We start from the raw sequence: 82,321 nt of genomic DNA, 5'->3' as shown, positions 1-82,321 counted from the left end.
ACACACTCGTTGCCTCCTCATTCCTTCCGAAAAGTAACACCGATAAGCCGCCGCAGTCATGCGGTTCTTCGCTTAGCTAAAGACGGATGGCCGCCGCGCAGTACCTGTACCTGCTCCCCCTCGTTCTCGCCGTCCTCCTCGTCCTCCCCGTCGTCCTGTCGCCAGTGAGCCGCGCGGCCGACCTCCTCGTCTCGCGGGTCTCGCTCTCCGTCTTCGGCTTCTACGTCGCCAACGAGAACCCCCGTCGAAGGGAACAGCGCAACCAACTGCGGGCGGCACACGTGAGCGTCACCCACCGGGTGTACGCCTCGCGGACGCTCCTCATGGCGTCCGTCTTCGGCGTCGCGGGGAGCGTCTTCGGCGTCTACCTCGCCGCCGTGACGCTCGAAACGCTCGCCGTTCAGTCCGTGACGATTCGGGAGGTCCTCCCGTCCGCCCTCGGCTTCCTCGGCGGCCTCACGAGCATTCAGGCGCTCCCGCTCCGCGACCTGTTCCTCGCGCTGTTGCTTTCGAGCGCGACCCTCGGGGCGCTCCTCGCGCTCGGCGTCTACTGGGGTCGGTGGTACGTCCTCACCGAGCGCGCCCGCACCCGCTCGTCGGAAATCGAGGCGACGCTCCCGCGGACGGTCGCGTTCGTCTTCGCGCTGTCGCGGTCGGGGATGCCGTTCCCGCAGGTGCTGGAGACGCTGGCCCGAAACGAGGCCATCTACGGCGAGGCGGCGCGCGAGGTCAGTATCGTCGTCCGCGACATGGACGCCTTCGGCACCGACGTACTCTCCGCCCTCCAGACGATGGCCACGCGGACGCCGAGCCCGAGCCTCGAAGAGTTCGCCGAGAACCTCGCAAGCGTCCTCGGGAGCGGCCGCAACCTCTCGTCGTTCCTCCAAGAGCAGTACGAGCGGTTTCAGGCGGAGGCGGAGGCCCAACAACAACAGTATCTCGACCTGCTTTCGACGTTCGCCGAGGTGTACGTCACCGTCCTCGTCGCTGGGCCGCTGTTTTTCATCACCGTCCTCGTCGTCATCGGCCTCGTCCTCGCGGACACGCTGACGCTCATCAGAATCGTCGGCTACGTCGGCATCCCGCTGGCGAGTTTCGGCTTCGTCGTCTACATCGACAGCATCACCGAGTCGCTCCGGGGCGCGGCGGTCGCCGACGACGACGCGGAGGCCGTGGGCGCGTCGTTCCGACACCTCGACGCGAACGGCGGCGTCGGTTCGGCTCCGGCGACCGACGGCGGCGAGACCGATACCCGAGGCGACCCGTGGCACGCGAACCGAGAGCGACTCGCCGCCTACGACCGATTCCGCGCGATTCGCGGCTGGTTCGACCGCCCACTCGAAACCCTCGGCCGCCACCCGCTCGCCACGCTCGCGCTCACCGTCCCCTTGGGGCTCGTCTGGGTCGCCCTGCGGACTACGTTCCCCGCCGACCCGACGCTCCTCGGCGTCGCCGACGCGGTTGACCAACACGTCGTAGAGGCCACGATCGGCGCGCTCGTCGTCGTCTCGGCGTTCCACGAGCTTCGGAAGCGGCGGATTCGTGCCATCGAGCGGAGCATGCCCGACTTCCTCGACCGCCTCGCGAGCGTCAACGAGGCCGGACTGACGGTCGTCCAGAGCCTTCGCCGGGTGTCGGCGTCCGACCTCGGCCCGCTCGGCGACGAGGTCGAACGCGCCGTCCGCGACATCGACTGGGGGGCCGACGCCCAGACCGCGCTCCGGCGGATGGACCGCCGGACGACGAGTCCGATGGTGTCGCGGTCGGTGACGCTCATCACCAACGCGATGAGCGCGAGCGGCGACCTCGCGCCCGTCCTCCGCATCGCGGCCAACGAGGCCCAAGACAGCCGCCGCCTCGCCCGCGAGCGGAACCAGGAGATGGTCACCTACCTCCTCGTCATCTACATCTCGTTTCTCGTCTTCCTCGGCATCGTCGCCGCGCTGACGGTGTCGTTCATCCCGGCGGTCGAGCAGGCCAGCACCGGTGCCATCGGCTCCGGCGAGGTCGCGGGCGTCACCTCCGGCGCGTTCTCCGGCCTGCGCAACGTGGACACGGGCTCCTACAAGCTGTTGTTCTTCCACGTCACGGCGATTCAGGGGCTCTGCTCGGGACTCATCGCCGGACAGCTCGGGGAGGGGCAGGTCGCCGACGGCGTCAAACACGCCGCCGTCCTGCTCGTCATCACCTACGTGACGTTCATGTTCATCTGAGTGCCGCGCCCGTCCGGCGACCCGTGACTCCCGACCGCCGCCCGCGACCCGTGCGGTCTTTGTCTCACCGCCTCGACCGACCCGCATGGACGGAGACGAACCCCGAGACGGGGTCCGCGAGACGTACGACCGCATCGCGTCGCACTTCGCGTCGACCCGCGAGTACCCGTGGCCCGAAGTCGAGTCGTTCGTCGCCGACGCGACCGAGTCCGGGCCGGCGGCCCGCGCGCTCGACCTCGGCTGCGGCAACGGCCGGCACGTGGAACTCCTCTCCTCGCACGCCGACGAGGTGGTCGGTCTCGACGTGAGCCGCGGCCTGCTCGACGAGGCGGTCGCGCGGGCGGCGGAACGCGGCTTCGACGCCGGACTCGTGCAGGGCGACGCCTCGCGGCTCCCCTTCGTCGACGACGCCTTCGACCTCGCGGTGTACGTGGCGACGATTCACCACCTCGCGCCGCGTGCGGCCCGCGTGGCGAGCCTGAACGAACTCGCGCGCGTGCTCGACGCCGACGGCCGCGCGGTCGTCAGCGCGTGGAGCACCGCCCACGACACGTTCGACCGCGAGGACGGGTTCGACACGACGGTCGATTGGACGCTCCCCGGCGGCGAGACTGTCCCCCGATTTTACCACATCTACGCGCCCGACGAGTTCGACGCCGACCTCGACGCGAGCGACCTCGCGGTCGTCGAATCGACGGTGTCCAGCGGGAACTGCTACGCCGTCGTCGCCGGGCGCTGAGAGTCGCGGACGGTTTCGGGCGTCACGGGGGATTCGGGCGCCGGGAGTAATCGTGTTGTTTGCTAACTCGTTTCGGGTGGATGCTGGCCGCGCACAGGTGATGTGGGCTTAAGAGCGCCGCGACGAATTGCCGTGTATGACTGAACCCGACGAACCACGGGAGTACGAGGTTGTCGTCGTGGGCGGCGGCCCCGCGGGCCTCCAGACCGCGCTCTACACGACGCGACTGGGACACGACACCGCGCTCGTGGACCGCGGCGGCGGCCGCGCGGCCATGATGCTCGACACGCACAACGTCATCGGTGTCACCGAGGACGTCTCCGGCAACGAGTTCCTCGAAACCGCGCGCGGGCAACTCGAAGACTACGGGACCGACATCCATCGCGACTTCGTGACCGACGCAGAGCAGTTGGGCGACGGCCGGTTCCGCCTCGTCGGCAACGAGGGCGAGTTCGTCGCCGACCGCGTCGTCCTCAGCGTCGGCTTCAACGACGAGCGCCCCGACCCGCCGCTTCCCCGCACCGGGAAGGGCCTGCACTACTGCCTGCACTGCGACGCCTACATGTTCGTCGACGAGTCGGTGTACGTGATGGGCCACTCCGACTCGGCCGCCTACGTCGCCATGATCATGCTCAACTTCACCGACGAGGTTGATCTGCTGCTCCGCGGCGACGAGCCGACGTGGTCCGACGAGACGGACGAACTCGTCCGCGCGCATCCCGTCGACATCGTCGAGGAGGAGATTTCGGGCATGACGAAGCGCGACGACGGCTGGCTGGAGAGCTTCGAGTTCGAAGACGGGTCCGTCCGCGAGTACAAAGGCGGCTTCGCGATGTACGGCTCGAACTACAACACGACGCTGTTCGAGGCGCTCGACGTGGAGCTCAACGACGACGGAACGGTTCCGGTGGACGACCACGGCCGGACCAGCGTCGACGGCGTGTTCGCGGTCGGCGACATCACCCCCGGTCACAACCAGATTCCGGTGGCGATGGGCAAGGGCGCGAAGGCCGGCATCGCCATCCACATGGAACTCCGCGAGTTCCCCAAGAGCCTCGACGAGATTCGCGCCGAGGGCGCGGTGAGCGTCGACGACGTTCCCGGCATCTCGCCCGGCCTGCTCGACAAGGCGAAACAGTTTAACGAGTCACACGCGGACGACTGAGGCCGTAATTCGGCGAAATTCGGTGAAAACCGAGGCGTACGAACACCCTTCTAAAGTTCTCTCGGCCAGTACGGTCTGCCACGATGAAACGTACTGGACTTGCGACTGTCCTGCTTGCACTCATGGTCGTACTGGCCGGGTGTGCGGGTGGGGCCGGCACGCTGACCGATTCCCAGACCGACGGGTCCGCCGACGCGACGACGACCGCGTCGTCCGGCGGCGACGACGCGGCCCGGACGGGCACCGTGAACTTCTACGTGAGCGACGAGCAGAACGCCATCGCGGACTTCGAACACCTCAACGTCACCATCGAGCGCGTGACGCTCGTCCGCGCGGACGGCGACACGGAGACCGAGGTCGAAGCTGAAGCCGAGGACGTGGAAAACGAGTCCGAGACCGACGCCGACGCGGAGGCGAACGCGAGCGTCGAGGTCGAACTCGAAGCCAACGCGACGGCGAACGCGACGAACACGTCCGTGTCGACCAACGGGTCGGTCGACGCTGACGCCGACGCCGATGCCGACGCGGACATCGAAGAATCGGCCGACACAAACGACACCGTCGAGGCCGAAGGCGAGTCGAGCGTCACCTACGAGGTCGAGAACGTGACCGTCGACCTGACCGAACTGCAGGGCGAAAACGCGAGCCTCGTCGGCGAGTACGACGTGCCGGAGGGCAACTACACGAAGGTCTTCGTGCACGTGAGCGACGTGAACGGGACGCTGAAGACCGGCGAACAGGTCAACATGAAGCTCCCGAGCAACAAGCTCCAGCTCAACACGGACTTCGAAGTCGGCAACGGCGAGTCCGTGGACTTCGTCTTCGACATCACGGCGTTCGAGGCGGGCAACAGCGGGAAGTACATCCTCAAACCCGTCGTGAGCGAGTCGGGAACGGACGTGCCGATTACGAAGGTCGGCGCGGAGAAGAAGGCCGAAGCAGAGGCCGAGGCTGAGACGGAAGCCGAGGTCGAAGCGGGCGAAAACGAGACCGACGACGGCGAGCGCGCCGAAACCGACGCCGAGAGCGACCTCACCGTGAGCTTCGACGGGAACGTCTCCGCCGGCGAGAACGTGACGGTCGTCGTCACGCGGAACGGGACGCCCGTGGAGAACGCGACGGTGACGATAAACGGCGAGACCGCCGGTACGACCGACGCTGACGGCGAGTTAGGCGTCGCCATCCCCGACGAGCGGGACGTGACGGTGGTCGTCGTCGACGGAGAGACCGAGTCCGAGACGGAGTTCGAGTTCGAGTTCCTCGGGAGCGCCCCCGACAACCCCGCCGAGGGCGGCGAATCGACCTCCCTCGTCGCCTGACCGAAAAGGTAACATCCTTATTGGGGCGTCGAGAATGAAGGGATAGACGCGACGTTCGCGCGCATCGGTGTCTCGGCCGAGCGAAGCGAGGCCGAGGCTCGATGCGAGCGAGTGAAGCGAGCGAGCACTGGTGTTGAGACGGACGGGGTCCGTCGATGCACGGTGCGAATGAAATGAGCACCGGTGGTCTAATGGTAAGACATTGGCCTTCCAAGCCAATTATCTGGGTTCGATTCCCAGCCGGTGCATCTTCTCCGAATCGCCGCCCGTCGAGCCTCGGCTCCGGTAGCTCTCACCCCGTCGGAATCGGCGGCTATCCTTAACTATCGTTCCACCCATATTCGTGTGTGGTGTTTTACACATGAGTCTACTCGACGGCCGCGTCGCGGTCGTTACCGGCGGTAGCTCGGGAATCGCGCTGGCCTACGCCGAGGCGGGCGCTGACGTGGTGGTCTGCGACATCCGCGAAGAGCCGAAGGAGGGCGGCGCGCCCACCCACGAGAAAATCGAGTCCGACGCGGGCTCGTCGGCGACGTACGTCGAACTCGACGTGACCGACCCGGCCGCGTTCGAGGCGGCGATGGACGCCGCTGAGGCGTTCGGCGGCGTGGACGTGATGGTGAACAACGCCGGCATCTGGCGGCCCGAGGACTTCCTCGAAGTCACGGAAGACGAGTTCCAACAGATGATGGACATCAACCTGAAGGGCGTGTACTTCGGGGCGCAGGCGGCCGCAGCGCGGATGGTCGAATCCGGCGGCGGGAGCATCATCAACGTCTCCAGCGTCAACGGCATCTTCGGCAACGGCAACTACCCGTCGTACAGCGCGTCGAAGGGGGCCGTCCGGACGCTCTCGTACTCGCTCGCCCACGGGCTCGGCGGAGACAACGTCCGGGTGAACGCGATTCACCCCGGCGCTATCAAGACGGAAATCGGCCCGGAAGGGGCTGAGGAGACGAGCGAGGAACAGATGGCGCAGTTGAACGCGATGATTCCGCTCGGGCGACAGGGCGAACCGGACGACGTGGCCGGCGTGGCGGTCTTCCTCGCCAGCGACCTCTCGAAGTACGTCACCGGTGAATCCATCGTCGTCGACGGCGGCTGGACCAGTTGGCGGTGACCCGGGGCTGACGCGAGACTGGCGTGGAACTGATGTCGGCCTGCTTCGGGAGGACGGGTCGGTTCCCACGCCGGCCCGCGTTGTGTCGGGTGAACGGCCACGAGTCCCGAAACACACGGACTGCGGCGACTTCGGGTCGCAATCCCGGACCGTCTCTCTTATCTTCCCCCCGAACGTAACCGAACGTAATGCTGGATTCCATTCCGCTGTTCCCCGGACTCCCGGGCGGCCCAGAACTGCTCATCGTCCTGCTCATCATCGTCCTCCTGTTCGGCGCGAACAAACTCCCCCAACTGGCCCGGTCGTCGGGCCAGGCCATGGGTGAGTTCCGCCGCGGCCGCGAGGAAATCGAAGACGAACTGAAGAAGGGCGCAGAAGAGGGCGAGGGCGACGACGAGGAAGAAGACGAGGCCGAGGCTGAGGCTGAAGCGACCGAGACGGAAGCCGAGAACAAGCAGTAAGCGCCTCTCCGGGGAAACAGACCCCTTGTGCGGTATTTCACCTTCGGTGAGTGCCGACAGTCGGCAGGCGCTTGCACGGCGGATGACGACGAGAACACGACCTCGGTGGCTCGGAGCGTCGAGTCCGCGACCGAGAGACCGGTCGGTCGGGGAGTAACTTCGATGAGGTATGAATGGGTGGACAGCGAGGTTGCCCGGCGTTCCGACGTGGGGAATCCCGGTTGCCTCCTCCACCCCGCGATCCCTCGAGCGACGCACGTCCGATGGTCCGCTGCTCGCTTCCGCGCCTGGCGGGGTACCACCGATGAACCGCGCGAACCCTTCCCTGCGGAAGGGGTACGCGGAGCCGCTGTCCCCGAAGGACGAGGTTTCTACGTTGGCTTCCGGGGCCCGCGCCGGTCTGACCGGACGCGCCCGTGTTCGGTCCCCGCTGAAGACCTATTTCGCGGGTAGAGAGCAGGGCCTAACTGCCCGACCTAGTCCACTCCCTCATTGTCCACCGACTGTTAAGGGCCTTTCGACTCGGATGCGGAAAAATCGGGGGACACCGTCGGGGTGGTTCGGCGTGGCGCGCCGAGAGCGGAGCGCGAGAAAACGAGTCAGCACGGGCATCGATACCGGCACCGCCGACGCCGGCTTACAACACGCCGCGGGCGTACCACGCGCCGCCGACGAAGGTGACGAACGCGGCGGCCACGACCGACCAGCGGTGGTACGTGAGCCACGAGTACTGCTGGTCGAAGCTGAACAGGAGCGTCGGGTCGATGGAGAACGACCACAGCGCGGCGATGCCGAGCATCGAAAGCGAGAGGACGAAGGCGAGCCCGGCGGCCGTCGCCGGGTCGGTCCGCTCCTGTCTGCCGGAGAGGAAGACGACCGTTTCGAGGAGCGCGAGCATCCCGACAAAGGAGATGCCGACCGGACCCGCGGCGTAGTAGGCGGCCACCTGTCCGTCCCCACCCTCGATGGCGACGGCGGGGATCGCGACGGCGATTGCGAGGAGCAGCGCGCCGACGATTCCGACGGTCGGCGCGAGGCGTTCGGCGTCCATGGCCGGTCGTTCGGGCGACCGACTGATAAACGGTTTGAGACGTGCCGGCGAGGGATTGCCCGGTTTTAAATCGCGCTGCGACGACGTGCGCGTATGGACCGCGTAGCGATTATCGGTGCATCGATGACCCAGTTCGGGCAGCGAGACGCGTGGATTCGCGAACTGCTCGCGGAGGCGGGGCAGGCCGCGCTCGCGGACGCCGACGTCTCGCCCGACGAAATCGAGCACCTCTACGTCTCGAACATGGCGAGCGGCGAGTTCGAGGGCCAGACGGGCGTGCCGAACGCCCTCGCCCACGACCTCGCGGCGATGCCCGCCTACACCGCCCGAATCGACCAGACCTCCTCATCCGGCGGCGCTGGCGTCTACGCCGCGTGGCAGTCGGTCGCCTCCGGCGCGTCCGACATGACGATGCTCGTCGGCGGCGAGAAGATGACCCACCGCTCGACCGCCGAGTCGACGGACGTCATCGCCTCGCTAACGCACCCGGTGGAGTACAAACACGGCGTGACGCTCCCCTCCTTCGCGGGGCTGACCGCACGGCTCTACCTCGACACCTACGACGCCCCGCGGGAGTCTCTCGGAAAGGTCGCCGTCAAGAACCACAAAAACGGCGTCGACAACCCCCACGCCCAGTTCCGGAAGGAAGTGGACCTCGACACCGTTCTCGACTCGCCGGTCGTCGCCGACCCGCTTCGCCTCTACGACTTCTGTCCCATCACCGACGGCTCGGCGGCGCTCGTCTTCTGCCCCGAGTCGGTCGCCCGCGAGTACACCGACGACTACGCCGTCATCTCCGGCATCGGCGGCGCGACCGACACCCACGTCGTCCACGAGCGCGCCGACCCGACCACGATGGGCGGCGTCGTCAACTCCTCCGAAATCGCCTACGAGATGGCCGACCTCGAACCCGACGACATCGAGGTGGCCGAGCTCCACGACATGTTCACCATCCTCGAGTTCCTCCAGTCGGAGGACCTCGGCTTCTTCGAGAAGGGCGAGGGCTGGAAGGCGGTCGACGAGGGCGTCACCGACCGCGACGGCGACCTCCCCATCAACACGTCCGGCGGCCTGAAGTCGAAGGGCCACCCCCTCGGGGCCTCGGGCGTCGCGCAGGTGTACGAGATTTACAAACAGCTCATCGGTGACGCAGGCAAGCGGCAGGTCGACGCCGACGTGGGCCTCGCGTGCAACGTCGGCGGCTTCGGCAACTGCGTGACCACGACCATCATGGAGTCCCGATAATGTCCGACAATCCCCCAATGGAGGCGTACCGCTACCCCGACGGGAGCATCACCTACCCCGGCCACCCGGTCGGCCCCGGTGGCGAGGAACCGGTCGGCACGGTCGACCTGAGCGACTACACGGCGACGGTGCTGACGTGGACCACCTCCACGGCGACGCCGCCGGGCGTCCGCCAGCCCAACACGCTCGCTATCGTCGAGTTCGACGTGGACGGCGAGCCCGTCCGCGCCATCGGACAGGTCACCGGCGAGGACGAGGTCGACATCGGCGACGAAGTCGAACCGGTCTACTGCGAGGAGCTTCGGGAACCCGGCGCAGGCATCCGCGAACCCGCGAGTCAGGAGTGGGACGGCTACCGCTTCGAACCGCTCTGAGCGGGCGAGTGTTGATATAACTACACCTTCTATCTCGCGTATGAACCGCACCAGCGGCGTCTCCGTCGCACGCGACGTGGCGGTCGCCACGGCGGTACTGGCCGGGCTGTACGGTCTCGGCTCCGGCGTCCAGTTCCAACCGTTCCAACTACCGACGTACCTGCTTATCGTCGGTTTCGACGCCATCGAAGCCGCAGTCGGCTCCGCGGGCGCGTGGTACGACCTGCTTTTCGCCGCCTATCTCGTCGGTCTCGGCGTCGTCGCCGCGGGCGTGGCCCGAGTCGTCCGCGGGAAGTCGAAGACGGACGGGCTCGCGTGGTGGCGCGTCGGCGCGGCGTCGGCGCTGGCGCTCGTGGGCGTTATATCGCTACTGTTCGCGCTGTTGGTCCTCGCCACCGGCGTGCAGTTCACGCCCGTCCTCGTGGCCGGCGGCGCGGGGGTCGCGCTCCTCGCGCTTTCGGCGTGGGTCGGCGACGTGGTCCGCGTGGACGTTCGATCGACGCGCTAACGCAGAATCAGTCGGCTCGGGGGGCGCACCGACCGCCGCTCAGCGGTCGCTCGGTTCGTCGCCCGCGTCGGCGTCATCGCCGGGGTCGTCGCCGTCGTCGCCGCCTTTCACTTCGCGCTTAATCGACTCCAGTTCGGCGTCGACGTCGACCTTCGGTCCGTCGCGCTCGTCGTCCCCGCCGTCCGGGTCAGCCTCCTCAGTTACGTCGATTCGAACCGGTCCCGTGCCGACCGGCTCGGCGTCGCTGGAACCCCGGTTCTCGCCGCGGGAGCGCCGGCTCTCGTCGCGCCGTTGCCACTCGGATTCGAACGTGCGCTCGTCCTCGCGCCAGCGACGCTCTCGGGTCGTTCGCTCGCGCTCGGCCTCGGTGATTCGCTCGTCGAGTTCGTCGGCGAGTGAGCGGGCGCGGTCCATCACGTCGCGCGCCTCGGGGTTCGTCGGCAGGTCGGCCTCCGACAGCGCGTTTCGCAGTTCGTCGAGGGCGCGGTCGACGCCGGAGACGGCGCTCTTCGGGACGTTCCGCATCCGTGACTCCGTCTCGCTTCTGGCGTCTTCCATCGCGCGGCCGGGGTCGGACAGCCGCATGAGACGGCGGAGGAGTTCGAGGGAGGCGATGGTCGCTTCGAGGACGGCGATGACCGTCGGGATGGTGTACGATTCGGTGAACCGGAGTACCTCGCCGAACGTCGGCGGACGCGGGGGGCGAAAGCGGTCGTCGCCGGAGACGCGTCGGTCGCGGCCGCGACCGCGGTCGCGCTCCTCGCGGAGTTCTGCGCCGAGTTCGTCGAGCGTGTCCCCGAGTTCGTCGAGTAGATCGAGGATGTCGTCGTCGCGTCGTCGGTCGCTCATGGCCCACGGTTGGACCGCCGCGGGGATAAGCGTTCGAGGGGTGGCGAACCCGCGCGGGTCGAGGTAGGTCGGCCCCTACCGGCGCGGGACGGCGCGCTGGTACTGTGGCGGCCACGTCGCGTCGGCGTCGAGTTCCTCGGCGGCGTGGAGCGCGAAGTACGGGTCGCGGAGGTGCTCGCGTCCGACGATGGCGAGGTCGGCCCGGCCGTTGCTGACGACCTCGTCGGCGTGGCGCGCGGTTCGGATACCGCCGACCGCGCCGACCATCGCGTCGGTCTCCTCGCGGATGACTTCCGCGAAGGGGACCTGATAGCCGGGGCCGGTGTTCGGAATCCGCTGGTCGGGGTGGATGCCGCCGGCGCTCACGTCGATGAGGTCGACGCCGAGGTCGTCGAGGTCGGCCGCGAGGCGGACCGACTGCTCGATGTCCCACGACTCGCGGTCGTTCAGCCAGTCGGTCGCCGAGATGCGGACGAAGACGGGCTTGTCGTCGGGCCAGACCTCGCGGACCACTTCCGTGACCTCGCGGAGGAGCCGCGTCCGGTTCTCGAAGGAGCCACCGTACTCGTCGTCGCGGTGGTTCGTGACCGGCGAGAGGAACTCGTGGAGGAGGTAGCCGTGGGCCGCGTGGACCTCGGCGATTTCGAAGCCGGCGTCGAGGGCGCGCTCGGCCGCCGCGCGGAAGTCGTCAACGACGCCTTCGATTCCGTCGGCCGAGAGCTTCCGGAGCGGCGGGGCCTCGCCCTCGTAGGGCCACGGCACGTCGCTCGGGGCGACGGTGGTCCACCCGCCGTCTTCGGGCGCGACCGGCTCGCTCCCCTCCCACGGCCGGGACTTGCTTGCCTTCCGACCCGCGTGAGCGAGTTGGATTGCCGGTACGCTCCCCATCGACGAGACGAACGAGGTAATCTGTCGGAGCTTCTCGACGTGGTCGTCCGACCAGATGCCGAGGTCGTTCGGCGAGATGCGTCCCTCGGGGGAGACGGCCGTTGCCTCGGACATCACGATGCCCGCGCCGCCGACGGCGCGGCTCCCGAGGTGGACGAGATGCCAGTCCTCGGCGAACCCGTCGGTCGAGGAGTACTGGCACATCGGCGAGACCATGATTCGGTTCCGAACCTCGGTGTCGCGGAGCGAGAGCGGCGTAAAGAGCGAGTCCGTCATCGGCCTCGATTGGGCGGGGTCGGAAAAACCCCCCTCGGTTCCGGTGATGCAGTCCGGTTTCGGCTACTCGACCGAGCCGACGAACGCGCGCTGTTCGGCGAGCAGGTCGCGGTCGAGCGTCCAGACGAGGTCGCGGTCGCCGCGGTTCAGCGCCGCCGCGACGACGCCATCGGGCCTGACGACGAGCGAGCGACCCGCGTACTCCGAGCCCGCGGAACCGGAGACCGTTCCGCTTCCCGTCCGATTCGCGCCGACGAGCCACCGAACCCCGTCGAGGGCGCGGGCGCGACAGAGCAGTCGCCAGTTCGTCGAGTGGGCGGCGGGCCACGCGCCGACGACGAACAGGGCGTCGATTCGCTCGTCGGTCAGCGCGGCGCTGTCGCCGACGAAGTTCAGGTCGTAGCAGGTGAGAAGGCCCGTCCGTCCGGCTGGCGTGTCCGCGACGACGAGTTCGTCGCCCGGCGTGACGACCTCGGACTCGCCGCCCCAGAGGTGTCGCTTGCGGTAGACGGTCGCCGAACCGTCGGGTCGGACGTAGGCGGCCGCGTTGTAGAGCGTCTCGCCGTCGCGTTCGAGGTAGCCCGCGAGCACGTCGAGTTCGTTTTCCGCGGCGACCGAGGCGAGGAAGTCGGTCGCGCGTTCCCGCGAGATTGCACCGCTGAAGGCGCGGTTGTCGGCGACGAAGCCCGTGAGCGCGTACTCGGAGAACAGCGCGATATCGACCGACTCGGGGAGGTCGGCGGCGCGGGCGCGCACGTCGTCCTCGTTTCGCGCCGGGTCGAGGTCGAACGCCGCACGCTGTGGCACGGCGATGGTTGGACCGGTCACGCTCGGAGGAACGGATGGGCCGGGAAAAAGTGGCCCGATGGAATCGGCGGTCGGTCCCCGGAGACGCGAAGCGAAGGGAAACGCTCTTTTTACAGTCGAACGGACTTCCGGCATATGAGTGACGGGGACGACGATACGACAGAACTCTCGCCCGAGAGCTTCGACGAGCGCCTGACCGAGGCCGAGGAGGCTCTCGAGGCGGCCGAGACCGAAGCCGACCTCGACGAGGTCGAGGCCACGCTCGACGACATCGAGGCCGACGTGGAGGCCGCGGACCTGCCCGAACCGGACGACGAAGACGAAGAGGACCCCGCCGAGGAGCTCGAATCGCGCCTGTCCGACCTGCGCGACGACCTCGAATCCCAGCGCGGTCCCTACGCCGAAGACGCCGTCGAGACGCTCGAAGAAGCCAAATCCACGATTACGGACACCCGGTGGACCGAGCAGGGCGAAGGCGAAATCGTCGCCGCGGTCGAGACGTTCGCCGACGAGTTCAACGGCGTGCTCGACGCGAGCGTCTCGGTCGATGGCGACGACGAAGACGCGCTCACCGCCGCCGTCGACGACGCCATCGCGGCCGTCGAAGCGGCTGACCTCGACGCCGACGAGGACGCGGAAACCATCGCAGACCTCATCGAGGTCGCCGACGGCCTCGCGAACGGCCTCGACGACGCCCAGGAGTGGGACGACCTCGAAACCCGCGAAAAGCTCCAAGTGCAGGGCTTCTACGACGTGCTCGGCCACTACAAGGACTACCCGCCGGAGCTGTCGGCGCTGAAGGAACACGAGAAGCGCGGCAACGTCGAGATGATCGCGCTCGCGTTCGAGAGCTTCCAGTCCGACTTCATGCAGGAGTACTGCATCGAGGCGTTCACGCGGATGAACGACGACAGCGCCTACGAGACCATCGAGGGGCAGGCCAAGCGCCGCGACAAGGGCGTCATCAAGGCCATCGGCAAGATGGCCGCCGAGGAGGGCGTCGAGATGCTCGTCGACTACGTCGACACCGACAGCGACCCCGCGCTCCAGAAGGTCGTGTTCAAGGCGCTCGGCGAAATCGGCTCCGAGGAGGCGACCCAGCCCATCGCGAACAAACTCGTCACCGAGAACGACAACGTCCGTTCGGCCGCCGCGCGCGCGCTCGGCCTCATTGGCGACACCCGCGCCGTCGATCCGCTCTCGGACGCCGTCGCCGACGACGACGTGAACTCCGTCCGCGCCAGCGCCGCGTGGGCGCTCCGACAGATCGGCACGGAGGACGCGCTCGAAGCGGCCGCCGGCTACGTCGACGACCGCTCGTTCCTCGTCCAGCGCGAGGCCGAACTCGCCGCCGAGTTCCTCGGCGACGACGTCGAAGCCGAAGCGACTGTCTGAGACAGCACGACGACGCGACACCCTCGCAGTTCCGCGGTTCTCCCCTCGTTTTCTTTCTCTCGCAACCGCTCGCGCTGAGTGACCGGTCGCGAACGTTTTTGTAGGGAAACGCGACCACCGCGGGGTGTGTCCCGTCGCGCCCTCGTCGCCGCACTCACCGCTTCGCTCGTGGTCCTCATCGCGGCCGCGGCCGTCGTTCCCGCGCCGATAGCGGCCGTGCCGGGGTCGGAGCACGCGGCGAACGCGACGAATGCGACGAACAAAACCGAATCAGCCACCACCACCGCCGCCACCGCTGGTCCGCCGGAATCGGGCGCCCCTCGCATCGTCTCTGCGCTGCCCGACCCGGCGACGCCCGACGACCGCGGCGAGTTCGTCGCCGTCGCCGCGCCCGCGGGAACCGAACTCTCGCTGTCCGACGGCGAAGACATCGTCTCGTTCGCTGCACCCGGCGGGACGGTCGCCGTCGCCGCCGACCCGGACGCGGCGGCGAACCTGACCGACCACCCAGTCGTCGGGTCCGGCCTCGACCTCGCGAACGGCGGCGAGACGGTCACGCTCCACGTCGTCGGTGATGACGGCCACGCGGCCGGAAACGACGCCGTCGCGGACCGGCTCAGCTACGACCGGAGCCGCGAGGACGCGCTCTTCGAACGGCGAGACGGCGTGTGGTCGTGGTGGCCGCGGGCGCTTCCTCGACGGAACGTCACGACCCACGGCCCCGCGAACGCGACACTGTTCGTCCTCCCCGACTCGCCGGGCCGCCCGATTTCGACGCTCCGGTCGGCTGACGAGCGAATTCTGCTTGCCGGCTATGTCGTCTCCTCCGCGCGCGTCGCCGACGAACTCGTCGCCGCCCGCGAGCGAGGCGTCGCCGTGTCCGTGCTGGTCGAAGACAGCCCAGTCGGCGGCTTCCCGCGGCGGTCGGCGCGGGTCCTCGACCGCCTCGTCGCCGCCGGCGTCTCGGTCCGCGTCGTCGGCGACCCGCACTCGTTTCACCACCCGAAGTACGCCGTCGTCGACGACAGCGCGCTCGTGATGACGGAAAACTGGAAGCCGGCCGGGACCGGCGGGCGAAAGAGCCGCGGCTGGGGCGTCGTCGCGCGCTCACCGAGCGTCGCGGCCGACCTCGCGGCCACGTTCGAAGCCGACGCGACGCTCCCGGAGGCCGCCCCGTGGGAGACGTACCGAGTCGGCCGGTCGTTCGTCCGCACCGAGTCGGCGAACGGTTCGTTTCCCCCGCGCATCGCCCCCGAGTCGGTTCGTGTCGACCGCATCGCCGTCATCCGCGCGCCCGACAACGCCGAGTCGGCGGTCGTCTCCCGACTCGACGCCGCCGACAGCCGAATCGACGTGTTACAGCCGACCGTGGAGGCCGACGGCCCGTTCGTCCGCGCGCTCAAGCGCGCCGCCGGCCGCGGCGTCCGCGTTCGGCTCCTCCTCGGGAGCGCGTGGTACGTCGAAGAGGAAAACCGCGCGCTCGCAGAGCGGTTGAACGAGTGGGCCGACAGAACCGGGCGGCCGCTTTCGGTCCGCCTCGCGCGCCCCGGCGGCCGGTACGGCGCGATTCACGCGAAGGGCGTCGTCGCCGACGACACCGCGCTCGTCGGCAGTCTCAACTGGAACCAGCACTCGGCCCGCGAGAACCGCGAAGTCGTCCTCGCGCTGTCGGACCCGGCCGCCGCGGCGTACTTCCGTGAGGCGTTCGCGGCGGACTGGCGGGCGAGCGGGCGCGGGGCGGAGTCGAAGCCGGGACTCGTCGCCGCGGCCGCTCTCGCGGTCGTCGTCGGAGTCGCGGCGCTCAGGCGACTGGAGTTCGAAGAATGAAGTTCAGTGGAAGCCGCGACTGCGACCTTACGCCGTCGTCGACAGCTCTTCGTCGATGTCGGCTTCGGCCATCTTCTCGACGAGGCTGTCGATGACCTCCGCGCGCATGCCGCTGACGAACTTGATGGAGCCGACGACGAGGTGGCCGCCACCGGAGACGCCGCCGCCGACGACTTCCTCGTTCAGTTCGGCGACCATCCGCGGGATGTCGAGGCGGACGCCGTCGGATCGGAGGACGGCGAAGTCGGGACCGTAGCCGATGGTGATGACCGGCTCGCCCGTCTCCTGGACCTTACGGTCGTGGAGCTTGCCCGTGGTCTTGCCCGGCGCGGGGTAGGTAAAGCGGTGGGCCCACTTGTCGAGGTCGATGCGGTAGAGGTTGGCCCCGCTGTCGAGGCGCTCGTGTTCGAGGTGCGGCTCGGCCGCTTCGAGCTGGCGGTCCACGTCGCGCTCGGCGCGCGTCGAGAGGAACTCGACCAGTTCGCGGTGTCGCGTCTCGTCGTCACAGCCCACGTTGAGCACGTCGTTGACGATGGACGCGCCGTCGTTGTAGCGCAGCCAGTGGGCGGCGTAGTCGAGCGCCTCGCCCACGTCGAGGAGCTGTTCGCGGTCGTAGCCCTCGTCCTCGGCGAGCGCGATGTAGTTGTCCATGACCTCCGCCTTCGAGCGGTCCGACAGCCCGGCGACGGCGGGGACGTGACGGAGTTCGTCGGTCACGTCGGGGTGAATCATCCGCGCGAGTTCGACGCACATCATGCCGGTCGTGATGCGGTAGTCCTCGTCGTGGAGGTACGGGTTGACGTGCGCGTCGAGGAGGTGGTTAACCGCCTCGGGGTCGGGGTGGTGGTGGTCGACGACCGCAATGGGCACGTCGTAGTGCGCGAGGTTCTCGTAGGCGGGCACGTCCTCCTCGGTCGACCCGTTGTCGAGCATGAGCAGGAAGGGGAGCCGCTGGCCGTGGCGGGCGCGACCTTCGAGCGCGAAATTCAGGTCGCGGGTCACGTCTTCCATCTCGTAGAACGGGGCCTTGCTCGGCAGGCGCTTGAACAGGTGTCGCGGCGCGTCGGGGTCGTCGTGGACCTCCGTGATGAGCCGTTCGAGGGCCAGCTGGACCGGAACGGACGCGCACATGCCGTCGCCGTCGGCGTGGTGGCGGACGCGAATCGGGCGGCCTTCGAGGACCGTCCGGCGGAGCAGGCGCGCCACGTCTTCGAGGTCGCCGCGGAGCTTCTCGAACGCCGCCCACTCCACGAGCGGTTCGACCGGTTCGGGCTCGGCGCGCTCGTCGAGCGCGGCGTCGATGCGCTGGCGGGCGTCGGCCGCGGTCTCGTCGTCGAGGACGGTGAGGCCGTCGACTTCGAGCTGACGGGTCCCCTCGTGGTCTTCGACGGTGCCGGCCATGCGGACCACGTCGTCGAGGTCGACTTCGGGGAACGCGCGGACGCCGGCCTCTTCGAAGGCGGCGGCGGCGACGATGCCGGAGTCGTCGGCGATGCGGAAGACGGTCGGGCCGCCGGTCTGCTTAATCTGCGTGACGACGCCCTCGACCGTGACCGACTCACCGACCGAGAGACTGGAGATAGGCGTGATGGTCGGCTCGTGGTCGACGGTCAGGGTGCGGTAGTCGTCGGGCGTGTCCTCGGCGAACGCGATGTCGCCGTTCTCTCGGACGGATTCGAGACGGACGACCAGTCGGTCGCCGACCTCGTAGTCGGCCGAGAGATTGGACTCGTGGATGAGGCCGGAGACGGAGTCGGAGACGTCGACGAAGATGCCGTACTCCACGACGCCGTTGACGACGGCGTGGTAGTACGCGCCGGTCTCCACGTCGTCGGCGGTACAGTTCGGTGCGAGATCGTAGACGATAGGTCGTGCGTCCGAATTCGGACCCGAGTCGTCGCCGGAATCCCCGGCGTGCTCGTCGCTCATAGTCCCGCTAGGTCAGGGGGTAGTGTTAAGCTTTACAAAAGCATCTCGCGTGCGCGACCGGTTCTCACGACTCGATTCGGCCCGCAATTCGCGTTTTCGGGGCGTCAGTAGCCGAGTTCGTCCAGCGCGTCTTCGACCGACGGGACGTAGTTGCCCCCGAAGACGCGGACGTGTTCGAGGAGCGGAAACAGCGCGTAGACGGGCGACCGCGCCTCGAAGAAGCCGTCGGCAATCGGTCGGCGCTCGTCGTAGGCGTCGAAGAAATCGTCGCCCGCGGCGTCGAACCAGTCGATGTAGGCGAGTTCGACCTCGGGATGGCCGTAGTAACACGCCGGGTCGAGGAAGGCGACCACGCGGTCGTCGCGGACGCGAAGGTTCGCACCCCACACGTCGCCGTGGACGAGCCGCGGGGCCGCGGGTTCGACGAGGAGGGCGTCGAGGTCGGCCGCGACCGACTTGATTCGCTCGGCGGTCGCGTCCGGGAGTCCCGAACCGAGCGCCGCCTCGGTCCACGGCAGGAGGCGCTGGTCGCGGAAGAACTCGACCCACGAGTCGGTCCACGGGTTCGGCTGTCGGTACGGCCCGGAGAGGGTGTCGTAGGGGAAGCCGAACGCCGGCGCGGTCGTCTCGTGGAGCGCGGCGAGGTGGGCGGCGAGGTCGCGCTCGGCGTCGGGGGTCAACTCAGACGTGCCCTCGACGTAGTCGAGGACGAGTAGGTCGGCGTCGGCGTGGTGGACCGCGGGAACCGGAAGCCCGGCCGCGCCGAGCGAGTCGAGCATCGCGGCCTCCACGTCGAGCGGCGTGTCACCCACCTTGGCGACGACCGGGTCGCGCCCGTCGAAGTCGAGACGGTAGACGCGCCCGACGTGTCCGCCGTCGAGTTCGGTCGTCGCGGTCGGCGGCGCGTCCGCGGAGAGCGCGTTCGTCGCGCGGGCGACGAGTTCGGAATCGAGCGTCACACCCGTGTTCGGACGAGCGCCGACCTCAGTATGGCGGTTCCGTTCCGGCGACCAACTCGGCGTTCCGGAACCCTTAGATGGAGCGCCCGCGGACGGTTCGGTATGCGACTCTTCCGGTCGCGGGAGGTCGTCGGCATCGCCGCCGACGCCCTCGACTTCGCGCTCGAAGCCTCTGCGGAGACGCATCCGAACGAGTACATGGGACTCCTCCGCGGCGAGGAGGCCCGCCGGGTCGGCGTCGACCGCGACGGCTACGTCGTGACGGACGTGCTCATCATCCCGGGGACCGTCTCGGACCCTTACAGCGCGACCGTCAGAAACGACCTCGTCCCGAACGACTTCCGCGCCGTCGGGTCGATTCACTCCCACCCGAACGGCGTCCTCCGCCCGAGCGACGCCGACCTCGACACGTTCGGGAGCGGCCGGGTCCACATCATCATCGGCTCGCCCTACGGCCCCGACGACTGGGAGGCGTTCGACCAGTCCGGCGAGGTCCGCGACCTCGACGTGCTCGACGTCGACCTCCCCGACCCCGAATCGTTCTTCGACTTCACGCAGGACGACATCGACGCGGAGTTGGACCGATGAGACGGGTCATCGCGCAGGGCACTTTCGACATCCTCCACCCCGGCCACGTCCACTACCTCTCGGACGCCGCGTCGCTCGGCGACGAACTCCACGTCATCATCGCTCGCGGCGAGAACGTGACGCACAAGCCGAAGCCGATACTCGACGACCGACAGCGCCGCGACATGGTCGCCGCGCTCGACGTGGTCGACGAGGCGCACCTCGGCCACGCCGAGGACATCTTCGTCCCTATCGAGAAAATCGACCCCGACGTCATCGTCCTCGGCTACGACCAGCACCACGACGAGGACGGAATCAAAGCCGCCCTCGACGCCCGCGGCATCGACTGCGAGGTCACGCGCGCGACGCCGCGCGAACTCCGCCACGACGACGAACTGCTCTCGACGGGTCGCATCATCGACCGCATCGTCGAGCGGCGCTGTTGAGGTTCTGCCCGCGTCCGGAGAACAACTGACTGCGACCGCGACGACTTTTCCGCCGACCGACCGCGACGAGCGCGAGCGTCGTCACTCGGCGGGGAGCGTCGAAAGAGAAGGGAGGATGCGTTACTGCGTGGAGTTCGTCGCGGTGGCGTTCGAGGACGAAGACGACGACTCGCTGTTTGCCGACTGCTGCTCGTCGAGCCAGTTCTGGTACTCTTCCTGCGAGACGACTTCGACGGTGAAGTACATCTGAGAGTGGGCGACGCCGCAGTACTCAGTACAGTAGCCCTGGTAGGTGCCTTCCTCGTAGGCGACGGTCTTGATGGTGTTCGTCGAACCCGGCATCGCGTCCTGCTTGAGGCCGAGTTCGGGGACGTGGAATCCATGTATCACGTCCGTTGCGGTGACCTGGAAGTAGACGGGGCGGTCGGCGGGGATGACGATCTCGTTACCCGACGAGAAGTTGCCCTCTTCCGGGTAGTACATGTTCCAGCCCCACTGGTAGGCCTCGGCCGTGACGACGACCGGGTCGTCGTCCATGGCGATGTCGTTGCCCTGGTGCGTGACGTTCTCGTTGGCCAGCACGCCGTAGGAGGCGACGCCGACGAAAAGCAGGATAATCGCTGTCGCGATGGTCCACGTGATTTCGAGCCGGCGGTTCTCCTTGGTCGGCAGTGCGCGCTCGCTGTTGCGGAACTTGATGACCGTATAGAGGAGGATGACCTCCACCAGCACGGTAATCGGGATAGCGACGTACAGCAGCTTCCCGTTGAGCTGATTGATAAGTTCCGACGTGGCGGACGCCTGCGCGGCGGCGGGGGTGGCAACGAGCGCCATCACGACCGTCGCGAGCAGGGACGCGAGCGCGAAACGCGTCTTTCTCATGCTGAGCGAGACTTAGGAACAACCGCATAAATGCGTACCGACTCTCGGCCCGCCGTTTATGAACCCGCCCCCGCCATATCGCGGGGAGCGGCACCCGAACGCGAGGCGGAAAAGCGCGGGTCCTAAATACGGGACGACCCAACAGGTCCATAGGTGAATTTCGTGGCCACGAATCGCGATTCGAACACGTTCCACGGCCTGCTCGCCGCGACCGCGATGGGCGTCTATCTCCTGCTCGTCGTCGGCGCGACGACCGCGCTCACGGACGCGACTGCCGCGTGTAGCGCCTGGCCCGCGTGCGGAGACGGCTTTTCGCTCCCCGCGACGCTCGACGGCTGGGTCGCTCTCGGCCACCGCGTCGCGGCCGTCATCGTCGGCCTCCTCACGCTCGCCACGCTCGTCTCGGCGTGGCGAACCGACACGTCCCGCCGCGTGAGAGCGACCGTCACCGCGTCGGCGGTGCTCTACCCCGCACAGGCCGGACTCGGCGCGGTCGTCGCCACCGTCGGCGTCGGCCCCGCATTCTCGACGCTCCACTTGGTCCTCGGGATGGTCATCTTCGGCGGTCTCGTCGCCGCGCTCGCGTGGACCCTCGAAGCGGACACCGGCGACCCCGACGACGCGCCGGTCGGAACGCCGTCGATGAGTCCCCCGACTGACAACGGCGAGCGACCGCCCGTCCCGACCGAGCCTGTCGCCCGCGCGAAGGCGACGGTCAACGCGTACTTCCGGCTGATGAAGCCGCGGCTGATGTGGCTCCTCTGTCTCGTCGCGTCGGCGGCGATGGCGCTCGCCGGCACCGTCTCGCCCGGCCTCACGCCCGAGGTCATCGCGGCGACTCTCGGCGGCGGCGTCCTCTCTATCGGCGCGTCCGGCACGTTCAACCACGTCCTCGAACGCGACGTGGACCGCCGGATGCAGCGGACCAGCGACCGACCGCTCGCGGTCGACCTCGTCCCCGTCCGCAACGCCGTCGCGTTCGGCCTGCTCCTGACGGTCGCGTCGGTTGCGCTGTTCGCGTCCGTCAACTGGCTCGCGGCCGTCCTCGGCCTCGTCGCCATCGCCTTCTACAGCGTCGTCTACACGCTCATCCTGAAGCCCAACACGGTCCAGAACACCGTCATCGGCGGCGCGGCCGGCGCGCTCCCGGCGCTCATCGGCTGGGTCGCCGTCACCGGCGACGTCGGCCTCGGCGGTATCGTCCTCGCCGTGGTCATCTTCATGTGGACGCCCGCGCACTTCTACAACCTCGCGTTGGCCTACAAGGACGACTACGCCCGCGGCGGCTTCCCAATGATGCCTGTCGTCCGCGGCGAGACCGAGACTCGAAAGCATATCCTCTGGTGGCTCGGCGCGACGCTCGTCGCCGCGGCCGGCCTCGCGGTCATGGACGCGCTCGGTGTTGTCTACCTCGTAACGAGCATCCTCTTCGGCGGTGCGTTCCTCTACTTCGTCGTGCGCCTGCACTACGAGCGCGACGACACCGCCGCCTTCCGGGCGTTCCACGCCTCGAACGCCTACCTCGGGATGTTGCTCCTCGCCATCGTCGTCGACACCCTCGCGCTCTGAGCCCCGACCGCTACTCCCCACACATGGCAACCGCATCCGAACTCCCTCGCCCCTCGCGGGCCAGTCTGCTCCGCGCCGCCTTCGCCGTGAACACGACGCTGATTCTGGCGTTCGTCTACCTGCTTTTCACCGAGGCGAGCGTCGGTGCGCCGCGCTACGCGCTGTACGGCGTCGCGTGGGTCATCGTCGGCCTCTGGGTCATGTTCGACACTGACGTTGCGGCCGCCTCGCCCGCGACGAAGCGCAAGGCGGCCGCCGTCGCGGTCGGCTACTTCGCGCTCTTAGCGGTCGCCGGGGGCCTCGTCACCACGCCCGTGCCCGGCGGCGCGAGCGGCGTCCGCGTCGCCTTCCTCCCGCCGGGGTGGGGACCGGCGCTCATCTACGGCGGCGACCTGTTCAATCTCATCCTCATGCCGGCGCGCGTGGTCGGCTACGCGGCGCTCGCGTTCCTCGTCTACGACACGGTCGTCGAGGCGGCGGGCGCGGCCGTCTCCGGCGTCGTCGGTCTGTTCTCTTGTGTCTCGTGTTCGTGGCCCATCCTCGCGTCGGTCGCCACGAGCGTCTTCGGCGGCGGGACGGCCATCGCGGCGACCGTGACGACGCTCTCGTACGACCTCTCGACGCTGGTCTTCCTCGTCACCGTGGTCCTGCTCCGGTGGCGGCCCGGCTTCGGGAAGTAGTCGCGTCGCCTCGGCACGCTCGCGGTCCGCCCCCTCGCTTTTACCCGCGCGCCGTGAACGTCCGGACATGACCGAGGTCGAAATCGAATACTGCGTCCCCTGTGGGTTCCTCGACCGCGCCGAGGAGCTACAGCACGCGCTGCTCGAACAGTTCGGCGACCGCCTCGACCGCGTGGCGCTCGTCACGGGCGACCACGGCGTCCTCACCGTCACCGTCGACGGCGAGCGCGTCTGGGACAAGTCGGAAGACGCGTTCGACCCGGACCTCGTGCTCCGGCGGGTCCGCCCGCACGTCGGCTGATCGGGAGACCCGTGAAATCACTCGAACACGCCGTCGTCGGCGCGGTTGCCGGCACGGCCGCCGCGCTCGCCGTGGACCCGCCGGGGAGCCTGCCGCTTCTCGTCGCTGGCGCGGTCCTCGTGAGCGTCTTCATCGACCTCGACCACTTCGTCATCGCCCGCGTCCAGCGCGGTGACTGGGCGAACCTGCGGCTCGCGGTGACGAATCCGCGGGTCGGCCTGCTCGACCAAGAGCAAGTGTTCGAGGAGTTCGACACCGAGTTCGACCGGAAGCGCCTCCTGAGCCACCACCTCGTCGGCGGCGTCGCGGTCGGCGCGCTCGCGCTCTCGGGAGTCGGGTCGCTCGCGGCGTTCCTCGCGGTCGTGCTCTACGTCCACGTCGTCTGCGACTTCCTGCGGGACCTCGGCATCGCGTGAAAAGAGTCGAAAGCCACGGAAGCCGCGGTCGGTGTCCGGTCGCCGGTCGCCCGCGGTCGCTTAGTGGCCCCAGCGCCGACCGTCTTCGTCGTAGCGGGCGTTCATGATGCGCTCCCACTGGTCGGACGAGATGTCCACGTCGGCCGCGCCGACGTTCTCGTCGAGTTGCTCGGTCGTCCGCGCGCCGACGATGGGAACGACGGTCGCCTCGGGGTAGTCCATCAGCCAGCGGAGCGCGACCTGCGCGGGGCTGGCGTCGACCTCGTCGGCGACGGCGCGAATCTCGTCGAGCACCTTCCAGCCGCGCTCGGAGACGTAGAACCGGTCGAACCGCTCGTCGAACGACCCGCGCGCGCCGTCGGGCGCGACGTACTCAGTCGGGTCGTCGGAGTCGGCGCGCTCGTACTTGCCCGTGAGGAAGCCGCCCGCGAGCGGCGAGTACGGACAGACCGCGATGTCCTGGTCGCCGCACACGTCGAGGTAGTCTTTCACGTCCTCGTAGTAGCCGGCGTGGAACAGCGGCTGAGTCACGTCGAATCGGGCGTAGTCGTTGACGTCGGACTTCCACAGCGCCTTCGTGAGCTGCCAGGAGGCCATCGTGGACGCGCCGAGGTAGTTGACTTTCCCCTCCTCGACGAGGCCGTTGAGCGCCCGGAGCGTCTCCTCGATGGGCGTCTCCTCGTCCCAGCGGTGGATGTAGTAGAGGTCGAGGTAGTCGGTGTCGAGGCGGTCGAGCGTCCCCTCGATTTGGTTGCGGATGTGCGTCCGCGAGAGGCCGCGCCCGTTAGGGTTGTCCTCGTCGAACGGGAAGTACACCTTCGAGGCGAGCACGTAGTCCTCGCGGTCGCGCTCGGCCAGCCAGTTACCGATGTACTCCTCGGACGTGCCGTTCGGGTTGCCGTAGACGTTGGCGGTGTCGATGAAGTTCCCACCGCGCTCCTCGAACGCGTCGAGGAGTTCGTGGGCCTCCTCCTCGTCGGTCTCCAGGACGCCGCTGCTCTTTCGACCGAATCGCCACGTGCCGAAGCACAGTTCCGAGACGCGGGTGCCGGTCGACCCGAGTCGTCGATAGTCGAGGCTCATGGTCGATGTCACGACGGCCGGCGACTAAAGGGTGCGAGTAGCGGCGAGAGGTTCAGCTTTGTCCGTCGGCGTCGGGCGATTCGGCGCGGGTCGTATCCTGCTCGGCTTCGGCACGGTTCGCGTCTGCCTCGAACAGTTCGCGCGTGACCGGCGCGCCGCCGAGCGCGAGCGCGAGGAGGAGAACCCCGAACCCGATGGTGAGGAACCCCTGCGACGGGTTCTCGGCGAGGGCCGCGAGGTGAAGGGCCACACCGACCAACGCGAGCACGACGGCGAACCGCTGGAGGACTGCGTCGTCCATGCCCGACACACACGAGCCACCCGGGAATCCCTTGCGACTCGCCCGCACGCTTTTGCGGCTTCCGCGCGACTGGTACGGCATGTTCAGAGTCGCAGGTATCGGACTCGGAAGCCTCGGCGTGCTGGAGTGCCGCCTCCTCAACGAACTGGAGGGCGTGCGCGTCGTCGCCGGCGTCGACCCCGCAGACGAGGTTCGCGAGAAGTTCGGCGACGAGTTCGACGTGCCGACCTACGAGACGACCGAGGAACTGCTGGACGCCGAGTTCCTCGACGCGGTGACCATCGCCTCGCCGCACACGAAGCACTTCGACCAGGCGCTCGCGGCGCTCGATGCCGACCTCCACGTCCACCTCGAAAAGCCGATGGTGACCGACCTCGGCGGCGCGCGGGCGCTCATCGACCGCGCCGAGGAGCGCGGCCTCACCCTCGCGGTCGGCTACCAGCGCCACTTCGACCCCCGGTTCCACGAACTACGGCGCGTCATCGACAGCGGTCGCATCGGCGACCCGCACATGGTGGTCTGCCACCTCGAACAGGAGTGGATTCGCTGGACGAAAGACGAGTGGCGCGGCGACCCGTCGCTTTCGGGCGGCGGCCAACTGTACGACTCGGGGTCGCACCTCCTCGACGCGATGCTCTGGGTGACGCGCTCGACGCCGGTGACCGTCGCCGCGGCAGTCGACCACCGCGGCCACGACGTGGACGTGAACTCGGCGCTCGCGGTCGTCCTCGACCGCGACGGCGACCACCTCACCGCGAGCGTCGGCGTCTCCGGCGACGGACAGAGCGTCCCGGAACCCGGCGAGTCGCTCCGCGTCATCGGCACCGAGGGCATGGTCGCCTTCGACGGCGAGACCATCGAGGTGACGGAGGGCGGAACGACCTACACCGCCACGCCGCCGACGCCCGACTTCGAGGAGTTGACCCGGAAGAAGCTCCGGAACTTCGTGGACGCCGCGCGCGACGAGGCCGACCTCGCCATTCCGGCCGAGGACGCCCTCCACGTAACCGCCCTGACCGAGGCGGCCTACGAGTCGTCGACGACGGGCAGACGGGTCAACGTCGACGGCGACGCCTGACGCCCCCGCTCCGGCTTCGAGTGTGGCCCGGGGCGACCCTCAAACGCCGGTCAGCCGGTTCAGCGCGCCCGACGACCCGGTCACGAGCTGTCGGCCGCTCGTACAGACGTAGAGTTCGCCGTCGGGGGCGCGGCCGAACGCGAGGACGTTCGCCCCGCCGTCGTCGCGGTCCGCCACGGGAATCTCAGCGATGTCCCACGGGCGCGACTCGCTCGGGCGGGCGGCGAACAGTCTCCCCTCGGACTGCCAGTCGGCGAAGACGTACGCGCCCGAGAGCGCCGGAATCGACTCGCCGCGGTAGACGTGCCCGCCGATGACGGCCACGCCAGACGGACCGTCCCCGCTGTGGGGGTACTCCAGTACCGGGTCGATGAGCGGCGCGCCGTCGGGCGTCTCGGTCGGGCAGTCGTCGGCGCGGAAGCAGTGTGCGCCCTCGCGGACGTTCCAGCCGTAGTTGCCGCCGCGCTCCAAGAGATTCACCTCCTCCCACGCTCCCTGTCCCACGTCGGCGACGTAGCAGTCTTCGCCGTCGAACGAGAGCCGCCACGGGTTTCTGAGCCCCCACGCGTACTGCTCGTCGCGGCCGTCGGAGCCGACGAGCGGGTTGTCCTCGGGAACCCCGTAAGGTCGGTCGTCGTCGCCGGAGACGCCGCCGGTCGAGTCCACGTCGATGCGGAGGACGCTCCCGAGGAGGTTCTCGGTCACGTCCTGCCCGTTGCCGCCCGGGACCGCGTCGTACCAGTCGTCGACGTGGCCGCGACCCTCGTCGTTCGCGCCGCCGCCGTCGCCCGTGGCGACGTAGAGGTAGCCGTCCGGGCCGAACGCGACGGCTCCGGCGTTGTGGTTCGACTGGGGTTCGGGGAGTTCGAGCAGCGTCCGCTCGGAGTCGGCCGAGACGGTCGTCGCCTCGGGGTCGACCGTCAGTTCACTCAGGACGAACGTGTGGCTGTAGTTGGAGGGAGTCCCGGAGCGTCGCGGGGCGCTGTACCGGAGGTAGAGCCGCCCGTCGTCGGCGAACTCGGGGTGGAAGGCGACGCCGAGGAAGCCGCGTTCGTCGTAGCCGCTGAGGTCGACGACGCGGTCGGTGATGTCGAGATAGGGCTCGCTCTGTAGTCCCGAGTCGTCGTGGAGCCAGATTCGACCGGGCTGGTCCACGACGAACCGTCGGCTCCCGCCGAACGCCTCGGGAATGGCCACGTCGACCGGCGAGGCAAACCCGGTCGCTAGCGTCTCGTAGGCGACTTCGAGGCCCGAGAGGGAGCCGCCACCCCCGGCATCCGTGGTCGCGGTCGAGCTATCGGTGTCGTCGGATGTCGCGTCGCTGTCAGTCGTTCCGCCAGCGCCGTCGTCGGTCGGCGCGCTCGCACAGCCCGCGAGACCGCCGAGGAGGGTCGCGCCGGTCGCGGCGAGGAAGTGGCGTCGGGAACCGTTCATGTCAACGTAGAACGGCGCGACCGGAGTAAGGCTTGCTACGGTCGGGCCGGAGAGGACTCCTCGTTCGCCCCGCCCCGCGACTCGAATCGAGCGGCGATTCCGAATCCCTTACCACCCGATAGTGACGACGGATACGACATGGACGAGGTACTCGCCGCCGACGGCCTCAGGAAGTCCTACGGCGACGTGGAGGCGCTTTCGGGCGTCTCCCTGTCGGTCGCCGAGGGGGAGGTCTTCGGCCTCATCGGTCCGAACGGCGCGGGGAAGACGACGCTGGTTCGCGCCCTCACGGGCACGACCGCAGTGGACTCGGGGTCGGCGGCCATCCTCGGGCGCGACCCGACCGAGGTGGACCGCCAGCGTCTCGGCGTCCTCCCGCAGGAGTTCCGGCCCGCGGGTCGGCTCTCCGCCCGCGAACTCGTGGCCTACTACGCGGGGCTCTACGACGACGCCCGCAACCCCGACGCGGTGCTCGACGAGGTCGGCCTCGCCGACGCCGCCGACACGTGGTACGAGAACCTCTCGGGCGGCCAACAGCGCCGCACCTGCATCGCGCTGACGCTCGTCAACGACCCCGACGTGCTGTTCTTGGACGAACCAACCACCGGCATCGACCCGGCGGGCCGCCGGTCGCTGTGGGGACTCGTCGAAGACCTCGCCGCCGGTGGGACGACGGTGTTTCTCACCAGCCACTCGATGGAGGAGATAGAGCGCCTCGCCGACCGCGTGGGCCTGCTCAACGCGGGCGAACTCGTCACGGTCGGCCGGCCGGACGACCTCGTCGCCGAGTACGGCGGCGAGAGCCGACTCGTCGTCCGAACCGACGATGACGCCGACGCGGCCCTCGAATCGGTGTCGCTCCCGGCCGCGCTCGACGCGACGGTGTCGGGAGACGGCATCACCGTCCACGGCGTCGGCCCGCGCGACATCGGCGACGTGGTCGCCGCCTTCGACGACGCGGGCGTCGTCTACGAGTCACTCGTCTGGAAGCAGCCCGGTCTCGAAGAGGTCTACCTCTCTCTGACCGGTGAGCAGTTCGAGGCGGCCCGGCCAGCCGCGGCCGCCGCGGTCGGAGGTGACAGATGAGCCTCGCCGCCCGCGTCCGCTCGGAGTTCGTCGCCTCGTGGCACGCGTTCCTCCGGCGGCGGACGGCGGTCTTCTTCACGTTCTTCTTCCCCGCCATCATCGTCGTTATCTTCGGGGCGCTCGTGCAGACCCAGCCGACCGGCGGCGGCCTGTTCGCCGAGCCGAAGGAGTACTACATCGCCGGCTACCTCGCGGTCGTCGTGCTGTTCACCCCGCTGTCGCGGGTCGGCAGCACCATCGCCCGCCACCGCGAGGGAAGTCGCTTCGAGAAGCTGGCGACGACGCCGCTGTCCCGCGCCGAGTGGCTTCTCGCGCACTCGCTCGTCAACGTCGTCGTCATCGGTCTCGCGGCGCTGTTGCTCCTCGCGCTGTCGGCGCTCGTGACTGGGGCGTCGATTCCGCTGCGGCCCGCGACGCTCGCCATCGTCCCCTTCGTCGCGCTCGGCGTGACGCTCTTTTGCGGCCTCGGGGCCGTCATCGGGAGCGTCGCCGACTCGCAAGACGGCGTCATCGCCGCGAGCAACGCCATCGCGCTTCCCCTGTTGTTCCTCTCGGAGACGTTCGTGACGCCCGACCTGCTGCCGGCGTGGTTCGTCCCGGCGCTGAACCTCTCGCCGCTCACGTACTTCGCCCGCGGCGTCCGGGCGCTCACCTACGGCGGCGGCGACTGGCTCACGAACCTCGCGGTGCTCGCGGCGCTCGCAGTCGCCTTTTTCGCGGCGGGAACGGTGGCGATTCCGCGGACCGACTGAGGGGACGCGGACGCCGCTCGGCCGCCACTCGTGAGTCGGCGCACTCGGGGCGTCCGGGTCGCTCGCGCGGGACCCGACGCGCCCGCAAACTCAAGCCTTAACCCGCGGCCGACCCCACGTGGTGGCATGGTCGAAACTGAGACGTACACCATCGAGGGACCGGACGGAGACACCGAAGCGCTGGAACTCCCCGCGGGCCTCGTCGACATCTTCTCGGAGCAGGGCGAAGACCCGACCGACGTCGTCGCCGACGTCGTCGTGCAGGCGTTCGCACAGCAGGCACACGTCGTCGCTCACCACAGCGAAGGCGGCGCGCCGGCCGACATCGCCGAAATCAACGAGAAGATGGAAGAGCTGTTCGAGGACCGCTTCGGCGTCCCGCTCTCGGACGCGCTCGGCCACTCGCACTAAGCCGCATTCGCGGCTCGCAGTTCGCTGTTTTCTCTGCCGTTCCGAGTCGAAGGCGAGAGCCGGGCGTCTGAGCCGTCGTGACGGGTCCGCCACGCTCAGATGAACGCCAGCGGGACCATGATGACGAAGCCGGCGACGAGCCCCGCGAGCAGTTCGGCCCGACCGCCGCGCGGGAGGCGCTCGCCGAGTTCGAGCGCCTCGGGGATGAACTCCGTGAGGACGAGAAAGACCATCGCGCCCGCGGCGAAGCCGAAGCCGAACGGGAGGAACTCCCGGGCGATGCGGACGAAGTAGAAGGCGATGACCGCGCCGATGGGCTGAGGCAGACTGGAGAAGATAGCCCACCAGACGAGCTTCCAGTTCGAGACGTTCATCGATCGCAGCGGGATGGAGATGGCGAGCCCCTCGGGGACGTTGTGAATCGAGATGGCGATAGTCATGAACACCGCGAGCAGCGGGACGACGAAGCCGAACAGCTGGAAACCGCCGTCGAGGCCGAGGTCGGCGAAGGAGACGCCGACGGCGACGCCCTCGGGGAAACTGTGGACGGTGAGGATGCCGAGAATCAACAGCAGTTTACGGAAGTCGGCCTCCTCGTACTGCTTCGGGTTGACCTCCGCACCCTCGATGACGTGGTGGGCGACGAGGACGAGCGCGACGCCCGCGAGCATCCCGATACCGAGTTGGAGCGGCGTCCCGTTAGCGAGCCCCTCGAAGACGAGCCCGAACAGCGACGCCGACACCATGATGCCCGAGGCGATGCCCCACAGCGCCACGTTCCAGCGGTCGCTCACGTCCGAGACGAAGAAGAACGGAATCGCGCCGAGACCGGTGGCGATGGCCGTGACGAGCCCGGCGAGAAAGACGAACGCGAGAGCGGCAAACTGGTCCATACCGAACGTAGCCACTCGGTGCCGATAAGTATTATCATATCACAGATATTTTTGGCTTACCTAAACAATTGAATGTCCCGTAGAAGGCCCCATATGGTTTAGACGGGCCAAAAAGCCCGGGCAGCGTTAAAATAGATATTCTGATACATCTGTGCGAGCGTCGGTTCGAGGGCAGTAGTCAGCGAAGAAAGGTGTCGGTTCCGCGGTGCGCTCGTACCGGGCGCACCGGGCGGAGCGTGTTCAGTCGTCTGCCGGCGACGCGCCCTCGGGCGAGTCGCTGTCGCCGCCCATCGGGGAGACGGGGGTGGCCGCGACGGAGCGGGCCGACCCCATCCAGCGCTCGACGTTGGCCGAGACGTAGTCGCGCGCGCCGAAGGCGACCGCGCCGCCGACGCCGATGGCGAGGGCCGCGGCGATGCCCCACGCGAACGCCTGCGCGATGGTGAACAGGATGGCCACGTCGATGCCCATCGTGCTCAGGCCGATGACGACGGCGGTGAAGTAGAGGAACATCCGGGTGCCGACCGCGAAGACGCTCGTGTACGGCGTCTCGGTCGCCGCGCGGGTTCGCGTGATGGCGTCACCGATGAAGTCGGCGACGACGAACCCGAGGACGATGACGAGCAGGCCGGCCACGAACGACGGCGCGTACGACGCCGCGGTCGAGACCCATTCGGAGAACAGGTCGACCGCGAGCACGTCGGCGGCCGCGAGGACCGCGATGGCGTAGACGAACCACTTACCGAGCGTCCCGAACGCGCTCGATACCGCCTTTTCTGTTCCGCCGAGAATCTTCCCGACGGGCGTCGCCAACACGGCCTTATCCACCTCGACGCGGTCGGCGATTCGCGTGATGAGTCGGGCCGCGATGCTGCCGATGAACCAGCCGACGATGAGGATTAAGAGCGCGCCCACGAGCCGCGGGACGAACGCGAGCACGGCGTTGGTCAACTCTGCGATGGACTCGGTCAACGTGACTTGTAACGGGTACATTGTTCCGGGTGGAACATCGCGCGCTCAGAGGTTAGTTAAGAATAGTAGAACCATGAATAAAATTATCTCGTAATCGGTACCCTCCGGATTCATCGATATTCGGTGGAAACGGACGATGTGGAGGGTTTCGGGCCGAAGCGCCCGTCACTTGGTTGACCCGCTCGCCGGTGAGACGGTCTTGGGTTCGGTCGCGTCGGCCGCGGTTTAATCCCAGCTTGATTCGTCGCCGCGGTCGGTGGAACCGGCGCGCTCGTCGGCGAGGCGACCGAGCTGTGTCGCGATTTCCTCCATGGCGACGACGAGTCGGGCGGCGTACCAGAGGACGACAATGGTGACGAGGAGGAACACCCACGCGAGAATCTGCTGGGCGATGAGGAGCGCGTAGGCGAGCGTCACCACGAGGAAGACCACGACGGCGACTTTCGCGCCGGTGGTCCGGTGGAGCGGCGTGTCGTCGGTGGGTGTCGACATAACCCGTCGTTTTCGGGGGATGACATTATGTGTTTGGCCGCCACAGGCCGGCGGTGACTACCCCCACTTGACGAGCGTAACCGGCCCAATTCTGTGGTATAAATCACGAATTATCCCGATTAATTGCGCTACTGTATCGTGCCACCAAAGGCCGTGAGAGCGCCCACACCACCGAGTTTATCAGTCAATGACGGGAAGAAACAGGTAATGGGAGAGCTATCCGAATTGTTCGCGCCGAACCGAATCGCGGTGGTCGGTGCGACCGAGCGCGAAGGAGCAATCGGGCGGGCAATCATGGACAACCTCATCGACGAGTTCGACGGTGAGGTCGTTCCGGTCAACCCCAAGTACGACGAACTGTTCGGCCTGCAGTGCTACGGTGATGTCGGCGAGACGGACGCCGACCTCGCGGTCATCGTCGTTCCTCCGAAGGTCGTCCTGCCGGCCATGAAATCCGCCGGGGAAGCGGGTATCCAGAACGTGGTCGTCATCACCGCCGGCTTCGGCGAGACGGGCAGCGAAGGTGCCGCCCGCGAGCAGGAACTCCGCGACATCGCCGAGGAGTACGACCTCAACGTCGTCGGCCCGAACAGTCTGGGCATCATGAACACGGACGTCGGCATGAACGCGACGTTCGGCCCCGACATGGCCCTCGACGGCAACATGTCCTTCATGAGCCAGTCGGGCGCGTTCATCACGGCCGTCATCGACTGGGCAAACGACGAGGACATCGGCTTCAAGGACATCGTCTCTTTGGGTAACAAGGCCGTCCTCGACGAGGCCGACTTCATCGAGGCGTGGAACGACGACCCCGACACCGAGGTCATCATCGGCTACCTCGAAGGCATCTCGGCGGGCCGCGAGTTCATCGACTCCGCCCGCGACGTGACGAAGGACACGCCCATCGTCCTCGTCAAGTCGGGCAAGACCGACGCCGGCGCGCAGGCCGCCTCCTCGCACACCGGCACCATCGCCGGCTCCGACGCCGCCTACGAGGCCGGCCTCGAACAGGCGGGCGTCATCCGCGCGGACTCCGTCCAGCACCTGTTCGACACCGCCCGCGTGCTGGGCGACCAGCCGCTCCCCGAGAACAAGGACGTGGCCGTCATCACGAACGCCGGCGGCCCCGGCGTCATGACGACCGACGCCATCGGCGAGTCGGAACTGCAGATGGCCGACTTCACCGACGAGACGCTCGAAGCCTTCTCCGAGTCGCTCCCCGCCGAGGGGAACATCTACAACCCGGTCGACATCGTCGGCGACGCCGACAACGACCGGTTCAAGGAGGCCCTCGACGTGGCGCTCGCCGACGACAACGTCGGCATGGCGCTCGTCCTGACCTGCCCGACGGCCGTCCTCGACTACAACCAACTCGCCGCCGACACCGTCGAACTCCAACAGAAGTACGACAAGCCCGTCGCCGCCTGTTTCATGGGCGGCGAGCGCGTTGACGCCGCCTCCGACGTGATGAAGGACGCCGGCATCCCGAATTACTTCGACCCCTCGCGCGCCGTCGACGGCCTCGAAGCCCTCTCGAAGTACGCCGACATCCGCCAGCGCGAGTACGACGCGCCCACCGAGTTCGACGTGGACCGCGAGCGCGCCCGCGAAATCCTCGAAACCGTCAAGGAGCGCGACGAGACCCGCCTCGGCGTCGAGGCGATGGAACTGCTCGACGCCTACGGCATCGAGACGCCGACCGGCGACATCGTCGACGACCCCGCGGACGCCCTCGAAGTCGCGGAGCGCATCGACGGCGACGTCGTGATGAAAATCGTCAGCCCGGACATCCTCCACAAGTCCGACATCGGCGGCGTCAAGGTCGGCGTCGAAAACGAGGACGTCTACGACGCCTACGAGGACCTCATCACCCGCGCGAAGAACTACCAGCCCGACGCCAACATCCTCGGCGTGCAGGTCCAAGAGATGGTGAACCTCGACGACGGCGTCGAGACCATCGTCGGCATGAACCGTGACCCGCAGTTCGGCCCGCTCATGATGTTCGGTCTCGGCGGCATCTTCGTGGAAATCCTCGAGGACACGACGTTCCGCGTCGCGCCCGTCTCCGAGGTAGAAGCCGAAGACATGACGAAGGAAATCGACGCCGCGCCGATGCTCCGCGGTGCCCGCGGTAACGACCCGGTGGACATCGGCGGCATCACGGAGACCATCCAGCGGCTCTCCCAACTGGTCACTGACTTCCCCGCAATCCTCGAACTCGACATCAACCCGCTCGTCGCGCTGCCCGACGGCGTGAAGGCCGTCGACGTTCGACTCACCGTCGACCCGGACGAACTTTAAACACTTCACCACCCTACCATTCAACAATGAACACGGTACTCGTCACCTCGACCGGAGAAAGCACCGGGAAGACCGCAATCACGCTCGCACTCGGCGTCCTCGCCAAGGAGCGCGGACTGGACGTGGGCTACATGAAGCCCAAGGGCACCCGCCTGCAGTCCAGCACCGGCAAGACCCTCGACGAGGACCCGATGCTCGCCCGCGAACTGCTCGACATCGACGCCGAGATGCACCAGCTCGAACCCGTCGTCTACTCCCCGACGTTCATCCAGGGCGCGGTCCGCGGCAAGGAGAACGCCGAGGAGCTTTCGGAGGTCATCTCCCACCACTTCGAGGACATCTCGGCCGGCAAGGACCTGATGCTCATCGAGGGCGGCGGCTCCTACCGCACCGGCGGCATCGTGGACCTCACCGACGGCGACGTGGCGAACCTCCTCGACGCCGAGGTCATCCTCGTCGCCGACTACCAGCACCCGAGCGACCTCGACGACGTGGTCGCGGCGGTCGAAGACATCGGCCCCGACCGCCTCGCGGGCGTCGTGTTCAACCGCGTGAGCGACGCCTCCTACGACGAACTCGAAACCGAGGTCGCGCCGTTCCTCGAAGCCCGCGGCGTCCCCGTCCTCGGCGTCGTCCCGACCGAAAAGGACCTCGCGGGCGTCACCGTCGAGGAACTCGCGAACGAACTCGGCGCCGACTTCGCCACCGACGCGCCGACCGACGCCTTCGTCGAGCGCTTCCTCGTCGGCGCGATGGGCGGCGACGCGGCGCTCCGCTACTTCCGCCGCACGAAGAACGCCGCAGTCATTACCGGCGGCGACCGCGCGAACATCCAGCGCGCCGCGCTCGAAGCCCCCGGCGTCAAATGTATCATCCTCACCGGCGGCCACCGACCCGTCGGGGCCGTCATCGGCAAGGCCGAAGAGAAGGGCGTCCCGGTGCTCCTCGTCAACGGCGACACCCTCTCTGTGACCGACCGCGCCGAGGACATCGTCAGCACGGGCCGCACCCGCGACGAGCGCACGGTCAACCGGATGCGCGACCTACTGTACGAACACGCCGACATCGACGCCATCATCGGAAACATCGAACCCTCCGGTGACGGCGCGGCCGACGGCGACGACGACGACGACGAGTAACGACCGACGCGACGGCACCACCGACTGCGTTGCTTTTTTCAGACTTCTGACTCAGACCCCGCTCTCGCCGCCTTCGACCCCGTCGAGGTAGTCGTTGACGAGCGACGGCGCGACGACGCCGACGGCGAGCAGCGCGAGAAACGAGAGGGCGAACTGGTCGGTGGCCGATTCCACGAGATACGCGACGGGGAGGGCGGCGAGAACGAACACGGTGACAACGAGCGTCTGTCGGGAGACCATACGCCCGCTACGGTAGTCAGCGAGTTAACAGCTTTGCGCCTAACAGCGCCAGCCGCGGTCGGTGTCGTTCAGGAGTTCCGCGCCGTCATCGGTGACGACGACGAGGTCCTCGATTCGGACGCCGAACTCGTCGGGGAGGTAGATTCCCGGCTCGACGCTGAAGACGTTCCCGACCTCGAGTTCGCGGTCGCTCCCGGCGACGATGTAGGGTTCCTCGTGCACGTCGAGGCCGACGCCGTGGCCGGTCCGATGGATGAAGCGGTCGCCGTAGCCCGCCTCCTCGATGACCTCGCGGGCCGCGCGGTCGACGTCGCCGGCAGTGACGCCCGGTTCGACGGTCTCGACGGCGGCGGTCCGGGCGGCCTGCACGACGCCGTGGACCTCGGCGAACGCCGCGGGCGGCTCGCCGGCGAAGACGACGGTCCGCGTCTGGTCGCTCGGGTAGTGGTCGACGACGGTGCCGAAGTCGAGGACGACCGGGTCGCCCGACTCGATGACGCGGTCGCCGTGGCTGTGGTGTGGCATCGCCCCGTTCGGGCCGGAGCCGACGAGCGGCCCGAAGGGAATCCCCTCGCCACCCTCGTCAGAGAGGAGTCGCTCGATTTCCGCGGCGAGTTCGTTCTCGGTCATGCCGACAGCGTCCTCTCCCATGTCGCGGACGCGCTCGACCGCGCGGTCGACGGCCGCACCAGCGCGGCGGAGCGCGTCGAGTTCGGCGTCGTCCTTCCGCGCGCGGAGCGGAGCGACGACCTCGCTCGCGAGACCGAAGTCGGCGTCGGGGAGCGTCACCCGGAGGTCCTGCGAGAAACGGGCCCACATCGTGTCGTCGACGAGGACGCGCCCGCCGGCGAGGCCGAGGTCCGAGACCACGTCGGCGAGGGCGTCACGCGGGTCGTCGTCGTCGCTCCACGTGCGCACGTCCGCGACCCACGACTCGGCGCGGACCTGCGTCTCGTAGAGGTCGGGGACGAGAAACACCGGTTCGCCCTCGCGGGAGACGAAAAGCAGTAGGTGGCGCTCCGCGGGTTCCTCGTCGAAGCCCGAGAGGTACAGCAGGTTTCGGCTGGGGAACAGTACAGCGGCGTCGGCGTCCGCGTCGGCCAGTCGCTCCTGACAGGCGCGGGTCCGTCGTTCGAAGGGCGTCATGCGAGTGGGTACGGGCGGCGGATGAAAAGCGTGGGCGGTCCTACGCCCCGAGGTCGAGCGGGTCGTAAAGCTGGCCGGTGATGGACTCGAAGGCGTCGGAGGCGGTCACGAGACCGACTACGGAGCCGCCTTCGGGGTCGCGGACCATGGCGAGTTCCTGATTCTCCGCCTGGAAGCGGTCGATGAGGTCGCTGACCGAGAGGTCCGAGGGGACCGAAAGCGGGGGCGCGGCGATATCTTCGAGCCGGCGGTCGCCCGACTGGAGGCGGTCGATGTTCGAGAGGACCGTCGGCGCGTAGACGACGCCCCGAACGTCGTCCAGCGAGTCGCTGACGAGCGGGAACCGCGAGTGCTGGGGGTTCGCCCGGATTCGTTCGAGGCTCTCGTCGGTGCTCGCGTCGACCGAGAGCGCGACGACGCGGTCCGCGGGGACCATCACGTCGCGGACGGGTAACTCGCCGATTCGAAGCGCGTTCAGGACCTCCTCGCGGCGGTCCTCGGGAAGCGAACCCTGCGCGAGGATGTCGCCCATCTGGCTACGAACCTCCCCCCGGGTGAGCCGAGCGCCTTCGCCCGTGGAGCCGTCGCCACCCTCCTCCTCGTCGATTTCGGCTTCCTGCCACGACCGGGTTATCTCGACGCCGACGAGCGACAGCAGGCGCTTTGCCAGCCAGTCGGCGACGACGATGACCGGGTACATCAGCTTCGTCCAGCCGTACAGCACGGGCGCGGTGTACTTCGCCACCGTGCGAGAGCGCTCGACGCCGAGGTACGTCGGCACCTGCTCGCCGAGGACGACGTGCGAGAGGTTGATGACGACGAGCGCCAGACCCACCGATAGCGACGTGTGGGAACCCGCCGCCCCGCCACCGCCGAGGACCGCGTTGAAGGTGGCCGCGACGGCCGGTTCGGCGACGACGCCGAGGCCGACGCTGGCGATGGTAATCCCAACCTGACAGCCCGAGAGGTACACCTCCAGCCGCTCCGTCATCTCCCACGCCAGTTCGAGACCGCGAGAGCCCTCGAAGGCGGACTCGTCGAACTGCGGGACGCGCGTCATCGCGAACTCCGAGACGACGAAGAAAGCGTTCGCGAGCAACAACACGAGGCCACCGCCGAGCCGAAGCGCGGTTTCGACACCTACCATGTGAGCCGAGCGTTCGAACCCGACTCCCCTGAGCGTGTCGGCTCCAGTACGACGTTGTGGTTTTTCGAGGAATTATTTTAAACTCAAAAATGTGCCGTAACAACTATGTTTTTGACGGCCGCGGTGTCTGGTATGCGTCAGCAACACAGGCGAACGTTCCTGAAGCTAAGTGGTTCCCTCCTCGGTGGGGTCGCCGCCGGGTCGACCGTCGTCGCGGCCGAGCGGACCGACCGGTTCATCGTCGACCTCGGGAGCGGCAACGTGTCGGCGGCGACGAGCGCCGACCTAGAGGTCGTCTACGACCTCTCGCCGGCCGGCGTGGTGGTCGTCGAGGGAAGCGAGTCAGCCGTCTCCGCACTGAACGCGGCCTACGCGCCCGACGTGGAGATCGCACTCGACGCGCCGGCGGTCGGCGACGTGGCCCCGGCGGACGCGGTCGACGAACCCGGCTACGACGCGCAGTGGGACAAACAGAGCCAGCGGATTCCCGCGGTCCACGACGTGACCCGGGGCGAGGGCGCGCGCGTCGCCGTCATCGACACCGGCGTCGCCGCCGACCACCCGGACCTCGAACACGCGGTCAACACGTCGCTGTCGCGGAACTTCACCGGCGACGAGTTCGGAGCGGGCGTCCCCGCGGGCGGCGACCACGGCACCCACGTCGCGGGCATCGTCGCCGCGAACGACGAAAACGAGACGGGCGTCGTCGGCTCCGCGCCGGGGGCCGAAATCGTGGACTGCCGCGTGTTCTCGCCGAACTCGCTCGCCTCGTTCGCCGACATCCTCGCGGCCGTCGTCTACAGCGCCGAAATCGGCTGCGACGCCGCGAACCTCAGCCTCGGTGCCTACCCGGTCCCGCGACAGGGCGAAGGGAAGTTCTACGGCAAGGTGTTGAACAAGACGATGACCTACGCCAACCGCTCGGGGACCGTCCTCGCTATCGCCGCCGGCAACGACAGCGCGGACCTCCAGCACGACGGCGGCCTCATCAGCCTCCCCAACGAGGGGGCACAGGCGCTCAGCGTCAGCGCGACCGGGCCGAAAGGCACCGCCTTCGACGCGGGCAACGAGGAAGAGGGACCGGAGACACCGGCGTTCTACACGAACTACGGGACCAACGCAGTCGGCGTGGCCGCACCGGGCGGCGACGCCCTCCTGTCCGCACAGGAGACGCATCCCGACGCGTGGTTCTACGACCTCGTCTACAACACGGTGTCGACGCCCTCGTACGACGACGACGGGAACTACGTCGGCTCGGCGAACGGCTACGGCTGGAAGGCCGGCACCTCGATGGCCGCGCCGCAGGTCGCCGCCGCCGTCGCGCTCGTCCGATCGGTCGATCCGGGCCTGAACGCGAATCAGGTCGCGTCGAAACTCGGCCGAACCGCGACCGTCCCCGAGGGGTCCGACAAGGAGTACTACGGAGCCGGCTACCTCGACCCGCTGGCCGCCGTCACCGAGTAACGACCCCATCGAGACACCTCTCAGGCCCCCGAGAGAGTCACCGAGCGACGTGATACCTTAGCTCTCGAACACCTTTATCTCGCGAGGCGTCGCATTGTCACTCATGAGTTGGAAAGCAATCGACGCCCTCGACGACGCCCGTGACGCCACGGCGTCGCTCCTCCTCCCGTTCGATGCGGGTCGATGGGCGCGCCTCGCACTCATCGCCCTCTTCGTCGGCGGCCTCGGCGGGAGCGGCGGTGCCGGAAGCAACACCGGAACGACCACTTCCACCGGAGGCGGGTCGACCGACATCCCAATCGACTCGCTGCCCGGCTTCGTGACGCCCGAAAACGTCATCGCCGCGGTCATCGCGCTCTTAGCGGTCGGAATCGTCCTCTGGATTCTCTGGTCGTTCGTCGGCTCCGTGATGCAGTTCGTCCTCGTTGACGCCGTCGTCACGAAAGACGTTCGCATCCACAAACCGTTCCGCGAGCGCTTCTGGCTCGGCGTCAGATTGTTCGCGTTCCAAATTGGCCTGCTCATCGCCATCATCACGGTCATCGGACTCCCGGTCGCGGCCGTATACTTCGGTTCCGTCGCGGTCACGCCCGCGATTATCCCGCTCGTCCTGCTCGGGCTCCTGTTGGTGTTCGTGGTCGCGGTCGTCATGCAGTTGACGACCGACTTCGTCGTCCCGACGATGATAGCCGAAGACCGCGCCCTCCTCTCGTCGTGGGGCCGGGTCGTGCCGGTGTTCCGCGCCGAATTCTCCGAGTTCGGGCTGTACGTCATCGTCCGGTTCATCCTCGGTATCCTCGCGAGCATCGGTATCGGTATCGCGGCCCTGCTCGCCCTGCTCGTCGTCGCCATCCCCTTCGCCATCGTCGGCGGCGCGGCGTTCCTCGCGCTCAACGCCGCCAACATCGCGTTAACCTCGACGGTCGGGCTGGTCGTCTTCGGCGCGCTCGGACTCCTGTTCGTCCTCGCGGCCATCGCGGTCGGCGCGGTCGTCCAGATGCCCGTCGTGACGTACTTCCGGTACTACTCGCTGTTCTTACTCGGAAGCACCGACGACTCGCTCGATCTCGTCTCGCAGTTCCGGTCCGACGACGACTCGTCGGCCCCGGAAGGCCCGACCCCCGCGTAAGGTTCACCGACTCGTTTTCGCCGCCCTGCGTCCTTTTTTCACGCCGTCGCCGACGTAACCGCCTCGCGGTCCAGTCGCCCGAGGAGCACGAGAATCGGAATCATCAGTACGCCGCCGACGACGAAAGGGGCCCAGAACGCGATGCCGGTGTAGAGCCCACCGGCCAGCGCCGGTCCGAACGTCCGGGCGAGGCTCCCGGCGCTCTGAGTGAGGCCGAACGCGCCGCCCTGCTCGTCGTCCGTTGCCGAGCGAGAGACGAGCGTGTTCAAGGAGACGTTCGTGAGAGCGTTGCCGAACGACAGCGGTGTCATCACGGCGAGGAGCGCGAGCACGCCCGCCGGGAGGACGGGACCGAACGGGAGGACCGCTCCGAGGTCGGGGACGAACGCGCCCAGTTGGGGGGAGAAGGGGACTGCCGCGAGCGTGAGCACCTGAATCGCCGCGCCCCCCACCGCGAGTCGGTACTCGCCGAAGCGGTCGGTGAGCGGGCCGACGAGGCCGCCCTGCACGACCGCGAGGACGACGCCGACGTAGGTGAGGATGATCGCGTTCTCGGTCGCGCCGTAGCCGTACTGGTCGTTGGTGAGGAAGATGAACTGGCTTTCGAGCGCCGAGAAGGCGAAGGAGACGAGGAAAAAGGAGGCGACGAGCGTGCCCAGCCCGGGCGACCGGAGTGCCGAAAGGAGCTGTTGGACGCGGGACTCGCGGTCCTCGGCTGGCGCCCCACGCGCTTCGGGCGGCCGCGACTCGGGCAGGACGAAGAACGCGACGACGAGGTTCGTCCCGGTGATGGCCGCGGCGGCGAAGCTCGGAAGCGAGAACTCGGAGACGGGGACGACCGCGGGCAGGAGGTCCCGGGCGGCCGCGACGACCGGTTCGCTGGCGAAGAAGCCACCGAGCGCCGGGCCGAACACGAAGCCGAGGCCGAACGCGGCCCCGAGGAGACCGAGCCCCTTCGCCCGGTCGTCCGCCGCGGTGATGTCGGCGATGTACGCCTGTGCGGTGGCGATGTTGCCGCCCATCGCGCCCGCGAGCATCCGCGCGGCGAACAACACCGCAAGCGACCCCGCGACGCCGAACAGGAGCCACGCGATGACGCTCCCCGTGAGCGACAGGAGAAGCACGGGTCGCCGACCGCGGGAGTCCGACAGGCGGCCTAAAAACGGTGCGGCGAGGAACTGCATCGCAGAGTAGGAGGCGATGAGGAGGCTCCCGACGAACTCCGTCGCACCGAACGAGAGCGCGTACAGGGGAATCACCGGGATGAGGATACCGAAGCCGAGGAGGTCGACGAAGACGATGAAAAAGACCACCCCGAGCGCCCGACGCGGGTTCTCGACTGTCATCGTCTCCCCGTTGGCGGGGAGTCGAATAACCGCACCGATACCCTCCGCCTCGGGGGGTAAGCGGTGATTAATTAATACGTTGACAATCCTGAGTGTCAGTATGTCCTTCGAATGGGTCTCGTACTTCACGTGCGAGGAGTGTGGGTTGGAACGCCCATCCCCGGAGGTTCCCTACGACCGCCTCGGGTACGCCGTCTGTCCGAGTTGCGGCGCTGAGACGCGCCCGGCCGTCTCGGCGACGGCAGACGCCTCGACGCTGGCGGATGGGTAGACACTTCGGGCTTGACGGTCACCTCCGGGTATGAGCTGGACGGAGGTCCGCCGAGACGACCGTATCGTAGAGTGGGAGCGAAGCGACGGCCACGCGACCATTCGGCTCCGTCACGGGCCGAACGCGTGGCACGTCAGGGTGGACCGACTCTATCAGTCCGCCGAGGGGCGCGGCTACGAGGGCGAGCGGTTCGAGTCGGAATCCGAGGCCCGCGAGACCGTCGAGGCGTGGAAAGACGAGTACGACGTGGAGAGCTGAGCTACTGGAGTCGGCGCGTCGTCTCGACCAGCGGGTGTCGCGCGTAGTCGACGATGTCGATGTCCGAGATAGATTTGAGGCCCTCTTTTTCGGCGGTCCGCTGCATTCCGAGTTCGACGGGGTCGTCGATGACGATGATGTAGGCGTCCATCTCCTCGATGCCGATTCGGTCGGCCGCGAGGACGCGGTGGTGGCCGTCGGCGAGGAGCAGCGTCCCGTTGTTGTCGATGACGACGAGCGGCTCCGCGAGGCCGCGTTCGAGTTCGTAGCGGCGACCGTCGAGTTCGTCGGCGTAGACGCGGGCCTGCGTGGGAATGAGGTTCGAAAGCGAGACCGTGCGGCGCTCCTGGTGGACCGTGATGCCGTGAATCTGCTCGAGTGTCCGCATGAGTTTGCCCACTTTCTCCGGCGTCGCGCGCTCGATTTGGCTCCGGATGACGTCGGTGTTCGAGATGATGCCGACGAGGTTGCCCGCGTCGTCGACGACCGGGAGCTTCTGGATACCCGACCGGAGGATGACGCGGGCGGCGTCGTTCACGTCCATCTCGGGGTGAGCGACGACGAGGTCCGTCGCCATCACCGTCTCGATGGGGGCCTCGTCGTCGGCGAGGAGGATATCCCGCGCCGTGACGAATCCCTCGGCCTTGCGACCGTCACAGACGGGAAACCCGTTGTGCCCGTCGCTCTCCGCGATGCGTTGGGCGACGTCCGCGACCGTGTCGGTCGGAGAGACGGTCTGGACCTCGCGCGTCATGTACTCCTTGACGGTCGCTTTGGTACTCATCTCCCACCCCATAGGGCCACCGTCGGCAAAAACGTGTGGGCGTTCACTCATCGAGCGGGTACTCGAAGGCCACATCGGTGTCCAGACTCGGCGTCGGCGTCGCGTGCTCCAGCGTCTCGAACATCCGCCCGGCGACGATGTCCGTGACGATGGTCGCGAGCGACTCCCGGGAGTCGTCGCCCACGTCGTCGAGGATGCCCAGTGGAATCTGTGCGCCCGCCATGTCCGCGTGGCCGCCGGCGCTCCCGATAGAGCCGAGGGCGTCGCGGAACGTCTCTCCGAGGTCGACTTTCGCCCCGCGGGCGCGACCGGAGACGTAGACGGTGCCGTCCATCAGTCCGTAGACGACCGTCACCTCGACGCCCTCCATCCCGAGGAGGTGGTCGGCGGCCTGCGCGAGCGCGTCCCGCTCGCGGATATCGCCGACGTTCGTCGTGAGGACGTTCCCCCGAACGTCGCGGTTCGAGATGGCGCGGGCGAGCGTCTCCATCGTCTCGGAGGTCAGACTCGGTGTCTCGACCCGTTCGAGCAGGTCCATGTCGACGTGGGGGATGAGGAAGGCGGCGGCCTCGAAGTCGGCGGTCGAGACCTCCCGCGTGAAGTCGTTAGTGTCGACCTGAATCCCGAACAGGAGGGCCGTCGCCACCGTCGTGTTGGGGACGATGCCGAGCCGTTCGAGGTACTCCGCGAGCAGTGTGCTCGTCGCGCCGACGCCGCGTCTGAGGTCAACGTACGCCGCTTCGACCGGCGCGCGCGGCGGGTGGTGGTCGATGACGATGTCGATGGTCGTCTCCGGTGGCAGGCGGTCGTTGACGCCCGGTCGGGAGTGGTCGACGAGCGCGAAGCCGGCGTACTCGTCGTCCGCCGGAACCTCGTCGAGAACCCGAAGGTCCAAATCGAGGAGGTTCACGAGCGCGCGGTTCTCCTGATGAGAGATGTCGCCGAAGTAACACACGTCTGCGTCGACGCTCGCCCGCTCGGCGATGGCTTGCAGCGCCAGCGCCGCGGCGATGGCGTCGGGGTCCGGGTTGTCGTGCATCACGACCGCGAGCCTACCGTCGAGGTTTCGGAGGACGCGCATCAGGCGGTTCAACCGCTCCGTGTGCGACGTGCCGACGGCGTCGAGGATTCGCCCGGAGACGATTCGACGCGGATCGATGACCTCGTCGGCCAGTGCGTCGATGTCGGCGCGGACCGACGGGTCGGCGTCGTCGCCGAGGTAGACGACGAGCGGTGCGTCGGGGAATCGGTCGCGGGCCGCGCGCGCCGCGTCGAGATTCGACGCCGAGGACTGCCCCCCGACGACGATGAGGTCGGCCGCGTCGGGGTAGTTCGACGGGTCGGCGGGGTCGCCCTCCCTCGCGGCGATGCCGTCCGAACGGAGGTCATCGGCGTGGCCTTTCCGGTCCGTGACGACCGTTACCGTCCCCCCGCGGTCGGCGAGTTGCTCGACGAGGTTCCCGCCGAGCGACCCGCAGCCGAGAACCAGGCGACGTACCATACACGGAGGGTCGGACTCCGGCCGCAAAACCCTACCGTCCTCCCATCCGGCGATGATATTATGTCATGCCAACGCATGACACATATACGATGGAACTCGAGACGCAACTCCTCCCCGAGTCGCGCGCCGAGTCGTTCGTCCGAACCTGTCGAACCGTCGTCGGCGACGACCTCAGGAGCGTGACGTACTTCACGCACGACCGGTGCGACCAGATATACCTTCGAAGCGACCTCGAAGCCGACGCCGACCTCACCGGGTTCGTCGAACACGAGACCGACGGGTTTCAGGCGCGGACCGCCTACCGTGGCTCCGAACTCGGGAACTACCGGTACACTGTCCGCGCGTTCGACCACGGCTACCTGACGCGGGTGACCGACGACGACAAGGGCGTGTTCGTCACGACCGACGGCCTGACGCTCAGACGGTCCGAGGAGTTGGCGTCGGCGCTCGGCGAGTTACTGCGGGAATAAAAGGAATCGAATCGAACCGAATCGCCGAGACGCTCAGAAGAGCGCCGCGGCGACGGTCTGGGCCGTCTCGATGACGGGCTGGAAGCCGGGCAGGAGCAGGACCGTCCCGACCGCGGCGAAGATAATCGCCACGTAGAGACCGACCGGCTGGCTGCCGATTTCGAGGGGCTTCGACGGCTCCTCGATCCACATCGCCTTCACGACACGGCTGTAGTAGAACAGCGACAGCGCGCTGTTGACCGCACCGAAGGCGGCGAGCCACCAGAAGCCGGACTCGATGGCCGAGTAGAACAGCGCGTACTTCGAGACGAAGCCGCCGAACGGTGGCAGGCCGGCGAGCGAGAACATGAAGACGGTCATCGCCGTCGCGGCGATGGGCGCCTTCGACGCGATGCCGTTGTAGTCCTCGAACGTGCGGCCGAGGCCCCACTTTTCGACCATGGCGATGAACAGGAACGCGCCCGTGTTCATGAAGCCGTAGACGAGCAGGTGGGCCATGCTCGCGCCGAGCACGTCACCGTTCGCGGCACCGCCGTCGACGGTGATGGCCGCGAGCCCGATGAGCGCGTAGCCGGCGTGCCCGATAGAGGAGTACGCCAGCATGCGCTTGACGTTCTCTTGGGTCGCCGCCGCGAAGTTACCGAGCGTCATCGTGACGACGGCGAGCAGCGCGAACAGAAGCGACCAGTCGACGCTCCCGCCGCCGACCGCGGTGACGGTCTCGAGGGGGAACGCGACGGTGAAGACGCGGAAGGCGACGGCGAAGCCGGCCGCCTTCGACGCCGACGAGAGGAACGCGCTCACGGGAGCGGGCGCGCCCTCGTAGGCCTCCGGCGCCCAGAAGTGGAACGGAACGGAGGCGGTCTTGAACGCGAAGCCGCCGGCGATCATCAGCACGCCGAGGCCGAGGACGCCGACGAGTTCGGTGCCCTCAGCAAGCGTCGCGGCGACTTCCGGGAGCACCAGCGAGCCGGTGACGGCGAACACGAGGCTGATACCGAACGCGAACACCGCCGACGACAGCGCGCCGATGAGGAAGTACTTGAGGCCCGCCTCGATGCTGCCGCGGTCCTTCTTGAGGAACGCGACGAGCGCGTACGAGGGGAGGGACGCGAGTTCGAGACTGACGAAGACGGTCGCCAGCGAGTTCGCCATCCCCATGAGCGTCATACCGGTCGCGGCGAATATGACGAGCGAGTAGAACTCACCCTGGTACTCCTCGTCCGCGAGATAGTCGTAGGAGGCGACGGTCACCATCGCGGTGACGCTGGTGAAGATGAGCGTGAAGAACAGGCTCATCCCGTCGACGACGAGCGCGTCGCCGTACAGCGAAATCGCGCCGCCGGTAGACTCCATACCGGTTCCACCGATGAGGAACCAGGCGGCGATGCCGCCGGCGGCGAGCGCGCCGAGCGTCGCCGTGCCGGCCAGCAGGCCGTTGTTCGTGGAGTCCGGGTCGATGGTGTCGATGAGCAGCAGCGCGAGTCCCGTCAGCGCGAGCACGATGGCGGGAGCCGTCGCCGCCCACTCGGGGAGCGTCTGGAGGGGCGTCATCTAGAACGCACCTCCCAGTTCGAGAATCGGATTAACCGCGTCCTGAATCATCGTGAAGAAGATGTCCGGAGAGACACCGAGCACGATGGTGAGAAGCAGCAGCACCGCGAGGGGTGCGACGTCGTGGAACGGCGCCTCCGTGACGTCGTAGTCGCCGTCGAACCGGAAGGGTCCGAACAGCGTCCGCTGCATCGCGAACAGCAGGTAGCCGGCGACGATGACGATACCGAACATCGCGGCGCCGGTAAACAGCGGCATCGCCTCCATCACCGTGGACTCGAACGCGCCCTTGAAGATGAAGAACTCCGCGGCGAAGCCGGCCATGAGCGGCAGGCCCATGTAGCCGAACGCACCGGCGACGAAGATGCCCGCCGTGACGGGCATCCGGTCGGCGATACCGGACATGTCTGACACCATGCGCGTGTGGGTCGTGTTGTAGATGACGCCGACGGCCATGAACATCAGACCGGAGATGAGGCCGTGGGCGACCATCTGGAAGGTCGCACCGCCGACGCCGTAGGTGGTGTAGGCGATGAGACCGAGGATGACGTACCCCATCGACGAGACAGAGGAGTACGCGACGATACGCTTGAGGTCCTGCTGTGCCAGCGCGAGAAGCGCGCCGTAGATGACGCTCGCGACGGCGAGCAGGGCGATGGGCAGCGCGAAGGCGCGCGCCGTCTCCGGCAGCATCGTGAAGTTGAACCGGAGCAGGGCGTACGTACCCATCTTCAGGAGGACCCCCGCCAGCATGACCGACACCGGCGTGGGGGCCTCAACGTGTGCGTCCGGCAGCCACGTGTGAAGCGGGGCGACCGGGACCTTGACCGCGAACCCGAAGAACATCGCGATGAACGCGACCGACGCGAGCGCGCCGGCCGACAGTCCCGCGAAGCTTCCGAGCTGCCCGGCCTGCAACGCTTGGGCAATCTCGGGCAACCGCAGCGACGTAATCGAGTCGCCGAGGCCGAACACCAGCGAGATGAACCCGATGAACATCACGAGCGACGCGATGTTCGTGTAGACGAAGAACTTAATCGCCGCGTACTTGCGGCGGGGACCGCCCCAGACGCCGATGAGGAAGTACATCGGGACGAGGACGGCCTCCCAGAAGACGAACCAGACGAAGAAGTCGAGCGCCGTGAAGACGCCGAGCAGGTTCGCCTCCATCAGGAGCATCAGCCCGAAGAACTGGGACTGACGCTCCGCGATCGGCGTCCAGGCGCTGACGATAGCGAGCGTGGTGAGGATGGTCGTGAGGACGACGAGCGGCATACTGATGCCGTCGACGCCGACCATCCAGTGGAGGTCGTACTGGCCGAGTTGCAGCCAGACGACGTCTGTCTCGAACGCGATGTTCCCGCCGAGTAAGGCGTTCCCGCTCGCGTCGTACTGTTGCCACATGTAGAGGCTCCCGATGACGGGAGCCAGACTCAGCGCGAAGGCCGCCTTGCCGGCGTACCGGTCCGGCAGGACGAAGGTGACCAGCGCGGCGAGGAACGTGACTGCGATGAGCGCTTCGATTATCATGCGAACCAACCTCCGAGCAGGCCGAGACCGAGAAGCAGCGCGGTCAGACCGAGCGTGAGGAGCGCCACGTAGTTGCTCACCACACCGGTCTGAATGCGCTTGACGCGACCGCCAGCGAACAGGCTCACGCTGGAGATACCGTTGACGACGCCGTCGACGATACCCTGGTCGAACTTATCGAGGACGCGCGAGATGGGCTGGACGACGCCGGTCGCGATCCAGACCTGGTACTCGTCCTGGTAGTAGTTGTTGTACAGTACGGTCTTGATGCTCCCGAGCTTGTCCGTGTGTTCGACGGGCTCGGGGACGTTGTACAGCACGTGTGCGAGCGCGGCACCGCCGAGCGCGAAGCCGAGCGAGACGGCCGCACCGATAGCGACCGTTCCGGCCTCGCCGCCGATGTAGCCCGAACTGTACGGGATGAGTTCGGCGTAGTGGTGCGCGTTCAGCGAGCTGAAGCTTCCGTCGAGGAACTGGTGCAGGAAGTCGATTCCCTTGATGCCGAAGAGCTTCTCGACCGGGACCATGTTGACGAGCCCGGTCGTCGCGGCGAGCACGCCGAGAACGGCGAGCGGACCCTTGACGTTCCAGCGAACGCCGTGGGGGTCACGCGCCGTTCCGGACCGTGGCTCGCCGTGGAAGGTGAGGAACACCATCCGGAAGGTGTAGAACCCCGTGAAGAACACGGCGAGCAGGCCCATCGCGTACGCAGCGAGCAGAATCGGACTGCCACCGAGGCCGTGAATAAGCGTCTCGTAGAGGACCTCGTCTTTCGACCAGAAGCCTGCGAACGGGACGATGCCCGCGAGGGCGAGCGACCCGGAGAGGAACGCGTAGTAGGTCACGGGCATCTTGTCTTTCAGACCGCCCATGTCCCACATGTTCTCGTTGTGGTGCATCGCGATGATGACCGAACCGGCACCCAGGAACAGCAGCGCCTTGAAGAAGGCGTGCGTCATGAGGTGGAACGTCGCCGCGACGTAGCCACCGGCACCGAGGCCGAGCATCATGTAGCCGTACTGGCTGATAGTCGAGTACGCGAGCACCTGCTTGATTTCTTTCTTGACGACGCCCATGGTCGCCGCAAAGAGGGCGGTGAAGCCCCCGATGAGGGCGATGATGGCGAGCGTCGTCGGCGTCAGCACGTAGAACCCGTACATCCGGGCGACGAGGTAGACACCGGCCGCGACCATCGTCGCTGCGTGGATGAGCGCGGAGACGGGCGTCGGACCTTCCATCGCGTCCGGGAGCCACGTGTGCAGAGGGAACTGTGCGGACTTCCCGACGACGCCCCCGAGAACGAGGAGGCCGACGACGGTGAACCACGCCTGTTCTCCCATACCGAGGAACGTGTTGACCGAGTGTTCGCCGTTGAGCGCTTCCTCGGCGAGAACCGGGAAGGCGTCCGGGCCGGCGAAGGCGGCGGAGCCGAACGTCGCGAACACCGCGACGACGCCGATGAGGAAGAAGTAGTCACCGAAGCGGGTGACGAGGAACGCCTTCTTCGCGGCACTCGGCGGGCCGTCCTGCCGGAAGTGGAAGCCGATGAGCAGGTAGGAACACAGGCCCACCAGCTCGAAGAACATGAACGCCATGAGCAGGTTGTCGGCGACGACGAACCCGAGCATGGAGGCGGTGAACAGGCCGAGCCCGGCGTAGTAGCGCGGGAGACCAGTCTCGCCCTCGTCGTTCATGTAGCCGAGGCTGAAGATGTGGACGAGGAGCGCGACGAGCGTCACGATGACGAGCATCATCGACGAAAGCGGGTCGATGAGTAGACCGAACGTCAGGTTGATGGCGTCGAGGCCCTCCGCCCACGTGTAAATCGTTTGGTTGTAAGTCTGTCCGCCGCTGACGGCGAAGAACGTCGCGATCGACAGGACGAACGAGCCCGCCGTCGCGCCGATACCCGCCAGCGCCCCTCCCTTCGGCATGTACCGTCCCGCCCCGAGCGCGATCAGGAACGAGAGGAACGGGAGGAGGACGATGGCCGGAGCGAAGTCTAAGATACCTGCCATAGATTACCACCTCATCGTGGTCGCGTTAGTCACGTCCACGCCGTCGAAGTTGCGGTACAGTACGAGGATGATGCCGATACCGACCGCCACCTCGGCGGCGGCGAGCGCCAGCGTGAACAGGGTGAACGTCTGGCCCGTCACGTTGCCCCAGTAGTAGGAGAACGCGACGAGGTTGATGTTCGCGGCGTTCAGCATCAGTTCGACCGACATCAGGAACAACAGCGCGTTCCGTCGAGTCAAGAGGCCGAAGATGCCGATACAGAACACGGCTGCCGACAGCAGCAGATAGTATTGCGGGGGAACCATCAGTGGTCTCCCTCCTCATCGTCGCTGTCGAGCAACGTTCGCTTGAGCTCGCGGCCGCCGTCGGTCAGGATGGTCCGCATCTGACCGCTCTCTTCGCGCCTCGCGAGGTGGATGGCACCGTCAAGAGCGACGTCGAGCGTCACCGCGATGACGATGAACGCGACGAGGAAGCTTTCCCCGGTGACGTCCCCGAAGTCGAGGTTGAACATCGAATATCCGATGCTCGCGGTGATGTTTGCTCCCTCTGCGAACCCCTGTGGGTTCGGGAACGACGCACCGAGGAACACGACCGCCATCACGACGAACAGCGCGACGGCAGCGAGTCCGGGCACGAGGTGCGAACCGAGTTTCAGCTGCGGTTTGGTTGTCATGTACTACTCACCTCCGGATTGATACGCGTCAGCATCACGGCGAACGTGATGAGAATCAGTACCCCGCCGACGTAGACGAGGACTTGCATGGCGGCGAGGAACTCCGCCTGCAACATCACGTAATGCACCGCGACGCTCAAGAGCGCGCCCCCGAGCAGGAGTGCGGAATGCCAGATGTCCCGCACGAGGACGACGCCCAGGCTGCAGCCCACGGTAATGAGGGCGAACAGCGCGAACGCGATGGTTTCATAAACCATTGTGTATGTCTCCTTGAGATATTCCTTTGAACATTTCGAGAACGTCCTCAGCGTCCGGTAGCGGACGCGGGCTGACGGGACTCGAACGATTCACTCGCGGTCATGTTACTGGTAGTCGACCTCTCCTTCGCCCTCGCCGATCCACGCGTTGCGGTCGGGGTTGCGGGAGTTGAGCGGGTCGATGTCCTTGTACCACGGGACGTTCTTGAGCTGTTCTTTGTTGTAGACGAAGTCGTTCTTGGTGTCCGCCGTGAACTCGAAGTTCTGCGTGAGTAGGATGGCGTCGACGGGACAGACCTCCTCGCAGAGTCGGCAGTAGATACACTGGCCGATGTGGAGGTTGTACTGCTCGCCGTTGCGCTGGTCGTCCTGAACGATCTGAATCGTGTCGTTCGGACAGACGTTCTCACACTGACGGCACCAGATACACCGCTCTTGGCTGAACTTGTGGACGCCGCGGAAACGCGGGCTCACTTCGGGCGCGGTCTCGGGGTACTCGACCGTGAACGTCTGCCCGTCGAGCGCGTGCTTCAGCGTCACTGCCATGCCTTTGAGGATTCCGATCATACAATCACCCCCACGATGATGGCCGTGAGAACCAGGTTGGCGAAGGAGAGCACGAGCATCCCCTTCCAACCGATTTCGAGGAACTGATCGACGCGAAGGCGCGGAACCGCGGAGCGCGCCCACTGGGTGAACAGGAAGAACGCCCAGATTTTGATGGTGAACCAGACGAATCCGGGCAGGACCGGGCCCGCCGGACCGCCGAGGAACAGGGTCGCCGCGATAGCGCCGCCGAGGAAAATGTGAATGAACTCACCGAGGTAGATGAGCACGAAGTAGACCGAGGAGTACTCGGTCTGGTACCCGGCGACAATCTCGGTCGGCGCTTCGGGGATGTCGAACGGGTTGCGGCCGACCTCCGCGAGGTTCGCGATGATGAACAGCGCGAACGCGAAGGGGTTCACGAACGCGAACCACGTCGGAATCGTCACGCCCGCGACCGAAAGCAGCGGCTCGGCCTGCACGGCGACGATTTCGCTCATGCGGAGCGAGCCGGCGAAGATGACGACCGAGGCCGCCGTGACGACGAGCGGAATCTCGTAGGCGATGTTCGCCGCGACGGCACGGAGCGCACCGATGAGCGAGAACTTGTTGTTCGACGCGTAGCCGGTCATGACGATGCCAAGCGAGGCGATAGACGCCGCGGCGAAGGCGAACGCGAGGCCGGTTTCGGGGTCCGCGAGCTGGATGCCGTTACCCATCGGGATGACGGCGAATCCGAGCAACGCAGAGAAGGGAATGACTATCGGCGCGAGGTCCCACGCGGGACGGTCGACGCCCTCGGGAACGATGAGCTCCTTCGACAGCAGACGGACTGCGTCCGTGACGATGGTCAAGAGACCGAACGGACCGATTCGGTTGACCGCGATACGGTCACCGAAGGCGGCCGTAATCTTCCGTTTGGCCCACGGCCCGGCGAACGCCGTCATGATGAGCATGATGTTGGCGACGAGGAACGCGCCGACGAGTCCGCCGACAACGTCCCCGAGGACGCCTTCGAGGCCGAGGAGGCCGCTGATCGTGTCCGGAAGGACCGCTTGCAGACTCATTACCGGTCCACCTCTCCGAGAACGATGTCGAGACTGCCGAGCGAGGCAATCATGTCGGGGATGTACTCACCCTCGGACATCTCGGGGAGCGTCTGCAGGTTCGAGAAGCACGGACTGCGAATCTTGAAGCGGGCCGGCTTGTCGGTGCCGTCGGCGCGAATGTAGATGCCGAGTTCGCCCTTCGCGCCTTCGACGGCGCGGTAGATTTCCGTGTCCTCTTCGGGCTTGAGGGTGCGCGGAACGTTGGCCTGGATGTTCCGCTCGTCTTCGGGCCAGTCTTCGAGCAGGTCGACACACTGCTGGATGATCTTGGCCGACTCCTCGACCTCGCGCATACGCACGAGCAGGCGCGAGAAGTTGTCGCAACCGTCCTCGACGACGACGTCCCAGTCGAGTTCGTCGTAGTAACCGTAGGAGTCGTCGCGGCGGAGGTCGTAGTCGATGCCGGAGCCGCGAGCGACCGGTCCGGTCGCGCCGTAGCTCTTTGCGACTTCCGGCGGCAGGACGCCCGTACCGACCGTACGGGCCTGCAGAATCTCGTTCGAGGTAATCATGTCGTGGTACTCCTCGAGAGCCTGCGGCAGTCCGTCGAGGAAGTCACGAATCTTCTCGAAGAACTCCTCGCGGGGTTCGGGGAGGTCCCAGACGACCCCGCCGAGCCGGAAGTAGTTGAACATCATGCGCTGACCGGTGAGGTCTTCGAGGATGTTCTGGACGATTTCACGGTCCCGCATGGCGTACATGAAGATGGCCGTGAAGTCGCCGTACACGTCCAGCGCGAACGTACCGAGCGCGATCATGTGCGACGCGATGCGGCACAGTTCCGCGCTCATCGTCCGGATGATCTGGGCGTACTCGGGAACCTCGATATCCGCGAGGTCCTCCGCGGTGCGGGCGTAGGCCCACTCGTTCAGGAGACCGGCCGAGATGTAGTCCCAGCGGTCGGGGTACGGCATAATCTGGTGCCGGTAGGTCCCCTGCTGACACATCTGCTCCTCGCAGCGGTGGAGGTAGCCGATGTCGGATTCGAGGTCGACGACCTGTTCGCCGTCGACGACCGTCTCGACGTGCAGCACGCCGTGGGTCGCCGGGTGGTGGGGTCCGATGTTGATGTACATCGTGTTGCTGTCCCCGGCGCGGTGGTCCTCTTCGAGCGGATTCGCGTGCTCGCGGAGCGTCGCGATCTGCGGGCGGTCCTGGTCGTAGTCCAGCCCGAGCGGATGGCCCTGCCACGTCTCGGGCAGGAGGATGCGGCGCAGGTCCGGGTGGTCTTCGTACTGGATGCCGACGAGGTCGTACGCCTCTCGCTCGTGCCAGTCGGCCGTCCGGAACACCGGTTCGGCGGACTGACTGACCGGGTTGTCCTTCGACGTAGGCACGACGACCGAGACCTCGTCGGTCCGGTCGTCGAACTTCGTCAGGTGGTAGATCGACTCGTAGCGGTCCTCGTACTCCTGTGCGGTCACACACGAGAGGTGGTCGAAGCCGGCCTCGTCGCGGAGCTTGAACAGCGCGTCTTGGACCTCGTCGGGACGGATGACGAGGCCGGGCGCGTTCATGTGCTCTTCGCGGCCGACGACGAGGTCGCCGAGCAGGTCGGCGAGTTCGTCGCCGCGGCTGACGCCCGATTCGAGTTCCGCGGGTTCGTCGGACTGTTGCTCTTCGAGACTCATGGCGAATCAGCCCAGTTGTACCGCATAACGAGGTCGTCCTCGTCGATCTGCGCGGCGAGTTTGTCGACGATTTCGTCGCGCTCGAGGTCGCCGAACTGCTCCAGTTCGTACGGCTTGACCGTCACCGGACTGGACTCGCCGTTCGCGATGCGCTCTTGGAGCTTCGCGATACCGTAGATGAGCGCTTCCGGGCGCGGCGGGCAGCCGGGGATGTGGATGTCCACCGGGATGACCTCTTCTGCGCCCTTGATAACGTTGTAGCCCTCCTGGAACGGGCCGCCGGAAATCGTACACGACCCCATACCGACGACGAACTTCGGCTCGGGCATCTGGTCGTAGACGCGCTTCATGCGCGGGGCGAACTTCGAAACGATCGTCCCCGGCACGATAATCACGTCGGCCTGTCGCGGCGACGCACGCGGCACACCCGCCGCGAATCGGTCCAGGTCGTGCTTGATCGCGTAGGTGTGCATCATCTCGATGCTGCAGCACGCGATACCGAACTGCAGCATGAACATCGAGGACCCGCGGACCCAGTTCATGAACTTGTCGAACTTCGTGAGGATGAACGGTGACGAGCCGAACGCCTCCCGAAGCTTCGAGTTGAACCGGTCGTCCGCCCCCGCCATCCGGGCGTCGCGAGTCTCGGTCTGTACCTGTGTATCGTCAGTGACGAATGGTTTCTGTTCGCTACTCATGCATCTTGTCTCTCTGTCTTACGACGACTTGCCTGCGGGCTTTTGACCCACTTGACTGCGCCGTTGCGCCACGCCCAGACGAGGCCGACGACGAGGACACCGATGAAAACGAGCATCGGCGTCAGAATCGTCGCCAGCGACGCGCCCTGTTCGAGGGCAGAGCGGTAAATGACCGTCCACGGGAAAATCAGGACGGTCTCGATGTCGAACACGAGGAACAGCAGCGCGACCATGTAGTACTGAATGTTAAACTGGACGCGCGCCGTGCCTGTCGGCACCTCACCACTCTCGTACGTGGCACTCTTTCCTTGTTCCGGTACGCTTGGGCGAAGCAGCGCCGACACCGCCATCATCGCGAGCGGTAAGCCGACACCGACCAAACCCATCGCACCGATTGCAATCCAATCACTCATGCCGTGTCTCCCTGACGTGCGGCGGTTAGAAGCGCTCCCCTATAAACATTGATTTGTGTGTTTCGGGCGCGAGAGGGCTTCTATTTGGAAAATACGCGAGAGACGCCCGGAACCCCGCGCGGGCAGGGTTTCGACGCCGGGAACGGCTCTCGATTGCGGAAAACTGACTGGGGATAACGGGCGCTTCGCTACCGCGAGTCGCGGAAGCCCGCGACCCCGAGGTCGTGGAGCGCGGCCGAGGTCTCGGCCACGTCGGAAACGAGGTCCTCGTGGTACTCGACGAGCCGGTCTTCGAGTTCGGGGTACCCCCGAGAAAGCGCCTGTACGGCCGAAAGTGCGGCGTTGAACGACTTGCCGGCGTCGACCGCGACGATGGGCGCGCCCGTCGGCATCCCGATGACCGAGTCCACCGACTTCTCCTGAACGGGGACGCCGACGACCGGAAGCGGGTACGCGATTGAGGCGGTCATGTTCGGCAGGTCCGCGGACTTGCCGCCCGCGCCGGCGATGATGACCTCGACGCCGCGGTCGCGCGCGGTGTCGCCGTAGGCGTACATCAAGTCCGGCGTCCGGTGTGCTGAGACGACGTACGTCTCGTAGGTGAATCGCTCCTCGGGCGGCGCGTCGAAGTCCGTCTGTTCGCCGAACCCGAGCGTGTCCAGCGCCTCGTGCGCGCCGGACATCACGTCGAGGTCGGAGTCCGACCCCATGATGATTCCCACGTCGGGCGTCGTCTCGGGGTCGCGGTCGGCGTCGGCCTGTGCGTGCAGTTCGTCGATGAGATCCCGTTCTGTCGTCATTGTGTATCAGTCGAAGTGTAGTCCGTCCCGGAGGTCACGCGTGCGTGCGAGAAGCGCTTCGAGGTCGACATCGCCGTCGCCGACGGCGGTGAGGTGGCCCATCTTGCGGAGCGGGCGCACCTCGTCTTTGCCGTACCAGTGCAGCGAGACGCCCGATTCCGCAAGCGCGTCGTCGAGGCCGCCGAGGCGCGCGGGTCGGCTCTCGTCGACGGTGCCGAGGACGTTCGCCATCACGGTGGGCGACCGGCGGGTCGTCGCGCCGAGGGGCCACCCGAGGACGGCGCGGACGTGCTGTTCGAACTGCGAGGCGAGCGCGCCCTCGATGGTCCAGTGGCCGGAGTTGTGCGGGCGCGGCGCGACCTCGTTGACGAGCACGTCGCCCGCCGGGGTCTCGAACAGTTCGATGCCGAAGACGCCGCGGCCGGGCAGGTGCGAAAGCACTTCGCGGGCGACACGGTCGGCCTCCTCGCGAACCTCGTCGGTCGTCCGCGCCGGGACGACGGTCTCGCGGAGAATCTCCTCCTCGTGGACGTTCTCGCCCACGGGGAAAGTCCGAATTTCGTCCTCACCGCGGATACCGATGACAGACAGTTCGCGCTCGAAGTCGACGAACGCCTCGGCCATCGCCGGGCCGCCGACCGCCTCGATGGCGGCCTCGGCGTCCTCGGGGTCGGTGACGGGGACGTTCCCGCGGCCGTCGTAGCCGCCGGTTCGGGCTTTCAGCATGACCGAGCCGAACTCGTCGAGCGCGTCGCGGAGGTCGGCCGCGTCGTCGACGCGGTGGAACGGGGGAATCGGAATGCCCGCCTCGCCGAAGGTGTCCTTCTGGACCAGTTTGTCCTCGATGGTCCGGAGCGCGTCGGGCGAGGGGTGGACATCGATTCCCTCCTCGGCGGCCAGTTCGTCGAGCAGGTCCGGGTCGGCGAGTTCGATTTCGAACGTCAGCGCGTCGGCCCGCGCGGCGAGTTCCGCCATCGCCTCGGGGTCGTCGAAGTCGCCGACGATTTGGTCGGCGACGGCCGATGCCGGGCAGTCGGGTGTCGGGTCGAGCACGACGATGTCGACGCCGAGCGGTGCGGCGGCCTCGCCGAGCATGCGCCCGAGCTGGCCCCCACCGACGACGCCGAGCGTGGGTCCGGGTACGGTGACGGTCACAGTCGCGGGTTCAGTACGTCGGTGCATAAACGTTGCCACATTATGTGTTCAAATAGGCACGTCCGTGGATACAATCGGGGCAGAAGACGCAGAACGAGCCGGGCGCTCGAACGCGTCGAACGCGAGAAAAATCGGGTCGTCGAACGCCGCAGGTCGGCGTCAGCCCCGCGTCTCGTTCGCGGTCGCGAGCGCGTCCTCGTCGATAAAGACGACCACGTCCTCGCTCCAGAGTTTGAAGGCGTGCTGGCGCACGACGTAGCCGTCGAGTTCGGATTCGAGTTCGGTTCGGTCCCACTCGTAGGCGATGACGACCGGCGGCGCGTCGGCGGTCACCTCGGAGACGTTCGCGTCCGGCGCGCTACTGGTGCGCTCGACGCCCGAGCCCTCGAAGTACCACGGGAACGGGAGTCGACTGTGCCACGAGGGCCCACCGAGCGGGTTCGACTCGTTGGAGACGTAGAAGTGCGTCTCGTCGCTGTCCGGCGGGTGGGTTCCGTACAGGAGCACGTCGGTTCCGGGGTTGGCGGCCGACACGCGCTCCACGTCGTCGAGCGTGGCCTTGAGGTCGTTTTCGGGTTGGGCCCACTGGAGCACCTCCTTGTCCTCGTCGGTCGAGGCGTTCCAGTAGTCGACGTTGGCGGCCGCGACGCCGCCGACTGAGGCGACGAGCACGAGCGCCGCGAGGCCGACGCCGACCGTGTCCTTGGCGTCGAGCGCCTGCACGCCGGAGCGGAAGACGAACGCCGCGCCGACCGCCGCCGGGACCGCGAGCGGGACGATCGCGTGGACGACGACCCACGGCGCTTGGATGTCGGTCGCCAGCGGGTAGCCGAAGATGCTCACGACGCCCCAGTAGGTCGCGAAGGCGACGAGCCAGCGGACCCGTCCGGCGACGACGCCGTACCGGTCCACGACGATGCCGACGAGCGCGAAGACGATGAGCACCGGCGCGCCGTAGACGAACGTTTCGAGGAAGTCCTTCAAGTACGGGAGATACTCGTGGGACTGGTGGCTTCCGCCGAGCCAACTGCCGAACATCTCGGAGACCGCGCCGACGGTCCCGGCTTCGAGAACGGGCAGAACCGCAGTTGAGCCGCCGAGCGCGTTCCAGAGGTCGGGCCGCGGCGCGTAGAAGAAGACGAAGACGGCGAGGAAGGCGAGCAGCCCCCCGAGGACGCCTGCGGCGTACCGAATCGCGCCGTAACCGAGACTTCCCGCCCCGCGTGCGCGAAGTCGGTCGCGGATGCTCGCGGGCAGTTCCGAAAAGAGGACATCGCGGGCGGACTCGCCGGCCGAGGTGCGGGCGAGCAGTCGGTGGTCGAAGACGAGGAACGCCGCCCCGAGGAAACACGCGAGGTAGACGACGTAGTTCTCCTTGGCTGCCGAGCCGGTCGCGAAGGAGACGCCCGCGGGGATGAGGTAGGCGAGGCGGCCGGTGTCGTACGCGCGGACGACGAAGCCGAGCGCGACGAACGAGAAGGCGGCCACCAGCACGTCGTTGCGCATGAACCGCGAGTAGTAGACCAAGATGGGATTCGCCGCGAGGAAGAGCGCGAGCGCGACCATCTCGTCGCGGCGGAGATGCTCTCGGAACAGCCAGACCGAAAGCGGGAGCAGGCCGCCGACGAGCGCCACGGGAAGTCGAGCCGTGAAGTCGGTCGCCGGGAGGACCGCGAAGAGATAGTCGTTGACGACGGGGAGAAACGGGCCGTGGATGATGGGCCGGTAGGAGAACTCGCCGGTCTCGTGATACCGAAGAATCCAGTAGCCGACGCGGCCTTCGTCCCAGTGGAAGATGCGGCCGCCGAGGTCGACGAGGCGGACGAGGAGGGCGACGACCACCGCGCCCGAAAGCGCCAGGAGGGCACGGGACCGAGTGACCGTCTCGGTCCCACTGTCAGTACTCATGCCCACCCATCGCGACGCCGACAATACAACTTTTGTGCTTGTCCGCCGCCGGGCCAAATTCGGTCGGTGTCGGTAGTTCTTTTATCCGAGACGGGAAGGGTCGGCCATGGTCTCTCTCGGACTCGTCGTGGCCCGATTCAACTCGTCGGTCACGGAACAGATGGAGGAGGCGGCCCGCGACGCGGCCGCCGAGCGCGACGCAGAGGTGGTCGAGACGGTTCAGGTACCCGGCGCGTACGACTCACCTCTCGCGGCCGACCGACTCGCCCGCCGCGACGACATCGACGCCGTCGCGGTCATCGGCGCAATCGTCACCGGCGACACCGACCACGACCGCGTCATCGCCGACGCGACCGCGAAGTCGCTGACTGAGGTCTCGTTGGACCGCGACAAGCCCGTCTCGTTCGGCGTCTCCGGCCCCGGCATGAGCGGCGCTGAGGCGCGCGAGCGCGTCAGCAAAGGTGCGGAAGCGGTTTACGCTGCGACTGATATGGTGGAGGCGTTGGCATGAACTTCGATTTCAGCGACCGAGTCGGCCGCGTCGAACCGAGCGCGACGCTCGCCATCTCGAACCTCGCGAGCGAACTGGAAGCGCAGGGCGAAGACGTGGTCGACCTCTCGGTCGGCGCACCGGACTTCCCGACCCCGGACAACATCACGCAGGCGGCGAAGGACGCGCTTGACGCGGGACACACGAGCTACACCTCGTCGAACGGAATCCCGGAACTCAAGGACGCAATCGCGGCGAAGCTCCGCGGGAACGGCGTCGACGCCGAGGCCGACGAGGTCATCGTCACGCCCGGCGGCAAGCAGGCGCTCTTCGAGACGTTCCAGACGCTCGTCGACGACGGCGACGAGGTCGTCCTCCTCGACCCCGCGTGGGTCTCCTACGAGGCGATGGTCAAGCTCGCCGGCGGCACCCTCAGCCGCGTCGACCTCGCACAGCACGACTTCAGGCTCGAACCCGCGCTCGACGAACTCGCCGAGACGGTCTCCGACGAGACGAAACTCCTCGTCGTCAACTCCCCGTCGAACCCGACGGGCGGCGTCTTCTCCGACGCGGCGCTCGAAGGCGTCCGCGACCTCGCGGTCGAACACGACTTCGCCGTCATCTCCGACGAGATTTACGAGCGCATCGTCTACGACGGCTTCGAGCACACCTCGCTGGGCTCTCTCGACGGGATGGAAGACCGAACCATCACCATCAACGGCTTCTCCAAGGCGTTCTCGATGACCGGCTGGCGGCTCGGCTACCTCCACGCCCCGTCGGACCTCATCTCGCAGGCCGGCAAGCTTCACTCACACTCGGTCTCCTGTGCCGTGAACTTCGTCCAGCACGCCGGCGTCGAGGCGCTCTCGGAGCGCACCGACGACGACGTCGAGGAGATGCGGCAGGCGTTCGAGGAGCGCCGCGACATGCTCGTGGACCTCCTCGCCGAACACGACGTTGACGTGGCCGTCCCGAAGGGCGCGTTCTACATGATGCTCCCCGTCGACGACGACGACCAGGCGTGGTGTGAAGGTGCGATTCAGGACGCGAAGGTCGCGACCGTCCCCGGCAGCGCCTTCAACGCGCCGGGCTACGCCCGTATCTCCTACGCCGCGAGCGAAGAGCGACTCCGCGAGGCCGTCGAGCGCCTCGCCGAACACGACTACATCTAAGCGCGCGCGGCGACCCGATTTTTGCGGCGACGCTCCGACTCCGATAGCCCGTACTGGTTGTCAGCTGGACAGTATGCTAGGGAAGAACGTGATTTTTGTTGTCGTGTCTTTGATTAGATTTATCTTGTCTACCCTCTATGTACTATTCGTACATACCGCTCTTCGGGTGGGTTCTCCGCGGACGATCCGCGTATGTATGGAGTGTTCAACTCATGAAATTACGACAACTACTGGCAGACGATGGTGCGGTATCACCGGTTATCGGTGTGATTCTAATGGTCGCGATTACAGTCATTCTCGCGGCCGTTATCGGGACGTTCGTCCTCGGACTGGGTGAGCAGACCGCGACTGCTCCGCAGGCGAGTTTCAGTTTCGACTTTGATGGAAGCGATGCTGGCAATCTGACCATCACGCACGAAAGTGGCGGTGAGATCAGCGCAGCACGTCTCAATGTGACTACTGGTGTCAAGATTGTCGACAAAGCGGATACAGTAACGAGTACTGAAGCTTCACAGAGCCTCACTTGGGACGCACTCCAAGATGACACAGGTGCTGCTGTCTCTGCCGGGAACTCAGTAACAATTAAGCCGAGCAACGGGCCAACAGATGTTCTTCACAACCAGACCGTCCGCATCGTCTGGACCGACGAGTCAGGTTCGAGTTCCGCGACTCTCCAGAAGTGGACCGGCCCCGACGCGTAACGACCCTGCAAAAGGTTTCGCGGTAACCGGCCAACGCGTGGCCGACGACGCCCCATTTTTCATCAAAACTCCGCTTCCAGAGTCCCAACTACTTCCTGAGCGCCTCCACCGGTCGCTCGTTGGCCGCCTTCCACGCCGGGTACAGCCCCGAGAGGACGCTGGTACCGACGCCGAACCCGACCGCGAGGACGATGTAGAGGAGGTTCGCCGCCTGGAAGGTCGCAAGCGGGTCGTTCAGGACGAACGCGTTGAGCGCGACGCCCGCGCCGACCGCGAGTATCGCGCCGATGACGCCCCCGGCGACGCCGAGCAGGCCGGCCTCGGCGAGAATCATGCGAATCACGTCGCCGCGCTGGACGCCGACGGCGCGGAGGACGCCGATTTCCTGGCGTCGCTCGATGGTGCTCATGAGCATGACGTTCAGGATGCTCACGCCGGCGACGACCAGCGAGATGGAGCCGATGCCGATGAGGAAGGCGTTGAGGATGCCGAAGAACTCGTTGATGCCCGCCGTGATGGACTGGAGTTCGAACACCGAGACGCGCTGTTCGCGCTCGTTGAGGGCCTCGCGGATGGCGACCGCGGATTCGTTCGCGGCCTGTCCGGAGTCGGCGCTGACGACGACCTGCGAGTAGCCCGTGCCGTTTACGTCCTCGACGGGGACGATGACGGCGTTGTTCGGGCTGACGAGCGAGATGCCTCCCTGTTCGGCGAGCACGGCCGCGACGCGGTAGGTCCGACCGTCCACGGAGATGGTGTTTCCGGGCTCGACGTCGAGCAAGCCGGCGGTGCCGGAGCCGACGAGCGCGCCCTGTCTGAGTCGGTCGGGAATGCGGCCCTGTTCGGCCTCGTAGAGCGCGCCGGGATTCTCCATGCCGTAGACCGTGGTGACGGTCTGTCGATCACCCCGCGAGACGAGTCTCGATTCTGAGCGGACGGGGACGACCGCGCCGTCGGTGACCGCGCGACGAATCTCGTCGACGTCGCGCTCGGTGAGTTCCTCGATTCCCTCTTGGAAGTTGGGCGAGACGCTGATCTCGTTGCCGATGTCGCCGAGTTGCTGGCTCGCGCCGGTGCGGAGCGTCGTGCCGAACATGCCGAGCGACGCGATGGCGAGGACGCCGATGATGATGCCGAGGACGGCGAGCCCCGAGCGGATGCGGTTGCGCGAGAGGTTCCGACGCGCCATCAACAGCGCGGGAACGCGCCGGAAGAGGTCGTCGAGGACGCTCACTGTATCCTCCCGTCGATGAGTTCGACCGTTCGGTCCGCGTAGTCGCCGAGTTGGGGGTCGTGAGTGACGGCGATGACCGCCACGTCGTCCTCGCGGCGAATCTCGTCGAACAGGTCGAGGACGCTCCGGCCGGTCTTCCGGTCGAGGTTCCCCGTCGGCTCGTCGGCGAGGAGGATGCGCGGCTCGTTGATGAGCGCCCGCGCGATGGCGACGCGCTGTTTCTGCCCGCCCGAGAGCTGGTCGGGACGGTGGTCGAGTCGCTCGCCGAGGCCGACGCGTTCGAGCAGGTGCGTCGCCCGGTCGCGGGCGGTCGGGTCGTCGCCGAACAGCGTCGGCATCTCCACGTTTTCCAGCGCCGACAGCGTCGGAATCAGGTGGAAACTCTGGAAGATGAAGCCGATAAAGCGCTTTCTGTGGACCGTCATCTCCCGGTCGGAGAGGTCGGTCACGTCCTGTCCGTCGAGGTAGACGGTCCCTTCAGTGGGTGTGTCGAGGAGGCCGAGGACGTTCAGCATCGTGGACTTCCCGCTCCCCGAGGGCCCCATGACGGCGACGAACTCGCCGGGGTCGGCGTGGAAGTCCACGTCCTTGAGCGCCTCGACGACCTCGCCGCCGGTGTCGTAGCGTTTCCAGACGCGTTGGAGTTCGATGATGTGGTTCATCTCGAATCAGCGTCGTCTGTAGGCGTAGATTCCGACGCCGACCACGACGAGGAGGGCGACGAGGCCGCCGACGAGGAGGAGCGTGGTGCCGAGGCCCCCGCCGCCGCCGTCGTTCGAGTCGACGGGTTGCGAGAGGTCGCTCACGTCCACCGTCGTTTCGACGGTCCGCTCGCGGCCGTCGGCGAGGTAGCTCACCTCGACCGGGACGGCGGCCACGCCGTCGTCGACGGTGGCGTAGAGGTCGAACGAGGCGAAGTCACTCGCGGGAACCGAGCCGACGAAGTACTCCTTGTAGGGGCGCTCGGGGGTGACGCCGTCGGTCGGGACGACCCGGACGACGACGCTCTGGGCGTCGCTGAGACCGACGTTGCTCGCGCTGCCTGAGATGTGTATCTTCCCGTCTTCGCGCTCCACGTCGACGCCGGTGAGCGAAATCTGGCCGGGAGCGGCGACGTAGTCGATGGTCGTCGCCGCGGAGCCGTCGCGGCCGCCGGTCTCGTAGTCGGCGACTACGTCGAGCGTCGCTCGGTCGACCGACGAGACGTTCAGTCGGACGGTCCGGGTGGACTCGGCCGCGACGGTGCCGACCGGCGTTCCGACGACGGTCGAACCGCTGTCCCGCAACGAGAGGACGAGGTCGTCGAGCGGTGCGTTGCCGAGGTTCGTCACGTCAACGACGACCGCGGGGCGAGCGCCGTCGCCGAGGGTCGCGTCGAGGCGGACGTTCTCTCGGAGTTCATCGGCGGCGAGCGGCGCGGTGGTGGTCGTCGTCCGGGCGTTACCGTCGGCGGTGGTGTAGCGCAGCGTCGCCGTCACCTCGGAGTCGGTCGCGCCGGGCGTCACGTCGAACTGGAACGTCTGGGCCTGCCCGGAGTCGAGGCGCGGGACGACGCGGGTGTCGTTCCGCACGGTCGCGTCCTCGGCGGCGACCGACAGCCGAAGGTTGCGCGCCACCTCCTCCTCGCCGTTTGAGACGGTGACCTGAACGGGCGTCTCCGTGCCGATGACCGCGTCGCCGACCTCGACGGTCACCTGCGGACCACCCTCGCGGACGCGGACGACGACGGGGTACTGGAGCCGCTGGATGCTGCCGTCGCTCCGGCCGACGACAGTCACGCGGAGATCGTAGGTCCCCGCGTCGGCGAGCCGGACCGAAAGCGGGATGTCGAGGTCGCTCCCGGGTGGAATCGTCCCGAGGTCTTCGGCCCGAGCGAGGTCGTTCGACCCGCCAGCCGTGCGGACGTACACGTCCGTCACTTGGAGGTTCGACGGGCTGTTCTGTGCGTTCTGTACGATAGTCGAGAGGATGAACCGCTCGCCCGGCGTCGGCTGTGCGGGCGAGACGGAGACGTCGTCGATGTAAGCGGTTGCCTCCGCGCCGAGCGTCGGTGCCGGGAGCCCGGCGAGCACGACGACGACGAGAAGGGCGACCGAGAGGGCACGCCTGCTCATGTTTATCAATCCATATATCGAGAAGCCGACGGAAATACCTGCCGTGGCTGACGGTCGCACGAGGCCGAACGTCTCGGCCCGGTTCGGGGGCCGTCGGTCGGCGACCTCCCGCCCGGCGAAGATACTTATGTGAGTCCGCCACCAGAACTGTGACAGATGCGCGTGCGTGACCTCCCGCTGTCGGCGGCCCTCGTCTCCCACTACGAGTCGGACGGTATCGAGGAACTCTACCCGCCGCAGGCCGCCGCGGTCGAGGCCGGCGTCGCGGAGGGCGGCCGCGTCGTCGCCGCCATTCCGACCGCCAGCGGCAAGACGTTCATCGCGGAACTCGCCATGCTCACCGCCGACGGGCCGGCGCTCTACATCGTCCCGCTCCGCGCGCTCGCCCGCGAGAAATACGAGACGTTCGACCGACTGCCCGGCGTGAGCGTCGGCATCTCCACGGGTGACTTCGACGCGGACGAGGCGGAACTCGGCGACCACGACATCGTCGTCGCCACGAGCGAGAAGGTCGACTCGGCGATTCGAAACGGTGCGCCGTGGGTCGAACGCCTCGCCTGCGTCGTCGTCGACGAAGTCCATCTCCTCGGCGCGCCGGGTCGCGGACCGACGCTCGAAGTCACGCTGGCCACGCTCCAGCGCCGCGTCCCGGACCTCCAGCTCGTCGCCCTCTCGGCGACCGTCGACAACCCCGAGGTCATCGCCGACTGGCTCGACGCGGCGTTAGTCGAGAGCACGTGGAGACCCGTCTCGCTCCGCACCGGCGTCTACGCTGACGAGACCGTCGCGTTCGACGACGGCACCGACCTCGACGTGGTCGTCCCCCCGACCGGCCCGAACGACGACGAGGCCACCGAAGCGACCGTCGCGCTCGTCGAAGACGCGGTCGAGACCGGCGGGCAGTGTCTCGCGTTCGTCCGGTCGCGCCGCGAGGCCGAGGCGCTCGCCGACCGCCTCGCCGACGAGGACTTCTCGCCCGCGCCCGCCCTCGGCGACGAACTCGACGAACTCGGCGGCACCGCGACCGGCCGCCAGCTCTCGGAGTGCGCCCGGACCGGCGTCGGCTTCCACCACGCCGGCCTGCGGAGCGCCCACCGGGTCGCCGTCGAGAACGCGTTTCGGGACCGCCGGCTCGCGGTCATCTGCGCGACGCCGACGCTCGCCGCCGGGGTGAACGTCCCTGCCCGACGGGTCGTCATCCGCGACCAGAAGCGCTACACCGGCGACGCGATGGAATGGATTCCCGTCCTCGACGTGCACCAGATGTGCGGCCGCGCCGGTCGCCCGCACCTCGACCCGTTCGGCGAGGCGGTCCTCGTCGGCGACGCGGACACGAAAGCCGAGCTGTTCGACCGCTACGTCACCGCCGACGCGGAGGCCGTGGACTCGCAGTTCGACGACCCCGAGGCGCTCCGGACGCACGTCCTCTCGGTCGTCGCCTCCGGGTTCGCCGACAGCCTCGACGGCGTCGCCGACGTGTTCTCGGCGACCTACTACGCCCACCAGAACCCGAGCGTTGACCTCGCGGAACTCGTCGCCGACGTGGTCTCCGAACTCGAAGCGATGGAGCTCCTCGACGCGACGGACGGGACGCTGTCGGCGACGACGCTGGGCGCACAGACCTCCAGACAGTACGTCTCGCCGACGACCGGGGCGCGCATCGTCTCGGGCATCCGGACCATCGAGACGATGGCCGACGAGCACGTCACCGCCCGGACCGCCCTCGAAGTCGTCTGCGACACGCCGGACATGCACGACACCTACCTCGGCAACCGCGAGCGGGCACTGATGTACCAGTACGCCCGGAGCCACGCCGCGGAGTTCACCACCGCGATGCACGACGCCGACCCCTTCGAGGAGTGGCTGACGGCGGTCAAGACCGCCCGCATCCTCCACGAGTGGACCGAGGGCTCGGACATCGAGGAACTCGTCGAGCGCTACCGAATCGGGCCGGGCGACGTGGAGTCCCGCGTGGAGCGCGCAGAGTGGCTGCTGGGCGCGGCCGACGCGCTCTGTGCCGCCCTCGACACCGACGTTCCCGAGTTCCGAGAGGTCCGGGCGCTGCTGTCGCCCTGACGCGGATGACCGACCACGTGACGACCCCCTCATGACCCCGTATCGCGCCGAACCGTTCTCCTTCGCGTCGAGGGGTCAAAGTCGCTTCGGGATGCCGTTTTAAGCTTCGCGGGGGCGTAGGCGAAGCTATGGGTATCACGTACGAAGACTTCCTCGACCTCGACTACGAACCGACCGACGAGGACCTCGTCTGCACCTTCCGCATCGACCCCGCGACGGGGATGTCGACAGAGGCGGCGGCGAGTCGCGTGGCCTCGGAGTCCTCCAACGGCACGTGGGCGGCCCTCCAGACCGGCGCTGACTTCACCGACATGGGCGCGACGACGTTCGACATCGACGGCGACCGCATCAAGGTCGCCTACCCCGCCGGGCTGTTCGAACCCGGAAACATGCCGCAGGTGCTGTCGTGCATCGCCGGCAACATCATGGGCATGAAGGCGGTCGACACGATTCGCCTCCTCGACTGCGAGTGGCCCGAGTCCGTCGTCTCGACGTACCCTGGCCCGCTGTACGGGTCGTCGGTCCGTGAGGAGATATTCGGCGTCACCGACCGCCCCATCACGGCGACGGTCCCCAAGCCAAAAGTCGGCCTCTCGACGGTGGCGCACGCGCAGGTCGGCTACGACGCGTGGGTCGGTGGCGTCGACCTCCTGAAGGACGACGAGAACCTGACCGACCAGGCGTTCAACCCCTTCTCAGACCGCCTGACTGAGTCGCTGTCGCTCCGCGACGACGCCGAGGACGAGACGGGCGAGAAGAAATCGTACCTCATCAACGTCACCGCAGACACCCAGACGATGCTCGACCGAGTCGACGAGGTGGCCGCGCAGGGCGGCGAGTACGTCATGGTGGACATCATCACCGCGGGCTGGGCGGGCCTCCAGACCGTCCGCGAGCGCACCGAGAAACACGGGCTGGCGATTCACGCCCACCGCGCCATGCACGCCGCCTTCGACCGGCTCCCGGCCCACGGCGTCTCGATGCGGGTGCTCGCACAGATAAGCCGTCTCTGCGGCGTCGACCAGCTCCACACCGGCACCGCCGGCCTCGGCAAGCTCGCCAACGAGGACACCGTCGGCATCAACGACTGGCTCGCGGGCGACCTCTACGGGACGACCGACGTGCTGCCGGTCGCCTCGGGCGGACTCCACCCCGGCCTCCTCCCCGACCTGCTCGACGCCACGGGAACGAACGTCTGCGTCCAACTCGGCGGCGGTATCCACGGCCACCCCGACGGCACCCGCGCGGGCGCGGTCGCGCTCCGGTCGGCCATCGACGCCTACGCCGAGGGGAGGTCAATCACCGAGGCCGCCGAGGAGACGCCCGAACTCGCCGTCGCCCTCGACAAGTGGGGGACGGAGACGCCGCGGTAAGTGCTGACGAGGCGGTGCGACCGCCTTCTCGGCCGCAATTGTTGCTGTTTCGTGACAATGGTTCGAAACGTGTTGAGCGATTGCTGCAATACCGAGTGAGAAATTGACCCGCTATTTGACGGGGATTCGAAGTGGTTCTGCGTTCGAATATCGCCGATAATAATTGGCGGGGGAGTTTTATACGGTTGTTCTGGCAGAGCTAGACTCAGAGCTATTCGGTCACGTACCGGCTGTTCGGCGCGTATTGGGGGACGCCGGGACTCGCCGATATCAACCAAACCATGAAGATACGAACGAAACTTATCGCGCTCTGTCTCGCCATCTCGCTGGTTCCCGTGGCAGTCGTTGGCGTCGCGGGCGTCCAAGGAATGAGTAGCATTGGAGATTACGCCCAAGACCAAAGCGAGGCCACGCTGGAAGGGCAGATTACCGCCGACCTGAACCACACCGTCTCCGCCCGGCAAGAGGAGATACAGAACCTCCTCGACGCCCGTCGAATCGACGCTCTCGCGCTGGCGGACTCGGCACCTGTCCATAACTACGAGGCCGCCCGGGCCGGGGAGATGGAACTCGTCCAGGAACAGAGCCAAGCGCAGTTGGGCTACATGGCGCTCCAGATGCGCGCCACCGTCGAGACCACGAAACAGACCGTCCTCGCGAACCAGTACGGGGGGCAGGACTGGGACGAACTCACACCGACGGAGCAACAACAGGTGAAAGACCAAGTCGAGGCTCGAATCGCCGGGACGGCTGGAAACGGCGTCCAACAGGGCGGAACGCTCTCCGAGTCGTTCCACCCCGGCTACGTCGGCTCTACCGGCTACGCGTTCATCCTCGACAGCGACGTCAACTTCGTCGTCCACCACGGCCTCGAAGACGGGGTCAACGCCGTCGACGACGCCGGGATACCGGCGTTCAATCAGGTGCCCGCCGAAATCGAGTCCAACGCCGCCGTCCGCAACGGCGAGGACTGGGGCATCGTCGAGTACGAGTGGGAAGACACCACGCAGGAGGGCAACCCCGTCGAGGAGAAGTTCGTCGCGTACGCCTACCACGAGGACTTCGACTGGGTGCTCGCGCCGAGCGTCTACTACTACGAACTGCAGACGGCCGCCGTCACCGACGCCCGCGACGAGATTAACGACTCGTTCCGGAGTTACCTCAGAACCCGTGCCGTGACTATCGACGGCGAGGAGCGACCCACTTACGACGAGATTCTGTTCACCGACGAGAACGGCCAGGGCATCGTCCAAGCGATGCGCACGGACGACGGCATCACCACCGAGTCGGTGTCCGGCACCTCGTTCGCGGACGAGCCGTGGTTCGAGGCCGCGACCGAGCTTCAGGAAGGCGAGATTCAGGTCAGCGAGGTGACGACCGTCGACGGCGAGGCCGCAATCTACGTCACCGCGCCGGTGTACCGCGAGGGAGAGCTCGCCGGGACCATCACGCTCCAGTTCAACTTCGAACTCCTCGACACGCTCATCGACGACATCGAAGTCGGTGAAACCGGCCATCTGACCATCGTGAGCGAAGATGGTGACCTCCTGACCGACTCGAAGGAGTCGCTCGGCACCGCCGAGTCCGAAATCGCGGAGAACGTGACGGCGATTGTCGGCCAGAGCGGACTGACCACTCACGAGTCGGTCGGCGACGGCGGCGAATCGGCTCGCTACTTCGTCGGGTACGCGCCGCTCCACTTCGGGAACGGACAGTACGAACTCGTCGCCACCGTCCCCGAGTCCGACGTGACGGGACCGGTCGAACAGCTCAGTCAGGCGATGAACAACCGGGCGGACATGGCCCGGAACATCATGCTCCTGTTGATCGTCGGCATCATCGTGGTCGTCGTCGGCGTCGGCTACGTCGCCGCGCGGTACTTCTCGGAGCCGATAGAGACGCTTCGGGACCGCGCACAGTCGCTCGCCCGCGGGCGGTTCGACAACGACGAGGACATCGACGCCAACGACGACGAACTCGGCGAACTCGTCGAGGCGTTCGACGACATGCAGGCGAACCTCGAACAGCAGGTCTCGGCGCTTCGGACCGCCGGAACGGAACTCGGGGACGGCAACCTCGACCAGAACCTCCGGACCGACCTCCCCGGCGAGTTCGGCGCTATCATGACCGACCTCGACACCGGGATTCAGAAGCTCCAAGACGGCTTCGTCGAGGTGCAGTCCGTCGCCGACGAGTTCGCGGCGGTGAGCAACGAGACGGTGTCGAGCGCGAAGGAAATCGAATCCGCCAGCCAAGAGACCGCGCGGTCGGTCGAGGAAATCGCCCACGGCGCGGAACAGCAGACCGAACGGCTCCAGACGGTCGCAAATGAGATGAACGACCTCTCGGCGACCATCGAGGAAGTCGCGGCCTCCGCCGACGGCGTCGTCCAGTCGGCGAATCAGGCCGTGTCGCTCGCCGACGAGGGGCGCGAGCACGCCGCGGAGGCGACCGACGAGATATCGACTATCGAGACCGAGGCCGACGAGGCCGTCGAGCGGGTCGAAGCCCTCGGCGAGCAGGTGGGCGAAATCAACGAAATTGTCCAACTCATCAACGACATCGCGGAGCAGACGGACCTGCTCGCGCTCAACGCATCCATTGAAGCGGCCCGCGCGGGCGAGGCGGGCGAGGGTTTCGCTGTCGTCGCCAACGAGATCAAGGCGCTCGCAAAAGAGGCCAGTCAGGCCACCGACGAGGTGGAAGCCCAAATCGACGAGGTGCGCGACCGCGCCGACGACACGGTCGACGACATGCAGTCCATGCAGGAGAGCGTCGAGAGCGGCTCCGAGACCATCGGCGACGCCATCGAGATGTTCGACCACATCTCCGGGGCGATTCGCGAGGCCGAACACGGCGTCGAGGAGATTTCGCAGGCGACCGAGAACCAGGCCGTCTCGACCGAGGAAGTCGTCTCGATGGTCGACGACGTGTCGAGCGTGAGCGAGGAGACGACCTCGGAGACGGCGACTGTCTCTGCGGCGACCGAAGAACAGACCGCCGCGATAAACGAGGTCACGCGGAACATCCAGCAGGTGTCGGAGTCCGCCGAGTCGCTCAACGACCTCGTCGGTCGGTTCGACGTCGGTCAGGGCGGACGCGGCGGCGGTGCGCCGACCGAGGCGACTCCCGCCGCGCAGTCGCAGTCGGGACCGGAGGCTGTCGCCGACGGGTCGGGTGAGGGGACCGGTCCCTCGCCGTCGGACGACTGAGTCGCCGACGCGCGACGCCGCGCGACGCCGGCCGTCCCGCCGACGACTACCGGTCTACTTCTCCCATTATCGTGTCGAGGCTCCCGAGCGCCGCGATGAGGTCCGGGATGTACTCGTCTTCGGCCATCTCGGGGAGCGCCTGGAGGTTCGAAAACGACCCGCCGCGAATCTTGAACCGCGCCGGGGTGTCGGTGCCGTCGGCGCGGATGTAGATACCGAGTTCCCCCTTCGCGGCTTCGACCGCGCGATAGACCTCGGTGTCGTCGTCCGGTCTGATGGTGCGCGGGACGTTCGACTGGATGGTCCGCTCGTCGTCCGGCCAGTCTTCGAGCAGGTCGACACACTGCTGGATAATCTTGGCCGACTCCTCGACCTCACGGAGGCGGACGAGCAGGCGTGCGAAGTTGTCGCAGTCGTCCTCGACGGCGACCGCCCAGTCGAGTTCGTCGTAGTAGCCGTAGGGGTCGTCGCGGCGGAGGTCGTAGTCGATGCCGGAGCCGCGGGCGACCGGCCCGGTCACGCCGTAGTCCTTCGCCACCTCGGGCGGGAGGATACCGGTCTCGAGCGTGCGGGCTTGCAGAATCTCGTTCGCCGTCAGGAGGTCGTGATACTCCCGCAGCTTCTCGGGGAGGCCGTCGACGAACGTCCGAATCTTCTCGAAGAACTCCTCGCGGGGTTCGGGGAGGTCCCAGACGACCCCGCCGAGCCGGAAGTAGTTGAACATCAGCCGCTGGCCCGTGAGGTCTTCGAGGATGTTCTGGACGAGTTCGCGGTCCCGCATGGCGTACATGAACGTCGCGGTGAAGTCGCCGACGACGTCGAGGGCGTACGCGCCGACCGCGAGCATGTGCGAGAGGATGCGGCTCAGTTCGGCCGCCAGCGTCCGGAGCACCTGCGCGTACTCGGGCACGTCGATGTCCGCCAGCGCCTCGGCGGTGCGGGCGTAGGCCCACTCGTTCAGGAGGCCGCCGCCGCCCCAGTCCCAGCGGTCGGGGTACGGCATAATCTGGTGCCGGTAGGTGCCCCGCTGGCACATCTGCTCCTCGCAGCGGTGGATGTAGCCGATGTCCGGCTCCACGTCGGCGACCTGCTCGCCGTCCAGCGTGACCTGCAGGTGCATCACGCCGTGGGTCGCCGGGTGGTGCGGCCCGATGTTGAGAAGCATCGTGTTCGAGTCGGCGCGGCCGTCCTCAGCAAGCGGGTTCGCGTTCTCGTCGTACCGGACGACCTGCGGGCGCGTCTGGTCGTAGTCCAGCCCGAGTGGATGGCCCTGCCACGTCTCCGGCAAGAGGATGCGGCGTAAGTCCGGGTGTCCCTCGTATTCGATGCCGACGAGGTCGTACGCCTCCCGCTCGTGCCACTCGGCCGTCCGAAACACCGGCGCGGCAGACTCGCTCACCGGGTTCGAGCGGGGCGTGGGGACGACGACGCTCGCCTCTCGGGTCGGGTCGTCGTACGACTTCAGGTGATAGATGGACTCGTAGCGGTCCTCGTACTCTTGGGCGGTCACACACGAGAGGTGGTCGAGGCCGAGGTCGTCGCGGAGCGTCGAGAGCGACGACTGCACCGCGTCGGGGCGAATCTGGACCGCGGGTGCGTGGACGTGCTCCTCGGTGGCGAGGACGGCGTCGCCCAGCGCCCGCCGGAGCGCGTCGGCGTCGAGGGGACCGGCGGCGTCGTCGGCGATCGCGGCGGGGTCGGCGTCGGACTCGGTGGGCTGCTGTGGGCGTTCGAGTGACATGGCGGCTGACACCCGTTCGTTCGTCCGGTCGCCGGTTCGTCGTTCTGCCTCACGAGTGCGGCTGGTTTTTATGTCGCAGTCGAATCAATCCGCTGGCATGAAATCGGTCAGGCTTCGCTTCACGCCCGACGACGAACAGCTGCATCCGATGCACGAGTTCGTCGTCGAACACGAGGCGTTCGAGCGGACCGAACTCCACCACTGGAACCCGACGGTGACCGACAGGAACACCATCGTCTTCGAGGTCTTCGGGACCGACGTCGAGGCCTACGAGGCGGCGCTCGCGGAGACGGAGCGTATCCTGTCGTACGAACTCTCGCAGCTCCCCGGCGACTCCTTTTTCATCGTGGTCGACGAGCGGCTCGACGCGGCGGGGACGAAGCAGACGGCCGCCGTCACGCGGGGCGGGCTCATCGTCGTCCCACCGGTCGTCTTCGATGGCGACGGGACGGTCTCGATGACGCTCGTCGGCACCGACGACGCGCTCCAGTCGGCGGTCGAACAGCTCCCCGAGGGCCGCGGCCTCGAAATCGTTCGAGTGCGGGAGTACACGGGGCCGGGGAGCGTCTCGGCCGGGTCGCTGTCGCCCCGCCAGCGCGAGGCCGTCGAGGTCGCCGTCGACTGCGGCTACTACCGCGAGCCGCGGACTGGTTCGGTCGCCGACGTGGCCGCGCGGCTCGACTGCTCGACGAGCACCGCGGCGGAGCACCTGCGAAAAGCGGAGATGAAGGTCATGGCCGACCTCGTCGGCGGGGCGTGACCGCGGGTCAGTTCGCGACGGCGGCTCCGCCTACGACTCGGCCCGCAGCGACAGACCCGGCTACGGTTCGGCCCGCGACGACGGCTCCGCCCACGGTTCGCTGGTGCCCTCGCCGAACAGCTCCCGCATCAGGATGACGATGCTCTCCGGCGGGAACTGCCCGCGCTCGGTGACGATGGCGTCCACGTAACGCGGCGGCGTCACGTCGAACGCGGGGTTCTTCACGGTCGGGTTGCCGAGCTCCGCGAGCGTCTCGTCGTCGATGACCTCGCTGGTGTCGCGCATCTCGATATCGACGGTGTGGCCGGTCATCGTCCCCGGGTGGAGCTTGAGCGTCTGGGCGGCGACCATGATGGGCGTCCCCCGGTCGCGGGCGTTGACCGCGAGACCGCTCGTCCCGATTTTGTTGATGACACTCCCGTCGGCCGCGACGGCGTCCGCGCCGACGAGCACGTGGTCCACGTCGTTGAGGTAGCGGCGGGCCGCCGAGTCGACGATGAGCGTGACGGGCACGCCCAGTTCGTCGAGTCGCTTCGCGGTGATGTGTCCCTGATTTCTGGGTCGCGTCTCCTTGACGACGGCCTCAATGTGCTTTCCTTGCTCGACCGCGGCCTCGACGCACGCCAGCGCGTCCGTCGAGTGGCAGTGGGTCATGATGGTGTCGCCGTCGCGGAGGCGGTTCGCACCGACCTCGCCGAGGTCGGCCTGGGCCCGTTCGAGCCGGGCGCAGAACTCGTCGGCCGAGTCGACGACGTTCTGTCGGAGTCCCTCGACGGTCGTACTCGACATGCCGCGGAGGACGTACCGGAGGGCGTTGGGGAGGCTCACGGCCGTCGGCCGCGTCTCGTGAAGCGCCCGCGCGGCCGCGCGGAGGTCGGCCCGGAACGCCTCGGCGTCGGCGGCGTCGCTCTCCGTCGCCTGCGTCCGGAGCGCCCGCGCGGCCGCGTCGGCGATGGTCGCCGCGCCGCGAATCTCCATCGTGTCGATTTCCGTCGCGGTGCGCCGGACCTCGGGATGTACGCGGTCGTCCATGCGGGAACTACGGGCGTCGGACGCAAAAAGGTCGCCGCGGGCGGCGGCGGGGTCGCGGCGTGACCGCGGGCAACGATGGGCGACTCACACCCGGTCGACGAGCGCCTCGTCGGGGTGTCGCACCCGGACGGTCTCGACGCGCTCGGTGAGCGCCTTCGCGTCGGCGAGCTTGTCTTCGGATTCGGCGTGGACCGTGAACAGCGTCTCGCCGCTGGCGGCCATCTCGCCGACGCGCCGGTGGAGTTCGAGGCCCGCACCGGGGTCTCTCGGCGCGCCGGCCCGGCGGGCGACCTCGTTGACGAGGCGGTTGTTGACGTGCGTGACCACGCCGTCGCGGTCGGCGCGGACCGCGACGGTGTGCCGACCGGGCGAGAGGTCGGCGGCCTCCACGTCGGGGTCGCCGTTCTGCGCGGCGAGTATCTCGCGGAAGGTCTCCTCGGCCTGCCCGGAGTCGAGGATATCGGCGGCGTCGGCGTCGATGCCGGTGGACTCGAACAGCAACTCGGCGAGGCGAATCGCCTTCATCCGCAGGTCGTTCGGACCCCCGCCGGCGAGCGTGGCGAGGACCTCGCGGGCTTCGAGCACGGGACCGACGCCGCGGCCGACCGGCGCGGCCCCGTTCGTGATGGCGCACTCGATGGCCATCCCGAGGTGGTCGCCGACGCGGTTGAAGTCCTCCGCGAGTTCGCGCGCCTCGGCGAGACTCTCGACTTTCGCGCCCTCGCCGTAGGGGATGTCCACGACGACGTTGGTCGAGCCGGCGCTCTTCTTTTTCGAGAGGACCGAAGCGATGAGTTGGCCCTTCGGGTCGATGGAAAGCGGCGTCTCGGCGCGGATGATGCGGTCGTCGACCGGCGAGAGGTTCACCGCGCCGCCCCAGACGAGACAGCCGCCGGTCTCCCCGACGATGTCGCGTATCTCCGCGACGGAGAACTCCACGTCGCAGAGGACCTCCATCGTGTCGGCGGTGCCCGCCGCGGAGGTGACGGCTCTGGAGGAAGTCTTCGGAATCTTCAGCCCCGCCGCGGCGACGATGGGGACGAGAATCGGCGTGACGCGGTTGCCCGCGACGCCCCCGATGGAGTGCTTGTCGGCGATGACCGGCTCCTCCCACGTGATAGATTCGCCGATGTCCGCCATCGACTCCGTGAGGTGCATCGTCTCTTCCATCGACAGCCCGTTCGTGTAGGTCGCGGAGACGTACGCCCCGAGTTCCACGTCGGCGAGGCGCTCCTCGTAGATGTCGCGGACGAGTTGGGACAGTTCGTCCGCGTCGAGTTCGATGTCGTCGAGCTTCTTGCGGATGTAGTACACCGAGTCGGGTTGCGGCGCGACCGACACCTCCACGTCGCCCTCGATGTGACCGAGCCGGCGCGTCACCCCGAGCGTCCCCTCGGAGACGAGTTCGTCGGTCAGTTCCACGATGCCGATGGTCGTCCGCCCGTCCCGCCGCAGTTGGACGCGTTCGAGCGCGTGGACCCCGAGTTCGGCCGCATCGCTCTCGTTCAGGAGGACCGTCGGCGACCGGGTGCCGATGTCGATGGGTTCGGCGACGAGTTGCATACCCACAGGTCGGACGAGAGTGTCAATAAAGCGACCCCGAGTCTCGGGGAGAGAGAACGCTTACGCGAGGTGGGCTTCGACGAGGTTCTTCAGGTCGTCGTAGCCGCGGACGCCGACGAGCTGTTCGACCGCCTCGCCGTCGGCGAACAGCACCATCGTCGGGACGCCCCGGACCTGGTACTGGGCGGCGAGCTCCTGGTTCGCGTCCACGTCGACCTTGGCGACCGCGGCGTCGGTGTTCTGCGCGAGCTTCTTCACGGTGGGTTCGAGCATCTTGCACGGTCCACACCAGTCCGCGTAGAAGTCGACGAGCACCACGTCGTTCGAGGAGACGGCGTCTTCGAGTTCGTCCGCGCCGTCGACGTGGATGGGATCCGATGGGGAAGGCGTGGTTTCCTTCGCCGTACTTCCGCCGTCACCACGGAGTTCGGATTCGAGTTGTTCGTGTTTCTGCTTCCGGATGTCGTTCAGTTCGTCGTCGGACATACCTACCGATACCGGCCGAGACCTAATAACGGTTTTGCACAATACGAGCAATAATGTCTGGAGATAGTGGGCCGTGGTATCGGACGACACGCATCGGCGATGCCACACCGGTTCGTGACCGAAAGACGAGATAGAAATGGCGGCGATGCGACCGCGAGTTACGGGTTGGTTCGAGGGCGATTCGGCGGGGTCGAAGGCGGTCTTCCGATCCGGCTCAGTCGACGTACAGCGAGTAGGTGATGACCGCAAAGCCGATGAGCGTCAGCACCGAGTCGAAGAGCAGTCCGGTGGCGAGGTCGACGTTGAGAATCACGTCGAGCGCGCCGCCGAGCATCGCGCCGAGGGTGACGACGCCGAACCCGAGCGCGAGCGCGCGGAGCGACGCGGCCCCCGTGTTCCGGTAAGCCTTGTAGCTGAAGTAGGTGATGAGCCCGCCGAGGACCAGAATGCCCGTCTTGACGACGATAATCATCGTCGTAATCGTCGGCGAGGCGCTGAGGTGCCCCATCAGGTCTCCCTCCGGACCCGCGACCAGATGTCCGCGAGGCGTTCGTCGGGCGTCTGCTCCGGGCGGCCGACCGCGACGTCGAAGTCGCGGTCCTCGTTGAGGGCGATTCGAACCTCGTCGAAGGCGACCTCGTAGGTCGTCGCGTGGTGACCGTCCGCGCGAATCTGGGTCCCCTCGGCGAGGAGCGCCGCGTCGGTGAGCAGGTCCAGCTTCCTGTACGTCGTCGAAAGCGGGATGTCACAGGTGTCTGAAATTTCACTTGCCGTCATGGGTTCTTCGAGTCCTCTGATGATGGCTCGTGCGTCCGCGTCGTCGAGCGCGTCGAGCACCGCCGTCAGTTCGGCCGACTCCATCGCGGACCGGTCGCGCGCCATTACCCAGACTCACCGACGAGAGCCTTATTAACCCACCGGGTCGGGCTCGTCGTCGTCCGCCGTCTCGGAGGCTGTATCGTACGCACCCTCCATTCTGAGGGTTCCCACGCGGGCCAACACCTCGGGTGTTCGACAGACGCCCGGCGCGCCCGTCGCCTGCGGCACCGCGCAGTTGTTGCAGTTCTCGCAGACGACCCGCGTATCGGCCGAGGCCTCGCGGCCGAGCAGTCGCGCCGGGAGTTCCGGTTCGGCGTAGAACGGCCGCGCCATCCCGACAGCGTCGCAGGCGTCGCCGAGCAGCCGGTCGATTTCGCCGCGCTCGCGGATGCCGCCCTCGCAGAGCACGGGCACCGAGACGGCGTCGCGGACGCGGCGACACAGGTCGGCGTTCCACGCCGGGTCGAAGTCGTACCACGCGGCCTCGATTCGGTTGCCGAGTTCGACGAGTCGCGCCCGGAGCGGGCCGCCGAAGGTCGCGGCGTAGCCGTCGCGGTAGCGGTCGTCGCGCCACGCGCGGGCCGGGAACGACCCGCGGACGATGCTCGCGTCCCAGAACACCGATCCCGAGACGGGGACGAGCGCGTCGTAGCCCGCCTCGTCGAGGCGGCGGCAGAGTTCGACCGCGTCGTCCTCGGTCAGATGTCGGCGGATGCCGGGCGGCGCGGCCGTCTCCGCCGGGACTTTCGTCATGAGCGGCACGTCGCCCGCCCGCGAGCGAACCTCGTCGGCGACGACCTCCAGAAATCGGACGCCGTCGCCGAACTCGTCGTCCCGGCGGTTGTAGAACGGCGAGAGGAACTGGTGGACGATGCCCATGTTCGCGCCGGCGACGTGGACCACGTCGTAGCCGGCGTCGACGGCCATCGCCGCGGAGCGACCGAAGTCGGCCGCGAGGTCGTACACCTCGTCGGTCGTCATGACGTGGGCGTCGTAGTCGAGAAAGCCGAGGCCGTCGAGGAGTCTGAGGAGTCGCGGCGGCCGGGAGACGGAAAGCTGTTGCAAATCCGGATGGTCGCGTCGGTACTCAGCGTGCCACGTCTCCATGCTCCGTAGACCGCCGTACTCCAACTGAACCGCGACGGCCGCGCCGTGGTCGTGGATTCGCTCCGTCACCGCCGACAGCGACGCCGCGAACTCGGAGTCGGCGATTCGCGTCATCCCCGGCGCGGCACAGCCGCCCGTCTCGCGGACGATAGTCGCACCCTGACAGATGAGGCCCGCGCCGGCCCGCGCCGCGGGTTCGAGCTCGGCCGCGAGGCGCTCGGGCGCGTCGGACCCGGTGCCGGCACATTCGAGCACCGGCGCGCGGTAGAGCCGGTTTCGGAGCGTGAGTCCGCCGATGTCGAGCGGGTCGTCGAGCCGAGGGGTCGCCATACGGACGACATGGCGCGCGAGCGACGTAAATCGACGCGGCGGTCGGCCGCCGGGTCAGTTCACCAACGAGTCCCGCCGCCGATGTCGATAATCGCGCCGCAGCGCCCGCACTCCGTCACCTGCAGGGGGTCCGACCCGGCGTGTCTGACGACCACGTCACCGAGACCCGCGGGGGAGCCACACCGCTTGCAGACCGGACGATTCGCCGTCATCTGTGAATACACATCTCTCAGGGAGACAGACGCCCGCAGCGGAGATAGCCGTATTGTCCCGCGTCTGTCCGGACGGTGCGGTCCCGGTCAACCTTCTTACCCGTCGGCTCCGATGAACGTCCCATGGACCCCGAACCGTTCAGGTACGACTCGGAGGTGCCACCGGGCGAGGTGCGACATCTCAGGTACGAAATCAGCGAAACGTACCTCGGCGACCCCGTCGAGATACCCGTCACCGTCATCAACGGCGAGCAGGGTGGGCCGTCGGTCTTCATGACCGCGGCGCTCCACGGCGACGAACTCAACGGCGTGAAGGTGATGCAGGAGGTCGCGAGCCGGTACAACCCAGCCGACATCCACGGCACCATCGTCTGCATCCACGTGGCGAACGTCCCCGGCTACCTCGCCCAACAGCGCTACATCCCCATCTACGACCTCGACCTGAACCGGTCGTTCCCCGGTCGCGACGGCGCGAACACGGCCGAGCGCATGGCGAACCAGATCTACCGCCGGTTCGTCGAGCCCTGCGACCTCGGTATCGACTTCCACACCTCGACGCGCAACCGGACGACGATGTACCACGTCCGCGCCGATATGAACCGCCCCGAGGTCGCCCGCCTCGCGCGGTCGTTCGGCGCGAACCTCATCCTCTCGGGCGAGGCCGAGGCGAGTTCGCTCCGCACCGTCGCCACCAACGACGGGATTCCGACCATCACCGTCGAGATGGGCCGCGCCCACCGCTTCCAGCCGGCGATGGTCGACCGCGCCCTCGAAGGCGTCGAGAGCGTCCTCGCCGAGTACGGCGTCCTCCCGAAGAAGCCGGTCAGCTGGCCGGGCTGGACGCGCGTCATCGACTCGGCGACAGACAAGACGTGGCTCCGCGCCGACGTGGGCGGCCTCGTCGAGATGCAGTACGGCGACGTGCCGCTGGTCCACGAGGGCGACACCATCTGCACCATCTCGGACCACTTCAAGACGAGAGAAAAGCGCGTCTCGGCCCCCTTCACCGGCCTCGTCGCCGGCGTCCTCCAGAACCCGGTCGCCGCGCCCGGTCACCCGCTTTGCCACCTCGTCAGCGTCGACGACGCGACGCTCCGCGAGATTGAGCGCGAAATCGAGGCCGGCGAGTTCACGGAACGCCCGTGGAGTTAGGCGAGCCGAGGCGAACCAGACGCGCTCGTGTCGCCTCCGCCCCGCTCGGTCAGTCGTCCGCGCCGACCTGCTCGTGAGTGTGGTGGAAAAATCGGACGTGCGGCCGCCCGTCGCGTTCGACCGGCTCGAAGCAGACGCGGCGGTACCGCTCGTTGTCGAGGAGGTTGACGAGCAGGCCGCGGTCGTGGAGCGAGACGGAGTCGTAAGGGGTCAGACAGACCGGACACAGTTCCGGGTCGGCGTCTCCGTTGGTGACTCCGTCGGCGTCTTTGCCTGCGTCTTCGTCGGCGTCGATTTCTCCCGCCGACAGCACCGGGTCGGCCGCGTCGCTCACTACTATTCCTCCGGCTCCGTCCCGACCGCGTCGGCGACCCGCGAAATCGTCTCGAACTCGTCGTCCGCGTAGGCGATGAACCGAACGTCGCGGAGCGCGGTCGGCTCGAACGACCGGAGTTCCTCGCAGATGAGTCGCGCGCCGTCGGCGAGGTCGAACCCGGCGACGCCGCAGCCGAGCGCCGGAATCACGAGCGATTCGCAGCCGCGGTCGTCCGCGGCTCGCAGGGCGTTTCGCGTGGCGTCGCGGATGCTCTCGGCGGTCGCCTGTCCGTCCCCGTAGTGGGGCATCGCCGCGGCGTGAATCACGACCTCGGCGTCGAGGTCGAAGGCGTCGGTGACGGCGACCGCGCCGAGGTCTATCGGCCCCTTCGCCATCGCGGTCTCGTTCAGTTCGGGGCCGCCGCCGCGACGGAGCGCGCCCGCGACACCCG

The 82,321-nt window shown here is 67.4% G+C and carries 82 protein-coding genes, 1 tRNA gene, 1 other RNA gene and 1 pseudogene (1 of these 85 only partly in view); 38 read left to right on the top strand and 47 right to left on the bottom strand.

The genetic code is table 11. The features are described 5' to 3' along the window. Nucleotides 1–86 precede the first annotated feature (86 nt). The 7 genes from AM590_RS15260 (at nucleotide 87) to AM590_RS15230 (ending at nucleotide 7,017) form a co-directional block, all read left to right on the top strand. Nucleotides 87–2,213, top strand: coding sequence for a type II secretion system F family protein (locus AM590_RS15260; RefSeq protein ID WP_058828215.1), 2,127 nt, complete (start codon nucleotides 87–89; stop codon nucleotides 2,211–2,213). 85 nt (nucleotides 2,214–2,298) lie between these two features. Next, nucleotides 2,299–2,952: a class I SAM-dependent methyltransferase gene (locus AM590_RS15255; RefSeq protein ID WP_058828214.1), complete on the top strand. Its 654-nt coding sequence runs from the start codon at nucleotides 2,299–2,301 to the stop codon at nucleotides 2,950–2,952. Between the two features lie 136 nt (nucleotides 2,953–3,088). After that, entirely contained in the window at nucleotides 3,089–4,117 is a 1,029-nt protein-coding gene (locus AM590_RS15250) for an NAD(P)/FAD-dependent oxidoreductase (RefSeq protein ID WP_058828213.1), read from the top strand. A gap of 122 nt (nucleotides 4,118–4,239) precedes the next feature. Then, on the top strand, nucleotides 4,240–5,436 hold the full coding sequence (locus AM590_RS15245) for a DUF4382 domain-containing protein (protein ID WP_058828212.1): 1,197 nt from the start codon (nucleotides 4,240–4,242) through the stop codon (nucleotides 5,434–5,436). 177 nt (nucleotides 5,437–5,613) lie between these two features. Next, nucleotides 5,614–5,684, top strand: a tRNA-Gly gene (locus AM590_RS15240). Between the two features lie 113 nt (nucleotides 5,685–5,797). Beyond that, nucleotides 5,798–6,556, top strand: coding sequence for an SDR family oxidoreductase (locus tag AM590_RS15235; protein WP_058828211.1), 759 nt, complete (start codon nucleotides 5,798–5,800; stop codon nucleotides 6,554–6,556). Between the two features lie 188 nt (nucleotides 6,557–6,744). After that, entirely contained in the window at nucleotides 6,745–7,017 is a 273-nt protein-coding gene (locus AM590_RS15230; protein ID WP_058828210.1) for a twin-arginine translocase TatA/TatE family subunit, read from the top strand. A 175-nt stretch (nucleotides 7,018–7,192) separates the two neighbouring features. On the opposite strand, the gene ffs is transcribed toward AM590_RS15230, so the two are convergent. Both ffs and AM590_RS15225 read right to left on the bottom strand, forming a co-directional pair. Beyond that, nucleotides 7,193–7,504: signal recognition particle sRNA (gene ffs, locus AM590_RS20065), an RNA gene on the bottom strand. A 150-nt stretch (nucleotides 7,505–7,654) separates the two neighbouring features. Next, a complete protein-coding gene (locus tag AM590_RS15225) occupies nucleotides 7,655–8,068 on the bottom strand; it encodes a hypothetical protein (RefSeq protein ID WP_058828209.1) in 414 nt (137 codons plus the stop codon). 93 nt (nucleotides 8,069–8,161) lie between these two features. On the opposite strand from AM590_RS15225, the gene AM590_RS15220 reads away from it, so the two are divergent. From AM590_RS15220 to AM590_RS15210, 3 genes are read left to right on the top strand one after another with little or no spacing between them, the layout of a single operon-like run. Next, entirely contained in the window at nucleotides 8,162–9,313 is a 1,152-nt protein-coding gene (locus tag AM590_RS15220; RefSeq protein WP_058828208.1) for a 3-ketoacyl-CoA thiolase, read from the top strand. Continuing rightward, nucleotides 9,313–9,687, top strand: a complete 375-nt coding sequence (locus AM590_RS15215) for an OB-fold domain-containing protein (protein WP_058828207.1) — start codon at nucleotides 9,313–9,315, stop codon at nucleotides 9,685–9,687. Before AM590_RS15220 ends, AM590_RS15215 begins: the two co-directional genes overlap by 1 nt. 40 nt (nucleotides 9,688–9,727) lie before the next feature. Then, nucleotides 9,728–10,195, top strand: a complete 468-nt coding sequence (locus AM590_RS15210) for a hypothetical protein (protein ID WP_058828206.1) — start codon at nucleotides 9,728–9,730, stop codon at nucleotides 10,193–10,195. 39 nt (nucleotides 10,196–10,234) lie between these two features. Here the strand turns inward: AM590_RS15210 and AM590_RS15205 are convergent, their stop codons facing one another. From AM590_RS15205 to AM590_RS15195, 3 genes are all read right to left on the bottom strand, one after another. Further along, nucleotides 10,235–11,044 (bottom strand): hypothetical protein, encoded by an 810-nt coding sequence (locus AM590_RS15205; protein WP_058828205.1) that lies wholly within the window; start codon nucleotides 11,042–11,044, stop codon nucleotides 10,235–10,237. A gap of 75 nt (nucleotides 11,045–11,119) precedes the next feature. Further along, entirely contained in the window at nucleotides 11,120–12,208 is a 1,089-nt protein-coding gene (locus tag AM590_RS15200) for an NADH:flavin oxidoreductase/NADH oxidase (protein ID WP_058828204.1), read from the bottom strand. A 63-nt stretch (nucleotides 12,209–12,271) separates the two neighbouring features. Beyond that, nucleotides 12,272–13,036: a carbon-nitrogen hydrolase family protein gene (locus tag AM590_RS15195; protein ID WP_058828203.1), complete on the bottom strand. Its 765-nt coding sequence runs from the start codon at nucleotides 13,034–13,036 to the stop codon at nucleotides 12,272–12,274. Nucleotides 13,037–13,150: 114 nt separating this feature from the next. Between AM590_RS15195 and AM590_RS15190 the strand changes: the two genes are divergently transcribed. After that, entirely contained in the window at nucleotides 13,151–14,410 is a 1,260-nt protein-coding gene (locus AM590_RS15190) for a HEAT repeat domain-containing protein (protein ID WP_058828202.1), read from the top strand. 126 nt (nucleotides 14,411–14,536) lie between these two features. Then, the gene (locus tag AM590_RS15185; protein WP_058828201.1) at nucleotides 14,537–16,237 is read left to right on the top strand and encodes a phosphatidylserine/phosphatidylglycerophosphate/cardiolipin synthase family protein; all 1,701 of its coding nucleotides are present in this window, start codon (nucleotides 14,537–14,539) and stop codon (nucleotides 16,235–16,237) included. Nucleotides 16,238–16,264: 27 nt separating this feature from the next. On the opposite strand, the gene AM590_RS15180 is transcribed toward AM590_RS15185, so the two are convergent. Both AM590_RS15180 and AM590_RS15175 read right to left on the bottom strand, forming a co-directional pair. Then, a complete protein-coding gene (locus AM590_RS15180; RefSeq protein ID WP_058828200.1) occupies nucleotides 16,265–18,166 on the bottom strand; it encodes a DHH family phosphoesterase in 1,902 nt (633 codons plus the stop codon). Between the two features lie 104 nt (nucleotides 18,167–18,270). Next, complete coding sequence (locus tag AM590_RS15175; protein WP_058828199.1) at nucleotides 18,271–19,125, bottom strand: fructosamine kinase family protein; 855 nt, start codon at nucleotides 19,123–19,125, stop codon at nucleotides 18,271–18,273. 102 nt (nucleotides 19,126–19,227) lie between these two features. On the opposite strand from AM590_RS15175, the gene AM590_RS15170 reads away from it, so the two are divergent. Together AM590_RS15170 and AM590_RS15165 are read left to right on the top strand one after the other, a co-directional pair. Continuing rightward, a complete protein-coding gene (locus AM590_RS15170) occupies nucleotides 19,228–19,713 on the top strand; it encodes a Mov34/MPN/PAD-1 family protein (RefSeq protein ID WP_058566687.1) in 486 nt (161 codons plus the stop codon). Continuing rightward, nucleotides 19,710–20,138 carry an adenylyltransferase/cytidyltransferase family protein gene (locus tag AM590_RS15165; protein ID WP_058828198.1) on the top strand — a complete coding sequence of 143 codons (429 nt, stop codon included), beginning with the start codon at nucleotides 19,710–19,712 and terminating at the stop codon, nucleotides 20,136–20,138. Before AM590_RS15170 ends, AM590_RS15165 begins: the two co-directional genes overlap by 4 nt. A gap of 120 nt (nucleotides 20,139–20,258) precedes the next feature. Here AM590_RS15165 and coxB read toward each other — a convergent pair whose 3' ends face one another. Then, entirely contained in the window at nucleotides 20,259–21,020 is a 762-nt protein-coding gene (coxB, locus tag AM590_RS15160; RefSeq protein ID WP_058828197.1) for a cytochrome c oxidase subunit II, read from the bottom strand. A gap of 162 nt (nucleotides 21,021–21,182) precedes the next feature. Here coxB and AM590_RS15155 point away from each other — a divergent pair, with 162 nt between their 5' ends. From AM590_RS15155 to AM590_RS15140, 4 genes are all read left to right on the top strand, one after another. After that, nucleotides 21,183–22,589: a heme o synthase gene (locus AM590_RS15155; RefSeq protein WP_058828229.1), complete on the top strand. Its 1,407-nt coding sequence runs from the start codon at nucleotides 21,183–21,185 to the stop codon at nucleotides 22,587–22,589. 23 nt (nucleotides 22,590–22,612) lie between these two features. Then, the gene (locus AM590_RS15150; RefSeq protein WP_058828196.1) at nucleotides 22,613–23,269 is read left to right on the top strand and encodes a hypothetical protein; all 657 of its coding nucleotides are present in this window, start codon (nucleotides 22,613–22,615) and stop codon (nucleotides 23,267–23,269) included. A gap of 67 nt (nucleotides 23,270–23,336) precedes the next feature. Next, nucleotides 23,337–23,570, top strand: a complete 234-nt coding sequence (locus tag AM590_RS15145) for a SelT/SelW/SelH family protein (protein WP_058828195.1) — start codon at nucleotides 23,337–23,339, stop codon at nucleotides 23,568–23,570. Between the two features lie 11 nt (nucleotides 23,571–23,581). Then, complete coding sequence (locus AM590_RS15140; RefSeq protein WP_058828194.1) at nucleotides 23,582–23,986, top strand: metal-dependent hydrolase; 405 nt, start codon at nucleotides 23,582–23,584, stop codon at nucleotides 23,984–23,986. Between the two features lie 60 nt (nucleotides 23,987–24,046). Here the strand turns inward: AM590_RS15140 and AM590_RS15135 are convergent, their stop codons facing one another. Both AM590_RS15135 and AM590_RS15130 read right to left on the bottom strand, forming a co-directional pair. Beyond that, a complete protein-coding gene (locus AM590_RS15135; RefSeq protein ID WP_058828193.1) occupies nucleotides 24,047–25,069 on the bottom strand; it encodes an aldo/keto reductase in 1,023 nt (340 codons plus the stop codon). A gap of 52 nt (nucleotides 25,070–25,121) precedes the next feature. Continuing rightward, nucleotides 25,122–25,370, bottom strand: coding sequence for a hypothetical protein (locus AM590_RS15130; protein ID WP_058828192.1), 249 nt, complete (start codon nucleotides 25,368–25,370; stop codon nucleotides 25,122–25,124). A gap of 79 nt (nucleotides 25,371–25,449) precedes the next feature. Between AM590_RS15130 and AM590_RS15125 the strand changes: the two genes are divergently transcribed. Continuing rightward, nucleotides 25,450–26,448, top strand: a complete 999-nt coding sequence (locus AM590_RS15125) for a Gfo/Idh/MocA family protein (RefSeq protein ID WP_058828191.1) — start codon at nucleotides 25,450–25,452, stop codon at nucleotides 26,446–26,448. Nucleotides 26,449–26,487: 39 nt separating this feature from the next. Here AM590_RS15125 and AM590_RS15120 read toward each other — a convergent pair whose 3' ends face one another. Continuing rightward, nucleotides 26,488–27,882, bottom strand: a complete 1,395-nt coding sequence (locus tag AM590_RS15120; RefSeq protein WP_058828190.1) for a sorbosone dehydrogenase family protein — start codon at nucleotides 27,880–27,882, stop codon at nucleotides 26,488–26,490. 138 nt (nucleotides 27,883–28,020) lie between these two features. On the opposite strand from AM590_RS15120, the gene AM590_RS15115 reads away from it, so the two are divergent. The 3 genes from AM590_RS15115 to AM590_RS15105 all read left to right on the top strand — a co-directional run bounded on the left by AM590_RS15115 (nucleotide 28,021) and on the right by AM590_RS15105 (nucleotide 30,131). Further along, nucleotides 28,021–28,968 carry an ABC transporter ATP-binding protein gene (locus tag AM590_RS15115; protein ID WP_058828189.1) on the top strand — a complete coding sequence of 316 codons (948 nt, stop codon included), beginning with the start codon at nucleotides 28,021–28,023 and terminating at the stop codon, nucleotides 28,966–28,968. Next, complete coding sequence (locus AM590_RS15110; RefSeq protein ID WP_058828188.1) at nucleotides 28,965–29,720, top strand: ABC transporter permease; 756 nt, start codon at nucleotides 28,965–28,967, stop codon at nucleotides 29,718–29,720. Before AM590_RS15115 ends, AM590_RS15110 begins: the two co-directional genes overlap by 4 nt. A 126-nt stretch (nucleotides 29,721–29,846) precedes the next feature. After that, a complete protein-coding gene (locus AM590_RS15105; protein WP_008092543.1) occupies nucleotides 29,847–30,131 on the top strand; it encodes a hypothetical protein in 285 nt (94 codons plus the stop codon). Between the two features lie 95 nt (nucleotides 30,132–30,226). Here AM590_RS15105 and AM590_RS15100 read toward each other — a convergent pair whose 3' ends face one another. The 3 genes from AM590_RS15100 to AM590_RS15090 form a co-directional block, all read right to left on the bottom strand. Further along, nucleotides 30,227–31,024, bottom strand: coding sequence for a ZIP family metal transporter (locus tag AM590_RS15100; protein WP_058828187.1), 798 nt, complete (start codon nucleotides 31,022–31,024; stop codon nucleotides 30,227–30,229). 240 nt (nucleotides 31,025–31,264) lie between these two features. Next, on the bottom strand, nucleotides 31,265–32,017 hold the full coding sequence (locus tag AM590_RS15095) for a hypothetical protein (protein ID WP_058828186.1): 753 nt from the start codon (nucleotides 32,015–32,017) through the stop codon (nucleotides 31,265–31,267). 204 nt (nucleotides 32,018–32,221) lie between these two features. Next, nucleotides 32,222–32,488: a hypothetical protein gene (locus AM590_RS15090; RefSeq protein WP_058828185.1), complete on the bottom strand. Its 267-nt coding sequence runs from the start codon at nucleotides 32,486–32,488 to the stop codon at nucleotides 32,222–32,224. Nucleotides 32,489–32,695: 207 nt separating this feature from the next. Between AM590_RS15090 and AM590_RS15085 the strand changes: the two genes are divergently transcribed. Together AM590_RS15085 and AM590_RS15080 are read left to right on the top strand one after the other, a co-directional pair. After that, nucleotides 32,696–34,789 carry an acetate--CoA ligase family protein gene (locus AM590_RS15085; RefSeq protein ID WP_058828184.1) on the top strand — a complete coding sequence of 698 codons (2,094 nt, stop codon included), beginning with the start codon at nucleotides 32,696–32,698 and terminating at the stop codon, nucleotides 34,787–34,789. A 26-nt stretch (nucleotides 34,790–34,815) separates the two neighbouring features. Then, nucleotides 34,816–35,928 carry a phosphotransacetylase family protein gene (locus tag AM590_RS15080; RefSeq protein WP_058828183.1) on the top strand — a complete coding sequence of 371 codons (1,113 nt, stop codon included), beginning with the start codon at nucleotides 34,816–34,818 and terminating at the stop codon, nucleotides 35,926–35,928. Nucleotides 35,929–35,979: 51 nt separating this feature from the next. Here AM590_RS15080 and AM590_RS15075 read toward each other — a convergent pair whose 3' ends face one another. From AM590_RS15075 to AM590_RS15065, 3 genes are read right to left on the bottom strand one after another with little or no spacing between them, the layout of a single operon-like run. Further along, nucleotides 35,980–36,168, bottom strand: coding sequence for a hypothetical protein (locus tag AM590_RS15075; RefSeq protein ID WP_058828182.1), 189 nt, complete (start codon nucleotides 36,166–36,168; stop codon nucleotides 35,980–35,982). Nucleotides 36,169–36,207: 39 nt separating this feature from the next. Then, nucleotides 36,208–37,314 (bottom strand): Xaa-Pro peptidase family protein, encoded by a 1,107-nt coding sequence (locus AM590_RS15070; RefSeq protein ID WP_058828181.1) that lies wholly within the window; start codon nucleotides 37,312–37,314, stop codon nucleotides 36,208–36,210. Nucleotides 37,315–37,354: 40 nt separating this feature from the next. Continuing rightward, complete coding sequence (locus AM590_RS15065; RefSeq protein ID WP_058828180.1) at nucleotides 37,355–38,461, bottom strand: hemolysin family protein; 1,107 nt, start codon at nucleotides 38,459–38,461, stop codon at nucleotides 37,355–37,357. Between the two features lie 132 nt (nucleotides 38,462–38,593). Here AM590_RS15065 and AM590_RS15060 point away from each other — a divergent pair, with 132 nt between their 5' ends. Together AM590_RS15060 and AM590_RS15055 are read left to right on the top strand one after the other, a co-directional pair. Then, nucleotides 38,594–39,925 carry a S8 family serine peptidase gene (locus AM590_RS15060; RefSeq protein WP_058828179.1) on the top strand — a complete coding sequence of 444 codons (1,332 nt, stop codon included), beginning with the start codon at nucleotides 38,594–38,596 and terminating at the stop codon, nucleotides 39,923–39,925. Between the two features lie 103 nt (nucleotides 39,926–40,028). Then, the gene (locus AM590_RS15055; protein WP_058828178.1) at nucleotides 40,029–41,054 is read left to right on the top strand and encodes a hypothetical protein; all 1,026 of its coding nucleotides are present in this window, start codon (nucleotides 40,029–40,031) and stop codon (nucleotides 41,052–41,054) included. 38 nt (nucleotides 41,055–41,092) lie between these two features. Here AM590_RS15055 and AM590_RS15050 read toward each other — a convergent pair whose 3' ends face one another. Next, nucleotides 41,093–42,400: an MFS transporter gene (locus tag AM590_RS15050; protein WP_058828177.1), complete on the bottom strand. Its 1,308-nt coding sequence runs from the start codon at nucleotides 42,398–42,400 to the stop codon at nucleotides 41,093–41,095. Between the two features lie 100 nt (nucleotides 42,401–42,500). Between AM590_RS15050 and AM590_RS20940 the strand changes: the two genes are divergently transcribed. Next, complete coding sequence (locus AM590_RS20940; protein WP_172795814.1) at nucleotides 42,501–42,671, top strand: hypothetical protein; 171 nt, start codon at nucleotides 42,501–42,503, stop codon at nucleotides 42,669–42,671. Nucleotides 42,672–42,701: 30 nt separating this feature from the next. Further along, on the top strand, nucleotides 42,702–42,929 hold the full coding sequence (locus AM590_RS15045) for a hypothetical protein (protein WP_058828176.1): 228 nt from the start codon (nucleotides 42,702–42,704) through the stop codon (nucleotides 42,927–42,929). 1 nt (nucleotide 42,930) lies between these two features. On the opposite strand, the gene AM590_RS15040 is transcribed toward AM590_RS15045, so the two are convergent. Next, entirely contained in the window at nucleotides 42,931–43,713 is a 783-nt protein-coding gene (locus AM590_RS15040) for a CBS domain-containing protein (RefSeq protein ID WP_058828175.1), read from the bottom strand. Between the two features lie 43 nt (nucleotides 43,714–43,756). Beyond that, nucleotides 43,757–45,214, bottom strand: a complete 1,458-nt coding sequence (locus tag AM590_RS15035) for a DHH family phosphoesterase (protein ID WP_058828174.1) — start codon at nucleotides 45,212–45,214, stop codon at nucleotides 43,757–43,759. 89 nt (nucleotides 45,215–45,303) lie between these two features. On the opposite strand from AM590_RS15035, the gene AM590_RS15030 reads away from it, so the two are divergent. Next, a complete protein-coding gene (locus AM590_RS15030) occupies nucleotides 45,304–45,684 on the top strand; it encodes a hypothetical protein (protein ID WP_042666393.1) in 381 nt (126 codons plus the stop codon). A gap of 33 nt (nucleotides 45,685–45,717) precedes the next feature. On the opposite strand, the gene AM590_RS15025 is transcribed toward AM590_RS15030, so the two are convergent. From AM590_RS15025 to AM590_RS14960, 14 genes are all read right to left on the bottom strand, one after another. Beyond that, entirely contained in the window at nucleotides 45,718–47,238 is a 1,521-nt protein-coding gene (locus AM590_RS15025) for an NADH-quinone oxidoreductase subunit N (RefSeq protein ID WP_058828173.1), read from the bottom strand. Further along, nucleotides 47,239–48,768: a NuoM family protein gene (locus AM590_RS15020; protein ID WP_058566660.1), complete on the bottom strand. Its 1,530-nt coding sequence runs from the start codon at nucleotides 48,766–48,768 to the stop codon at nucleotides 47,239–47,241. It lies immediately after the preceding gene. Further along, nucleotides 48,765–50,786: an NADH-quinone oxidoreductase subunit L gene (gene nuoL, locus AM590_RS15015; RefSeq protein WP_058828172.1), complete on the bottom strand. Its 2,022-nt coding sequence runs from the start codon at nucleotides 50,784–50,786 to the stop codon at nucleotides 48,765–48,767. Before nuoL ends, AM590_RS15020 begins: the two co-directional genes overlap by 4 nt. A gap of 3 nt (nucleotides 50,787–50,789) precedes the next feature. Continuing rightward, a complete protein-coding gene (gene nuoK / locus AM590_RS15010) occupies nucleotides 50,790–51,092 on the bottom strand; it encodes an NADH-quinone oxidoreductase subunit NuoK (RefSeq protein WP_058828171.1) in 303 nt (100 codons plus the stop codon). Beyond that, the gene (locus AM590_RS15005; RefSeq protein WP_058828170.1) at nucleotides 51,092–51,463 is read right to left on the bottom strand and encodes an NADH-quinone oxidoreductase subunit J; all 372 of its coding nucleotides are present in this window, start codon (nucleotides 51,461–51,463) and stop codon (nucleotides 51,092–51,094) included. The genes nuoK and AM590_RS15005 overlap by 1 nt, the downstream gene beginning before the upstream one ends. After that, the gene (locus AM590_RS15000; RefSeq protein WP_004971032.1) at nucleotides 51,460–51,720 is read right to left on the bottom strand and encodes an NADH-quinone oxidoreductase subunit J; all 261 of its coding nucleotides are present in this window, start codon (nucleotides 51,718–51,720) and stop codon (nucleotides 51,460–51,462) included. The genes AM590_RS15005 and AM590_RS15000 overlap by 4 nt, the downstream gene beginning before the upstream one ends. A gap of 105 nt (nucleotides 51,721–51,825) precedes the next feature. Continuing rightward, nucleotides 51,826–52,287 (bottom strand): NADH-quinone oxidoreductase subunit I, encoded by a 462-nt coding sequence (locus tag AM590_RS14995; protein WP_042666382.1) that lies wholly within the window; start codon nucleotides 52,285–52,287, stop codon nucleotides 51,826–51,828. After that, on the bottom strand, nucleotides 52,284–53,333 hold the full coding sequence (locus tag AM590_RS14990) for a complex I subunit 1 family protein (RefSeq protein WP_058828169.1): 1,050 nt from the start codon (nucleotides 53,331–53,333) through the stop codon (nucleotides 52,284–52,286). Before AM590_RS14990 ends, AM590_RS14995 begins: the two co-directional genes overlap by 4 nt. Beyond that, nucleotides 53,333–55,006, bottom strand: coding sequence for an NADH-quinone oxidoreductase subunit D (locus AM590_RS14985; protein WP_058828168.1), 1,674 nt, complete (start codon nucleotides 55,004–55,006; stop codon nucleotides 53,333–53,335). Before AM590_RS14985 ends, AM590_RS14990 begins: the two co-directional genes overlap by 1 nt. Beyond that, nucleotides 55,003–55,704 carry an NADH-quinone oxidoreductase subunit B gene (locus AM590_RS14980; protein WP_008321368.1) on the bottom strand — a complete coding sequence of 234 codons (702 nt, stop codon included), beginning with the start codon at nucleotides 55,702–55,704 and terminating at the stop codon, nucleotides 55,003–55,005. Before AM590_RS14980 ends, AM590_RS14985 begins: the two co-directional genes overlap by 4 nt. After that, entirely contained in the window at nucleotides 55,701–56,117 is a 417-nt protein-coding gene (locus tag AM590_RS14975) for an NADH-quinone oxidoreductase subunit A (RefSeq protein WP_058828167.1), read from the bottom strand. The genes AM590_RS14980 and AM590_RS14975 overlap by 4 nt, the downstream gene beginning before the upstream one ends. Before the next feature lie 188 nt (nucleotides 56,118–56,305). Then, on the bottom strand, nucleotides 56,306–56,917 hold the full coding sequence (purE, locus tag AM590_RS14970; RefSeq protein ID WP_058828166.1) for a 5-(carboxyamino)imidazole ribonucleotide mutase: 612 nt from the start codon (nucleotides 56,915–56,917) through the stop codon (nucleotides 56,306–56,308). A gap of 6 nt (nucleotides 56,918–56,923) precedes the next feature. After that, nucleotides 56,924–58,072, bottom strand: coding sequence for a 5-(carboxyamino)imidazole ribonucleotide synthase (locus AM590_RS14965; RefSeq protein WP_058828165.1), 1,149 nt, complete (start codon nucleotides 58,070–58,072; stop codon nucleotides 56,924–56,926). 159 nt (nucleotides 58,073–58,231) lie between these two features. Beyond that, complete coding sequence (locus tag AM590_RS14960; RefSeq protein ID WP_058828164.1) at nucleotides 58,232–59,980, bottom strand: flippase activity-associated protein Agl23; 1,749 nt, start codon at nucleotides 59,978–59,980, stop codon at nucleotides 58,232–58,234. 106 nt (nucleotides 59,981–60,086) lie between these two features. Between AM590_RS14960 and ribH the strand changes: the two genes are divergently transcribed. The 3 genes from ribH to AM590_RS14945 all read left to right on the top strand — a co-directional run bounded on the left by ribH (nucleotide 60,087) and on the right by AM590_RS14945 (nucleotide 62,343). Beyond that, complete coding sequence (gene ribH / locus AM590_RS14955) at nucleotides 60,087–60,491, top strand: 6,7-dimethyl-8-ribityllumazine synthase (protein WP_058828163.1); 405 nt, start codon at nucleotides 60,087–60,089, stop codon at nucleotides 60,489–60,491. Continuing rightward, nucleotides 60,488–61,642: a pyridoxal phosphate-dependent aminotransferase gene (locus AM590_RS14950; RefSeq protein WP_058828162.1), complete on the top strand. Its 1,155-nt coding sequence runs from the start codon at nucleotides 60,488–60,490 to the stop codon at nucleotides 61,640–61,642. Before ribH ends, AM590_RS14950 begins: the two co-directional genes overlap by 4 nt. Nucleotides 61,643–61,854: 212 nt before the next feature. Next, nucleotides 61,855–62,343, top strand: a complete 489-nt coding sequence (locus AM590_RS14945; RefSeq protein WP_058828228.1) for a type IV pilin — start codon at nucleotides 61,855–61,857, stop codon at nucleotides 62,341–62,343. Nucleotides 62,344–62,431: 88 nt separating this feature from the next. Here AM590_RS14945 and AM590_RS14940 read toward each other — a convergent pair whose 3' ends face one another. The 3 genes from AM590_RS14940 to AM590_RS14930 are packed head-to-tail and all read right to left on the bottom strand — an operon-like array spanning nucleotide 62,432 to nucleotide 65,691. Further along, nucleotides 62,432–63,577 (bottom strand): ABC transporter permease, encoded by a 1,146-nt coding sequence (locus AM590_RS14940; RefSeq protein ID WP_058828161.1) that lies wholly within the window; start codon nucleotides 63,575–63,577, stop codon nucleotides 62,432–62,434. Further along, nucleotides 63,574–64,239 carry an ABC transporter ATP-binding protein gene (locus AM590_RS14935; RefSeq protein WP_058828160.1) on the bottom strand — a complete coding sequence of 222 codons (666 nt, stop codon included), beginning with the start codon at nucleotides 64,237–64,239 and terminating at the stop codon, nucleotides 63,574–63,576. The genes AM590_RS14940 and AM590_RS14935 overlap by 4 nt, the downstream gene beginning before the upstream one ends. A 6-nt stretch (nucleotides 64,240–64,245) precedes the next feature. Then, the gene (locus AM590_RS14930; protein WP_058828159.1) at nucleotides 64,246–65,691 is read right to left on the bottom strand and encodes a hypothetical protein; all 1,446 of its coding nucleotides are present in this window, start codon (nucleotides 65,689–65,691) and stop codon (nucleotides 64,246–64,248) included. Between the two features lie 156 nt (nucleotides 65,692–65,847). On the opposite strand from AM590_RS14930, the gene AM590_RS14925 reads away from it, so the two are divergent. From AM590_RS14925 to AM590_RS21455, 4 genes and pseudogenes are all read left to right on the top strand, one after another. After that, nucleotides 65,848–67,767 (top strand): DEAD/DEAH box helicase, encoded by a 1,920-nt coding sequence (locus AM590_RS14925; protein WP_058828158.1) that lies wholly within the window; start codon nucleotides 65,848–65,850, stop codon nucleotides 67,765–67,767. 128 nt (nucleotides 67,768–67,895) lie between these two features. Then, the gene (rbcL, locus tag AM590_RS14920; protein ID WP_058828157.1) at nucleotides 67,896–69,140 is read left to right on the top strand and encodes a type III ribulose-bisphosphate carboxylase; all 1,245 of its coding nucleotides are present in this window, start codon (nucleotides 67,896–67,898) and stop codon (nucleotides 69,138–69,140) included. Between the two features lie 281 nt (nucleotides 69,141–69,421). Beyond that, nucleotides 69,422–71,155: pseudogene (locus tag AM590_RS21460) on the top strand (cache domain-containing protein); the annotation flags it as partial. Next, nucleotides 71,147–72,352, top strand: coding sequence for a methyl-accepting chemotaxis protein (locus AM590_RS21455; protein WP_394329101.1), 1,206 nt, complete (start codon nucleotides 71,147–71,149; stop codon nucleotides 72,350–72,352). The pseudogene AM590_RS21460 and the gene AM590_RS21455, both read left to right, overlap by 9 nt. A 46-nt stretch (nucleotides 72,353–72,398) precedes the next feature. Here AM590_RS21455 and AM590_RS14910 read toward each other — a convergent pair whose 3' ends face one another. Continuing rightward, nucleotides 72,399–74,093, bottom strand: a complete 1,695-nt coding sequence (locus AM590_RS14910; RefSeq protein WP_058828155.1) for an NADH-quinone oxidoreductase subunit D — start codon at nucleotides 74,091–74,093, stop codon at nucleotides 72,399–72,401. Between the two features lie 97 nt (nucleotides 74,094–74,190). Here AM590_RS14910 and AM590_RS14905 point away from each other — a divergent pair, with 97 nt between their 5' ends. After that, nucleotides 74,191–74,853, top strand: a complete 663-nt coding sequence (locus AM590_RS14905; RefSeq protein ID WP_058828154.1) for a helix-turn-helix domain-containing protein — start codon at nucleotides 74,191–74,193, stop codon at nucleotides 74,851–74,853. A 60-nt stretch (nucleotides 74,854–74,913) separates the two neighbouring features. Here the strand turns inward: AM590_RS14905 and AM590_RS14900 are convergent, their stop codons facing one another. From AM590_RS14900 to AM590_RS20575, 7 genes are all read right to left on the bottom strand, one after another. Next, nucleotides 74,914–75,885 (bottom strand): ribose 1,5-bisphosphate isomerase, encoded by a 972-nt coding sequence (locus AM590_RS14900; protein ID WP_058828153.1) that lies wholly within the window; start codon nucleotides 75,883–75,885, stop codon nucleotides 74,914–74,916. An 84-nt stretch (nucleotides 75,886–75,969) separates the two neighbouring features. Further along, a complete protein-coding gene (locus tag AM590_RS14895) occupies nucleotides 75,970–77,448 on the bottom strand; it encodes an AMP phosphorylase (RefSeq protein ID WP_058828152.1) in 1,479 nt (492 codons plus the stop codon). 60 nt (nucleotides 77,449–77,508) lie between these two features. Then, the gene (trxA, locus tag AM590_RS14890; protein ID WP_058828151.1) at nucleotides 77,509–77,934 is read right to left on the bottom strand and encodes a thioredoxin; all 426 of its coding nucleotides are present in this window, start codon (nucleotides 77,932–77,934) and stop codon (nucleotides 77,509–77,511) included. Nucleotides 77,935–78,148: 214 nt separating this feature from the next. After that, nucleotides 78,149–78,442 (bottom strand): hypothetical protein, encoded by a 294-nt coding sequence (locus tag AM590_RS14885; protein ID WP_058828150.1) that lies wholly within the window; start codon nucleotides 78,440–78,442, stop codon nucleotides 78,149–78,151. Next, nucleotides 78,442–78,816: a helix-turn-helix domain-containing protein gene (locus AM590_RS14880; RefSeq protein ID WP_004971053.1), complete on the bottom strand. Its 375-nt coding sequence runs from the start codon at nucleotides 78,814–78,816 to the stop codon at nucleotides 78,442–78,444. Before AM590_RS14880 ends, AM590_RS14885 begins: the two co-directional genes overlap by 1 nt. 27 nt (nucleotides 78,817–78,843) lie before the next feature. After that, nucleotides 78,844–80,190, bottom strand: coding sequence for an NADH-dependent flavin oxidoreductase (locus AM590_RS14875; RefSeq protein WP_058828149.1), 1,347 nt, complete (start codon nucleotides 80,188–80,190; stop codon nucleotides 78,844–78,846). Nucleotides 80,191–80,249: 59 nt separating this feature from the next. Next, on the bottom strand, nucleotides 80,250–80,402 hold the full coding sequence (locus AM590_RS20575; RefSeq protein WP_157575474.1) for a hypothetical protein: 153 nt from the start codon (nucleotides 80,400–80,402) through the stop codon (nucleotides 80,250–80,252). 123 nt (nucleotides 80,403–80,525) lie between these two features. Between AM590_RS20575 and AM590_RS14870 the strand changes: the two genes are divergently transcribed. Continuing rightward, on the top strand, nucleotides 80,526–81,554 hold the full coding sequence (locus AM590_RS14870; RefSeq protein ID WP_004972312.1) for a succinylglutamate desuccinylase/aspartoacylase family protein: 1,029 nt from the start codon (nucleotides 80,526–80,528) through the stop codon (nucleotides 81,552–81,554). 49 nt (nucleotides 81,555–81,603) lie between these two features. Here AM590_RS14870 and AM590_RS21450 read toward each other — a convergent pair whose 3' ends face one another. Both AM590_RS21450 and AM590_RS14860 read right to left on the bottom strand, forming a co-directional pair. Continuing rightward, nucleotides 81,604–81,888: a hypothetical protein gene (locus AM590_RS21450; RefSeq protein ID WP_394329098.1), complete on the bottom strand. Its 285-nt coding sequence runs from the start codon at nucleotides 81,886–81,888 to the stop codon at nucleotides 81,604–81,606. A gap of 2 nt (nucleotides 81,889–81,890) precedes the next feature. Next, nucleotides 81,891–82,321, bottom strand: partial view of a macro domain-containing protein gene (locus tag AM590_RS14860; RefSeq protein ID WP_058828148.1) — the 3' portion only. The gene runs 88 nt beyond the window's last position; 431 of the gene's 519 nt are visible here — the last part of the coding sequence; its start codon lies beyond the right edge, outside the window — the gene reads right to left on this strand; its stop codon occupies nucleotides 81,891–81,893.

The sequence above is a fragment of the Haloferax sp. Q22 genome, assembly GCF_001482285.1.
Classification (GTDB): Archaea; Halobacteriota; Halobacteria; order Halobacteriales; family Haloferacaceae; genus Haloferax.
This window is presented reverse-complemented; position numbering and strand designations above follow the sequence as displayed.

Bases quoted from the DNA above. Each gene is read 5' to 3' on its own strand.
- AM590_RS15260 (WP_058828215.1), top strand. From the start codon at position 87: ATGGCCGCCGCGCAGTACCTGTACCTGCTCCCCCTCGTTCTCGCCGTC.
- AM590_RS15255 (WP_058828214.1), top strand. From the start codon at position 2,299: ATGGACGGAGACGAACCCCGAGACGGGGTCCGCGAGACGTACGACCGC.
- AM590_RS15250 (WP_058828213.1), top strand. From the start codon at position 3,089: ATGACTGAACCCGACGAACCACGGGAGTACGAGGTTGTCGTCGTGGGC.
- AM590_RS15245 (WP_058828212.1), top strand. From the start codon at position 4,240: ATGGTCGTACTGGCCGGGTGTGCGGGTGGGGCCGGCACGCTGACCGAT.
- AM590_RS15235 (WP_058828211.1), top strand. From the start codon at position 5,798: ATGAGTCTACTCGACGGCCGCGTCGCGGTCGTTACCGGCGGTAGCTCG.
- AM590_RS15230 (WP_058828210.1), top strand. From the start codon at position 6,745: ATGCTGGATTCCATTCCGCTGTTCCCCGGACTCCCGGGCGGCCCAGAA.
- AM590_RS15225 (WP_058828209.1), bottom strand. From the start codon at position 8,068: ATGGACGCCGAACGCCTCGCGCCGACCGTCGGAATCGTCGGCGCGCTG.
- AM590_RS15220 (WP_058828208.1), top strand. From the start codon at position 8,162: ATGGACCGCGTAGCGATTATCGGTGCATCGATGACCCAGTTCGGGCAG.
- AM590_RS15215 (WP_058828207.1), top strand. From the start codon at position 9,313: ATGTCCGACAATCCCCCAATGGAGGCGTACCGCTACCCCGACGGGAGC.
- AM590_RS15210 (WP_058828206.1), top strand. From the start codon at position 9,728: ATGAACCGCACCAGCGGCGTCTCCGTCGCACGCGACGTGGCGGTCGCC.
- AM590_RS15205 (WP_058828205.1), bottom strand. From the start codon at position 11,044: ATGAGCGACCGACGACGCGACGACGACATCCTCGATCTACTCGACGAA.
- AM590_RS15200 (WP_058828204.1), bottom strand. From the start codon at position 12,208: ATGACGGACTCGCTCTTTACGCCGCTCTCGCTCCGCGACACCGAGGTT.
- AM590_RS15190 (WP_058828202.1), top strand. From the start codon at position 13,151: ATGAGTGACGGGGACGACGATACGACAGAACTCTCGCCCGAGAGCTTC.
- AM590_RS15180 (WP_058828200.1), bottom strand. From the start codon at position 18,166: ATGAGCGACGAGCACGCCGGGGATTCCGGCGACGACTCGGGTCCGAAT.
- AM590_RS15170 (WP_058566687.1), top strand. From the start codon at position 19,228: ATGCGACTCTTCCGGTCGCGGGAGGTCGTCGGCATCGCCGCCGACGCC.
- AM590_RS15165 (WP_058828198.1), top strand. From the start codon at position 19,710: ATGAGACGGGTCATCGCGCAGGGCACTTTCGACATCCTCCACCCCGGC.
- coxB (WP_058828197.1), bottom strand. From the start codon at position 21,020: ATGAGAAAGACGCGTTTCGCGCTCGCGTCCCTGCTCGCGACGGTCGTG.
- AM590_RS15150 (WP_058828196.1), top strand. From the start codon at position 22,613: ATGGCAACCGCATCCGAACTCCCTCGCCCCTCGCGGGCCAGTCTGCTC.
- AM590_RS15145 (WP_058828195.1), top strand. From the start codon at position 23,337: ATGACCGAGGTCGAAATCGAATACTGCGTCCCCTGTGGGTTCCTCGAC.
- AM590_RS15135 (WP_058828193.1), bottom strand. From the start codon at position 25,069: ATGAGCCTCGACTATCGACGACTCGGGTCGACCGGCACCCGCGTCTCG.
- AM590_RS15130 (WP_058828192.1), bottom strand. From the start codon at position 25,370: ATGGACGACGCAGTCCTCCAGCGGTTCGCCGTCGTGCTCGCGTTGGTC.
- AM590_RS15125 (WP_058828191.1), top strand. From the start codon at position 25,450: ATGTTCAGAGTCGCAGGTATCGGACTCGGAAGCCTCGGCGTGCTGGAG.
- AM590_RS15120 (WP_058828190.1), bottom strand. From the start codon at position 27,882: ATGAACGGTTCCCGACGCCACTTCCTCGCCGCGACCGGCGCGACCCTC.
- AM590_RS15115 (WP_058828189.1), top strand. From the start codon at position 28,021: ATGGACGAGGTACTCGCCGCCGACGGCCTCAGGAAGTCCTACGGCGAC.
- AM590_RS15110 (WP_058828188.1), top strand. From the start codon at position 28,965: ATGAGCCTCGCCGCCCGCGTCCGCTCGGAGTTCGTCGCCTCGTGGCAC.
- AM590_RS15105 (WP_008092543.1), top strand. From the start codon at position 29,847: ATGGTCGAAACTGAGACGTACACCATCGAGGGACCGGACGGAGACACC.
- AM590_RS15100 (WP_058828187.1), bottom strand. From the start codon at position 31,024: ATGGACCAGTTTGCCGCTCTCGCGTTCGTCTTTCTCGCCGGGCTCGTC.
- AM590_RS15095 (WP_058828186.1), bottom strand. From the start codon at position 32,017: ATGTACCCGTTACAAGTCACGTTGACCGAGTCCATCGCAGAGTTGACC.
- AM590_RS15090 (WP_058828185.1), bottom strand. From the start codon at position 32,488: ATGTCGACACCCACCGACGACACGCCGCTCCACCGGACCACCGGCGCG.
- AM590_RS15085 (WP_058828184.1), top strand. From the start codon at position 32,696: ATGGGAGAGCTATCCGAATTGTTCGCGCCGAACCGAATCGCGGTGGTC.
- AM590_RS15080 (WP_058828183.1), top strand. From the start codon at position 34,816: ATGAACACGGTACTCGTCACCTCGACCGGAGAAAGCACCGGGAAGACC.
- AM590_RS15075 (WP_058828182.1), bottom strand. From the start codon at position 36,168: ATGGTCTCCCGACAGACGCTCGTTGTCACCGTGTTCGTTCTCGCCGCC.
- AM590_RS15070 (WP_058828181.1), bottom strand. From the start codon at position 37,314: ATGACGCCCTTCGAACGACGGACCCGCGCCTGTCAGGAGCGACTGGCC.
- AM590_RS15065 (WP_058828180.1), bottom strand. From the start codon at position 38,461: ATGGTAGGTGTCGAAACCGCGCTTCGGCTCGGCGGTGGCCTCGTGTTG.
- AM590_RS15060 (WP_058828179.1), top strand. From the start codon at position 38,594: ATGCGTCAGCAACACAGGCGAACGTTCCTGAAGCTAAGTGGTTCCCTC.
- AM590_RS15055 (WP_058828178.1), top strand. From the start codon at position 40,029: ATGAGTTGGAAAGCAATCGACGCCCTCGACGACGCCCGTGACGCCACG.
- AM590_RS15050 (WP_058828177.1), bottom strand. From the start codon at position 42,400: ATGACAGTCGAGAACCCGCGTCGGGCGCTCGGGGTGGTCTTTTTCATC.
- AM590_RS20940 (WP_172795814.1), top strand. From the start codon at position 42,501: ATGTCCTTCGAATGGGTCTCGTACTTCACGTGCGAGGAGTGTGGGTTG.
- AM590_RS15045 (WP_058828176.1), top strand. From the start codon at position 42,702: ATGAGCTGGACGGAGGTCCGCCGAGACGACCGTATCGTAGAGTGGGAG.
- AM590_RS15040 (WP_058828175.1), bottom strand. From the start codon at position 43,713: ATGAGTACCAAAGCGACCGTCAAGGAGTACATGACGCGCGAGGTCCAG.
- AM590_RS15035 (WP_058828174.1), bottom strand. From the start codon at position 45,214: ATGGTACGTCGCCTGGTTCTCGGCTGCGGGTCGCTCGGCGGGAACCTC.
- AM590_RS15030 (WP_042666393.1), top strand. From the start codon at position 45,304: ATGGAACTCGAGACGCAACTCCTCCCCGAGTCGCGCGCCGAGTCGTTC.
- AM590_RS15025 (WP_058828173.1), bottom strand. From the start codon at position 47,238: ATGACGCCCCTCCAGACGCTCCCCGAGTGGGCGGCGACGGCTCCCGCC.
- AM590_RS15020 (WP_058566660.1), bottom strand. From the start codon at position 48,768: ATGATAATCGAAGCGCTCATCGCAGTCACGTTCCTCGCCGCGCTGGTC.
- nuoL (WP_058828172.1), bottom strand. From the start codon at position 50,786: ATGGCAGGTATCTTAGACTTCGCTCCGGCCATCGTCCTCCTCCCGTTC.
- nuoK (WP_058828171.1), bottom strand. From the start codon at position 51,092: ATGGTTCCCCCGCAATACTATCTGCTGCTGTCGGCAGCCGTGTTCTGT.
- AM590_RS15005 (WP_058828170.1), bottom strand. From the start codon at position 51,463: ATGACAACCAAACCGCAGCTGAAACTCGGTTCGCACCTCGTGCCCGGA.
- AM590_RS15000 (WP_004971032.1), bottom strand. From the start codon at position 51,720: ATGGTTTATGAAACCATCGCGTTCGCGCTGTTCGCCCTCATTACCGTG.
- AM590_RS14995 (WP_042666382.1), bottom strand. From the start codon at position 52,287: ATGATCGGAATCCTCAAAGGCATGGCAGTGACGCTGAAGCACGCGCTC.
- AM590_RS14990 (WP_058828169.1), bottom strand. From the start codon at position 53,333: ATGAGTCTGCAAGCGGTCCTTCCGGACACGATCAGCGGCCTCCTCGGC.
- AM590_RS14985 (WP_058828168.1), bottom strand. From the start codon at position 55,006: ATGAGTCTCGAAGAGCAACAGTCCGACGAACCCGCGGAACTCGAATCG.
- AM590_RS14980 (WP_008321368.1), bottom strand. From the start codon at position 55,704: ATGAGTAGCGAACAGAAACCATTCGTCACTGACGATACACAGGTACAG.
- AM590_RS14975 (WP_058828167.1), bottom strand. From the start codon at position 56,117: ATGAGTGATTGGATTGCAATCGGTGCGATGGGTTTGGTCGGTGTCGGC.
- purE (WP_058828166.1), bottom strand. From the start codon at position 56,917: ATGACGACAGAACGGGATCTCATCGACGAACTGCACGCACAGGCCGAC.
- AM590_RS14960 (WP_058828164.1), bottom strand. From the start codon at position 59,980: ATGAGTACTGACAGTGGGACCGAGACGGTCACTCGGTCCCGTGCCCTC.
- ribH (WP_058828163.1), top strand. From the start codon at position 60,087: ATGGTCTCTCTCGGACTCGTCGTGGCCCGATTCAACTCGTCGGTCACG.
- AM590_RS14950 (WP_058828162.1), top strand. From the start codon at position 60,488: ATGAACTTCGATTTCAGCGACCGAGTCGGCCGCGTCGAACCGAGCGCG.
- AM590_RS14945 (WP_058828228.1), top strand. From the start codon at position 61,855: ATGAAATTACGACAACTACTGGCAGACGATGGTGCGGTATCACCGGTT.
- AM590_RS14935 (WP_058828160.1), bottom strand. From the start codon at position 64,239: ATGAACCACATCATCGAACTCCAACGCGTCTGGAAACGCTACGACACC.
- AM590_RS14930 (WP_058828159.1), bottom strand. From the start codon at position 65,691: ATGAGCAGGCGTGCCCTCTCGGTCGCCCTTCTCGTCGTCGTCGTGCTC.
- AM590_RS14925 (WP_058828158.1), top strand. From the start codon at position 65,848: ATGCGCGTGCGTGACCTCCCGCTGTCGGCGGCCCTCGTCTCCCACTAC.
- rbcL (WP_058828157.1), top strand. From the start codon at position 67,896: ATGGGTATCACGTACGAAGACTTCCTCGACCTCGACTACGAACCGACC.
- AM590_RS21455 (WP_394329101.1), top strand. From the start codon at position 71,147: ATGCAGGCGAACCTCGAACAGCAGGTCTCGGCGCTTCGGACCGCCGGA.
- AM590_RS14910 (WP_058828155.1), bottom strand. From the start codon at position 74,093: ATGTCACTCGAACGCCCACAGCAGCCCACCGAGTCCGACGCCGACCCC.
- AM590_RS14905 (WP_058828154.1), top strand. From the start codon at position 74,191: ATGAAATCGGTCAGGCTTCGCTTCACGCCCGACGACGAACAGCTGCAT.
- AM590_RS14900 (WP_058828153.1), bottom strand. From the start codon at position 75,885: ATGGACGACCGCGTACATCCCGAGGTCCGGCGCACCGCGACGGAAATC.
- AM590_RS14895 (WP_058828152.1), bottom strand. From the start codon at position 77,448: ATGCAACTCGTCGCCGAACCCATCGACATCGGCACCCGGTCGCCGACG.
- trxA (WP_058828151.1), bottom strand. From the start codon at position 77,934: ATGTCCGACGACGAACTGAACGACATCCGGAAGCAGAAACACGAACAA.
- AM590_RS14885 (WP_058828150.1), bottom strand. From the start codon at position 78,442: ATGGGGCACCTCAGCGCCTCGCCGACGATTACGACGATGATTATCGTC.
- AM590_RS14880 (WP_004971053.1), bottom strand. From the start codon at position 78,816: ATGGCGCGCGACCGGTCCGCGATGGAGTCGGCCGAACTGACGGCGGTG.
- AM590_RS14875 (WP_058828149.1), bottom strand. From the start codon at position 80,190: ATGGCGACCCCTCGGCTCGACGACCCGCTCGACATCGGCGGACTCACG.
- AM590_RS20575 (WP_157575474.1), bottom strand. From the start codon at position 80,402: ATGACGGCGAATCGTCCGGTCTGCAAGCGGTGTGGCTCCCCCGCGGGT.
- AM590_RS14870 (WP_004972312.1), top strand. From the start codon at position 80,526: ATGGACCCCGAACCGTTCAGGTACGACTCGGAGGTGCCACCGGGCGAG.